This is a genomic window from Pseudomonas cedrina subsp. cedrina, from assembly GCF_001983175.1.
Classification (GTDB): Bacteria; Pseudomonadota; Gammaproteobacteria; order Pseudomonadales; family Pseudomonadaceae; genus Aquipseudomonas; species Aquipseudomonas cedrina.
Genome location: NZ_MNPW01000006.1, coordinates 339511 through 452546 on the forward strand (window position 1 = coordinate 339511; position 113036 = coordinate 452546).

Here is a 113036-nt window from a genome sequence, read left to right on the forward strand (position 1 = left end):
CTCGCCGGCCGGGTAGGCTTCGGCGTGGATGTAGGAGATTTCCTTGAGCTTCAGCGCGCCTTCCATCGCGACCGGGTATTGGGCGCCGCGGCCGAGGAACAGGGTGTGGTTTTTGTCGGCGAACAGTTCGGCGACTTTTTCTACGACGCTGTCCATGGCCAGGGCTTCACCCAGGCGGGTTGGCAGACGGCGCAGTTCTTCGACCAGGGTGGCTTCAACGCCTTCGGCGAGCGTGCCGCGAACCTGGCCCAGGGACAGGGTGAGCAGCAGCAAGCCAACCAGCTGGGTGGTGAAGGCCTTGGTGGACGCTACGCCGATTTCGCGACCGGCCTGGGTCAGCAGGGTCAGGTCGGATTCACGCACCAGCGAGCTGATGCTGACGTTGCAGATGGCCAGGCTGGCCAGGAAACCCAGCTCTTTGGCGTTACGCAGGGCGGCCAGGGTGTCGGCGGTTTCGCCGGACTGTGAGATGGTCACGAACAGAGTGTCGGGTTGCACCACCACTTTGCGGTAGCGGAACTCGCTGGCCACTTCGACCTGGCACGGGATGCCGGCCAGTTCTTCCAGCCAGTAACGGGCAACCATGCCGGCGTGGTAGCTGGTGCCGCAGGCGACGATCTGCACGTTACGCACTTTGGCAAACAGTTCGGCGGCTTGTGGGCCGAAGGCGTTGACCAGCACTTGGTGCTGGCTCAGGCGGCCTTCCAGAGTGCGTTGTACCACGGACGGTTGCTCGTGGATTTCCTTGAGCATGAAGTGGCGGAACTCGCCCTTGTCGGCGGCTTCGGCACCGTCGCGGTATTGCACGGCTTCGCGCTCGACGGAGTTGCCGTTCACGTCCCAGATCGCCACGCTTTCACGGCGGATGTCGGCAATATCGCCTTCTTCCAGGTACATGAAGCGGTCGGTGACCTGGCGCAGGGCCAGTTGGTCGGAGGCAAGGAAGTTTTCACCCAGGCCCAGGCCAATCACCAATGGGCTACCACTGCGGGCGGCAACCACACGGTCGGGCTGGCTGGCGCTGACTACAGCCAGGCCATAGGCGCCATGCAGTTCCTTGACCGTGGCCTTGAGGGCGGTGGTCAAGTCACCGAGGTCCTTGAGCTTGTGATTGAGCAGGTGCGCGATGACTTCGGTGTCGGTGTCCGACGTGAAAACGTAACCCAGGCCCTTTAGTTGTTCACGCAAGACTTCGTGGTTTTCGATGATGCCGTTATGCACCACCGCCAGGTCACCGGAGAAATGCGGGTGGGCGTTGCGTTCGCACGGCGCACCATGGGTGGCCCAGCGGGTGTGGGCGATACCGAGACGCCCCACCAAGGGTTCTCCGGCCAGGGCTTGTTCCAGCTCGCTGACTTTGCCCGGACGGCGCATGCGCTCAAGCTTGCCGGCATTGCTGAAGACAGCCACGCCGGCACTGTCGTAACCACGGTATTCCAGGCGCTTGAGGCCTTCGAGCAGGATGGGGGTGATGTTGCGTTCAGCGACTGCGCCTACGATGCCACACATGGTGTTTCTCCTAGATGATTGCCGCGCATATCAGCGTAATGCCGCGGGCTTGGATCTGGTCGCGGGCCTCAAGCGGCAGGCGATCATCGGTGATTAGGGTATGGACGCTGCTCCAGGGCAGTTCCAGGTTGGGAATCTTGCGGCCGATCTTGTCGGATTCAACCATCACCACCACTTCACGGGCGACCTCGGCCATGACTCGGCTGAGCCCCAGCAGTTCGTTGAAGGTGGTGGTACCGCGCTGCAGATCGATGCCGTCGGCGCCGATGAACAGTTGATCAAAGTCGTAGGAGCGCAGTACCTGCTCGGCGACCTGGCCCTGGAACGAGTCCGAATGCGGGTCCCAGGTGCCGCCGGTCATCAACAGCACCGGCTCGTGTTCCAGCTCGCTCAATGCTCGGGCGACGTTCAGGGAGTTGGTCATCACCACCAAGCCAGGCTGGTGGCCCAGCTCGGGGATCATGGCGGCGGTGGTGCTGCCGCTGTCGATGATGATGCGGGCGTGCTCGCGAAGGCGCGTCACGGCGGCACGGGCGATCGCGCGCTTGTAGGCGGAGATGGGTTGGGCGGCATCGCCCACCAGTTCCTGAGGCATGGTGATTGCGCCGCCGTAGCGACGCAACAACAGGCCGTTGCTTTCCAGGGCGGCCAGGTCCTTGCGGATCGTCACTTCCGACGTTTCGAAACGCTTGGCCAGTTCGTCCACGCTGACTTCGCCCTGTTCATTGAGCAAGGTCAGGATGTTGTGGCGCCGTTGGGGTGTATTTCGTTTCGACATAGTGATGATAAGTTTCGTTTCGAAAGATAACGAAGGCAATCAAAACCTATTGGCGAAAGATCGTCAAGCGGGGCGTGTTTAATTTTAAGCTCACCACAAACCAAATGTGGGAGCTGGCTTGCCTGCGATAGCGGAGGGTCAGTCAACATGAATGCTGAATATCAGACCGCTATCGCAGGCAAGCGAGCTCCCACAGAGGAGGTGACTTCCAGGCAAATTGTGGATAACTCAGGTCTTTTTGATTTTGACCGGACGCTTCCAACCGTCGATGTTGCGTTGGCGCGCACGGGCCACAGCCAGTTGGGACTTATCCACATGCTGGTTGATGGTCGAGCCTGCCGCGGTGCTGGCGCCATCGTCGAGGGTAACCGGAGCCACCAGCGAATTATTGGAGCCGATGAACACGTCTGCACCAATGGTGGTGTGGTGCTTATTCGCGCCATCGTAGTTGCACGTGATGGTGCCGGCGCCAATGTTGGTGCGCTCACCCACAGTGGCATCGCCGAGGTAGGTCAGGTGGCCGACCTTGGCCTCGTCACCCAACCTGGCGTTTTTCATTTCAACAAAATTGCCCACGTGCGCCTTGGCCCCTAGCACACTCCCCGGACGCAACCGCGCGAACGGGCCGGCATCACTGCCCTCGCCCATCACGGCGCCATCGATGTGGCTGTTGGCTTTCACCACCACACCTTTGCGCAAGGTGCTGTCCTTGATCACGCAGTTAGGGCCAATCACCACGTCGTCTTCGATGATCACGCGGCCTTCGAGGATCACATTGATGTCGATCAGCACGTCGCGGCCGACGCTGACCTCACCGCGCACGTCGAAGCGGGCCGGGTCACGCAGGGTCACACCCTGGGCCATCAGGCGGCGACCTTCGCGCAGTTGGTAATGGCGTTCAAGTTCCGCGAGCTGCTTGCGGTCATTGGCGCCCTGCACTTCCATCGGGTCGTGAGGTTGCTCGGTGGCGACCAACAGGCCATCGCTGACAGCCATCTCGATGACGTCAGTGAGGTAGTACTCGCCCTGGGCGTTGTTGTTGGACAGGCGGCTCATCCAATCGGCGAGCTTATTGGCCGGCACCGCCAGAATCCCGGTGTTGCCTTCGGTGATAGCGCGCTGGGCTTCGCTTGCGTCCTTGTGCTCAACGATGGCCGCGACCTTGCCATCGGCGTTGCGCACGATGCGCCCGTAGCCGGTGGGGTCATCCAGTTCAACGGTGAGCAGGCCCATCTGGCCAGGTACCACGTGCTTGAGCAGGCGTTGCAGGGTTTCTACTTCGATCAGCGGTACGTCGCCGTAGAGGATCAGCACAGTGTCGGCGGTAATGAACGGCACGGCCTGCGCGGTGGCATGGCCGGTACCGAGTTGTTTGTCCTGCAAAACGAAATTCAGGTCGTCAGCGGCCAGGCGCTCACGAACCACATCGGCACCGTGGCCGATCACCACATGGATGCGTTGTGGGTCGAGTTGCCGGGCGCTGTGGATAACGTGACCCAGCATGGAATTGCCGGCAACCGGGTGCAGCACCTTGGGTAGGGCCGAACGCATGCGGGTGCCCTGGCCTGCGGCGAGAATAACGATTTCAAGAGACATGAATGGCTACCAATCCTGGGCGGTCCGGCTTCAGACCAGAGAAGTGTTTTGCAAAAAAAGAAAAAGGGTAGCCGAGGCTACCCTTTTTAATCAATCGCGCATTAAGCATGACGGCATCGCCGTTTACTTCTTGCGGATCTGCTGGAGCGTGCGCAGCTGAGCTGCAGCCTCGGCCAGACGTACAGCAGCAGCGCTGTAGTCGAAGTCCGCACCCTTTTCGTTCAGGGCCTTCTCGGCAGCCTTGACGGCTTCCTGAGCGGAGGCTTCATCCAGGTCGCCAGCACGTTGCACGGTGTCGGCAAGTACCTTGACCATGTTCGGCTGAACCTCGAGGAAACCACCGGAGATGTAAAACACCTCACGTTCCCCGCCTTGCTTGGTCAGAGTGATCGGACCTGGTTTCAAGCTGGTAATCAGCGGGGCGTGACCCATGGCGATACCAAGATCACCCAGGTCGCCGTGCGCTGTTACAAACTCGACCAGACCGGAGAAGATTTCCCCTTCCGCGCTGACGATATCGCAATGGACTGTCATAGCCATCTGATTGCCTCAACCTGATGAGCGCCCGTTTCCGGGCGCCAGGATTACAGTTTCTTGGCTTTCTCGATCGCTTCTTCGATGCCGCCGACCATGTAGAACGCTTGTTCTGGCAGGTGGTCGTAGTCACCGTTGAGGATGCCTTTGAAGCCAGCAATGGTGTCTTTCAGGGAAACGTATTTACCCGAGGCACCGGTGAAGACTTCAGCCACGAAGAACGGCTGCGACAAGAAACGCTGGATCTTACGAGCACGGTTTACCAACTGCTTGTCGGCTTCCGACAGCTCGTCCATACCCAGGATCGCAATGATGTCCTTCAGTTCTTTGTAACGCTGCAGCACGTACTGAACGCCGCGAGCGGTGTCGTAGTGCTCCTGGCCGATCACGTTCGGGTCCAGCTGGCGCGAAGTCGAGTCGAGTGGATCGACCGCTGGGTAGATACCCAGGGATGCGATGTCACGGGACAGTACGACGGTGGCGTCCAAGTGGGCGAAGGTGGTGGCTGGCGAAGGGTCGGTCAAGTCATCCGCAGGTACGTATACCGCTTGGATCGAGGTGATCGAACCTTCCTTGGTCGAAGTGATACGTTCTTGCAGAACGCCCATCTCTTCAGCCAGGGTCGGCTGGTAACCTACTGCCGAAGGCATACGGCCCAGCAGTGCGGACACTTCAGTACCGGCCAGGGTGTAACGATAGATGTTGTCGACGAACAGCAGAACGTCGTTACCTTCGTCACGGAACTTCTCGGCCATGGTCAGGCCGGTCAGTGCCACGCGCAGACGGTTGCCCGGCGGCTCGTTCATCTGACCGTAAACCAGTGCCACTTTGTCCAGAACGTTGGAGTCCTTCATCTCGTGGTAGAAGTCGTTACCCTCACGGGTACGCTCACCCACACCGGCGAACACGGAATAACCGCTGTGCTCGATGGCGATGTTACGGATCAGTTCCATCATGTTTACGGTCTTGCCTACACCGGCACCACCGAACAGACCGACTTTACCGCCTTTGGCGAACGGGCAGACCAGGTCGATAACCTTGATGCCGGTTTCCAGCAGGTCGTTGCCGCCCGCTTGTTCGGCGAACGAAGGTGCTGGACGATGAATGCCCCAACGCTCTTCGGTGTCGATCGGACCGGCTTCGTCAATCGGGTTGCCCAGTACGTCCATGATCCGGCCCAGGGTCGCTTTACCGACCGGTACGGAGATGGCTGCGCCAGAGTCGATAACGTCCAGACCGCGCTTCAAGCCTTCGGTCGAACCCATCGCAATGGTACGAACTACGCCGTCGCCCAGCTGCTGCTGAACTTCCAGAGTAGTGTCCGCGCCTTGTACTTTCAGCGCGTTGTAGATGCTCGGTACGCTGTCGCGTGGGAATTCCACGTCGATAACGGCGCCGATGATTTGAACGATACGTCCGCTACTCATAGCTGGATCCTCTGAATATTTGAACCGTTAAACCGCGGCAGCGCCGCCGACGATTTCCGAGATCTCTTGGGTGATCGCAGCCTGACGCGCCTTGTTGTAGATCAGCTGCAAATCGCTGATCAGATCACCGGCGTTATCGGTAGCGTTTTTCATCGCGATCATCCGCGCCGCTTGTTCAGCTGCGTTGTTCTCGACCACCGCCTGGTACACCTGCGATTCCACGTAGCGCACCATCAAGCCGTCAAGCAGCTCTTTGGCGTCTGGTTCGTAGAGGTAGTCCCAGTGGTGCTTGAGTTCCTGATCCGGAGTCGCCACCAGTGGGATCAATTGCTCCACGGTTGGCTGCTGGGTCATGGTGTTGATGAATTTGTTGGATACCACGGACAGGCGGTCAATCCGGCCTTCCAGGTACGCATCCAGCATCACCTTCACACTGCCGATCAAATCATTGATCGACGGCTCTTCACCCAGGTGGCTGATAGCTGCAACGACGTTACCGCCGAAGTTACGGAAAAAGGCCGCACCCTTGCTACCTACAACACACAGATCGATCTCGACGCCGTTTTCGCGGTTTACCGCCATGTCCTTGACCAGGGCCTTGAACAGGTTGGTATTCAGGCCACCGCACAAACCTCGGTCACTGCTCACTACCACATAACCCACGCGCTTGACGGCGCGCTCGATCATGAACGGGTGGCGGTATTCCGGGTTGGCGTTGGCCAGATGCCCAATTACCTGGCGGATACGCTCCGCATAAGGACGGCTAGCAGCCATGCGCATTTGTGCCTTGCGCATTTTGCTGACCGCCACTTTTTCCATGGCGCTGGTAATCTTTTGCGTGCTTTTGATGCTCGCAATCTTACTGCGAATCTCTTTTGCGCCTGCCATGTAACACCTATCAGGTTAGCAAGCGGGAGCCTTGCGGCTCCCGCTGCGGCTTACCAGGTTTGGGTGGCCTTGAACTTCTCGATACCGGCTTTCATGCCAGCGTCGATATCGTCATTGAAGTCACCCTTCACGTTGATCTTCGCCATCAATTCGGCGTGATCGCGGTTGAAGTAAGCAATCAGCGCTTGTTCAAAGCTGCCGACCTTGGCGATTTCAACGTCGGTCAGGAACCCACGCTCAGCGGCATACAGCGACAACGCCATGTCAGCGATCGACATAGGGGCGTATTGCTTCTGCTTCATCAGCTCGGTAACGCGCTGACCATGCTCAAGTTGCTTACGGGTCGCTTCGTCCAGGTCAGAAGCGAACTGGGCGAATGCCGCCAGTTCACGGTACTGAGCCAGAGCGGTACGGATACCACCGGAGAGCTTCTTGATGATCTTGGTCTGAGCGGCACCACCCACACGGGATACCGAAACACCGGCGTTCACTGCAGGGCGGATGCCTGAGTTGAACATGGCCGATTCCAGGAAGATCTGACCGTCGGTGATGGAAATCACGTTGGTCGGAACGAACGCGGAAACGTCGCCAGCCTGGGTTTCGATGATCGGCAGTGCGGTCAGGGAACCGGTTTTGCCGGTCACTGCGCCTTTGGTGAACTTCTCTACGTATTCTTCCGAAACGCGGGATGCGCGCTCCAGCAGACGGGAGTGGAGATAGAACACGTCGCCTGGGTAAGCTTCACGGCCTGGTGGACGGCGCAGCAGCAGGGAAATCTGGCGGTAAGCCACTGCTTGCTTGGACAGATCGTCATAAACGATCAGTGCGTCTTCACCGCGGTCGCGGAAGAATTCACCCATGGTGCAACCGGAGTACGGTGCCAGGAATTGCAGCGCAGGAGATTCCGAAGCGCTGGCAGCCACGATGATCGTGTTGGCCAGGGCGCCGTTTTCTTCCAGCTTGCGAACCACGTTGGCGATGGTCGATTGCTTCTGACCAATGGCTACGTAGACGCAGAAAATGCCGCTGTTCTTCTGGTTGATGATCGCGTCGATCGCCAGAGCGGTTTTACCGATCTGACGGTCACCGATGATCAGCTCACGCTGGCCACGGCCGACCGGGATCATGGCATCGACAGCCTTGTAGCCAGTCTGTACAGGCTGGTCTACCGACTTACGCCAGATCACGCCTGGAGCAACTTTCTCGACCGCGTCGGTCTCGGTGTTGCCCAGTGGACCTTTGCCGTCAACAGGGTTACCCAGTGCGTCGACTACGCGACCCAGCAGCTCCTTACCAACCGGAACCTCCAGGATGCGGCCGGTGCACTTGGCGCTCATGCCTTCAGCCAGACTGGTGTACGCGCCCAATACAACGGCACCTACGGAGTCTTGCTCCAGATTGAGGGCCATACCGTAGACGCCGCCCGGAAACTCGATCATCTCGCCGTACATGACGTCGGCCAGACCGTGAATCCGCACGATGCCGTCAGATACGCTGACGACAGTGCCTTCGTTACGGGCTTGGGAGGTCACATCGAGCTTGTCGATGCGGCCCTTGATAATTTCACTTATTTCGGAAGGATTGAGTTGCTGCATTGCTCTGCTGCCCCTTCAAACTCAAGATTTCAATGCTTCGGCAAGTTTCGCGATTTTGCCGCGAATCGAGCCATCGATAACCAGGTCGCCGGCACGGATAACAACACCACCAATAAGCGATGCGTCCTCCGAAGCTTGCAGGCGCACTTCCCGATTGAGTCGTGCACTGAGAACCTTGGCGAGTTTGTCTTGCTGTTCTTGGTTCAATGCAAAAGCACTGGTCACTTCAACGTCTACCGATTTCTCTGCTTCGGCCTTGTACAGGTCGAACAGAGCGGCAATCTCCGGCAGAAGCGGGAGACGGTCGTTTTCGGCAATGACGTGGATGAAGTTCTGCACTTTCACATCAAACTTGTCGCCGCACACTTCAATAAAAGTGGCGGCCTTGTCTGCGCTCGTCAGGCGCGGGGCCTTGAGCACGCGCTGCATGGTGTCGTCTTGCGACACTGCTGCAGCCAGGCCGAGCATGGCTGACCAAGAGGCCAGCTGCTGGTGGGCCTGGGCGTGCTCGAAGGCTGCCTTAGCGTAAGGTCGGGCCAACGTGGTCAGTTCTGCCATGATCGCCCTCGCTTAAATTTCAGCAGCCAGTTTGTTAACCAGCTCCGCGTGCGCGTTTTGATCGATTGTGGCACCGAGGATCTTCTCGGCACCGCCGACCGCCAGAGCACCCAGTTGGGCACGCAGCGCGTCTTTGACACCGTTCAGTTCCTGTTCGATCTCGGCATGAGCCGAAGCCTTCACACGGTCAGCTTCGACGCGGGCTTTTTCAACAGCCTCTTCGACGATCTGGTTACCGCGTTTCTTGGCTTGCTCAATGATCTCGGCTGCCTGTGCTTTAGCTTCGCGCAGTTGCTGACCCACTTTCTCGTGGGCCAACTCCAGGTCGCGAGCTGCACGGCTGGCAGCGTCCAAACCATCCGCGATCTTCTTCTGACGTTCGTGCAAAGCCGCGATGACCGGAGGCCACACGAACTTCATGCAAAACACTACAAAAATGAAGAACGCAACGGATTGGCCAATCAGGGTTGCATTAATGTTCACGCCAACACCTCGCTCATTCGTTGTCCATCACCCCAATCAACTCGAAAATTCGAGTGATCAGCCAGCGAGTTGACCAACGAAGGGGTTCGCGAAGGTGAAGAACAGAGCGATACCAACGCCGATCATGGTCACGGCGTCGAGCAGGCCGGCGACGATGAACATTTTAACTTGCAGCATTGGGACCATTTCTGGCTGACGCGCTGCGCCTTCCAGGAACTTGCCGCCCAGCAGGCCGAAACCAATGGCAGTACCCAGGGCGCCCAGGCCGATCAACAGTGCAACAGCGATAGCGGTTAGACCAACTACAGTTTCCATCTTTCCTCCCGACTTTTACGTCGTATGGTTTAGGTTTTTTAGATTTTAAAGCGGTAAAACAAATCGTTTCATAGCCCGGTAGGGCCCACCTTCCCGTTTCACCGGGAAGGACATCAGACTAGTCGAGACTGGTCTTAATGGTTCTCTTCGTGCGCCATCGACAGGTAGACGATGGTCAGCATCATGAAGATAAAGGCCTGCAGGGTGATGATCAGGATGTGGAACACAGCCCACGCCCACTGCAGAACAATGCCCAGGCCGCTAAGCCAGAGCAGGCCGCTGCCGAACATCACAGCGATCAGAATGAACACCAGCTCGCCGGCATACATGTTGCCGAACAGTCGCAGGGCCAGGGAAATAGGCTTGGCGACCAGGGTCACGAATTCCAGCAGGAAGTTGACCGGGATCAGCAGGGCTTGAACGAAGATGTTCTTGCTGCCGAACGGGTGCAGGGTCAGTTCGCCGATGAAGCCGCCGATGCCCTTGACCTTGATGCTGTAGAAAATGATCAGCGCGAACACCGACAGGGCCATGCCCAGGGTAGCGTTCGGGTCAGTGGTCGATACGGCACGGAATGGAATGTGCGCGTCGCCGGAGATCAGGATGGCCAGCTGAGGAATCCAGTCGACCGGAATCAGGTCGACGGCGTTCATCAGGAACACCCAGACGAAGATGGTCAGCGCCAGCGGTGCGATCACCGGGCTACGGCCATGGAAGCTGTCTTTCACGCTGCCATCGACGAATTCGACCAGTACTTCAACGAAGTTCTGCAACGCACCTGGCTGACCGGAAGTCGCCTTCTTCGCCGCCATGCGGAAAATCAGGACGAAGATCAGACCCAATGCGACCGACCAACCCAGAGTATCCAGGTGGAAAGCCCAGAAACCCATTTCCTTGGCTTCTGCTGCGGTGTGGGCAAAGCCCCAGCCGCCGTTGGGAAGCTGACCGAAAGTCAGGTTCTGCAAGTGGTGCTGGATATAGCCCGAAGCGGTTGTTTCTGCCATGGTTGCCTCAAACGCCCTAAGGTTTCGAAAGTCTTGTTTTCATCAGCAGGGGAGCGAACCAGCTGACCAGTTGGGTCAACACGAAGACGCCGAATACAGCCAGCGGCGCCAATGGCTTCACACCTGCAAAGGTCAGTGCAAACAGCACTGCCGTCAAAATCAGTTTGCCCGCCTCGCCGGCATAAAAAGACCGGACGATAGCCTGGGCTGCTCGGGCGCCGGAAAACCGAAAGGCCCTGTGAGCAAAATACATATTGGGCAGCAAGGCTATCAGGCCTCCGCAAAGTCCTGAATACCCGGCTACGACTCCATGCCCGTACCAAAGCGCCAAAGCGGCGATCAGCAAGATGACAAACTGAGCCAGCAATACCGGGAAAACGGCCAAGCGATGGAACGGCAACGTGTTTGGCGTGCGGGTTTCCATCACTCTTGCTCCTCAATGGTCGGCTGCCGGAAATCAATAACTTGGCATAATTTGTGCCGACAAAATGCGCGCAGAGTATAGGGGCGGTTCAGCCCCTATTCAACTGCCGGGTAGTGATTTCCGATCACGCGCTACATAAGCAAATGTTTCAGCGGATGTGGGCAAGGACACCCTGAAGCTCATCGAGGGAGTTATACCCGATGACCAATTGCCCTTTGCCTTTCTTGCCATGGCGAATTTGCACCGCAGAGCCCAGGCGCTCGGCCAGGCGCTGCTCGAGGCGGGCGATATCCGGATCAGGTTTGGCGGCTTCGACCGGAGCCGGTTTACCGCTCAGCCACTGGCGAACCAAGGCCTCTGTCTGACGAACGGTCAGACCGCGTGCGACAACGTGTCGCGCCCCTTCAACCTGTTGATTTTCCGGCAAACCGAGCAAGGCTCGAGCGTGGCCCATCTCCAGGTCGCCATGGGACAACATGGTCTTGATGACTTCCGGCAGTGCGATCAGGCGCAGCAGGTTCGATACCGTCACGCGGGACTTGCCCACAGCGTCGGCCACTTGTTGCTGCGTCAGTTGGAATTCCTGCTGCAAACGCTGCAAGGCGATCGCTTCTTCGACCGGGTTGAGGTCTTCACGCTGGATGTTCTCGATCAGTGCCATGGCGATGGCGGTTTCATCCGGCACATCGCGCACCATGGCCGGAATGGTTTCCTTGCCGGCCTGCTGGCTAGCGCGCCAGCGGCGTTCGCCGGCGATGATTTCAAAGCGTCCGTCCCCGATGGGGCGCACCACGATCGGCTGCATCACGCCCTGTGCCTTGATCGAATTGGCCAGTTCTTCCAGCGCCTGGGGGTCCATGTCCCGGCGTGGCTGGTATTTGCCGCGCTGGATCAGGTCCAAAGGCAGGTGCTGCAGCTCGCGCTCGTCGGCCTGCACCGCTTGTTCTTCAAGCGATGTGACGGTCGGACCACTCAACAGTGCATCCAGTCCACGTCCGAGACCTCGTTTCTTGACGGCCATGGGGATTCCTTAAGTTGGCTGGGCGGCTGGGGTGCGTGTGTTGCGGCGCTGACGACGGACCATCTCGCCGGCCAGCGCCAGGTAGGCGATGGCACCGCGCGAAGTCTTGTCGTACGCCAGCGCGGGCATGCCGTAGCTCGGCGCTTCGGCCAAGCGAATGTTACGTGGAATCACCGTGTCGTAGAGCTGATCGCCGAAGTGCTCCTTGAGCTGCGCCGACACATCGTTCATCAGGCTCAGGCGCGGATCGTACATGGTCCGCAGCAGGCCCTCGATCTGCAGGTTCGGGTTGAGCAGCTCGGCGATACGCTTGATGTTATCCACAAGGTCGCTCAAACCTTCCAGGGCAAAATACTCGCACTGCATGGGGATGATCACCCCGTCGGCGGCCACCAGGGCGTTGAGCGTAAGCATCGACAGCGACGGCGGGCAGTCGATCAAAATGTAATCGTAGTTGTCACGGATCGGCGCCAAGGCGCTGCGCAGACGACTCTCTTTCATCTGCATTTCCAGCAGCACCACTTCCGCCGCGGTCAGATCGCGGTTGGCCGGCAGCAGTTGATAACCGCCGTGCTCGGAGAAATGCATGGCCTGGCCCAGGTCGCACTCGCCAATCAGCAAGTCGTAGACCGAGTTTTCCAGGCCGTGTTTATCCACACCGCTCCCCATGGTGGCGTTGCCCTGTGGATCGAGATCGATCAGCAGCACCCGACGCTTGGTCGCGACCAGGGATGCTGCGAGGTTGATGCAGGTGGTGGTTTTGCCCACGCCACCCTTCTGGTTCGCTATCGCGAATACCTTAGCCATTCTTGCTTGTGTTCCCAATCATGCCGTGCGGCGCAGTATCAGCAGATGGCGTTGGCCTTGGCAACCGGGTACGGCCAAGGCGTGTTCGCTATCGAGGTGGAAGTCCGGCGGCAATGCTAACAGCTCATCGCTTGGATGGACGCCCTTCATTGCCAGCCAGCGGGTGTCGAGGTCGCCCAGGTGGCGAGTCCAATTGCTGAAGTTCTCCATGCTGCTGAATGCCCGGGAAACAATTCCCTTGAAAGGCTGTTCAGGCGTGAAGGTTTCAACGCGGCTGTGGATAACCTGAAGGTTGTCCAGCTTGAGTTCGAGTTTGACCTGGGTCAGGAAGCGGGTTTTCTTGCCATTGCTGTCCAGGCAAGTCACTTGCGACTCGGGAAACAGGATGGCCAAAGGAATACCGGGCATACCGCCGCCGCTGCCGACGTCCAACCAGCGGCCGTTCTCGATGAACGGCATGACGCTCAGGCTGTCGAGCAAGTGCCGGGAAACCATTTCGTTTGGATCACGCACCGCCGTCAGGTTGTAGGCCTTGTTCCATTTGATCAACAGGGCCAGGTAACCCAGCAGCAATTGTTGCTGGGCATCGGTCAGTTCAACGCCCAGCTGGCGCGCCCCTGTGGATAACTCTTCGGCATGTTGCGAGGTAACCAACGAACTCAAGCGCTTTGCTCCAACTGACGGCCCGCGCCGCGTTTTTTCAAATGAATCATTAACAGCGAAATCGCTGCCGGGGTGACGCCTGGGATACGTGAAGCCTGGCCCAGGGTTTCCGGACGGGTTATCCCTAGCTTGCTTTGAATCTCTTTCGACAACCCGGAAATCCCGGTGTAGTCGATATCCACAGGCAGTTTGGTGTCTTCACTGGCGCGCAGGCGGGCGATTTCGTCCTGCTGGCGGTCAATGTATCCGGCGTATTTGGTCTTGATCTCGACCTGCTCGGCGACCTGTGGGTCTTCAGCGCCATGGCCGGTCACTTCGATCAGGCCGGCGTAATCGATTTCCGGACGCGACAGCAGGTTCAGCAAGTTGTATTCGTGGGTCAGCGGCGTACCGAATTTTTCGGCAATTGCATCGCCCTGCTCGGTGCCTGGGCGAACCCACGTGCTTTTCAGACGCTGTTCTTCCAATGCAATGCTTTCGCGTTTTTTGCAGAAGGCTTCCCAACGCGCGTCATCGACCAGGCCCAGCTCGCGGCCTTTTTCGGTCAGGCGCAAGTCGGCGTTGTCTTCACGCAGGATCAGGCGGTATTCCGCCCGGGATGTGAACATGCGGTACGGTTCCTGGGTGCCCAGGGTAATCAGATCGTCGACCAATACGCCGATATACGCCTCGTCGCGACGCGGGCACCAGCTGTCTTTGCCCTGCGCACGCAGTGCGGCGTTGGTTCCGGCCAGCAAACCTTGGGCGCCGGCTTCTTCGTAACCGGTGGTGCCGTTGATTTGCCCGGCGAAGAACAGACCGCCGATCACTTTGGTTTCCAGGCTGTATTTCAAGTCACGTGGATCGAAGTAGTCGTACTCGATGGCGTAGCCCGGACGCACGATGTGCGCGTTTTCCATGCCGCGAATCGATTGCACGATCTGGATCTGCACGTCGAACGGCAGGGAAGTGGAAATCCCGTTCGGGTACAGCTCGTGGGTGGTCAGGCCTTCGGGCTCGATGAAGACCTGGTGGCTTTCCTTGTCGGCAAAGCGGTGGATCTTGTCTTCGATCGACGGGCAATAACGCGGGCCGATGCCTTCGATCACACCGGAATACATCGGTGAACGGTCGAGGTTGGCTGCGATGATTTCGTGAGTGCGCGCATTGGTATGGGTGATCCAGCAACTGACCTGTTTCGGGTGCTGCGCTTTGGACCCCATGAACGACATGACCGGAATTGGCGTATCGCCGGCCTGTTCGGTCATCACCGAGAAATCCACGGAACGCCCGTCGATACGCGGCGGAGTCCCGGTTTTCAAGCGGCCAACGCGCAGCGGCAGTTCACGCAGGCGTTTTGCCAGGGCAATCGATGGCGGATCACCGGCGCGGCCACCGGAATAGTTCTGCATACCGATGTGGATAAGTCCGCCGAGGAATGTACCGGTGGTCAAGACCACGGACTCTGCGTGGAACCGCAGGCCCATTTGCGTGACAACACCGCGTACCTGATCCTGCTCGACGATCAGGTCATCGGCTGCTTGTTGAAATATCCACAGGTTCGTCTGGTTTTCCAGGGTTTCGCGTACCGCGGCCTTGTACAGGATGCGGTCAGCCTGTGCCCGTGTAGCACGTACCGCCGGGCCTTTACGGCTGTTGAGCACGCGAAACTGGATACCACCTTTGTCGGTAGCCATGGCCATCACACCGCCTAGGGCATCGATTTCCTTGACCAGATGGCTTTTGCCGATGCCACCGATGGCGGGGTTGCAACTCATGGCACCGAGGGTTTCCACGTTGTGCGTCAGCAATAGGGTTTTTACGCCCATGCGTGCTGACGCCAGTGCTGCCTCGGTACCGGCATGACCGCCGCCGATGACGATCACTTCAAAACGGGAAGGGAAATCCACCACGCACCTCGTGCCTGCTTATGTAGGTAATCAGGAATTGTCTGTTGAAAGAGTTTTGGAGCAATGGCGGCAAGTATAGGGACTTAGGCCTTCCTAAAGAACCCTTTGCACAAAATTTAACCAGCTGTGGATGAATCACAGACAATAGAAATTAAAAGAGAGAAATTTATTAAATCTTTGTTTTTATGTTTATTTCTACTGAGCATCATTTCTGTGGATAGATCTCTACAAGCCTCTATTTACAATGTGTACAGCGATTCAAAAGTCTGTGGTCATGTGTCAATGAGGCCCTTGGATAAGTGCATTAAGCCTGTGGATTAAACAGGTGGTTATCCACAGGCGGGTTTTTACTCAGGTTTCAGGCCCTGTTATCAACTGGGCACAGGGGCGGTTATTCACAGGGCTTACTCCACAGAAATCACCAAAACTGAGCAAATTTCGCCCATCGCACGGCCGACCGAGGCCAAAAACTCTGCGGTGTCTGCGGCAAAAAGAGATCTATTGTGAGAAAAGGCCGGCGCAGTTAATAATAGCCATTATCATTAACCCGCCTTGTCAGCCCTTATGTCCCCTCCTTCACACACAGCTGCGGTCCAGTACATCTACGAGCAACACCATTCCTGGTTGCATGGGTGGCTCAAAGGAAAGCTGCATAACGCCTGCGATGCGGCCGATGTGGCGCACGATACGTTCGTGCGAATTCTGGGTGGGCGGCATGCGGCGCAGATCATCGAGCCAAGGGATTACCTGGCGACAATCGCCAGAGGCTTGGTGATTGATCGTTACCGTCGACATGCCATTGAGCGGGCATATACGCAGACCTTGGCCGAACGTCCTGAAGCCACCGCCATCAGTGAAGAAGACAAAGCCATCATTATCGAGACGCTGGTGGCTGTGGATAAAGCCCTGTGCGGGCTTGGTGAGCGAGCCCGGCGCATCTTCATGCTGTCGCAGCTCGAAGGGCTGACTTATCAACAGATCGCCGATCAACTGCAGGTTTCACTGACCACGGTGAAGAAGCACATGATTCGTGCATTGACTGAGTGCGCACTGATCATGGCCAGCCTTTGATGGCTATTCCTGACCGCAAGACCTTCGAAGCCGCCGCCAGTTGGTATGTGCAGTTTCAATCCCAGGCACCCTCAGCGGCCGAACGTCAGGCCTGGCAGCAATGGCTCAATGGTGACCCCTTGCACCAGGCGGCATGGAACCAGATGGAGCAGTTGCAGCGTAATCTCGGTGCGCTGCCACCGGATTTGTCCCGCCGCGCGTTATCGACCACGCAGCAACGGCGGCAGGTACTGAAGTGGATGCTGGTGCTGGGCGGTACCGGGTATCTGGGTTGGAATGCTCAACAACATACGTCACTGGGGAATATCTGGGCCGACTACAAGACGTCGGTAGGCGAACGTCGGCGTATCGAATTGGCCGACGGGACGCAGGTTGACCTCAATACCAACACAGCGATCGACGTGGTATTCGACGGGCGCCAACGCTTGATCCGTCTACGTGAAGGTGAAGTACTTATCCACACCGGTAAGTCAGGTGGTCAACTGCCCTTTTATGTCGAGACAGCACAAGGCCGAGTCCAGGCATTGGGCACCCGGTTTACCGTACGCCAACTGCTGGATGCCACTCGAGTCGGCGTTCTGGAGGACCGGGTGAGTGTGGCGCCGGGTGACCGACCCGACCACGGCCGGCTGCTCGGTGCCGGTGAGAGCACCGATTTTAATCGCCAAGTTGTAGGACCGAACCAGGCATATCGCACATCCCAGGCCGCCTGGATCGATGGCCAGATGATCGTACTGGACGCTCGGCTCGGGGATGTGATCAGTGAGCTTGCGCGCTATCGCCCAGGCGTACTGCAATGCGACTCCGCTTCGGCAGGCCTGCGTGTTTCCGGGACATTGCGCCTGGACGCTTCCGATGCCGTGCTCGCCAACCTGCAGGCCACCTTGCCGATTCAGGTGAGGTATTTCACCCGTTATTGGGTTTCGGTGAAGCGATTGGCTGATTCGTAAAAAAAATATCCACAAAGGGGGTTATCTTTTTTTTGCCTGGCACGGCCCTTCAGGTAATTACGACGCAACCTTCAGGGCTAACCCACCTATGCGCCTTCCCACCCCGTTTCGCCAACGACTTTCCTGCCACGGCATCACCTGCAGCCTGCTGCTCGGCACCGCTGCCATGACCAGCATCGTCCTCACAAACGATGCCATGGCGGCGAGCGCCGTGCAGCACTACGCCATCGCCGCAGGGCCGTTGGATAGTGCGTTGAGCCAATTCGCCGCCAAGGCAAACGTGATTCTGTCTTTCTCTCCCCAAGAAACCGTGAGTTTGGACACGCCAGGGCTGGAAGGCGATTACTCGGTGGACCAAGGTTTTGCGTTGTTGTTGCAAAACTCCGGGTTGCAGGCTGTGGTCCAGGCGCCCGGCAGCTATGTGTTGCAGACCGCTCCTGCAGGCGAGCTCACACTCGCGCCTACCACCGTAAGCACTTATCAACAGGGCGGTTTCAATCAGGAGATTGCCGGGGACGTCGGCTATAAGGCGCAGAACAGCCGGGTTGGGACCAAGACCAGCACGCCTTTGTCGGAAACACCCCGCTCGGTCTCGGTGGTCACCGGCCAGCGCATCAAAGACCAGAAGTCTCAGACGCTGACTGAAGTATTGGGGTATGTGCCAGGTATCTTCGCGCCCCCTTTTGCCGCCGGCGACGGTCTTGCGGGAGATCTGTTCTTTATTCGCGGTTTCAATGCCACGGATTATGGCTACGGCCTGCTGCGTGATGGCCTACGTGTACAAGGCAATCGGTATGACACCACCAGCGAGCCCTATGGCCTGGAACGGGTCGAGATCTTCCGTGGGCCCTCCTCCCTGCTTTACGGGGAGAACGCACCGGGAGGGTTGGTCAACCTGGTGAGCAAGCACCCTACCGCTACGCCGCAGGGTGAGGTTCAACTCGGTTATGGTTCGAACAACCGGCGCCAGGTGGGTGTGGATATCTCGGGTCCACTTAACGACAGCGGCAACATCCTGGGGCGGGTGGTGATGCTCGGTCGCAAGTCGGACACGCAAACCGATCATGTTCCGGACGATCGTCTGTACATCGCACCTTCCCTGACCCTGAATTTCGATGACTACAACACCCTCACCCTGTTGGCCAACTACCAGAAAGACCACACCAACCTGGAACTGGGTTTGCCGGCGGCGGGCACCTTGCTTGCAAATCCGAACGGCAAGCTGTCCAAGCACACCATGTTGGGTAACCCGGATTGGAACACCTTCGAACGGGAATCCTGGAGCACCGGTTACGAATTCAGCCACAGCTTTAATGACGATTGGCAGTTCCGCCAGAACTCGCGCTACATGCAGTCGCGCATCAACCGCCATGAAACCTGGCCTGGAGCCCTGAATAATCGTGGCTTCGGTACTCAATTGAACATGACCGCCTACGACCGCTATAACAAATCGATGGTCTACTCTCTGGATAACCAGCTGGAAGGAAAATTCCAGGTCGGCGGGCTGGAAAATACCCTGCTGTTCGGCGCCAGTTATGACCGGACCTCGTTCAGCCAGGATTGGAACGCAGGCTCTGGCGGCACCATCAATGTGTATAACCCTGTTTATCTGCGTGACCCGCTTACGCCCGTCGCGGTGCAAAACACACTGCTCGAGCAGCAGATGAAAGGCGTCTATGCACAGATCCAGAGCAAGTATGACCACTGGCTGTTTTTGCTCGGCGGTCGTCAGGACTGGGTCGACAGTGATTTTCGCGACAAGGTGAACAAGGCCGGCAACACCGGCTCCGAAGACCGAAAGTTCACCTATCAGGGCGGGGTGATGTACCAGTTCGACAATGGCCTCACGCCATATGTCAGCTATTCCACGGCGTTTGTCCCGGTGCAGCAGATCTCCAACGCTGGTGCACCGTTGAAGCCAATCACCAGCAGCCAGTACGAAGTGGGCGTGAAGTACGAGCCGATCGGCTGGGACACGGCGATGACCGTGTCGGTGTATGACCTGCGCAAAAACGACGACACCTATCTCGATGCCACCACCAATAGCTATCGCCAAGTGGGAGAAAGCCGCGCCAAGGGGGTGGAAGTCGAGGTGAACAGCAACGTCACGCCAAACCTCAACCTGACCGCGGCCTACACCTACACCGACGCACGGATCACCAAGGACTCGGCTACATCGCTGGTCGAGGGGCATCAGATGACGGGCGTGCCGCGTAACCAGGCTTCGGCGTGGGGCAAGTACCGTTTTCTTGACGGCCAACTCAAAGGTTTGTCCGTGGGCGGCGGCGTGCGTTACTTCGACAGCACTTTTTCTTACACCGCGCCGACGCTCTACGGGAAGTTGGACGCAGGAAGCGTCACTTTGGTGGATGCGGCCGTCGGCTATCAAATCGACAAACATTGGTCGGTCGACCTGAATGCCAAGAACCTGTTCGACAAGGAATATGTATCGGGTTGCAACGACGCAGGTCGATGCTATTGGGGAGACAGCCGTACCCTGCTCGGTACGGTGTCCTATAACTGGTGAAGCGTTGTGGATAACTCGGCTATTTGCCGATGCAAAAGCTGGAGAAGATGCGCCCCAACAAATCATCGGAGCTGAATGCACCGGTGATCTCGCCCAACACCTGCTGCGCCTGACGTAAATCCTCAGCCAGCAGCTCCCCTGCCCCCGCCAGAGTCAATTGCGCCCGACCGTGCTCCAACGCTGCGCTGGCATGGCGTAACGCCTCCAGGTGCCTGCGGCGTGCACTGAAGCTGCTTTCCGAGGTCTGCTCGTAGCCCATGCAAGCCTTGAGGTGCTCGCGCAGCAGTTCCAGGCCATTTCCCGCCGACTTGGCGCTCAAGCTAAGGGTGACGTGACCATCTGCGCTGGTTTGCATGGCAATGGCTTCGCCTGTCAGGTCGGCCTTATTGCGGATCAAGGTGACTTTGGCCGGGTCCGGCCGTTGTTCCAGGAATTCCGGCCACAGGGCAAAAGGATCCACAGCTTCGGGCGCGGTAGCGTCCACCACAAGCAGTACACGATCCGCCTCGCCAATGGCTTTGAGCGCACGCTCCACACCGATTTTCTCTACCTGGTCCTCTGTGTTGCGCAAACCGGCGGTATCGACCACGTGCAGGGGCATGCCATCTATGTGGATATGTTCGCGCAAGATATCCCGGGTGGTGCCGGCGATCTCGGTGACGATGGCGGCTTCACGCCCGGCCAGCGCATTGAGCAAGCTGGATTTGCCTGCATTGGGCCGTCCTGCAATCACTACCGTCATACCGTCACGCAGCAAGGCACCTTGGCCGGCTTCCCGAAGCACTGTGGATAACTCGTCGCGCACTTTATCCAGCATCGTCAAAACATGGCCGTCGGCCAGGAAGTCGATTTCTTCCTCGGGGAAATCTATCGCCGCCTCGACGTAAATGCGCAGGCTGATCAATTGCTCGGTCAAGTTATGCACACGCAGTGAGAACGCCCCTTGCAGCGAACGCAGTGCATTGCGTGCTGCCTGTGCGGAACTGGCTTCAATCAAGTCAGCAATGGCCTCGGCCTGGGCCAGGTCGAGCTTGTCATTCAGAAACGCGCGCTCGCTGAATTCCCCTGGCCGCGCCAGGCGGCAGCCCAATTGCAGACAGCGCTGTAGCAGCATATCCAACACAACGGGGCCGCCATGCCCCTGCAGTTCCAGTACATCCTCCCCCGTAAACGAGTTCGGCCCCGGAAAATAGATAGCCAGGCCTTCGTCCAGCACACTTTGGTCAGCATCCAGGAACTGCCCGTAATGGGCGTAGCGCGGCTTCAACTCACGGCCACTGATGGCCTTGGCTGCCACGCCCGCGAGCGGCCCGGAAATTCGAACGATACCGACACCACCGCGACCTTGAGCGGTAGCGACAGCAGCGATGGTTTCACGAGGAGCGCTCATCAGCAGGGTCCAGAATAAAAGTGACGAAAAGCAAAACGCCCCACTAGGGGGCGTCTTGAGTGGTTACCCACAGAGTAAATTACGCCGCGGCTTTTGCGGTAGCCGCTTCGATTTTACGTGTGATGTACCACTGTTGAGAGATCGACAACACGTTGTTGACCACCCAGTACAGCACCAGGCCCGCTGGGAACCACAGGAAGAAGAAGGTGAAGATGATTGGCATCATTTTCATCACCTTGGCCTGCATCGGGTCCGGCGGAGTCGGGTTCAGACGCTGCTGGATGAACATGGTCGCGCCCATGATGATCGGCAGGATAAAGAACGGGTCCTTGATCGACAGGTCGGTTATCCACAGCATGAACGGTGCCTGGCGCATTTCCACGCTTTCCAAGAGTACCCAGTACAGCGACAGGAACACCGGCATCTGTACAAGAATCGGCAAGCAACCACCCAGCGGGTTGATCCTCTCTTTCTTGTACAGCTCCATCATGGCCTGGGACATTTTCTGCCGGTCATCGCCATGCTGTTCTTTCAACGCCGCCAGTTTCGGAGCCACGGCACGCATGCGCGCCATCGACTTGTAGCTGGCCGCCGACAGTGGGAAGAAGATCCCCTTGATCAGCATGGTCAGGAAGATGATCGAGAAGCCCCAGTTACCGACGATGCTGTGGATATGTTGCAGCAGCCAGAAGATCGGCTGGGCAATGAACCACAGGAAGCCGTAATCCACAGTCAGTTCAAGACCTGGGGACAACTCTTTCAACACGGCTTGGCTTTTCGGGCCGGCGTACAGGGTAGCGCTGGTTTCTGCCTTGGCACCTGGTGCGACGGTCAACGCCGGGCCAGTAAAGCCAATGATGTAGTTACCTTGGCTGTCCTTGCGGGTTTGAACCAGGTTGGCTTCACCCTTGTTCGGGATCCAGGCGGTCACGAAATAGTGTTGCAGCCAGGCTACCCAACCACCTTGAACGGTTTCTTTCAGCGAGCCCTTGTCGATATCTTTCATCGACACTTTTTTGTACGGCTCGTTACTTGTCCACAGGGCTGCGCCCAGGTAAGTCGCGGTGCCGGTGGCAGTGCTGGAAGAAGGATCGGAGCTGGCGTCACGCTTGAGCTGGGCGAACAGGTTGCCGCTCCAAGGTTTGTCGCTTTCGTTGTCGATCAGGTAAGTGACCTTCAAGTCGTACAAACCACGGGTGAAGCTGAAACGCTTGATGTAGTTGACGCCATCGAGACTGAATTTCAGGTCGACGTTCAGCTGGTTCTGGCCATCAGCCAGCTGATAACTCTTCTGTTCGGTCGAATAAACCGGACGACCGGCAGCACGTGCGTCCGGACCATTGGTACCGGTCAGGCCGCTCTGCGCCAGATAAGTACGTTCACCACCGTTGTCGAACAGCTGGAACGGAACATCCGGATGGTCTTGGCGACGTGGATACAGCGGCAGTTTCAACTGCGCGATATCACCACCTTGAGGGTCGATAGCCAGGTCGAGCACATCCGTTTTGACGTGGATGAGGTCTTTGTTGGTGACCACTGGCGTTTCTAACGGGGCGCGTGTCTCGCCATTCGCGCTGGGAACATCGGCACTCGCGGACGCATTGTTACCCAGCGGGGCGTCCGGAATAGCCGGCGCAGCCTGATTGGTAGCAACATTCTGAGTCGGCAGGGCAGCCTGGCCGTAGTCCTGGTTCCACTGAAGCACCAGAACATAGGCCACGATTGCCAGGGCGACGATCAGGATCGTGCGTTTAATATCCATGATTACTCGGCCATCGAAGAAGAACGGGAGGTAGGGATAGGTGGAACCGGGTCATAACCACCGGGATTCCACGGATGACAGCGACCTAAACGACGAAAGGTCAGCCAGCCACCGCGCAGAACGCCATGATTTTCTATGGCCTCCAACGCGTAGCAGGAACAACTGGGGTAGAAACGACAGTGGCTGGCCATCAGGGGACTAATGGCATAGCGATAAAACTGGATCGGAACGAGTGCCAGTTTACGCATCAGTGCTGTCTACCCCTACAGTTTCGGTGCTGGCCGCTGGAGCTGGTTTGTTGGTACGCGCCAGACGTTTCCAGAGCTTGCCGAAATGCTGAATCAATTCGGGGTTTTCTACATCACCCAAGCCTTTGCGCGCGACGATAACAATATCCCAACCAACCAGAGTGTCCTGGTGGAGGCGAAACGATTCGCGCATCAGACGCTTGAGGCGATTGCGCTCAACGGAGAGCTTTACGCTCTTCTTGCCGATCACCAACCCGAGACGGGGGTGATCAAGATCGTTGTTACGCGCAAGGAGCAGGAGATTTTTCCCCGGAACCTTGCCGGTGGGGGAGTCAAAGACTGCCTTGAAATGCCGGGGGGTTAGCAGACGCTTTTCCCGACTGAAGTCCTGACTCACCACCAGTACCGGATTATCAAACTGCCAGACGCGCACGACCTTTGGCGCGGCGACGCGACAGGACAGCACGGCCGTTCTTGGTAGCCATGCGAGCACGGAAGCCGTGAGTACGGGCGCGTTTGATGGTGCTTGGTTGGAAAGTACGTTTCATGGCGTTGTTACCTGGTTCGTCCACAACGGGCCGGAATGGCCCCCGTTTTAAGAGACCGGCGATTCTAGAGAAAGCAAGCCTCTAGGTCAATTTCCAACCAGCTTTTCCTTCAATTACTTCTCCACGAGCCATTTGACCTTTTTTGTGCGCCAGGCTTTTCTCAGGCTCGGGCATAGATATAAAAATAAAGAAGGAAGTTATTTAAAGCTTTTCTGTAAAGCTTATAAAAGCTAGGCAGGCGATCATCTGTGGATAACCGCTTTGAGCCCTTGTTTTACGTGCTGTACAGAGAATGACAACACGGGGGAGAAACGGTGCTCTGCCTGTGCTGCGCTGTCGGATAAGCTGTGTGTGGAATGGCATGTTATCCACAGGCAGGTTATCAACAGACTTTCGCCCCCACTTGTGCAACGACCTCAGGGGCGCTTATCCACAGAGCTTATGCACAGACCATTGGTCGCCTTTATTACCGTCAAGACGTTGATTTTGGCTGCCCTGTGATCAAGCTACATGTGGATAAGTGGACGGCGCGCCGCTACAATGGCGGCTGTTTTTGCCTCACCGGCTTTCAACTTAGGGGATATCCGTGTCAGTGGAACTTTGGCAGCAGTGCGTGGAGCTTTTGCGCGATGAGCTGCCTGCCCAGCAATTCAACACCTGGATCCGTCCACTACAGGTCGAAGCCGAAGGCGACGAGTTGCGTGTCTATGCGCCCAATCGTTTTGTTCTCGACTGGGTCAACGAGAAGTACCTGAGTCGCGTTCTCGAATTGCTCGATGAGCACGGCAACGGTCTCGCGCCCGTGCTCTCCTTATTAATAGGCAGCAAACGTAGCTCCGCGCCTCGCGCTGCGCCTAACGCGCCGTTGGCCGCCGCGGCCTCGCAGGCCCAGGCCGCAGCGGCACCGGTGGCGACTGCAACCGCCGCCGCGCCCGCGCCTTCGAAATCCTCGGCGCAAAAAAACGCGCCGCAACATGAAGAGCCGTCTCGCGATAGCTTCGACCCCATGGCAGGCGCCGCCTCCCAGCAAGCGCCGGTTCGCGCTGAACAGCGCACCGTGCAGGTCGAAGGCGCGCTCAAGCACACCAGCTACCTGAACCGCACGTTTACGTTCGAGAACTTCGTCGAGGGTAAATCCAACCAGTTGGCTCGCGCAGCCGCCTGGCAGGTCGCCGATAACCCCAAGCACGGTTACAACCCGCTCTTCCTTTATGGTGGCGTTGGCTTGGGTAAGACCCACTTGATGCACGCGGTGGGCAACCATCTATTAAAGAAAAATCCGAATGCCAAGGTGGTGTACCTGCACTCGGAGCGTTTCGTGGCTGACATGGTCAAGGCCCTGCAGCTCAATGCCATCAACGAGTTCAAGCGGTTCTACCGCTCGGTTGACGCATTGCTCATCGATGACATCCAGTTCTTCGCCCGCAAGGAACGTTCGCAGGAAGAGTTTTTCCACACCTTCAACGCCCTGCTCGAAGGCGGCCAACAGGTCATCTTGACCAGTGACCGCTACCCCAAGGAAATCGAAGGCCTGGAAGAACGCCTGAAGTCACGCTTTGGCTGGGGCCTGACCGTTGCGGTAGAGCCGCCGGAGCTGGAAACACGCGTTGCGATCCTGATGAAAAAGGCCGACCAGGCCAAAGTCGACCTGCCCCACGATGCTGCTTTCTTCATCGCTCAACGCATTCGCTCCAACGTGCGTGAGCTGGAAGGGGCACTCAAGCGGGTCATTGCGCACTCGCACTTCATGGGCCGCGACATCACCATCGAGTTGATTCGCGAGTCCCTGAAAGACTTGCTGGCACTGCAGGACAAACTGGTGAGCGTGGACAACATCCAGCGCACCGTGGCCGAGTACTACAAGATCAAGATTTCCGATCTGCTGTCCAAGCGCCGTTCGCGCTCGGTGGCACGTCCCCGTCAGGTGGCCATGGCACTCTCCAAGGAGTTGACCAACCACAGCCTGCCGGAAATCGGCGATGTGTTCGGCGGTCGCGATCACACCACGGTTTTGCACGCCTGCCGCAAGATCAATGAACTTAAGGAATCCGACGCGGATATTCGCGAGGACTACAAGAACCTGCTGCGTACACTGACAACGTGATGACACCAGCGCAGCTTATTAAGGCAAGGGACTAGACCATGCATTTCACCATTCAACGCGAAGCCCTGTTGAAACCCCTGCAACTGGTCGCAGGCGTCGTCGAGCGCCGACAGACCTTGCCGGTGCTTTCCAACGTATTGCTGGTGGTCGAGGGCCAGCAATTGTCCCTGACCGGTACCGACCTGGAAGTCGAGCTGGTTGGCCGCGTGCAGCTGGAAGAGCCCGCCGAACCTGGCGAGATCACCGTGCCGGCACGCAAGCTGATGGACATCTGCAAAAGCCTGCCCAACGACGCGCTCATCGACATCAAGGTCGATGAAGCGAAGCTGGTGGTCAAGGCAGGCCGCAGCCGTTTCACCCTGTCCACGTTGCCGGCCAATGATTTCCCTACGGTGGAAGAAGGTCCGGGTTCGCTGACGTGCAGCCTGGAACAGAGCAAGCTGCGTCGTTTGATCGAACGCACCAGTTTCGCCATGGCGCAGCAGGACGTGCGTTACTACCTCAACGGCATGCTACTGGAAGTCTCCGAAGGCATTATCCGCGCCGTGGCCACCGACGGTCACCGTCTGGCCATGTGCTCGATGCGCGCTGATATCGGCCAGCCGGACCGTCACCAGGTGATCGTGCCGCGCAAGGGTATCCTTGAACTGGCGCGCCTGCTCACTGAGCCCGAAGGCAACGTCAGCATCGTGCTGGGTCAGCATCACATTCGTGCGACCACTGGTGAATTCACCTTCACCTCCAAGCTGGTGGACGGTAAGTTCCCGGATTACGAGCGTGTACTGCCCAAGGGCGGGGACAAGCTGGTGATCGGTGATCGTCAGGCGCTGCGTGAAGCGTTCAGCCGTACTGCGATCCTGTCCAACGAAAAGTACCGTGGTATCCGTCTGCAACTGGCCAACGGTCAGCTGAAAATCCAGGCCAACAACCCGGAGCAGGAAGAAGCGGAAGAAGAAGTGGGCGTTGACTACAACGGCGGCTCCCTGGAAATCGGCTTCAACGTGAGCTACTTGCTGGATGTGCTGGGTGTGATGACCACCGAACAGGTTCGCCTGATTCTGTCGGACTCCAACAGTAGCGCCCTGGTACAGGAATCCGACAACGACGACTCGGCTTACGTTGTTATGCCGATGCGCCTGTAATAATGCTCAGCAGAAGCTAGATGTCCCTTAGTCGCGTCTCGGTCACCGCGGTGCGCAATCTGCACCCGGTGACCTTCTCTCCCTCCCCTCGCATCAATATCCTTTACGGCGCCAACGGCAGTGGCAAAACCAGCGTGCTGGAAGCCATCAACCTGCTGGGGCTTGCCCGTTCCTTTCGCAGTGCTCGCTTGTTACCGGTTATCCAGTACGAGCAATTGGCGTGTACGGTGTTCGGCCAAGTCGAACTCGCGGAGGGTGGGCACAGTAGCCTCGGGATCTCGCGCGATCGCGGCGGAGAGTTCCAAATTCGCATTGACGGGCAAAATGCTCGCAGCGCGGCGCAGTTGGCGGAAATTTTGCCACTGCAGTTGATCAACCCCGACAGCTTTCGTCTGTTGGAAGGTGCGCCAAAAATCCGCAGGCAATTCCTCGATTGGGGCGTGTTCCACGTGGAACCACGGTTCATGGCCACTTGGCAGCGCCTGCAGAAGGCCCTGCGGCAGCGGAACTCATGGCTGCGGCATGGTACACTTGACGCCGCTTCGCAAGCGGCCTGGGACCGTGAACTGTGCCTGGCCAGCGATGAAATAGATGAGTACCGCCGCGCCTATATCAAAGCCTTGAAACCAGTCTTTGAGCAGACCTTGAGTGAGTTGTTGGATCTCGAGGGGCTGACGCTGAGTTATTACCGTGGCTGGGACAAAGAACGTGAGCTTAGTGCAGTGCTCGCGACGTCCTTGCAGCGGGATCAGCAAATTGGCCACACCCAGGCCGGTCCCCAACGGGCTGATTTGCGCCTTAGGTTAGGCGCTCATAATGCTGCGGATATCTTGTCCCGTGGCCAGCAGAAGTTGGTGGTATGTGCACTGCGGATCGCCCAGGGTCACTTGGTTAGCCAGGCCCGGCGTGGACAGTGTATTTATCTGGTGGATGACTTGCCGTCCGAACTCGACGAGCAACATCGCCGCGCGCTATGCCGCTTGTTGGAAGAATTACGCTGCCAGGTGTTCATCACTTGTGTAGACCACGAATTATTGAGGGAAGGCTGGCAGACGGAAACGCCAGTCGCTTTGTTCCACGTGGAACAAGGCCGTATCACCCAGACCCACGACCATCGGGAGTGAAGGCATGAGCGAAGAAAACACGTACGACTCGACCAGCATTAAAGTGCTGAAAGGTTTGGATGCCGTACGCAAACGTCCCGGTATGTACATTGGCGACACTGATGACGGTAGCGGTCTGCACCACATGGTGTTCGAGGTGGTCGACAACTCCATCGACGAAGCCCTGGCCGGTCACTGCGACGACATCAGCATCATCATCCATCCGGATGAGTCGATTACCGTACGCGACAACGGGCGCGGTATTCCGGTAGACGTACACAAAGAAGAAGGCGTGTCGGCGGCAGAGGTCATCATGACCGTGCTTCACGCTGGCGGTAAGTTCGACGACAACTCCTACAAAGTTTCCGGCGGTTTGCACGGCGTGGGTGTTTCGGTAGTGAACGCACTGTCCGAAGAACTGATCCTGACGGTCCGTCGTAGCGGTAAAATCTGGGAGCAGACCTACGTTCACGGCGTTCCACAAGAACCGATGAAGATCGTCGGGGACAGTGAATCCACCGGTACGCAGATCCACTTCAAGCCATCGGCTGATACCTTCAAGAATATCCACTTCAGCTGGGACATCCTGGCCAAGCGTATTCGTGAACTGTCCTTTCTCAACTCCGGTGTCGGTATCGTCCTCAAGGATGAGCGCAGCGGCAAGGAAGAACTGTTCAAGTACGAAGGTGGCTTGCGTGCATTCGTTGAGTACCTGAACACCAACAAGACTGCGGTCAACCAGGTGTTCCACTTCAACATCCAGCGTGAAGACGGCATTGGCGTGGAAATCGCCCTGCAGTGGAACGACAGCTTCAACGAGAACCTGTTGTGCTTTACCAACAACATTCCACAGCGCGACGGCGGCACTCACCTGGTGGGTTTCCGTTCCGCACTGACGCGTAACCTGAATACCTACATCGAAGCCGAAGGCTTGGCCAAGAAGCATAAGGTCGCCACCACCGGTGACGACGCACGCGAAGGCCTGACGGCGATCATCTCGGTAAAAGTGCCGGATCCGAAGTTCAGCTCCCAGACTAAAGACAAGCTCGTATCTTCCGAAGTGAAGACCGCAGTGGAACAGGAGATGGGCAAGTACTTCTCCGATTTCCTGCTGGAAAACCCGAACGAAGCCAAGCTGGTCGTCGGCAAGATGATCGACGCCGCACGTGCCCGTGAAGCGGCGCGTAAAGCCCGTGAGATGACCCGCCGTAAAGGCGCACTGGATATTGCCGGCCTGCCCGGCAAACTGGCTGACTGCCAGGAGAAGGACCCTGCCCTCTCCGAACTGTACCTGGTGGAAGGTGACTCTGCTGGCGGCTCCGCCAAGCAGGGTCGTAACCGTCGCACCCAGGCCATCCTGCCGTTGAAGGGCAAGATCCTCAACGTCGAGAAGGCGCGCTTCGACAAGATGATTTCCTCCCAGGAAGTCGGCACCTTGATCACGGCGCTGGGCTGCGGTATCGGCCGTGACGAGTACAACATCGACAAGCTGCGCTACCACAACATCATCATCATGACCGATGCTGACGTCGACGGTTCGCACATCCGTACCCTGCTGCTGACCTTCTTCTTCCGTCAGTTGCCGGAATTGATCGAGCGTGGCTACATCTACATCGCCCAGCCGCCGTTGTACAAAGTGAAAAAGGGCAAGCAAGAGCAATACATCAAAGACGACGACGCCATGGAAGAGTACATGACGCAGTCGGCCCTGGAAGACGCCAGCCTGCACCTGAACGACGAAGCTCCGGGTATTTCCGGTGAAGCGTTGGAGCGCTTGGTCAACGATTTCCGCATGGTCATGAAAACGCTGAAGCGTCTGTCGCGCCTGTACCCTCAGGAGCTGACCGAGCACTTCATCTACCTGCCGTCTGTCAGCCTTGAACAGCTGGGCGATCATGCGCATATGCAAAACTGGCTGGCACAATACGAAGTTCGCCTGCGCACTTCGGAAAAATCCGGCCTGGTCTACAAAGCCAGCTTGCGCGAAGATCGTGAACGTAACGTGTGGCTGCCCGAGGTGGAACTGATCTCCCACGGTCTGTCGAACTACGTTACCTTCAACCGCGACTTCTTTGGCAGCAATGACTACAAGACCGTGGTTACTTTGGGCGCTCAACTGAGCACCTTGCTGGACGACGGCGCTTATATTCAGCGTGGCGAACGCAAGAAGCAGGTCAAGGAGTTCAAGGAAGCCCTTGACTGGTTGATGGCTGAAAGCACCAAGCGTCATACCATCCAGCGATACAAAGGTCTGGGTGAAATGAACCCGGATCAGTTGTGGGAAACCACCATGGACCCGGCCCAGCGTCGCATGCTGCGGGTGACCATTGAAGACGCCATTGGCGCAGACCAGATCTTCAACACCCTGATGGGTGATGCGGTCGAGCCTCGCCGTGACTTCATTGAGAGCAACGCCCTGGCGGTTTCTAACCTGGACTTCTGATCCATTTAGAACGCGGGAAACAAAAAGGCCAACGCTTAGCGTTGGCCTTTTTTATTGAGCAAATCAGCGATTTTTAAAATGCTCCACGTGGAACATCGGCGTTTTCAGCTTTGAGACGCGGTCGCCACGCTCTCCAACCGATACCCATACCCATAGATCGTCAACAACTGCCAACCTCGATCCGCCGTCAGCCCCAGCTTGTTGCGTAGCCGGTAGATATGCGTATCCAGTGGCCGTGACGAAACCATTTCTTCGTGGGTCCAGAACCGCTCGTAAAGATACTCACGGGACAGTGGCCGAGCCAGGTTGGCAAACAAGCAACTGGCCAGGCGATACTCACGCTCGGTGAGATTGATTGGTTTACCTGCACGGGTCACGGTCAGTTCAGCATCGTCAAAGGTCAGGTCATTGAAGCTCTGCACTTCATGGGTCGCTGACTTTTGCAGGCCATGCCGGCGCAAGACCGCCGTGACCCGTGCTTTCAATTCGTTAGGACGAAAGGGTTTGCTGACGTAATCGTCGGCGCCGCTGTTCAGTGCGGTGACAATGTCGCTCTCGGCGTCACGGCTCGTGAGCATGATGACGGCGGGCGGGGACTCCATATGTTCGCGGGTCCAGCGCAGCAGGGCAATGCCGGTGATATCGGGCAGTTGCCAGTCGAGTATCAACAGGTCGAAGGTTTCCCGGCGCAGTTGGCGCAGCAGGTCTTCGCCGCGCTCGAAGCAATGCAGGGTCCAGGGCTGTTCGGCGGTGCTGGGGATTTGTCGCAGTGTCTGTTCCACCCGGCGCAGTTCCGCGGGTTCGTCATCCAGTATTGCGACACGCATGGGTGGGTCCTTTCTTTTTTGAAGAGTATGGCAGCCGTCGCCGGTTTCTTTTACGGGCACGCACTGCGCAGATGCCAGTCGTTGAATCTGAAGAATTGTGCTCAGATCCGTCGACCCCTTGGATCTCTCGTTACGCTGAGAACAATGAGTGGTTATCCCACTGAAAATGCTCGATAGCGATGTGGGAAAGATACCGGCTCCCGACCCTAAGGAAAAGGATCAACCGACGCATGCGCTGTCGTAAACTCTCATGCGCAGATGCCAGACGCCCTCTCCCCAACCTTGATGAGCACCATGACCCTTTCCCGCAATTGCTTGCGCCGCGTCCTCCCCTTGTTGTCAGTCATGGCGGTCGGCTCTACGGGTGCTGCGGTCAACGTCCGCTTACCCTATATCGATGCTGATTTCTCATGCCGGGCCCAGCCTTTGCCTGCGGTGGTTCAGCATCTCACCGGAGAAGCTTGGAAAATCGATACGAAGGGCAGCGTGACTCCCTTGCGCGATGGCATGACCATTGGTGAACAAGAAGGTGTGAAGACCTCGGCGTCCGCGTTTGTCAGCCTGTTGCTGGGTGATGGATCCCGAGTGGTGTTGCCTTCCAGCTCCCAGGTGCGTTTGCAGATGGAGAAGACGCTGTCGATTCCTCGAGTCGTAATCGAACAGGGCCAAGTCGAGGCGTATGTGATCAAGCGTGTCAGCGACCATGATCGCTTCCAGATCGTGACGCCGGTGGGGGTGCTGGGCGTAAGGGGCACGCACTTTCGGGTGCGCAACGACGCTGAGCAATCGGTGCTTGAAGTGCTGGACGGCCAGGTAGCCGTTAATCGCGCGATGAAGGCCAAGCCAGCCGAAAGTGAGGTCAAGGTTGGCGCCCGGCAAGGTTTGCTCTTCAAGAAACAGGGCGACCTGAACCCCGTGGAGTTGCTTGCAGCACCCAAGCTCATGGGGCAGGACGGCCAACAAGGCGATGCGCCCGTCTGGAATTTGTACCTGCGGCCCTTGCCCGGTGCCCGACGCTACCGCGCGCAGGTCGCGGCCGATAAAGCCTTTATGGATATCCAGCAGGAAAACTTTTCCAGCGCGCCGAAAATGAGCTTCACTGGGCTCAAAGCCTCGTTCTATCACGTGCGCTTGTCGGCATACGACGAGAACGGCCTTGAGGGAGAAACCGGGGTTTATGACATCTTCTATCACCCACCCCTTGCCCAGGCGCGCTGACCGATGATGCTCTGGGGCAAGGCCGAGAAACGTCAACCCACCCATGCACAGCGGCTTTTCCACGGCCTGGTGCGGGAGTGGTTGTGGATCGGTTTACTGTTACTGCCCATCACGGCGTACCTGTCGTTGAGTCCAGGCCTGGCCTTGAACAATCCGTTGTATGACAGCCTGCGCCGTCTTACCCCGTTGCCTGTGGACCCACGTATCCTGTTGGTGACCATTGATGATCCGAGCCTGAAAAAACTTGGCCAATGGCCGTGGCCGCGTAGCTTGCACGCTGACCTGATAGACCGCCTGAGCGCTGGGCAACCGGCAAGTATTCTGTTCGATGTCATCTTCAGTGAGCCTGGCAACGCCGCCAATGACAAACGCCTGGTAGAAGCGGTCTGCAACGCCGGCAATGTCCTGATGCCATTGGTGCGAGAAGGCGCTGCGGGCTACAGCCAACCCGGCGCGCAGATGATGCCTTTGCTCAAATGCGCTAAAGGCGTGGGCCATATCAACGTGGAAGCAGACAATGACGGCGTGGTTCGCAGCCTGTATCTGCGCGAAGGCCCACCCGATGCTACGGCTGCGCAACTGGCTTGGCTGGCCTATGAGATGAGCGGCGAGTTATCCCAAATGCCAGGCGAGCCGCTGCAATCAACTGCCCAGTCCTGGCATCGAGAGCACGCTATTCGTATACCTTTTATCGCGCCGCATACCCATTTCCCGAGTGTGTCCTACGTCAGCGTTTTGCGCGGCGAAGTCCCCCCCGAGCAGCTACGCGGCCGCCTGATTTTAGTCGGATCGACGGCTTCCGGAATGGGCGATCGGTTTGTCACGCCGCTCTCCTCCAAAGCCGGCACCACCGCAGGTGTTGAGATCCAGGCCAACGTGCTCAATGGTTTGCTGCAGGGGCGCAGCATTGTTGATCTGCCGGGCTGGCTTGCGGCGCTGATGGCGACTTCACTGGTCGCGTTGCTGCTGGGACTGCTGCTTTACCGCCCTCGTTATGCGCTGTGGATGACGCTGGGCTGCATGGCTGCCGCGTTGCTCGGTTCGTTGGCGCTGTTACGCCTGGGCCACTGGTGGTCGCCTGCGGCCTGCCTGATCGGCCTGCTGCTCAGTTACCTGATCTGGAACTGGCGTCGCCTCAGTGTGATCCTCGCCTATTTCGGCTGGGAGCTGGCGCGCCTGGATAACGAACCCAAGGTCCTGCCCGAGCGCCGCCGCGCGCCTGCCAGCAAAGGCGATGTGTTGCAGGCGCGTATCTTCGCCCTGGAGCAAGCGGTCAGTCGCACGCGCGATACCCGCCGCTTCATGGCCGACGGCCTGGAGTGCCTGCCGGTCGCGACGCTGATCACGGACCCCAGGGGCAATATCCTGCTGGCCAATCGCATTGCGCGGGAAGTGTTCGGCAACATCCTGGTCAACGAAAACCTGCTGGAGCAACTGGCGGATTTGGGCTACCCGCCGCTGCACAATGGCGTGCGCCCTGCCCTCTCGGTGCTGGAGTTGGTCGAGTTCCGGGATATCCACAAGCGCAGTCTGCGCATGGAGTTGGCGCCCTTGTTACCAGCCGAAGGCGACATCGCGCTCGGCTGGCTGCTGAGCCTGACGGATTTGAGTAAGGAGCGCGAGGCCCAGCAACACCGCGAGACGATGTTGCGGTTTCTTTCCCATGACCTGCGGGCGCCGCACTCGGCAATCCTGGCCCTGCTGGACGTGCATAACGGCGAATCGCCGGTGTTCGCCCAGATCGAGCAGCAAGTGCGGCGCGCCTTGGGCCTCACCGAATCGTTCGTACAGTTGGCGAAGGCTGAGGCCGACGGTTATCAGTTCCAGCCAACCTTGTTCGCCATGTTGGTGATGGACGCGTTCGACCAAGTGGCAGTGCTCGCCCAACTCAAGGGGATTCATCTGGTTCATGATCTGGATGAAGCCGACGAGGGCATGGTGTCGGCCGATCAGTCACTGCTCACCCGGGCACTGTTCAATGTGCTGGAGAACGCCATCAAGTATTCGCCTTCGGGGACGACCGTCAGGTTGAGGCACAGCACTGCAAAGGGTTGGCTGGAATGTCGTATCAGTGACCAGGGGCCGGGGATTTCCGCGACGGACCTGCCGGAACTGTTCAGCCAATACCGACGCTTCGATTCGGCTCAAGGCAGTGAAGGTTTGGGATTGGGGCTGAGCATGGTCAAGGCCGTGATAGAGCGCCACGGTGGTCGCATCAGCTGCGAGAGCGTGGTGGGTAAAGGCACCCTCTTCTGCCTGCAACTGCCCGTACTGGAAGAGTGAAAAACGTACGTTTGCGCTGTGCATGAAAAACCGGTCGCCAGGACCGGTTTTTTTACGCGGGAAAAACTTATGCACCTTTTCCGTGATTTTATGACCTCTGGAAATATGTATGTAAATCAGCTTCTTATGCAGCAAAAAAGGCGATTCGCCAACATACCGTGCACAGGTTATCCACAGATGCTCAGATCACCGGTGTGTCGACCAGGACCGGCTCAGGCGGCAACGAACCCATGGCCCGCTGCTGCGCTTGATTCCATGCCTGGGCACGGTCATTCAACGCTGCAATTGCGCGGGGTCCTTCCCCTTCGGCGTACATGGGTTCGCCAATCACTACCGTGATGGTGCCCGCGCGTTTCGCCCAGCCGGTCTTTGGCCAGAACTTGCCGGCGTTGTGGGCAATCGGTAGCACTGGCAAGTTGGCGTTGACCGCCAAGGCGGTACCGCCACGTGAGAACTTGCCTACGGTGCCGTAAGGAACACGCGTGCCTTCGGGGAAGATCAGCACCCAAACGCCGTCCTTGAGCAGCTCGTCGCCTTTCTTGGCTACGTGCTTGAGCGCAGCCTTGGGGTTATCGCGGTCGATGGCGATCGGACGTAACATCGCCATGGCCCAGCCGAAGAAAGGCACGTACAGCAACTCACGCTTGAGCACCTGGCTCAACGGCGAGAAGTACGCCGACAAAAAGAACGTCTCCCAGGTGCTCTGGTGGTTCGACAGAATCACGCAGGGCTGCTCCGGGACGTTTTCGGCGCCCTTGATCTCGAAGCGAATGCCCAGGAATACCTTGGACAGCCACAACGCGCAGCGGCACCAATAGACGTTGATAAAGCGATAGCGCGCCTTGAACGGCAGGAACGGCGCAATAAAAAAGCTCAGTGTGCACCAGAGAAAGGAACTGGTGCCCAGCAGCAGGTAAAAGAAAAAGGTTCTGATGGCCTGCAAAATCGACATGGCGGCATTTACCGTTGCGGGACAAGGCCCGCCTGTTAAAAGCGCACTCCCGAACACTCCTTGGTCAGGAGTCGAGTGCGGCTAGTTGTTGATAAGTTCTGCGGCAACGGCCGCCAGATCGTCAAAAATCAAGGTGCCTACCGGCAGGTTTTTCGCCTGGGTCTTTTCGCCTTTCCCGGTCTTAACCAAAACTGGCTGAGAGTCGACGGCCTTGGCCGCCTCCAGGTCACCGAGGCTGTCCCCGACGAACCATATCCCAGCCAAGGGCACCTTGTAATGTTCTGCAATGATTTTCAGCATACCTGGCTTGGGCTTGCGGCAATCGCAGCCGTCATCCGGCCCATGCGGGCAATACACCACCAGCCCGACTTCACCACCCTGCTCGGCCACCAACGTGCGCAAGCGCGCGTGCATGGCGTCCAGGGTCGCGATGTCGTAGTAGCCACGGGCGATGCCGGACTGGTTGGTGGCGATGGCCACCGTCCAGCCCGCCTTGCTCAACTGCGCGATGGCCTCGATCGAACCCGGCAGTGGAATCCACTCCGCCACCGACTTGATGTAAGCGTCGGAGTCGTAGTTGATCACTCCGTCCCGATCGAGAATCAGCAGTTTCAACATGCTCAGCTCAGGGTCGATATGTCAGCAATATTGACGAACAAGCCGCGCAGACGCGCGAGCATGGCGTAGCGGTTTTTGCGCACGCCGGCATCGTCGGCATTGATCATCACCGCTTCGAAGAACGCATCGACCGGCTCACGCAAGGTGGCCAGGCGCGCCAATGCTTCGGCGTAGTTGCGTTCGGCGATCAGCGGCTTCACCGCGTTTTCAGCCTTGGCGATGGCCGAGTTCAGCGAGAACTCCTTGGCATCGGCAAACAGGCCTGGATCGACGTCAACGTTGCCCAGGCCTTCGGCCTTGCTCAGCAGGTTCGATACACGCTTGTTCACGGCGGCCAGTGCGTCGGCTTCCGGCAATTTGCGGAAGGCCTGCACGGCTTGTACGCGCTGGTCGAAGTCCAACGCCGAACCTGGCTGCAGGGCACGTACCGACAGGTACACCGAAACGTCCACGCCTTCGTCTTCGTAACGCGCGCGCAGGCGGTCGAACACAAACTCCAGCACTTGCTCGGCCAGGCCCGCTTGCTTGACCTTGGCACTGAACTGGCCGACCGCGAATACCACGGCCTGGGTCAGGTCGAGGTCCAGCTTTTTGTCGATCAGGATGCGCAGCACACCCAGGGCCGCACGGCGCAGGGCATACGGGTCTTTGCTGCCGGTTGGCAACATGCCGATGCCGAAGATACCGACCAGGGTATCCAGCTTGTCGGCGATGGCCACGGCAGCACCGGTCAGCGTGGTTGGCAGTTCGGCACCGGCACCGCGTGGCATGTACTGCTCGTTCAGGGCCAGCGCTACGTCGTCCGGTTCGCCGTCATTGAGGGCGTAGTAGTAGCCGGCAACACCTTGCATCTCCGGGAATTCACCAACCATCTCGGTGGCCAGGTCGCACTTGGACAGCAGGCCTGCGCGCGCAGCCAGGGCAGCATCACCGCCAATGCGAGGCGCAATGTAGGCGGCCAGCTTGGAAACACGCACGGCCTTGTCGTAGACGCTGCCGAGTTTTTCCTGGAACACCACGTTCTGCAGGCGCAGGTTGAAGTCTTCGAGCTTCTGCTTCTTGTCTTGCTTGAAGAAGAACTCCGCATCGGTCAGGCGCGGGCGCACGACTTTCTCGTTACCGGCGATGATCTGCTGCGGGTCTTTGCTGTCGATGTTGGCCACGGTGATGAAGCGCGGCAGCAACTTGCCGTCCACGTCCAGCAGGCAGAAGTACTTCTGGTTGTCCTGCATGGTGGTGATCAGCGCTTCTTGCGGCACGTCGAGGAAACGCTCTTCGAATGAGCACACCAGCGGCACCGGCCATTCAACCAGCGCGGTCACTTCATCGAGCAGGCTTGGCGGCACGATGGCGGTGCCTTCCTGCAGGCGGGCCAGCTCTTCGGTGCGCTTGCTGATCAGCTCGCGACGCTCATTGGCGTCAGCCAGCACGTAAGCGGCGCGCAGGTCGGCGGCATAGTTGGCCGGCGAAGTGATGCGCACGGCGTGCGGGTGATGGAAGCGGTGACCACGGGAGTCACGGCCAGCCTTTTGGGCCAGGATAGTGCAGTCGATGACTTGGTCACCGAGCAGCATCACCAGCCATTGGGTTGGGCGTACGAACTCTTCCTTGCGTGCGCCCCAGCGCATGCGCTTGGGAATCGGCAGGTCGTTCAGGGAGTCTTCGACGATGGTTGGCAACAGGCTGGCGGTCGGCTTGCCGGTGATGACCTGGCTGAAACGCAGTTTCGGGCCGCTCTGGTCGATCTCGCTCAGTTCCACGCCACATTTTTTGGCAAAGCCGAGGGCAGCCTGGGTCGGGTTGCCTTCGGTGTCGAATGCGGCCTGGCGCGGCGGGCCGTCGAGGTTGATGCTGCGGTCCGGCTGCTGGATTTCCAGCGCGGTCAGCAGCACGGCCAGGCGGCGCGGCGCGGCGTAGACTTTCTTCGCTTCGAACTTCAGGCCGGCACTGTGCAGGCCCTTTTCGATACCGGCCAGGAACGCATCGGCCAGGGTGTTGAGTGCCTTGGGTGGCAGCTCTTCGGTGCCCAGTTCAACCAAAAAATCTTGAGCACTCATTGTGCAGCCTCCAGCTTAGCCAATACTTCATCACGCAGGTCCGGGGTTGCCATCGGGAAGCCCAGCTTGGCGCGCGCCAGCAGGTAGGCTTGGGCGACGGAACGCGCCAGGGTGCGTACACGCAGAATGTATTGCTGACGCGCGGTGACCGAGATGGCACGGCGCGCATCCAGCAGGTTGAAGGTATGGGACGCCTTCAACACCATTTCATAGCTTGGCAGCGGCAGCGGCTGGTCAAGTTCGATCAGGCGCTTGGCTTCGCTTTCATAGAAGTCGAACAGTTCGAACAGCTTGTCGACGTTGGCGTGTTCGAAGTTGTAGGTGGACTGCTCCACTTCGTTCTGGTGGAACACGTCGCCGTAGGTGACTTTGCCGAACGGGCCGTCAGCCCATACCAGGTCGTAGACCGAGTCCACGCCCTGCAGGTACATGGCCAGGCGCTCGAGGCCGTAGGTGATTTCGCCGGTGACCGGGTAGCACTCGATGCCGCCCGCTTGCTGGAAGTACGTGAACTGCGTGACCTCCATGCCATTGAGCCAGACTTCCCAACCCAGGCCCCAGGCGCCCAGGGTTGGCGACTCCCAGTTGTCTTCGACGAAACGGATGTCGTGGACCAGCGGGTCCAGGCCAACATGCTTGAGCGAGCCCAGGTACAGTTCCTGGAAGTTGTCCGGGTTGGGCTTCAATACCACCTGGAACTGGTAGTAGTGCTGCAGACGGTTCGGGTTTTCGCCGTAGCGGCCGTCAGTCGGGCGACGACTGGGCTGCACATAAGCGGCGTTCCAGGTTTCCGGGCCGATGGCCCGCAGGAAGGTAGCGGTGTGGAAAGTGCCGGCGCCTACTTCCATATCGTAGGGCTGAAGTACCACACAACCTTGCTCGGCCCAGTATTGCTGGAGGGCGAGGATCAAGTCTTGGAAGGTACGCACGGCTGGCGTAGGCTGGCTCACGAAATTCACCTGTTACTTGGGCTGCGATTTAAAGAGCGGGAGTATACCCGATTCGGCCGCGCCACCATCCCCTGGAGCCTTATGCCACGCTGCTTTTGGTGTTCTGAAGATCCGCTGTACATGGCTTATCACGATCAGGAGTGGGGAACGCCGCTGCGCGATGCGCAGGGTTTGTTCGAGTTGCTTTTGCTCGAAGGGTTCCAGGCGGGCCTTTCCTGGATCACCGTTTTACGCAAGCGCGAGCATTATCGAAAGGTCCTGTTCGGCTTTGATGCGCAACGTCTGGCGCGGTTGAGCGACGACGAGATCGACGCGTTGATGCAGGATCCGGGCATTGTGCGCAATCGCCTGAAGCTCAACGCGACCCGGCGCAACGCCGCTGCCTGGCTGGCGCTGGAGGACCCGGTGGGTTTGCTCTGGTCGTTCGTCGGCGGCGTGCCCAAGGTCAATCATTTCAAGGACCGCAGCGAAGTGCCGGCCATTACGCCCGAAGCCGAAGCCATGAGCCGCGCGCTGAAAAAAGCCGGTTTCACCTTTGTCGGGCCGACCATTTGCTATGCCTTCATGCAGGCCTCGGGCATGGTCATGGACCACACCCGGGACTGCGACCGTTACGCGGATCTGGCCAACGCCGGTTAGAATGCCCGCTTTGCGCACCACACACACGATCAGGAGTGACCTGTGGAAAAGTTTAAAGGCGCCTTGCTGGTAGGCGCTCTTCGGTTATTTGCCCTGCTGCCCTGGCGGGCTGTCCAGGCGGTCGGCACGGCCATTGGCTGGATCATGTGGAAAACCCCCAACCGGTCCCGCGACACGGTGCGGATCAACCTCTCCAAGTGTTTCCCCGCCATGGACCCCGCCGAGCGCGAAGCATTGGTCGGCCGCAGTCTGATGGACATCGGCAAGTCATTGACCGAAAGCGCCTGCGCCTGGATCTGGCCGGCCCAGCGCTCCATCGATCTGGTGCGCGAAGTCGAAGGCCTTGAAGTGTTGCACCAGGCCCTCGCCTCGGGCAAAGGCGTGGTCGGCATCACCAGTCACCTGGGCAACTGGGAGGTGTTGAACCACTTCTATTGCAGCCAGTGCAAACCGATCATTTTCTACCGCCCGCCCAAGCTCAAGGCGGTGGATGAGTTGCTGCGCAAGCAGCGTGTGCAACTGGGTAACCGCGTGGCGGCGTCGACCAAGGAAGGCATCCTCAGTGTGATCAAGGAGGTGCGCAAAGGCGGCCAGGTGGGTATTCCGGCTGACCCGGAGCCGGCAGAATCCGCCGGCATCTTCGTGCCGTTCTTCGCCACCCAGGCGCTGACCAGCAAGTTCGTGCCGAACATGCTCGCGGGCCACAAGGCCGTTGGCGTGTTCCTGCATGCCCTGCGACTGCCGGACGGTTCGGGGTACAAAGTAATCCTGGAAGCGGCGCCGGAAGACATGTACAGCACCGACACCGCCACGTCGTGCGCAGCGATGAGCAAGGTGGTGGAGCGTTATGTCGGCGCCTACCCGAGCCAGTACATGTGGAGCATGAAGCGCTTCAAGAAACGCCCGCCGGGTGAAGAGCGGTGGTACTGACTCACCGCTGACCTCCAGCCCAATGGAGATCAAATGTGGGAGCTGGCTTGCCTGCGATAGCATCACCTCGGTGTCCCTGAAACACTAAGGTGTCTGCATCGCAGGCAAGCCAGCTCCCACAGGGGATCACCTCAGGCTTGGCGGTCGAGTTTTTTCAGGAACACCATCATCTCTTTCTCGGCCTGTTTGTCGCCATGGGCCTGGGCGGCTTCGATACCCTTCTCCCACGCCTGGCGCGCTGCGGCCTGATCACCCAGTCCAAGTTGCGCCTTGCCCAACAACTTCCACGCCGCCGAATACTTCGGGTCGAACTCGACACACTTGTGCAAATGCTCCGCCGCCTTGGCGTTGTCCTTCAAGTCCAGATAACCCTTGCCCAAGCCAAAGCGCAGCAGTGCGTTATCCACACCCTTGGCGAGCATTTTTTCCAGGGATTCGAGCATGCCGGTCACTCCGTTCGATCAGAAAAAGCTCAAGCCCACGTGGAACAGTTTCTCCACATCACGGATATGTTTTTTATCCACCAGGAACAGGATCACATGATCACCCGTGGCGATCACCGTATCGTCGTGAGCAATGATCACCTCTTCATCACGAATGATCGCGCCAATGGTGGTGCCCGGCGGCAAGCCGATATCGCGGATGGCCTTGCCGATCACCTTGCTCGACTTCGAGTCACCGTGGGCGATCGCCTCGATGGCCTCAGCCGCGCCCCGGCGCAGGGAGTGCACGCTGACGATATCGCCACGGCGCACGTGGGCCAGCAAGGTGCCAATGGTCGCGAGCTGCGGGCTGATGGCGATGTCGATATCGCCGCCCTGGATCAAGTCGACATAAGCCGGGTTATTGATGATGGTCATCACCTTCTTCGCGCCCAGCCGCTTGGCCAGCAAGGAGGACATGATGTTGGCTTCGTCATCGTTGGTCAGGGCCAGGAAGATATCGGCGTCGGCGATGTTTTCTTCCATCAGCAGGTCGCGGTCCGAGGCGCTGCCTTGCAGTACGACGGTGCTGTCCAGGGTGTCGGACAAATGCCGGCAGCGTGCCGGACTCATCTCGATGATCTTTACCTGGTAGCGGCTTTCGATGGCTTCGGCCAAGCGCTCGCCGATCTGCCCGCCGCCCGCGATAACGATGCGCTTATAGGTTTCGTCGAGGCGACGCATTTCGCTCATGACTGCACGAATATTCGCCTTGGCGGCGATGAAAAACACTTCGTCGTCGGCCTCGATCACGGTATCGCCCTGGGGCAGGATCGGGCGGTCGCGCCGGAAAATCGCCGCGACGCGGGTTTCCACGTTTGGCATGTGCTCGCGCAGCTGGCGCAGTTGCTGGCCGACCAGCGGGCCGCCGTAATAGGCCTTCACCGCGACCAGCTGCGCCTTGCCGCCGGCAAAGTCGATGACCTGCAAGGCGCCCGGGATCTCGATCAGGCGCTTGATGTAGTGGGTGACCACTTGTTCCGGGCTGATTAGTACGTCGACCGGGATCGCGTCGTTGTCGAACAGCCCGGCGCGGGTCAGGTAGGCCGCTTCGCGCACCCGCGCGATTTTGGTCGGGGTGTGGAACAGGGTGTGGGCGACCTGGCAGGCGACCATGTTGGTTTCGTCGCTGTTGGTCACGGCCACCAGCATGTCGGCGTCATCGGCACCGGCCTGGCGCAGTACCGTCGGGAACGAGGCGCGGCCTTGTACGGTGCGGATGTCGAGACGGTCGCCGAGGTTGCGCAGGCGTTCGGCATCGGTGTCGACCACGGTGATGTCGTTGGCTTCGCTGGCCAAATGTTCGGCCAACGTGCCACCGACCTGCCCTGCTCCAAGGATGATGATTTTCATCCGGTCACTCCCTTAAACCCGTTCAGCCGCGTGCGGCGGCGATCTTGATCAGTTTGGCGTAGTAGAAGCCATCGTGTCCGCCTTCTTGCGCCAGCAACTGGCGGCCGTGGGGCTGCTTGATGCCGGCGGTTGTGGCGAGGTCCAATTCCCGGGCGCCGCTGGTGCGGGCAAGGAAGGCTTGGATCACCTCGGTGTTTTCCGTCGGCAAGGTGGAACACGTGGCGTAGAGCAGGATGCCGCCGACTTCCAGGGTCGGCCACAGCGCATCGAGCAGCTCGCCTTGCAGTGCGGCCAGGGCGATGATGTCATCGGGTTGGCGGGTGAGCTTGATGTCCGGGTGGCGACGGATCACGCCAGTGGCCGAGCATGGCGCGTCGAGCAGGATGCGCTGGAACGGTTTGCCGTCCCACCAGGCGGCGGTGTCGCGGCCGTCGGCGGCGATCAGCTCGGCGCTCAGGCCCAGGCGTGCGAGGTTTTCCCGCACGCGCACCAGGCGCTTGGCTTCCAGATCGACAGCGACTACACCGGCCAGGTCTTTTTCGACTTCCAGGATGTGGCAGGTCTTACCGCCAGGCGCACAGCAGGCGTCGAGCACGCGTTGGCCGGGCGCCAGGTCGAGCAGGTCGGCCGCCAGTTGCGCAGCTTCGTCCTGCACGCTGATCCAACCCTCGGCAAATCCCGGCAGGCTGCGCACATCAGTGGCCGCTTCGAGCACGATGCCGTCGGTGCTGTACACGCAGGGCGTGGCGTTGATGCCGGCGTCGGCGAGCAATTGCAAGTAGGCGTCACGAGGGTGATGGCGGCGGTTGACCCGCAGGATCATCGGCGGGTGCGCATTGTTGGCCGCGCAAATCGCTTCCCATTGCTCTGGCCAGAACACCTTCAAGGATTTTTGCAGCCAGCGCGGGTGAGCGGTGCGCACCACCGGGTCATGCTCCAGCTCGGCCAGCAGTGTTTCGCTTTCGCGTTGGGCGCGGCGCAGTACGGCGTTGAGCAGCGCTTTGGCCCAGGGCTTTTTCAGCTTGTCGGCGCAACCGACGGTCTCGCCGATAGCGGCGTGAGCGGGCACGCGGGTATAGAGCAGCTGATACAGGCCTACCAGCAGCAACGCCTCGACATCGGCATCGGCCGCCTTGAACGGCTTCTGCAGCAACTTCGCCGCCAGCGCCGACAACCGTGGCTGCCAGCGGGCGGTGCCAAAGGCCAGGTCCTGGGTGAACCCGCGATCGCGGTCCTCGACCTTATCCAGTTGCGTGGGCAGTGAACTGTTCAGCGAAGCCTTGCCGTTGAGCACGGCGGCGAGGGCCTTGGCGGCGGCCAGACGCGGGTTCATTGGGCCACCACGCCAAGGACCGTGCCCAGGGCAAATTTCTCACGACGGCTGTTGAACAAGTCGCTGAAATTCAGCGCCTTGCCACCGGGCAATTGCAGACGGGTCAGGCACAGCGCCTGTTCGCCGCAAGCGACCAGCAGGCCGTCCTTGCTGGCGCCAACGATTTCACCCGGAGCACCTTTGCCCTCGGCCAGGGTCGCGGCCAGCACTTTCAAGGCTTCACCGTTGAGGGTGCTGTGGCAGATCGGCCATGGGTTGAAGGCGCGCACCAGCCGCTCCAGCTCCACGGCCGGGCGGCGCCAGTCGATGCGCGCTTCGTCTTTGTTCAGCTTGTGGGCGTAGGTGGCCAGGCTGTCGTCCTGCACTTGGCCTTCCAGGGTGCCGGCGGCGAGCCCAGCGATGGCCTGGAGCACGGCGGGAGGGCCCAGCTCGGCAAGGCGGTCGTGCAGGCTGCCACCGGTGTCTGCTGGGGTAATCGGGGTGGTGACTTTGAGCAGCATCGGGCCGGTGTCCAGGCCCGCCTCCATGCGCATCACCGTCACCCCGCTTTCGCGGTCGCCCGCCTCTACGGCGCGCTGGATCGGCGCCGCACCGCGCCAGCGTGGCAGCAGCGAAGCATGGCTGTTGATGCAACCCAGGCGCGGGATATCCAGCACCACTTGCGGCAGGATCAAGCCGTAGGCCACCACCACCAACAGGTCCGGTTTCAGCGCGGCGAGTTCAGCCTGGGCGTCGGCGTTGCGCAAGGTCGGCGGTTGCAGAACGGGGATGTCGTGTTCCAGGGCCAGTTGCTTGACCGGGCTCGGCATCAGTTTTTGCCCGCGACCGGCCGGGCGATCCGGCTGGGTGTACACCGCGACAATGTCATAAGGGCTGGCAAGCAAGGCCTTCAGATGTTCGGCGGCGAATTCGGGAGTGCCGGCAAAAACAATGCGCAGTGGCTCGGTCATGGGAAGTCTCGGTTAAAAACAGTCACAAAAGAAAAAGGCTTGCCGCAGCAAGCCTTTGGAAGAAGGGCATCAAGCTTGCTGGCGATGCTTTTTTTCCAGCTTCTTCTTGATCCGGTCGCGCTTGAGCGTGGACAGGTAATCGACAAACAGCTTGCCGTTGAGGTGGTCGCATTCGTGCTGGATACACACCGCCAGCAGACCTTCGGCAATCTGTTCGAACGGCTTGCCGTCGCGGTCCAGGGCCTTGATCTTCACGCGCAACGGGCGTTCGACGTTCTCGTAGAACTCGGGCACGGAGAGGCAGCCTTCCTGGTATTCGCCCATCTCGTCGGTCAGTGGTTCGAACTCAGGATTGATGAATACACGCGGTTCGCTGCGATCTTCCGACAGGTCCATGACCACGACGCGCTGATGCACGTTGACCTGGGTCGCGGCGAGGCCGATGCCCGGGGCTTCATACATTGTTTCAAACATGTCATCGACCAACTGACGAACCTTGTCGTCCACTACGGCCACCGGTTTGGCGATCGTGCGCAGGCGCGAGTCGGGAAATTCGAGGATGTTCAAAATAGCCATAAGCGTAATTGCTGCACATGTGAGGTAGAGGCAAATCGGCGTTGGGATGGACCCACACGGCCGGTGTGAAACCCTTGAAGGCCGCGAAGGCCGAGGCATTTCACGCGAACGCACATAATAAAGGAGATTGACCCCATGAGGAAATCGCTACTCGTCTTGCTGTTGTGGGCCCCGTTCGCCATGGCCCTGCTGCCCCAGCCCGTCCAGCGTCCGGATCAAGCGACGCAACAGGCTATCCAGCGTTTTTTACTGCATAACCGCATTCTCGACTCGCCTCTGGACCTGGACAACGCGCCGTACATCGTCGCCGCCAATGCCGGGCGAGTACTCGGCGCCCATGGCGAGCGGGTGTATGCCAGGGGTGACCTGGACCCTTCCCAACCCGATTACGGAATATTCCGACGAGGCAAGGCCTACACCGATCCTCAGACCCAGGAACTGCTGGGCATCAATGCCGACGACGTCGGCACTGCGCGCTTTGTTACCGCCGGCGACCTCACGACCCTGGCCGTACAGCGGGTGACCCAGGAGGTGCGTCCCGGTGACCGGCTTTTACGAGCGCAGTCTCCCGTCGACTCGGCAAGCCTTGCGGTGCCGCCAACGGCGCCGTCCGTCGAAGGGCACATCATCGATGTCCCCAAGGGCGTGACCCAGATCGGTGTGCTGGATGCCGTAACCCTGAACAAAGGCCGCCGCGACGGTTTGGTGGAAGGTCAACTGCTCAGCGTTATCAAGACCGGCGCCACGGTGCGCGATGGCCTCACCGGCGCAGCCACGAAACTGCCCGACGAACGCGCGGGCACCCTGCTGGTGTTTCGCACCTACGAGAAGCTCAGTTACGGCCTGGTCCTTAAGGCCTCGCGCCCGCTGGCCGTGGCCGATCGTTTCGAGACGGCCCGTCACTCGGAATAAATAGCCTGCTAAATAAGTTACCAACAGAGTTATCCACAGCTTTTCACGGTCAAGGAAGATCAAATGTCTCAGATGAACAGTCAGGAAATATCCCCGTGCGAACTGGAAGCCCGGCTGCGCTTGCACCGGCTGCCGGAGCTGGGGCCGAAGCGTTTTCGCTTATTGATCGAAGCATTCGGTTCTGCGTCCAAAGCCATCAGCGCGCCAGCCAGCGCGTGGCGTTCACTTGGGTTGCCAGCCACCAGCGCCGATGCCCGGCGCAGCCATGAAGTGCGCGACGGTGCCAGTGCGGCATTGGCCTGGTTGGCGCGCCCGGCCCAGCAATTGCTGATGTGGGACCAGCCGGAGTACCCAGCACTGCTTGCCCAGATTGATGATGCGCCACCGTTGTTATTCGTCGCTGGCGACCCTTCGATACTGGAAAAACCGCAGTTGGCGATGGTCGGTAGCCGCCGTGCATCGCGTCCCGGCATGGACACGGCGGCAGCCTTTTCCCGCAGTTTGGCGAGCGCTGGTTTTGTGATTACCAGCGGCCTGGCGTTAGGCATCGATGGCGCAGCCCATCAAGCGGCATTGGACGTGGGTGGCCAGACAATTGGCGTGCTCGGCACCGGGCTCGAAAATTTTTATCCACAACGCCACAGACGGCTGGCTGAGGAGATGATCGACCAGGGCAGCGCCGTGATTTCCGAGTTTCCGCTGGACGCGCCGCCCCAGGCCGGCAACTTCCCCCGGCGCAACCGGATCATCAGTGGTTTGTCCCTTGGCGTACTGGTGGTGGAAGCCAGCATGGCCAGCGGTTCGCTGATCACTGCGAAACTGGCGGCCGAGCAAGGGCGTGAGGTGTATGCCATCCCCGGCTCCATCCACCATCCCGGCGCCAAGGGCTGCCACCAGTTGATCCGCGACGGCGCGGTATTGGTGGAGACCATCGAGCACATCCTGGAAGGCTTGCGCGGCTGGCAGGCGCTGTCTCGTCCGGCGCCGATGCCTGTTACCCACCCGTTGGTGGCGCTGCTGCACGCAGCGCCCCATACCAGTGAAGCCCTGGCGATTGCGAGCGGGCGGCCGTTGTCCCAGGTGCTGGCGACGCTCACCGAACTTGAACTGGAGGGCCAGGTCATCTGCGAAAGTGGGCGCTGGCTTGCGCGCTGCTAGGTTTTGTAAAGAAGATCGGTAAACTGCGCGAAGCTTTAGTCTGGAGAATCAACCATGGTCAACCGGTGGCGTGTGCTGGAAACCGCACGAGAAATTCGCGCAGGCGCGGTGATTGCCTATCCAACCGAGGCGGTTTGGGGCTTGGGCTGCGACCCATGGAACGAAGCAGCGGTGGACCGTTTGCTCGCGATCAAGAACCGTTCGGTCGATAAGGGCTTGATCCTGGTGGCGGACAACATCCGCCAGTTCGACTTTCTGTTCGAAGACTTCCCGCAGGATTGGATCGACCGCATGGCCAGTACCTGGCCGGGGCCGAATACCTGGCTGGTGCCCCATCAGGACCTACTGCCGGAATGGGTGACAGGCATGCATGACACCGTGGCGCTACGGGTTACGGACCATCCGCTGGTGCGCGACTTGTGCTCGCTGGTGGGGCCGTTGATCTCGACGTCGGCCAACCCACAGGGGCGGCCGGCCGCGCGCACGCGGATTCGTGTGGAGCAGTATTTCCGCGGCCAGGTGGATCTTGTGTTGGGTGGCGCCTTGGGTGGTCGCAAGAACCCCAGCCTGATCCGCGACCTGGTGACAGGCGAGGTGGTGCGGCCTTCCTGAGACCGCGTCGCGGCCATCGCGGGCAAGCCCGGCTCCCACATTTGATCGATGTCCGTCATGACAACTCGGTCAAGTGTGGGAGCGGGCTTGCCCGCGATGAGGCCCTCAAGGCAACAGAATGGTCGACCCGGTCGTACGCCGCCCCGACAACTCCGTCTGCGCCTTCGCCGCGTCCGCCAGCGCATACCGCTGGTTGACATCAATGCGCACCTTGCCGCTCTTGATCATCGAGAACAGGTCATCGGCCATTGCCTGCAGGTTCTGCGCGTTGTTTGCGTAGGTCGCCAGAGTCGGCCGGGTGACGTACAGCGAGCCCTTGGCCGCCAGGATCCCCAGGTTCACCCCATCCACCGCGCCTGATGCATTGCCGAAACTCACCACCAGCCCACGCGGGGCCACGCTGTCCAGTGACGATAGCCAGGTGTCCTTGCCGACGCCGTCATACACCACTGGCACCTTTTTGCCGTCGGTCAATTCCAGAACGCGCTGTGCAACGTTTTCCTTGCTGTAATCGATGGTTTCCCAAGCGCCGAGACACTTGGCCAGGGCGGCCTTTTCCGGCGAACTCACGGTACCGATCAGCTTGACGCCCAATGCCTTGGCCCATTGGCAGGCCAGGGAACCCACGCCACCGGCCGCGGCGTGGAACAGAATGGTTTCGCCACCTTTGAGTTCATAGGTCTGGCGCAGCAGGTACTGCACGGTCAGGCCTTTGAGCATGGCGCCGGCGGCTTGTTCGAAGCTGATCTCGTCCGGCAGGTGTACCAGGTTGGCGGCGGGCAGCACGTGCAACTGGCTGTAGGCACCCAGCGGGCCACTGCCGTAGGCCACGCGGTCGCCGACCTTGAATTGGCTGACTTCGCTGCCGACGGCGTCGACCACACCGGCGCCTTCGGCACCCAGCCCCGATGGCAGGGACGGCGGTGCATACAAGCCACTGCGCAAGTAGGTGTCGATAAAGTTCAGGCCGATCGCCTCGTTACGCACGCGAACCTGCTGCGGGCCGGGCTCCGCCGGCGTGTAGTCCACATATTCAAGCACTTCGGGGCCGCCATGGGCGCTGAACTGGATACGTTTGGCCATCTGCACTTCTCCTGGGTTGGAACTCGCGTAGCCCCCTATCGAACGCCTAAGCTTGATCTTCGTCAACTGCGGCGCAGTCGGATGGGGTGGTATCCTGTGCGCCCATTTGCCGCCGACGCCCAATGGCCTCGCGTAGCTTTGCCCGATTCAAGGTGATGCCATGACTACCCGCACTGAGGCCGTAAAGGCCTACCTGCTCGACCTGCAAGACCGTATTTGCAGCGCCCTGGAAACCTTCGAGACGGACACTCGCTTCATCGAAGACACCTGGACCCGGCCGGCCGGCGGCGGCGGTCGTACCCGTGTGATCGAAAACGGTTCGGTGATCGAAAAAGGCGGCGTTAACTTTTCCCACGTATTTGGCAGCGGTCTCCCGCCTTCCGCCAGTGCGCACCGGCCTGAACTGGCCGGCCGTGGCTTTGAAGCCCTGGGTGTCTCGCTGGTAATCCATCCGCACAACCCTCATGTACCGACTTCCCACGCCAACGTGCGGTTTTTCATCGCTGAAAAAGAAGGTGAAGAGCCGGTGTGGTGGTTTGGCGGCGGCTTCGACCTCACGCCTTACTACGGCAACGAGGAAGACTGCATCCACTGGCACCGCGTGGCCGAGCAGGCATGCGCACCGTTTGGCGCGGATGTTTACTCGCGCTACAAGGCGTGGTGTGACACCTACTTCCACATCAAGCATCGCAACGAGCCTCGTGGTATCGGCGGCCTGTTCTTCGATGATTTGAATGAATGGGGCTTCGACACCTGCTTCGCGTTCATCCGCGCCATCGGCGATGCCTATATCGACGCCTACCTGCCAATTGTTCAGCGCCGCAAAGCCATCGCTTACACCGAGCAGCAGCGCCAATTCCAGGAGTTCCGCCGGGGCCGCTACGTTGAGTTCAACCTGGTCTACGACCGTGGCACGCTGTTCGGCCTGCAATCGGGCGGGCGTACCGAGTCGATCCTGATGTCGCTGCCGCCGCAAGTACGCTGGAGCTACGACTGGAAGGCCGAGGCCGGCAGCGAAGAAGCCCGCCTCACTGACTACTTTCTTCAAGACCGCGACTGGCTGGGACTTGCCGCGCCCAAGGCGGCGGTCTGATGGATCGTTATGTCGTCTTCGGCAATCCCATCGGCCACAGCAAATCGCCGCTGATCCATCGCCTGTTTGCCGAGCAGACTGGCGAGCAACTGGACTACGGCACGTTGCTCGCGCCGCTGGAGGATTTTAACGGCTGTGCCCGTGAGTTTTTCCAGCAGGGTCGTGGCGCCAATGTCACCGTGCCGTTCAAGGAAGACGCCTTCCGCTTGGCCAATACCTTGACCGAACGCGCCCAACGCGCCGGCGCGGTGAACACCTTGAGTAAGCTCGCCGATGGCAGCCTGCTCGGCGACAACACCGATGGCGCCGGCCTGGTGCGCGACCTCAGGGTCAACGCCGGTTTGAGCCTGCAAGGCAAACGTATCCTGGTGCTGGGTGCCGGTGGTGCGGTGCGCGGTGCATTGGAACCATTGCTGGCCGAACAGCCGGCGTCGTTGGTCATCGCCAACCGCACCGTGGAAAAAGCGGAGTTGCTCGCCGAGTTGTTTGACGACCTGGGCCCCGTGGCTGCCAGCGGTTTCGATTGGTTGCGTGAGCCGGTCGATGTGATCATCAACGCTACGTCTGCGAGCCTGTCAGGCGCTGTACCGCCGATCGCCGGCAGCCTGATCGAGCCGGGCAGGACTTTTTGCTACGACATGATGTACGCCAAGGAACCGACTGCGTTCTGCCGCTGGGCGACCGAACAAGGCGCAGCCGTGGCGATGGATGGCCTGGGCATGCTGGTGGAGCAGGCGGCGGAAGCCTTCTTCCTGTGGCGCGGCGTGCGCCCGGATTCGGCGCCGGTGTTGGCCGAGCTGCGCCGGCAGTTGGCTTAACCCAACTTAATGCGGGCACGGTCAATGTGGGAGCTGGCTTGCCTGCGATAGCGGTGTTTCAGACAGACCGCAATCGCAGGCAAGCCCGCTCCCACAGTTTTAACCGCGTTCAGTCTTCGAAATGGATGGGGCAGTTTTCGGCGCCTTCCAGTTTTTTCAGCTCCTCAACGACTTGCGGCCGCGCCCGACGCAACGTCAGGCTGCGCCCCAACCCACGCAATCTGCGCGCCTCCTGGTGCAGCATCTCCACGCCGGAATAATCGATAAAGTTGATCTGCTGCGCCTCGATCACTACCCGCTCGCCCTGCAAGCTTTGCAGGCGTACTTGTAGATAATGGCTGGCGCCAAAAAAGATCGAACCGCCGACGCGCAGCACATCCTCCTCCCCGTCCCGCCACTGTTGTACCCGTGGTTGCGAGGTACGCTTGAGGTAGAAAAACAGCGACGCCAGCACGCCCGCATAAATTGCCGTTTGCAACTCCAGCAGCAAGGTTGCGAGGCACGTCAGGCCCATCACCACAAACTCCGCGCGGCTCACGCGGAACAACGCGCGAATGCCGCGATGGTCCACCAGGCCCCAGCAAATCAGCAGGATGCTCGCGGCCATGCTCGGGATCGGGATATGGGCGATCAGCGCCGCCCCGAACAACGCGAACAGTGCCACCCAGAGCGCAGAAAACACGCCGGCCAACGGCGAACAAGCACCGGCTTCATAGCTGAGGCCTGAGCGCGTAAAGGATCCGGCTGACAGATACCCGGAGAAAAATCCGCCAACCATGTTGGATAAGCCCTGCGCGCGGACTTCCTGGTTGGCGTCGAGCAGTTGTTGTGAACGGGCCGACAGCGAGCGAGCAATCGACAGGCTGGTGACCAGCCCCAGCATTCCCACCGCTACAGCGCTGGGCAGCAGGCGCAGGATTGTGTCCAGGTCCATTGGCAACGGGCTGAACGGCGGTAACTTGCCGACAAACGAACTGACCAACGCCACGTGCCCGAACTTCGCCGGCCACAGCCAAGCCGTCAGGCTGCCCAGCGTGAGAGCAATCAACAGCGTCGGCCAGCGTGGTAGCCAATATTTGAGCAGCGCGCCTGACAGCAATGTGCCTAGCCCGAGAGCGAGGGAGGCGCGGTCCCATTCGCCACGGTGCTCAACAAGCGCCAGCAGGCTGTTGATCGCCGTGGCCTGGCTCGGCAACTCCAGCCCCAGCAGGTTGGGCAACTGCCCCAGGGCAATGACCACGGCGGCACCCAAGGTGAAGCCGAGCACTACCGAATGGGAGACGAAATTCACCAGCGCGCCAAAGCGCAACATGCCCAGCAGCCATTGGAAAACGCCGGCAAGGAAGGTAAGCAGCAGGATCAGGGTGATGTAGTCCTGTGAGCCCGGCACAGCCAGCGGACTGACACTGGCGTAAAGCACAATGGAAATCGCCGCCGTTGGGCCGCAGATCAGGTGCCAGGACGAACCCCAGAGACACGCGATCAGCACCGGGATGATCGCGGCGTACAGGCCGTATTCGGGTGGGAGACCGGCGATCAGCGCATAAGCAATCGACTGCGGCAGGGCGAGCACGGCGCCGCTGAGGCCGACCATCGCGTCCCGGCCGACGCTGGCGCGGGTTTGGCGCGGGAGCCAGGCGAGGAAGGGGAAGAGTGATTGGCGGTTGGGCCGGGGCATGAAAAACTCGGCTGGAAAAGTTGGCTCAGATTATCAGTACACACGGGTCCCTGTGGGAGCTGGCTTGCCTGCGATGGCATCACTGCAGTGTACCTGCAAAATCGAGGTGCCTGAATCGCAGGCAAGCCAGCTCCCACACAAGCCCGCTCCCACATTTGGATCGCGTTGGGCCTTAGAGTTTGGCTTTGACCGCCGCCAGCGCATCCTGGCCATCCACGGTTTTCACGCCCTCAAGCCACTTATCCAACACCGCCGGATTCGCCTTGATCCACGCTTTCGCCGCTTGCGCATTGCTGACCTTGTTGTTGGCCACCTCGGCCATGATGCTGTTCTCCATCTCCTGGGTAAAACTCAGGTTGGTCAGCAGTTTTCCCACGTTCGGGCAGGCCTGTGCGTAACCTTTTCGGGTCAGCGTATAGACGCTGCCGGTGTCGCCAAAATACTTCTCGCCGCCTTTGAGATAGTGCATTTTTAACTGCACGTTCATCGGGTGCGGGGTCCAGCCGAGGAAGGTCACGAATTTCTGCTTCTTAACCGCCCGTGACACTTCGGCGAGCATCGCCTGTTCGCTGGACTCGATCAGCTTCCACTGGCCGAGGTCGAAGTCGTTCTTCTTGATGATCTCCTGCAACGAGATATTCGCCGGCGCGCCGGAACCGATGCCGTAGATCTTCTTGTCGAACTTGTCGGCAAACTTGTTCAAGTCGGCAAAGTCATGCACCCCGGCGTCCCACACGTAGTCCGGCACGGCGAGGGTGAACTCGGTGCCGTCGAGGTTTTTCGCCAGTTGCACCACATCGCCATTGGCCACGAACTTGTCGTAGAAGCCTTGCTGCGCCGGCATCCAGTTACCCAGGAACACGTCTACCTGGCCGTCCTTGAGCCCGCCAAAGGTAATCGGCACCGCAAGGGTGTCGACCTTGGCCTTGTAGCCCATGCCCGTCAGCAGAAACCCGGTGATGGCATTGGTGGCCGCGATATCGCTCCAGCCCGGATCGGCCATCTTCACGGTTTCGCAGCTGGTGTCCGCGTACACATGGGCGCTCCCAAACGCCAACATACCCAGCATCACAGTCAACTTTTGCATGGCCTTCCCTCAATCTGTTTATTGGTTTTGGCAGGGTTGTGGATAACGTGCCTTGCGCTCCAGGTCATCGAGGTCGATATGGTTGCGCATGTATTGCTGACTGGCGTCCACCAGTGGCTGGTGATCCCAGCTCTTGAGCTTGCCTTGGGTCAGTGCTTCAAACACCAGGCGACGGCGGCGTTGGCTGGCGAGCACCTGTTGGTGAATCGCCGGGATGTCCCATTTGGCCCGCGCCTCGTCCAGGAAGGCCGCAAACAGCGCCTGATGCTGCGGCGACTGGCTGAGTTCTTCCTGCTCCCGTGGATCGTTATGTACATCGAACAATAGACAAGGGTCGTCTTCGCTGTAGATGAATTTGTAGGCGCCACGGCGAATCATCATCAGCGGACTGATGGTGCCTTCAGCCATGTATTCGCCAAAAACCTCGTCATGCCCGCCCTGCCCTTGCAGGTGCGGGACCAGCGAACGGCCGTCCAGCGGCAGGCGTGGGTCCAGTTCGCCTCCGGCCAGCTCCACCAGGGTGGGCAGCAGGTCGGCAGTGGACACGGCCTTGGACACGCGGCCCGCCGCGAACTGCCCTGGCGCACTGACCAGCAGCGGCACGCGGGCGGCCATTTCAAACCAGTGCATTTTGTACCAGAGGCCGCGCTCGCCGAGCATGTCGCCGTGGTCGCCGGAGAAGATGATGATGGTGTCGTCGGCCAGGCCGGTGTCTTCCAGGGTCTGCAGCAGTTTGCCGACGTTGCTGTCGATATAGCTGCACGCGCCAAAGTAGGCGCGGCGCGCATCGCGGATCTTATCCACCGGCAGCGGCTTGTCCCACAGGTCGTAGACCTTGAGCAGGCGTTGGGAGTGAGGGTCGAGATCACTTTGTGCCGGCGTTGCAGGCAAAGGGATATCGGCGTCGTCGTACAGATCCCAAAATGGCTTGGGAATGGTGTACGGGTCGTGGGGATGAGTCATCGACACGGTCAGGCAGAACGGTTGGTCGCCGTCTTCGCGGATATGGTCGAACAAATACTGCTGGGCCTTGAATACCACTTCTTCGTCGAAATCCAGCTGGTTGGTGCGCACGCAAGGACCGGCTTGCAGCACCGAGGACATGTTGTGATACCAGGTGGGGCGCACGTCCGGCTCGTCCCAGTTCACCGCCCAGCCGTAGTCGGCAGGGTAAATGTCACTGGTCAGGCGTTCTTCGTAACCGTGCAATTGGTCGGGGCCGCAGAAGTGCATCTTGCCTGACAGCGCGGTGCGATAGCCGAGGCGGCGCAGGTAATGGGCGTAGGTCGGCACATCGGCGGGAAAATCCGCTGCGTTGTCGTAGGCGCCGATCTTGCTCGGCAACTGCCCGCTCACCAGTGTGAAGCGCGACGGTGCGCACAAGGGACTGTTGCAATAGGCTGCGTCGAATACCACGCCTTGGGCGGCGAGGCGGCTCAGATTCGGCAGCTTGATAGGGGAAGATCCGTAGAACGGCAGCATCGGCGCGGCCATTTGATCGGCCATGATGAAAAGAATGTTCTTGCGCTTCATGGGTTCTCGGCATTCCATAGGCGGTGTTTATGCGACTGAGCATGCAGCCCTTGGAAAACGGGGTAAAGCCCATGAAAGGCAATGTCTAGGATAAGTCCAGCTAATGTATGAAGCCCTCGGTGACCTGTCCCTCGATTTGTTGCGCGCCTTCGAAGCCGCAGCGCGCCATCGCAGCTTCACGGCCGCCGCGATGGAGCTGGGCACCACCCAGCCGGCGGTCAGCCAGCAGATCAAGCGGCTGGAAGAACAACTGGCGGTCCGCCTGTTTGATCGCATCTACCGCGGCATCGAGCTGACCGACGCCGGGGCCCTGCTGTTTGAGCATGTGCAAGGCGGTTTGCAGGCGATCAACTCAGGCCTGAGCGTGATCAGCCAGCAGGACCAGCATGAAGTGTTGCAAGTGGCCACTGACTTCGCCTTTGCTGCGTACTGGCTGATGCCGCGCTTGCACCGCTTTCACCAGGCCAACCCCCAGGTGGATGTGAGCCTGGTGACCAGCGAACGCAACCACGCCACCCTGCGCAGCGACATCGACGTGGCGGTGCTGTTTGGCGATGGTCGCTTCAAGCAGGGCGATAGCCTCTGGCTGTTCAACGAGGAAGTGTTCCCGGTGTGCAGCCCGCAATGGCTGAAGAACCAGGCCGCGCCGCTGACTGTGCAAAATTTGCACGATTGCCCTCTGCTGCACCTGCGCCAGGAAAACAACAGCCATTGGTTCGACTGGAGCGGAGTGTTTCGCGAACTGGGCATCACCATCGCACCCACGCCCGGCCAATTGCGCTTCGACAATTACACCCTGCTGATCCAGGCCGCGATTGCCGGCCAGGGCGTGGCCATCGGTTGGCGCCATCTGGTGGACAACCTGCTGGAACAGAATTGGCTGTGTCGGCCGATCCGCGACACCGTGATCTCGCGCTTTGGCTATTACGTGGTGCAGCCCCAGCGCAAACGCCGCGGGCAGTTGGTCGAACGCTTTGTCGACTGGCTGGTGGACGAGCAGGCCAGCAGCGCGCAGTCGCTGACCGGGCTGGCCCTGCCGTCCATTGCGGTCTAGGATTTGGCGCCAAAGGGATCCGGAGTCCGTCATGCAGCGTATCAAGGGCTATCACGCTCACATCTACTTTGACGCCAGCACCCTCGAACAGGCGCGCACCCTGTGCGAAGACGCTGCCAAGCTTTTTCCGCTGCGCATGGGGCGTGTGCACCAACGGCCCGTGGGTCCGCATCCGGACTGGAGCTGCCAGTTGGCGTTTGAGCCCGAATACATCGGCGTGGTGCTGCCGTGGTTGGCGCTGCACCGCAATGGCCTGGTGGTGTTCCTGCATCCCGATACCGGGGATGACCTCAAGGACCATACCGACTATGCGATCTGGATGGGTGCAATGCGCGAACTGGACCTGTCGAATTTTTAACTCGCTGTATCAGATAACGCCTGAGCCTCTGCCCAGCTAAAGCCGAAGACATTGTAGGATTTATCCTGATTGCTCCCACTATATGGGATCGTTATTTATATATTGAGATGTAACCGGCCATAGGTTTATATTCGCCCATCTGCTTTTTTCAGCACCCACTCATTTCAGGTGAAGCGATGCAGGCGCAATTGATCGCGCTCGATTGGGGAACCAGTTCCCTTCGTGCTTATAAACTCGGCCCCGCAGGCGTAGTGCTGGAACAGCGCTCTCTGGCCTGGGGCATCATGCATTTGCCCAGCGAGCCCCGGAATATCGCCGGCGTGCATTGCAGCGATGGCTTTGAATTGGCCTTCGATGCGGCGTGCGGCGACTGGCTCGACGCCGAGCCAAACCTTGCAGTGATCGCCTGCGGCATGGTCGGCAGCGCCCAGGGTTGGAGCGAGGCGGCTTACCGCAACACGCCGGTCGACGTCGCCAGCCTCAGCCAGGCCTTGCACCGCGTGCGCAGCGTGCGCGGGGTCGACGTGCATATCGTGCCGGGCGTCATCGAACGGATTGGCTTGCCCAACGTGATGCGCGGCGAAGAAACCCAGGTACTGGGTGTGCTGCAGGGGCTCGGCACCGACGTACTGATCGGCCTGCCCGGTAGCCATTCCAAATGGGTCGAAGTGGTCGAAGGCTGCATCACCCACTTCGACACCTTCATGACCGGCGAGGTGTTCGCCGTACTGAGCAAGCACAGCATCCTCGGGCGCACCCAGCAAGCCAGCGAACAATTCCAGGCACAAGCCTTTGACCGAGGCGTGCAAGTGGCGCTTTCCAAAGACGGCCAGCGCGGCGTGCTGTCGACTCTGTTCAGCGCGCGCACCCTTGGCCTCACCGCCGAACTCGCTCCCGAGCAGCAGCCCGACTACCTTTCGGGCTTGCTCATCGGCCATGAACTCAATGGCTTACCGGACAGCGCACGACACAAACAGATCATCCTGGTCGGCGCCGCTCCCCTTTGCGCCCGCTATCAACGCGCCCTCGCCCTCTGCGGCTTTGCCCATGTCAGCCTGGCGCAGGAAGCCAGCGAGCGCGGCCTGTGGCAACTGGCCGAGGCGGCCGGGCTCATTCAACCTGTAACGGAGGCCTGACATGCTCAAGCAAGCACTCGCGCAAAACGGTTTGATCGCCATCTTGCGCGGCATCCGCCCGGACGAAGCCCAGGCCGTCGGCCAGGTGCTGTACCAGGCTGGGTTTCGTGTGATCGAAGTCCCGCTCAATTCGCCCGATCCCTACATCAGCATCCGCACCTTGCGCGACAGCCTGCCCGCCGATTGTCTGATCGGTGCCGGTACGGTGTTGCTGCCCGAGCAGGTCGAACAGGTGAAGGCGGCCGGTGGCCAGGTGATCGTGATGCCCCATAGCGACGCCAAGGTGTTGCGCGCCGCGAAAGCCGCGGGCCTGTACTTGTCGCCGGGCGTGGCCACGCCCACCGAAGCCTTCGCCGCACTGGCCGAAGGCGCCGACGTGTTGAAACTGTTCCCCGCCGAGCAAATGGGCCCGGCGGTGATCAAGGCGTGGTTGGCGGTATTGCCGGCAGGCACTTTGCTGCTGCCGGTGGGCGGCATCACCCCGGACAACATGCAAGTGTTTATCGACGCCGGCGCCAAAGGCTTCGGGCTGGGTTCCGGGTTGTTCAAGCCGGGTATGACAGTGGATCAGGTAGCGAGCCGCGCCCAGGCTTATGTCGCCGCCTGGAAAGCCCTGAACTGACTATAAGTTCCGCGCCCACAGGCGCCGCATCTATAAGAGAGATAACAGATGAAAATCACCAAATTGACGACCTTTATCGTCCCGCCGCGCTGGTGCTTCCTGAAAGTCGAAACCGACCAGGGCGTGACCGGCTGGGGTGAACCCGTCGTCGAGGGTCGCGCCCACACAGTGGCGGCGGCTGTCGAGGAATTGTCCGACTACCTGATCGGCAAAGACCCACGCAATATCGAAGACATCTGGACCGTGCTCTATCGCGGCGGCTTCTACCGTGGCGGCGCCGTGCACATGAGCGCCCTCGCCGGTATCGACCAGGCGTTGTGGGACATCAAGGGCAAGGCGCTTGGCGTGTCGGTCAGCGATCTGCTCGGCGGCCAGGTGCGTGACAAGATCCGCGTGTATTCATGGATCGGCGGCGACCGCCCGGCCGATACTGCCCGCGCCGCCAAGGAAGCCGTGGCCCGTGGTTTTACCGCGGTGAAAATGAACGGCACCGAAGAGTTGCAGTTCGTCGACAGCTTCGAAAAGGTCGACCTGGCCCTGGCCAACGTCGCCGCCGTGCGTGATGCGGTCGGCCCGAACGTCGGCATCGGCGTCGACTTCCATGGTCGTGTGCACAAGCCCATGGCCAAGGTGCTGATGAAAGAGCTGGACCCGTACAAACTGATGTTTATCGAAGAGCCGGTGCTGAGCGAGAACTACGAAGCGCTCAAGGAACTGGCGCCGCTGACCAGCACGCCGATTGCCCTGGGCGAGCGCCTGTTCTCGCGCTGGGACTTCAAGCGCGTGCTCAGCGAAGGCTACGTCGACATCATCCAGCCGGATGCTTCCCACGCCGGCGGTATCACTGAAACCCGCAAGATCGCCAACATGGCGGAAGCCTACGATGTGGCGCTGGCCTTGCACTGCCCGCTGGGCCCGATTGCCCTGGCGGCCTGCCTGCAGCTGGATGCGGTGTGCTACAACGCGTTTATCCAGGAGCAGAGCCTGGGCATTCATTACAACGAGAGCAATGACCTGCTCGATTACGTGCGCGACCCGGGCGTGTTCGACTATGACCAGGGCTTTGTGAAGATCCCCAACGGTCCGGGCCTGGGTATCGAGATCAACGAGGAATACGTGATCGAACGCGCGGCCATCGGCCACCGCTGGCGCAACCCGATTTGGCGCCACGCCGACGGCAGCTTTGCCGAGTGGTGATTTCCCTCTGACGAAACCGGATCAAATGTGGGAGCTGGCTTGCCTGCGATAGCGGTGCATCAGTGCCAGAGATGCAAGCTGGCCCACCGCTTTCGCAGGCAAGCCAGCTCCCACATTGACCGTGTTCCGTCAGCAAGATCTGTCCTCAACAAACACAAGAAGAGGCACCCCCATGCACCCTGAGTCCCCTACCGGGCAGGCTTCTTTAGTCACGCCTACAAGAAAGCGTTTTTTCATCATGGTGCTGCTGTTCATTACCGTGGTCATCAACTACCTCGACCGCAGCAACCTGTCGATCGCCGCCCCGGCCCTGACCAGCGAGCTGGGCATCGACCCGGTGCATGTCGGCCTGATCTTCTCGGCCTTCGGCTGGACCTACGCCGCCATGCAAATCCCCGGCGGCTGGCTGGTGGACCGCGTGCCGCCGCGCATTCTCTACACCGCTGCGCTGTTGCTGTGGTCCATCGCCACCGTAATGCTCGGCTTCGCCGCCAGCTTTATCGCACTGTTCGTGCTGCGCATGGCGGTGGGTGCGTTGGAAGCCCCGGCGTATCCGATCAACAGCCGTGTGGTCACCACCTGGTTCCCTGAGCGCGAGCGCGCCACGGCGATTGGCGTCTACACCTCGGGGCAGTTTGTCGGGCTGGCGTTTCTCACCCCGGTCCTGGCCTGGCTGCAACACGCGTTTGGCTGGCACATGGTGTTTGTCGCCACCGGTGGCGTGGGCATTGTGTGGGCGGTGATCTGGTATGCGGTGTATCGCGAACCCAAGGATTTCAAAGGCGCCAACGCCGCTGAAATCGAGCTGATCCGCGAAGGCGGTGGCCTGGTGGACATGCAGGAAAAAACCACCAAGGCACCGTTCAGCTGGGTCGACCTGGGCATCGTGTTGAGCAAACGCAAACTCTGGGGCATCTACCTGGGGCAGTTCTGCCTGAACTCCACGCTGTGGTTCTTCCTGACCTGGTTCCCGACCTACCTGGTGAAATATCGCGGCATGGACTTCATCAAGTCCGGCCTGCTGGCGTCGCTGCCGTTCCTGGCAGCGTTTGTCGGCGTGCTGTGCTCCGGGATCTTTTCCGATTGGCTGATTCGTCGCGGCGCGTCGGTGGGGTTTGCGCGCAAGTTGCCGATCATTGGCGGGTTGCTGATTTCCACGGCGATCATCGGTGCCAACTATGTGGACTCGACGGCCTGGGTGATCGCGTTCCTGGCGCTGGCGTTCTTCGGTAACGGCCTGGCGTCGATCACCTGGTCGCTGGTGTCGACCCTGGCACCGGCGCGCCTGCTGGGGCTGACCGGAGGGGTGTTCAACTTCATCGGCAACCTGTCGGCGATCGCCACGCCGATCGTGATTGGCTTCCTGGCCAGTGGCGATTCGTTTGCGCCGGCGATTACCTATATCGCGGTGCTGGCATTGCTGGGGGCGCTGTCCTACATATTGCTGGTGGGCAAGGTCGAGCGGATCGAGTTGTAAGCAATGCGGGCGACCTTGCGGTCGCCCGTCACGTTTGGCTTACGGTACCGACATTTCGTTATGGAACATATTCTGCGGGTCCCAGCGTTGTTTGGTGTCGTGCAGGCGGGTTCTGATCGTGCCGTCAGGGAAGAATATCTCGTACCACCGCGGGTTGGGTCCCAGGCTTGGGATGCCACGATGGAACAGCATATCGCGGTCAGGGTAGTTGATGTAGCAACCGTCAAACTCAGGGTCGACCGGAACACCGCTAGCGAAGGCCTTGGAAAACAGCCCTTGAATCCAGTTCGCGTGTGCTTGATCCGCAGCGACGCTTTCGTCATGCCAGTAGCATTGCGGCTGCCATTTCAGGTACGACGAACGCTGCGAAACCGATGATTCCCGACGTATCGCCGGGCTAGCCTCATTGATCTGCCCGCCGAAGGACTGGATCTGGATCAGGCTCTGAGTCAGATACTTGTTGGGATCATCCAGCGTCAGCGTGTCCCAGATCGCCTGCAGCACCGTTGGGGTAAACCCGCCCTTCTGGTAAGCCGACTTATACCGGCCACGTTGGTTTGGCCCCGAACCGTTGAGGGTTTGCTGGCAATGCAGCCAATCCATTTGGCGCGTGGCCGCCAGGGCGGATGACAATGAATTGATCGTACGCCCGGCTGGGTTGCTGCGTGGCAGGTGGATCGCAGGTGACTGGCTGAGGCATTCGGTGGCGGGTATGCCGATTGCAGTCAGCATGGTTGTTACGAAGTCATCAAAGGCTGCCTGATCCTGGAGCCCGCCATTCTTGTCCACGTAATGGACGTCCAGGGTAACGTTGCCGGTGTTCTGGTGGCGCATTTCCAGTTTGGTCGCCAGGCCCCAGGTGCCGCGGTTGGCCTGGTTGCGGGCAAACCAATCCTGATAGGCCGTCAGCAGCTTGTCGAGGGCAAGCTTGCTCAACTGCGACCAGTCCCACTCCATCACCAGCCACAGCACCTCGGTGGGGGCGTCGGGCAAACTGTCGAAGTAATAGCTGGTAATAATCCCGAACTGTCCACCGCCTGCGCCGCAGCAGGCGGCAAACAGATCCAGTTCATCCGGATTGGTATTGTTACGAGCTACATGCACCGGTTGCAGGCCGTCGCGTTGGGCGTTGGGCACCAGCATATCGACGCCGCTCAGCCAGTCACACACCAGGCCATCCTTGCGTGACAGCAACCCGTAGCCGCCTCCGCAGATATGGCCGCCCAGCCCGACCGAGTAACACGAACCACCGGGCAGGCTTTTGTTGGCCAATTTATACAACGCCACGTAGGCATCCCAGTTCTGACCGCCCGCCCCCAGGCGAAAGCTGTAGCGATGAGGTGAGCTTGGCACCAGTTCCGAGGCGATTTGCCCACTGACGTCATACATCACTTGGTTGAGGTGGCTGATATCCAGAATCGACAGTGTCTCGGTGCTATTGGGCATCTTGTTTGAGACGAAACCTTCATAGCAATGACCGCCGCTGCGTACGGTTATCCGGCCATTGGGCAACGCCAGCGCCTGGGCGGCGGCGTCGATAATGTCTTGAAAGTTCTGACAGAGGTAAATCCGGTCGGCGCCTGCGGGCGACGACTCGCCCTGCACATTGCCCAACGGCCAGCGCAGGTTGAAGCCTTTCTGCAAGGTTGAATGACGGGGGTCTGAAGCAGTGATGAGATCAAATGCCATGATGTACTCCTGGGAGCCAAGGATGACTTCTGATGCAGCTAACTTAACGACCGGGAGGCAAGAACTGCGGGGGCTTGCAGGGGCGGTTAGACGGCAATAGGCATGAAGTGCTTGTGGGGTGACGGCATGTCACCCCACAAGCCTAGCGCAAGAATCCAGACAGGCACGCTTACCGACGAGCGTTGCGCACGCCTTCGGACAGCGCCGCGCAATGGCTCAATACGCCATCGATCGCCTGCTGGGCGCTGCTGGCGCTGGCGATGTGATCGATCAGCGCCGAACCCACCACCACGCCGTCGGCCAGGCGCGCAATGGCCGCCGCTTGCTCCGGCGTGCGGATACCGAAGCCGATGCTGATTGGCAGGTCGGTATGGCGACGCAGGCGGGTCACGGCCTCTTCGACGTGTTCCAAGGTAGCGGCCCCGGCACCGGTCACACCGGCCACCGACACGTAGTACACAAAGCCGGAACTGCCGTTGAGCACGGTCGGCAGGCGTACGTCATCGGTCGTCGGCGTGGTCAGGCGGATAAAGTCGATGCCGGCGGCCTGGGCCGGGTCGCACAGTTCGCCGTTATGCTCGGGCGGCATGTCGACCACGATCAGGCCGTCGACGCCGGCTTCCTTGGCGTCGGCGATGAACTGCGGCACGCCGTATTTGTGGATCGGGTTGAAGTAGCCCATCAACACCAGCGGCGTATCGTTGTTGTCCTTGCGGAACTCGCGAACCATCTGCAGGGTTTTCGCCAGGTTCTGCTTGGCTTCCAGTGCGCGGATGTTGGCCAATTGAATGGCCGGGCCGTCGGCCATTGGATCGGTGAAGGGCATGCCCAGCTCGATCACGTCGGCACCGGCGGCTGGCAATCCCTTGAGGATCGCCAGGGAGGTGTCATAACCGGGGTCGCCGGCGGTGACGAAGGTCACCAGGGCGGCGCGATTCTGTTCTTTAAGCTGCGCGAAGCGGGTTTGCAGGCGGCTCATCAGTGTTTCTCCTGCTTAGACTGTTCCATGTGATGCATGACCGTCTGCATGTCTTTGTCGCCTCGGCCGGACAGGTTGATCACCATCAGGTGATCCTTGGGCAGGCTCGGTGCGCGTTTGAACACCTCAGCCAGGGCGTGTGCGCTTTCCAGTGCAGGAATAATCCCCTCCAGGCGGCAGCATTTGTGGAAGGCATCGAGGGCTTCGTCATCGGTGACCGAGGTGTACTGGACGCGGCCGATGTCATGCAACCAGGCGTGTTCCGGGCCGATACCGGGATAATCGAGGCCGGCGGAAATCGAATGGGCATCGATGATCTGGCCGTCATCGTCCTGCAACAGGAAGGTGCGGTTGCCGTGCAGTACGCCGGGTACGCCGCCGTTGAGGCTGGCGGCGTGCTTGCCGGTTTCGATGCCGTGGCCGGCCGCTTCAACGCCGATGATCTCCACGGTTTTATCATCCAGGAACGGGTGGAACAGGCCCATGGCGTTGGAGCCGCCGCCGATGCATGCGACCAGGCTGTCGGGCAGGCGGCCCTCCTGGGCTTGCATCTGGTCGCGGGTTTCCTTGCCGATCACGGCCTGGAAGTCGCGCACCATGGCCGGGTAAGGGTGTGGGCCGGCCACGGTGCCGATCAGGTAGAAGGTGTCGTCGACGTTGGTTACCCAGTCACGCAGGGCTTCGTTCATCGCGTCCTTGAGGGTGCCGGTGCCGGCCACCACCGGGATCACTTCGGCGCCCAGCAGCTTCATGCGGAACACGTTGGCCTGCTGGCGCTCGATGTCGGTGGTGCCCATGTAGATCACACATTGCAGGCCAAAACGCGCCGCCACGGTGGCGGTAGCCACGCCGTGCATGCCGGCGCCGGTCTCGGCGATGATGCGTTTTTTGCCCATGCGCCGTGCCAGCAGGATCTGGCCGATGCAGTTGTTGATCTTGTGCGCGCCGGTGTGGTTCAGCTCTTCGCGCTTGAGGTAGATCTTGGCGCCGCCGCAGAACTCGGTCAGGCGCTCGGCGAAGTACAGCGGGCTAGGGCGGCCGACGTAGTCGCGCTGGAAGTAGGCCAATTCCTTATTGAACGCCGGATCGATCTTGGCGGCTTCGTACTCGCGGGCCAGGTCGAGGATCAACGGCATCAGGGTTTCCGCGACGTAGCGGCCGCCGAACGCACCGAACAGGCCGTTGGCGTCTGGGCCGTTGCGTAGATCGGTCTGGGACTGAGTCATGGGACGCTCCAGGAAAATGGGGTGTAAGAAACAATGAGGGCCACTCTACCCCTGACGCGCTACGCTGAAAACCGATAAGATCGCCGTAACCTGTCAGGAAAACTCACAGATGAGCCGAAACCTTCCACCCCTTAATGCGCTGCGCGCGTTTGAAGCCACCGCGCGGCTCAACAGCGTCAGCCAGGCAGCCGAGCAATTGCACGTCACTCACGGCGCCGTCAGCCGCCAGTTGAAGGTGTTGGAAGAACACTTGGGTGTCAGCCTTTTTATTAAGGATGGGCGCGGCCTTAAACTCACAGATTCCGGCGTCCGCTTACGCGATGTCAGCGCCGAGGCGTTTGAGCGGTTAAGGGATGTGTGTGCTGAATTGACCCAGGCCAGCGCCGACGCGCCCTTCGTACTCGGCTGCTCGGGCAGTTTGCTGGCGCGCTGGTTGATTCCGCGCCTGGGCCGCTTGAATGCGGACCTGCCGGACCTGCGCCTGCACCTTTCGGCGGGCGACGGGGATCTTGACCCCAGGCGGCCGGGTCTCGATGCCCTGCTGCTGTTCGCCGAGCCGCCATGGCCGGCGGACATGCAGGTGTTTGAGCTGGCCAGCGAACGTATCGGCCCGGTGATGAGCCCGCGCTTTGCCGGCTATGAGCGTTTGCGCCAGGCGCCTGCCGCCGCGTTGTGCAGTGAAGCGTTGCTGCACACCACATCGCGCCCGCAGGCCTGGCCCAGCTGGGCGCAGCAACACGGGATCGCGCCGGGCGCGTTGAAACACGGCCAGGGGTTTGAGCATTTGTATTATTTGCTGGAGGCGGCGGTGGCCGGATTGGGCGTGGCGATTGCGCCGCAGCCGCTGGTCGCCGAGGACGTGCGGGCGGGTCGCCTGGTGGCGCCGTGGGGGTTCAGCGAAACCCCGGCGCACCTGGCGTTGTGGCTGCCCAAGCGCGCCGCGGATGGGCGCGCCGGGCAACTGGCGCAGTGGCTCAAGGCTGAGCTGGTGCGCCAGCCCCTGTAGCCGGTAAAAAATCAGTCACCGCGTTTGCACAGCAGATAGGCCGCCAGCAGCCCCAGTGCGCCTACAGCGACACCGGCTGTAGTCCATGGGTGTTCCTGGGCGTAATCCCGGGTAGCAACGCCGGTTTCGCGGATTTTGACTTTGCTTTCTTCGTAGGCGTCGCTGATCAGATGGCGCGAGTGCTTGAGCGCATTCTCGGCATTGCTTTTCAGGGCCTTCAGCGTTTTGCGCGACTCGTCGGACGCATCGTCCTTGAGGCTCTCAAGGGACTTGAGCAGGCTCGAAATCTCGGCTTCCATGCTTTCCAGTGACGCTTTGCGTAAAGAAGTGTTGGCCATTTGGACTCTCCTGACGTGATTGAGTGGCGTGTGTAGATACCGACTGCGCCGGTCTCGGAAAGTGCAGTAAATCTGAACTTTCCAGGCGCAACGGCCGCCTGAAGCAGTACGAAGATTGACTGCTAGGCTCCATAAACGTCCCTTAAGGAGAAAAACCATGACCGATCATCACACCTACAAGAAAGTCGAACTGGTGGGCTCGTCCACCACCACCATCGAAGATGCGATCCAGAATGCCCTGGCTGAAGCCAGCAAGAGCCTCAAGCACCTGGAATGGTTTGAAGTGACTGAAACCCGTGGGCATATCGAAGACGGCAAGGTTGCCCACTACCAAGTCACACTCAAGGTGGGATTCCGAATTGCCAGCAGTTGATCCGCTGAGTTGAACTTTGCTGACTGGCCGATTGCCATAACCTGCGCTACACCGTTGGGGTGCCGATGCGAAAGCGTCGGCGCGTTCTATTCGATCAGCGCAAGGAAGTAACGGATGAAGAAGTTCTTGTTGGCAGTAGGTTTGTTGAGCATTGCAGGCACAGCCTTGGCGGCGGGCAAGCCTTGTGAAGAGCTCAAAAGTGAAATCGCAGCGAAAATCGACGCCAAGGGCGCCTCGGGTTATTCGCTGGAAGTGGTGGACAAAGGCGCAGCGGCGGACGGCGACGTGGTCGGCAGTTGCGAAGGCGGCACCAAGGAAATCGTCTACAAGCGCGGTTGACCCGTGTTGCAGATATAAAAAACCGACGCGCGTGCGTCGGTTTTTTTTCGCCTCGGGTTCAGCCCTTCATCACTTGCGCCAGTAGTTTGTAGGAATGAATTCGGTCAGCATGTTCATACAGATCGCTGGTGAAAATCAGCTCGTCTGCGCCGGTCTGCTCGATCAAAACTTCCAGCTTGGCGCGGATCTTCGCCGGGCCGCCGACCATGGCCAGGCCGAGGAAACCGCCGACCGCGTCTTTTTCATGGGGCAGCCACAGGCCATCCATGCTGTCCACCGGTGGGCGCTGCACCAGGCTCTGGCCGCGCATCAGCGCGAGGATGCGTTGGTACACCGAGGTGGCCAGGTAGTCGGCCTGTTCGTCGGTGTCCGCCGCCACCAACGGAATGCCGAGCATGACGTAGGGCTTGTCCAGCACGGCAGAGGGCTTGAAGTGGTTGCGGTAGACGCGAATCGCCTCATGCATCAAGCGCGGCGCGAAATGCGAGGCGAAGGCGTAGGGCAAGCCGCGTTCGCCTGCCAGCTGGGCGCTGAACAAGCTGGAGCCCAGCAGCCAGACAGGCACGTTGGTGCCGGTGCCGGGAACCGCGATGACCCGTTGATCTGGCGTGCGTGGGCCCAGGTAGGCCATCAGCTCGGCAACATCTTCCGGGAAGTCGTCGGCACTGCCTGAGCGCTCACGGCGCAGGGCGCGGGCGGTCATCTGGTCGGAACCGGGCGCGCGGCCCAGGCCCAGGTCGATGCGGCCGGGGTAGAGGCTTTCCAGGGTGCCGAATTGTTCGGCGATTACCAGCGGCGCGTGGTTGGGCAGCATCACACCGCCGGAACCGACGCGAATCGTCGAGGTGCCACCGGCCAGGTAACCCAGCAATACCGAGGTGGCCGAACTGGCGATGCCGTCCATGTTGTGGTGTTCAGCCACCCAGAAACGGGTGTAGCCGAACTTTTCCACATGCTGGGCCAGGTCCAGGGAATTGCGCAGTGACTGCGCCGGGCTGCCGTTGGCGCGCACGGGCACCAGGTCCAGGGTCGAGAATTTTACGTCGGACAGCGATTTCATAAGCCTGCTTCTCCAATGGGGGCGCAGGCTTTTTAAACGAACCAAAACCTGCCGCTTCATGTGCATGTTCTATGCAATGAGGGCATATACCCGAGATTCAATAGCAACCTATGAAATTTCCTACTGGTTTACTAGGTTTCTCCGACGAGGTGAACTTTGCCAGAGCTTCTATCCTCAGAACTCTACTAACGCAAAACCACCGTTCGAGGAGACCGCTATGAGTATCGTTAAAAAAGCATCCGCGCATTGGGAAGGTGACCTGAAGACAGGCCTGGGCTCCATTTCTACGGAAACGGGCGTACTGCGTGAAGCGCCCTACGGCTTCAAGGCTCGTTTCGAAGGTGGTAAGGGCACCAACCCGGAAGAACTGATCGGTGCGGCCCACGCCGGCTGTTTCTCCATGGCGTTTTCCATGATTCTCGGCGATGCCGGGCTCAAGGCTGACAGCATCGACACTCAGGCCGAGGTGACCCTGGACCAAGTGGAAGGCGGCTTTGCCATCACTGCCGTGAAGCTGATCCTCAAGGCCAAGATCCCAGGCGCCAGCCAGGCGCAGTTCGATGAGCTGAGCAAAAAGGCCAAGGAAGGGTGCCCAGTGTCCAAAGTGCTGAATGCAACCATCACCCTGGATGCCACCCTGGTTAGCTGACACAAGGTTTCAATTGGAAGCTGGCTGGTGTGGGAGCTGGCTTGCCTGCGATGCAGGCACCGCGGTGTATCAGTCACACCTTGGTGATGCTATCGCGGGCAAGCCAGCTCCCACATTAGTTCTGCGTTAAATCAGAACTCGTGTTTCATGGATGTGGTCCTATAGCCTATGCAGCCTTAGACGCACACCCGTGCGCAATGCATTCAGGGAGCTACACACATGAAACGTTTTGCTTTGGCGGTCATCTGCGGTGTCTTGGCCACGTCGGCCGTGGCCGCTCCAAAAGACTGCGAAGAGCTTCGCAAGGAAATTGAAGTCAACATCCAGGCCAAGGCTATTCCCTCCTACACCCTGGAAATCATCACCGCCGAAGAAGCCAAGAACCACGACAGCGCGATGATTGTGGGTTCGTGCGAAAACGGTACCAAGCGCATCATCTATCAGAAGAACAACGACTGATCAGATGCAGTTGACGCTGCGCTCTTCGGCCAATAACTGACGCGCCGAGTCATACAGCCGGATATTGGGTGTGAAGGCCAGCGAGCGGCCTTCCAGCACATAACGCTGCCCGGCCTGGAAATGGTCGTACGCCAGGGTCATGAAGCAGGTGCGGTACATCGTCTGGCTGAGCCCGCCCAAACCGCCGCCGGCAGGCACCTCGAAGTCGAAGCGCACCATCAACTCATGAGGGCCGGGCGGCATCTGGAAATAACGCCCGTCGTCGAGGTTTTTTCCATCCAGACGCTGCGCCATCACCATCTTCGCCCCCGGCGTCGGGGTGGTGAAATCGACCCAGGCCTGTTGCGGATCCCTCGGCGGTACGGGGGTTGTGGTGCAGGCACTGAGGAACAGGGCAACGACGGGAAGCAATAGCTGGCGCATGGCAGGCACTCAACGTTGGGCCAAAGAGATGAGCCTGACGCCAACCGCAGCAGACTCCCTACTCAGTATAAACACCGTCAGCCATGGAAAAATTCCGTCCAGGCGCGATAGTCTGGCGGGCAAATTACCCAGGAGCGGTCGGGGCATGGTCAGGCGTTTTTTTCCAGGGTTGATGGTTGTATTGCTCAGCGGCTGTTCCAGCGTCAGTTATTACGGCCAATTGGCCAGCGGTCAGTTGCAATTGCTGCGCGCCCGCGAGCCGGTGGCGCAGGTCATTGCCGACCCTTCCCGCCCACCGCTGTTGCGCGAGCACCTGGTGCAGTCGCAAAAAGCGCGCACGTTCGCCAGTGAGCATCTGCATCTTCCCGACAACCAGAGTTACAGGTTGTACGCCGATATTGGGCGGCCTTATGTGGTCTGGAATGTGTTCGCCACGCAGGAGTTTTCCCTGTCACCGCAAACCCATTGCTTCCCCATCGCCGGCTGTGTGGCCTATCGCGGTTATTACAACCAAGGCGCGGCGCGCGGCGAAGCTGCGTTGTTGAAGCAGCAAGGCATGGACGTATCGATAGGCGGCGTTGAGGCGTATTCCACCTTGGGGTGGTTCAACGACCCGATCATGAATTCGATGATGCACTGGGGTGATGAGCGTCTGGCCACGCTGATCTTCCATGAACTGGCGCACCAGCGTTTCTACGTGAAGGACGACACCGAGTTCAACGAGTCGTTTGCCAGCTTCGTCGAGCAGGAAGGCACTCGCCAGTGGCGTGCCGCGCGAGGCCTGGCGCCGCAGAGTCTGTCGGCGTCAAAGCAGCGTGACCAGTTTATCCAGTTGGTCCTGGATACCCGTCAACGCTTGGAAAAGCTCTACGCCCAGCCTCTGGCAACCGATGCGATGCGCCGGGCCAAGGCGGCGCAATTCGAGCGTTTGCGCAGCGAGTACCGGCAACTGCGCGACAGTCAGTGGGGCGGTGACAAACGCTATGACGCCTGGATCAACCAGCCAATGAACAACGCGCGGTTGTTGCCGTTTGGGTTGTATGACCGGTGGGTGCCGGCGTTTGCGGCGCTGTTTCGGCAGGAAGATGGGGATTGGGTGAGGTTCTATGCGGCGGTGGAGAAGATGGGCGGGTTGCCGGCGGTGCAGCGTAAAGCGGCGCTGAAACAGTTAGAGGGAGTTGGCCTGTAGGGCCTCTTCGCAGGCAAGCCAGCTCCCACATTGGTCTTATGTACACCGGTCAAAATGTGGGAGCTGGCTTGCCTGCGATGGCGGTCTCAAGACTCGTGCAAAAACGCCTGATGCATCTGCGCCAACGTCTCGAAGTGCCAGGTCGGCGCCTCTGCATTCAGTTCCTCGAAACTACCAAAGCCATACCCCACGGCCACCGAATCCAGCCCATTGCTGCGCGCGCCGATCAGGTCGTGCTTGCGGTCGCCGATCATCAAGGTAGCCGCCGGGTCCAGCCTTTCCTCCCGCATCAGGTGAGCGATCAGCTCGACCTTGTTGGTGCGCGTGCCGTCCAGCTCACTGCCGTAGATCACCTTGAAGTGCTTGGCAAAATCAAAGTGGCGGGCAATTTCGCGTGCGAACACCCATGGCTTTGAGGTGGCAACGTAGAGTTGGCGGCCTTGGCTGCTCAAGTCTTCGAGCAGCGGCATTACGCCGTCGAACACGCGGTTTTCATACAGCCCGGTGACCTTGAAACGCTCGCGATAGAAATTCACCGCCTCCCACGCCTTGGCTTCGTCGAAGCCATAGAACTGCATGAAGGCTTGCAGCAAGGGCGGGCCGATGAAGTGTTCGAGTTTGCTCAGGTCCGGCTCGTCGATGCCCAATTTGGCGAGGGCGTACTGAATCGAGCGGGTGATGCCTTCGCGTGGGTCGGTGAGGGTGCCGTCCAGGTCGAACAGGACTGTTGGGTGGCGCAGGGTCATCGGTCGAATCCTTCAGCCAGGTGCAGGTCCTTGAGCTTCACGTAGTTCGCGGCGCTGTAGGTGAAAAAGGCGCGTTCCTTGTCCGTCAACGCGCGGACCTGTTTGACCGGGCTGCCAACATACAAGAAGCCGCTTTGCAGTGTCTTGCCCGGCGGCACCAGGCTGCCGGCGCCGATGATCACGTCGTCCTCGACCACCGCGCCGTCCATGACGATGCTGCCCATGCCGATCAGGATGCGGTTGCCCACTGTGCAGCCGTGCAGCATGACTTTGTGGGCGATGGTCACGTCATCGCCGATCAGCAGTGGGAAACCACCCGGATTGAAAGGTCCGGCGTGGGTGATGTGCAATACGCAGCCATCCTGCACGCTGGTGCGCGCACCGATGCGGATGCGGTGCATGTCGCCGCGAATAACGGTCAGCGGCCAGACCGAGCTGTCGGTGCCGATTTCGACATCGCCGATCACCACCGCCGAAATATCGACAAAAGCCCCGGCGCCCAGGGTTGGCGTGTGGTTCTGATAGGTGCGAAGGGTCACGATAGCCTCTCTCTCTTTTGCTGATAGCTGCGGTGGGTGTTGATTGTAATTAAGATGGCCCCATCTTTGTCTTATCAGTTTCTTCAGCCAAGGTGCCAACCGTGAGCGCGAACAACCCGCTTCTGCAGTCCTACGATCTGCCGCCGTTTTCGGCGATCCGTGCCGAGCACGTCCAGCCGGCCATCGAACAGATCCTCGCCGACAACCGTGTCGCCATCGAAGGCATCCTGCAAAGCCAGGGTAAAAATCCGACATGGGCCGGGCTGGTGCTGGCGATGGACGAACTCAATGATCGCCTGGGCGCCGCCTGGAGCCCCGTCAGCCACCTCAACGCCGTGTGCAACAGCGCCGAGCTTCGCGAGGCCTATGAGGCGTGTTTGCCGGCGTTGAGCGCCTATTCCACCGAAATGGGCCAGAACCGCGCCCTGTTCCAGGCGTTCGAAGCCTTGGCCAACAGCCCGGAAGCCGCCGGTTTCGACGTGGCGCAAAAAACCATCCTGGAACACGCCCTGCGTGACTTCCGTTTGTCGGGTATCGATTTGCCGCCCGAGCAGCAAAAGCGCTACGCCGAAGTGCAGAGCAAACTGTCCGAACTGGGCAGCAAGTTCTCCAACCAGTTGCTGGATGCTACCCAGGCATGGACCAAGCACGTCACCGATGAGGCCACCCTCGCCGGCCTGACCGACTCGGCCAAGGCGCAAATGGCCGCCGCCGCCCAGGCCAAGGGCCTTGAAGGCTGGTTGATCACCCTGGAGTTCCCCAGCTACTACGCGGTAATGACCTACGCCCAGGATCGCGCCCTGCGCGAAGAAATCTACGCGGCCTACTGCACCCGTGCGTCGGACCAAGGTCCGAATGCGGGTCAGAACGATAACGGCCCGGTGATGGAACAGATCCTCGACTTGCGTCAGGAACTGGCCCAACTGCTGGGTTATGCGTCCTTCTCCGAGCTGAGCCTGGCGACCAAGATGGCCGAATCCAGTGACCAGGTGCTCAGTTTCCTGCGTGACCTGGCCAAGCGCAGCAAGCCGTTTGCCGCCCAGGACCTGCAACAGCTCAAGGCTTACGCCGCCGAGCAAGGCTGTGCCGACCTGCAGAGCTGGGACAGCGGTTTCTATGGCGAAAAACTGCGTGAGCAGCGCTACAGCGTGTCCCAGGAAGCCCTGCGCGCTTACTTCCCCATCGATAGAGTGCTGGGCGGCCTGTTCGCCATCGTGCAACGCCTGTACGGCATCGAGATCGCCGAGCAGAAAGGCTTCGACACCTGGCATCCGGACGTTCGCCTGTTCGAAATCAAGGAAAACGGCCAGCACGTCGGCCGCTTCTTCTTCGACCTGTACGCCCGCGCCAACAAGCGTGGCGGTGCCTGGATGGACGGCGCCCGCGACCGTCGCCGCACCGTCGACGGCGTGCTGCAGAGCCCGGTGGCCAACTTGGTGTGCAACTTCACCCCGGCCGACAGCGGCAAGCCTGCCCTGCTGACCCACGATGAAGTGACGACGCTGTTCCACGAGTTCGGCCACGGCTTGCATCATCTGCTGACCCGTGTCGAACACGCCGGTGTGTCCGGTATCAACGGCGTGGCCTGGGATGCGGTGGAGTTGCCGAGCCAGTTCATGGAGAACTGGTGCTGGGAGCCTGAAGGCCTGGCGCTGATCTCCGGCCACTATGAAACCGGTGAGCCGCTGCCCCAGGACCTGCTGGAAAAAATGCTCGCGGCGAAGAACTTCCAATCTGGCCTGATGATGGTGCGCCAGCTGGAATTCTCGCTGTTCGACTTTGAACTGCACGCCACCCACGGCGACGGCCGCAGCGTGGCGCAGGTGCTCGAAGGCGTGCGCGACGAAGTCTCGGTAATGCGTCCGCCGGCCTACAACCGCTTCCCGAATAGCTTTGCGCACATCTTCGCCGGTGGTTATGCGGCCGGTTACTACAGCTACAAATGGGCCGAAGTGCTGTCGGCGGATGCCTTTTCCAAGTTTGAAGAAGACGGCGTACTCAACGCCGAGACCGGCCGTGCCTTCCGCGAAGCTATCCTGGCGCGTGGCGGTTCCCAGGCGCCGATGGTGCTGTTTGTCAACTTCCGCGGACGTGCGCCGTCGATTGACGCACTCTTGCGCCACAGCGGCCTGAGTGAGGACGCAGCAGCATGAGTGAAGGGCCTGTGATCACCAAAAAGCAATTTATCGCCGGGGCTGTGTGCCCGGCGTGCAGCGAGCCGGACAAGCTCAAGATGTGGACCGAAGACAACGTGCCGCACCGTGAATGCGTGGCCTGCGGTTATACCGACACGCTCAATGACCAGGGCCTGTCGGTGCCCAAGGAATTGGGTACGCGGGTCAACACCTCGGCGCTCAAAGCGCCGGCGGACCCAAAAATCCAGGCCGTGCAGTTCTTCCCGAACCCCAAGCTGAAAAAAGACTAAAGCCTTCCCCTCCCAAGGTGGGAGCTGACTTGCCTGCGATAGCGTCACCTCGGTCTGACTGAAGAACCGAGGCGCCAGCATCGCAGGCAAGCCAGCTCCCACTTTTTTTGCCCGCCTTTATTCGACTTAGGTCGCTGGATCGATCCCTATCATCGTTAGCCTGCTATCATTTGTATCCATTGATTGCAAAAACCCAAGCCGCTCACTAGAAGCCGCTGATAAATCCGTGACCACATGATGAGGTGCCACCATGTCTGATCAAGATCAAGACAACCCCCGGCGTGACTTTCTGCGCAAATCCTTGACCTTGATCCCGGTGGTCACGGTTGCCAGCACGGGCCTGGGTGGCTCGATGCTGATGGCTACGCCTGAGCCGGCCCAGGCCGCGCCAGCCAAGCCTGACGTGAGCGACAAAGCTTACGAGCCGACTTACTTCACGGCTGAGGAATGGGCTTTCATCAACGCCGCCGTCGAGCGCTTGATCCCCGCTGACGCTCAAGGGCCAGGCGCGTTGGAAGCGGGCGCGCCGGAATACATCGACCGCCAGATGAACACGCCGTACGCCAGCGGCGCCCTGTGGTTCATGCAAGGCCCGTTCAACGCCGATGCACCGCCGGAAATGGGCTGGCAGAGCAAATTGGTGCCCAAGGACATTTATCGCCTGGGCATTGCCGCGACGGATGCATGGTCGAAGGCGTTCAACGGTAAAGCTTTTGCCGCGCAAGACAGCGCTACCCGAGACGACATGCTGCGTCGCCTGGAGGCTGGCGGTGGTGAGTTGGGCGCACATTTCGATGCCGTGCCGCCCAAGATGTTCTTCAACCTGCTGCTGCAAAACACCAAGGAAGGCTTCTTCTGCGACCCAATCCACGGTGGCAACAAAGGCATGGTCGGCTGGACCATGATCGGCTTCCCCGGCGCCCGCGCCGACTTCATGGACTGGGTGGAACGTAACGAGCCTTACCCCTTCCCGGCTGTTTCCATGCGCGGCGAGAGGGCATAAACGTGGCGACCATCATGAAGAAAGTAGACGCGGTGATCGTAGGTTTCGGCTGGACCGGCGCGATCATGGCCAAAGAGCTGACGGAAGCGGGCCTCAACGTGCTGGCGCTGGAACGTGGCCCGATGCAGGACACGTACCCGGACGGCAGCTATCCCCAGGTCATCGACGAATTGACCTACAGCGTGCGTAAAAAGCTCTTCCAGGACATTTCCAAGGAAACGGTGACCATTCGCCACAGCGTGAATGATGTTGCACTGCCGAACCGTCAGCTGGGCGCGTTTTTGCCAGGCAATGGCGTCGGCGGCGCGGGGCTGCACTGGTCCGGCGTGCATTTTCGTGTCGATCCGATCGAGTTGCGCATGCGCAGCCACTACGAAGAGCGCTACGGCAAACACTTCATTCCCAAAGACATGACCATCCAGGACTTCGGTGTCAGTTATGAAGAGCTGGAGCCGTTTTTCGACTACGCCGAAAAAGTCTTCGGCACCTCCGGCCAAGCCTGGACCGTAAAAGGCCAATTGGTCGGCGAAGGCCGTGGCGGCAACCCCTATGCGCCGGATCGCTCCAACCCGTTTCCGCTGGCCTCGCAGAAAAACACCGTCTCCGCACAGCTGTTCCAGAAAGCGGCGGCCGAGGTCGGTTACAAACCTTACAATTTGCCCTCAGCCAATACCTCGGGGCCCTACACCAACCCCTACGGTGCGCAGATGGGCCCGTGCAACTTCTGCGGTTTCTGCAGCGGCTACGTGTGCTACATGTATTCCAAGGCCTCGCCGAATGTGAACATCCTGCCAGCGTTGCGCCAGGTGCCGAACTTCGAGCTGCGGGCCAATTCCCACGTGCTCAAGGTCAACCTCGACAGCACCGGGAGCAAGGCCACCGGCGTGACCTATATCGACGCCCAGGGGCGCGAATGCGAACAGCCGGCGGACCTGGTCATCCTCGGTGCGTTCCAGTTCCATAATGTGCGGCTGATGCTGTTGTCCGGGATCGGCAAGCCCTACGACCCGATTACCAATGAGGGTGTGGTGGGCAGGAACTTCGCCTACCAGAACATGGCCACCATCAAGGCCTTCTTCGACAAAGACACCCACACCAACAACTTCATCGGTGCGGGCGGCAATGGCGTGGCCATCGATGACTTCAACGCCGACAACTTCGACCACGGCCCCCATGGCTTTGTGGGCGGCTCGCCGATGTGGGTCAACCAGGCCGGCAGCCGGCCGATTGCCGGTACGTCCAACCCGCCGGGCACGCCGGCCTGGGGCAGCGCCTGGAAGCGCGCCACCGCCGATTACTACACCCACCAGGTGTCGATGGATGCCCACGGCGCGCATCAGTCCTACCGAGGCAACTACCTGGATCTGGACCCGGTTTATCGTGATGCCTACGGCCTGCCGTTGCTGCGGATGACGTTCGACTGGCAGGAAAACGACATCAAGATGAACCGCTTCATGGTCGAGAAAATGAGCAAGGTCGCCGAAGCGATGAACCCCAAGGCCATTGCCTTGCTCGGCAAGAAGGTCGGTGAGCATTTCAACACCGCGTCGTACCAGACCACCCACCTCAACGGCGGCGCGATCATGGGTACCGACCCGAAAACCAGTGCATTGAACCGCTACCTGCAATGCTGGGATGTGCACAACGTGTTTGTTCCAGGTGCATCCGCTTTCCCACAAGGCTTGGGCTACAACCCGACCGGCCTGGTGGCGGCGCTGACCTATTGGTCGGCCCGGGCGATCCGCGAGCAATACTTGAAAAACCCCGGCCCGCTGGTTCAGGCATAAGGAGCGATGACCATGAAAGCACTTGTTATCGCGACCTTCGCGGCCTCCCTGGTGTGGCTCAGCAGTTGTTCGGTGAGCGCCGCCGAAACCGACCTGGTCAAGCAGGGCGAATACCTGGCCCGCGCCGGTGACTGCGTGGCCTGCCACACGGCCAAGGGTGGCAAACCCTTCGCGGGCGGCCTGCCGATGGAAACCCCCATCGGCGTGATCTACTCCACCAACATCACCCCGGACAAGACTGGCCTGGGCGACTACAGCTTCGAAGACTTCGACAAGGCCGTGCGCCATGGCGTCGCCAAGAGCGGCAGTACGCTTTACCCGGCGATGCCCTACCCGTCTTACGCGCGTGTCAGCGAAAGCGACATGCAAGCGTTGTATGCGTATTTCATGAAGGGCGTCGAGCCGGTCGCCCAGGAAAACAAGGACAGCGATATTCCATGGCCCTTGAGCATGCGTTGGCCCTTGGCGGCGTGGCGCTGGATGTTCGCGCCCGAGGTTGCGGATTACCAGGCACCGGCCAATGCCGACCCGGTGATCAGCCGTGGCGCCTACCTGGTCGAAGGCCTCGGCCACTGCGGTGCGTGCCATACGCCACGGGCGCTGACCATGCAGGAAAAAGCCCTGCGCGCCACGGACGGCAACGCGTTCCTGTCCGGCAGCGCGCCGCTGGAAGGCTGGATTGCCAAGAGCCTGCGCGGCGACCACAAGGACGGCCTCGGCGGTTGGAGCGAGGAACAATTGGTGCAATTCCTCAAGACCGGGCGCAGTGATCGCAGCGCAGTGTTTGGCGGCATGAGCGACGTTGTGGTCCACAGCATGCAGTACATGTCGGAAAACGACCTGACAGCTATCGCCCGTTACCTCAAGAGCCTGCCGGCGGTAGATCCCAAGGACCAGCCGCACCAGTACGACAAGCAGGTCGCAGACGCCTTGTGGAAAGGCGATGACCGCCAGCGCGGAGCCTCGGTGTATATCGATAACTGCGCGGCTTGCCATCGTACCGACGGCCATGGGTACACGCGGGTGTTCCCGGCGCTGGCGGGCAACCCGGTGCTGCAGACGGCGGACGCCACGTCGCTGATCAACATCGTGTTGAACGGCGGCACCCTGCCGGCTACCCATGCGGCGCCGTCGACCTTCACCATGCCGGCATTTGCCTGGCGTCTGTCGGACCAGGAAGTGGCGGATGTCGTCAGTTTCATCCGGGGCAGTTGGGGCAACCAGGGCGCGCCCGTGACCGCCGGCGAGGTGAAGGCCCTGCGCGACAACGATATGCACACCACTTCCGGCGACGACCTGGGCCAAGTCACGCAAAAGCATTGATGCATGCCTGACCGCCAAACGGCACTGGTCAGAAACCTTGCGCCTCGGTACTGTATATAAAAACAGTATCGAGGCGTTTTCATGTCTACTCCGCTGCCGCCCCGTGGCCGGGGCACGGCCACCAACCTGCACAACCGCTTTGCGCCCACGGTCAGCGTGGCCGAGGATGACGGCTGGTACCAGGAAGTGCCGCCGACCCAGGGCACCGAGGTGCGTATCGAAACGGCCAAGACCATCATCACCCGTAACAACTCGCCGGACCTGCCGTTCGACCGCTCGATCAACCCCTACCGGGGCTGCGAACATGGCTGCATCTACTGCTATGCGCGGCCCAGCCATGCCTATTGGGACATGTCGCCGGGGCTCGATTTCGAAACCCGGTTGATCGCCAAGAGCAACGCCGCCGATGTGCTGGAACAGCAGTTATCCAAACCCGGCTATGTGTGCGCCCCGATCAACCTGGGCTCCAACACCGACCCCTATCAGCCGATCGAGCGCGAGTACCGGATCACCCGGCAAACCCTCGAAGTGCTGCTGCGCTACCGGCATCCGGTGACCATCATTACCAAGGGCTCGCTGATCCTGCGTGATCTTGATCTGCTGACCGAGCTGGCGCGCCAGCGTCTGGTGGCCGTGATGATCAGCCTCACCAGCCTGGACGATGAGCTCAAGCGCATCCTGGAACCCCGCACGGCGGCGCCCAAGGCGCGGTTGCGGGCCATCCGGGTGATGCGCGAGGCGGGTATCCCGGTGGGGGTGCTGTGCTCGCCGATGATCCCGATGATCAACGACAGTGAGCTGGAGAGCCTGCTGACCGAAGCCCATGCCGCCGGCGCGCAAAGCGCAGCGTACATGATGCTGCGCCTGCCGCTGGAGGTGGCGCCGCTGTTCGAGGAGTGGTTGGCGGCGCATTACCCGCAGCGGGCGGCCCATGTGATGAGCCTGGTTCGCCAGGTGCGCGGTGGTGAGGTCTACGACAGCCGTTTCGGCGTGCGCATGCGTGGCGAAGGGCCGTTTGCCGATCTGCTGGCCCAGCGGTTCAGCAAGGCGATCAAGCGCCTGGGGCTGAACCGGCGGGAAGGCTTCAATCTCGATTGCACGGCGTTTTGCCCACCGGGCAGGCAGATGGCTTTGTTGTAGACTGAAGAGGCGAAACGCGAAGTCCTTGTAGGAATAGTCGCGTTTTGACATCACTGAAACCCGCGTTCTAGAGCGGTTCATTCAGTTTGAGTTAAGTTTCGGTGGTTACCTTGTTCAGCGAGTGACTGATGAGTCGGCGCCTCGGTTTTTGGCATTTACAACTATTGCACTGACCTGGCGTCGAATTGCCCTGAACACTCCCCCTGCATTAATCAAGAGGATGAATCATGAGTGACCAGGATAAACAGCCGTTGGCTGCGTCGGCTTCGACCCCTCAGGTGGCGGAAACCGCCGATGCAGCGCTTAAGCACATCGTTGACGGTTTTTTGCATTTCCATCATGACGTCTTCCCGCAGCAGGAAGAACTCTTCAAGAAACTCGCCACGGCCCAGAGCCCACGGGCGATGTTCATTACCTGTGCCGACTCGCGCATCGTGCCCGAGCTGATCACCCAAAGCTCCCCGGGCGACCTGTTCGTGACGCGTAACGTCGGTAACGTAGTACCGCCGTACGGCCAGATGAACGGTGGTGTGTCCACCGCCATCGAGTATGCGGTGCTCGCCTTGGGCGTGCAGCACATCATTGTCTGCGGCCACTCCGATTGCGGCGCGATGCGCGCGGTACTCAACCCCGACAGCCTGGAGAAAATGCCGACGGTCAAGGCCTGGCTGCGGCATGCCGAGGTCGCCAAGACCATGGTGCACGACAACTGCGACTGCGCAAGCGAAGGCGAGAGCATGAAGGTGCTGACCGAAGAAAACGTCATCGCCCAGTTGCAACACTTGCGCACCCACCCTTCCGTGGCGTCACGCATGGCCAATGGTCAGTTGTTCATCCATGGCTGGATCTACAACATCGAAACCAGCGAAATCAGAGCCTTTGACGCGGACCAGTCGGCGTTCCGACCGCTGGGTGGCGACGGGCCGATCCCTTGCGCGACGCCTAAAGCGCGCTTCTAAAACACTTCCCTGCCGGGTAAAGCGGTGGCTGCCATGGACGCAGCCAGGCTTTACCGCGCCCGGCAAATGCCTCGGGAGAGCCATCATGCGTGCTGCTCAATTGAAAGCTGTATTGCCACGGGAGCTGCTGGCTTCCGTGGTTGTTTTTCTGGTCGCCCTGCCCCTGTGCATGGGTATCGCGATCGCTTCCGGCATGCCGCCGGCCAAGGGGCTGATCACCGGCATCATCGGTGGCCTGGTGGTGGGTTGGCTGGCGGGTTCGCCGCTGCAGGTCAGCGGACCGGCGGCGGGCCTGGCGGTGTTGGTCTTTGAGTTGGTGCGCCAGCACGGCATGCTGATGCTCGGGCCGATTCTGTTGCTGGCGGGGTTTCTGCAACTGGTTGCCGGGCGTTTGCGCCTGGGTTGCTGGTTCCGCGTGACGGCCCCTGCCGTGGTGTACGGCATGCTGGCAGGCATTGGCGTTTTGATTGTGCTGTCGCAGATCCACGTGATGCTCGACGGCGCACCCAAGCCTTCCGGGCTGGATAACCTGGCAGGTTTCCCGGCGGCTTTGGCTGACGCGATTCCGGCCCTGGGCGGTGGCCTGGGCTGGCAGGCAGGACTGCTCGGTTTGTCGACGATGCTGGTGATGTACGTATGGGATAAATTTCGTCCGCAAGGTCTGCGCTTTGTACCGGGTGCCTTGTTGGGCGTGGGCCTGACCACCGTGGCCAGCCTGGTGCTGGCGTTGCAGGTCAAGCGCGTGGAAGTCCCGGAAAACCTCGCCGATGCCATTGATTGGCTGCGTCCCAGCGACTTGCTGAACCTCGCCGATCCGCAGCTGTTGATCGCCGCGTTCGCCGTGGCTTTTATCGCCAGTGCCGAGACCCTGCTGTCCGCCGCGGCGGTCGATCGCATGCACAGCGGTCAGCGTTCTGATTTCGACAAGGAATTATCCGCTCAAGGTGTAGGCAACATGCTTTGCGGGCTGGTTGGCGCGTTGCCGATGACGGGCGTGATCGTGCGCAGCTCGGCCAACGTGCAGGCCGGTGCCACCACGCGTTTGTCGGCAATGTTCCACGGGTTGTGGTTGCTGGCGTTCGTGCTGCTGCTGTCGAGTGTGCTGCAAAGCATTCCGGTGGCGAGCCTGGCGGGCGTGTTGGTGTACACCGGGATCAAGCTGGTGGACATCAAGGCGTTCAAGGCACTGGGCCGCTACGGGCGGATGCCTATGTTTACCTACGCCGCCACGGCGCTGGCGATCATCCTCACCGACCTGCTGACCGGCGTGCTGGTGGGCTTCGGGTTGACGTTGGTGAAGCTGGCGTTCAAGGCGTCGAGGCTGAAAGTCAGCCTGATCGACCTGCCGCAGGAGGCTGAGATGGAGTTACGCCTGACGGGGGCGGCTACTTTCCTGAAAGTGCCGGCGTTGACCCAGGTGTTGGCGACGGTGCCGGCAGGAACGACCTTGCACGTGCCGCTGAATAATCTGAGCTATATCGACCATTCTTGCCTGGAACTGCTGGAAGAATGGGGGCGTGCCAACGCGGCCAAAGGCTCCAAGCTGGTCATCGAGGCGCGTGGGCTCAAGCGCCGGCTGGAAGGCCGGGTGCGGATGACGACGGGGGTAGGTTCAGCGGCATCTGTAAGCTGACGAAACCGAATCAAAAATGCTTGTGTGGGAGCTGGCTTGCCTGCGATGGAATCGCCTCGGTATAACTGAAAAACCCAGGTGATCCCATCGCGGGCAAGCCCGGCTCCCACACAAGCCCGCTCCCACATTTGATCTCTATCGGTACGGAAAGTCAGGCAGGCTGATCCAACGCCAACTCAACCCCCAACTGCCGCGACAGGCACGGCCAGCGCTTCCAGGCGGCTTCCGTTTGCGGACTCTTGAGCTTTTCGCGATAGACCTCGACCGACTCCAGCGCAAAGCTCTCTTCGTTGAGCATTTCATCCACCGCGTGGTGCACCGCTTCATCCAGCTGATTGGCGAAGGCTTCGCCGATCAGCCGATGGGCAATGACATTGGCCACCGTGGTGTCCGCCGGAATCAACGGCTGGCCGAAGTGCTTGATATACAGATCGTTGACCTCTTCCACCAAACGGTGGGCCAGATAGGCCTCGTCCAGCAGGCCGTCGAGCCCTTCATGGCCGGCCAGGATGGCGGGTGGCTGCAGGAAGAAATGCTCGGCGATCTTCAGCACCGGCTTGATCTGGCTTTCGATACCGGCTTCGCGGGCCACGTCGTTGGCGGCGTCCAGCAAATCCGGGACGAGATCGATGTAGGCGGTAACAAAGCGGGTCATGACCATGTTGCGATCACCGTCAGCCAGGGAAATGGCCGAATGCAGGTGCGGCAATTGTTTTTCCAGTTGCTGGGCAAGCTGGCCCGTGCTGGTTTCGTGTTGATGGGCACGGGAAATCTGCTCGCGCAATGCGGCGGTGTTCATGAAGGCTCCAATGATTTGCAGGTGTAGGAAAAGGGAGAAGTTAAGGTAGCTCGTTTATACGAGGGCCTCAGACGCATTTGTCATAATTATTTCATGGTTATGCATCGCCGTTATATCGAATTGCCATCGTTTGCCGAATAAACGATTCCGCTCCCGGTTTTGTTGGCTCGGGCCGATCATTTTCGGTTCATTTGCCCCTACACATTGCGGGGTTGCAGAGCCTGTCTATACTCGGATTTGTAGGCGATTAGCTGATGACGCCAGACTGCATAAGCAGGCAAGGCTAAGCGGTTGTAAGCACTATGGAAGCCGCTCCCTTCGACGCAGGTGCAAACCGGCGGGATAACAAGAACGATAAGGGGAACCCGCAATGATGCGACATCCACACGTTTGGATGGGCCTCCTGTTGTCGTCGGTATTCGGCCAGGCACATGCCGCCTGGACAACGAATATGGCGCCAGGGGCCACCGAAGTCAGTCACGCAGTGTTCGACCTGCACATGACCATTTTCTGGATTTGTGTGGTGATCGGCGTCATCGTGTTTGGCGCGATGTTCTGGTCGATGATCCTTCACCGCCGCTCCACCGGCCAGGTCGCGGCCAAGTTCCACGAGAGCACCACCGTGGAAATCCTCTGGACCGTGGTGCCGTTGCTGATTCTGGTTGCGATGGCCATCCCCGCGACCAAGACCCTGATCAATATCTACGACAGCAGTGAATCGGATATCGATATCCAGGTCACCGGTTACCAGTGGAAATGGCATTACAAATACCTGGGCCAGGACGTGGAATTCTTCAGCAACCTGGCTACGCCTGCCGAACAGATTCGTAACCAGGCGACCAAGGGCGAACACTACCTGCTGGAAGTTGACCAGCCGTTGGTGCTGCCGGTGGGGGCCAAGGTGCGCTTTCTGGTGACGGCCGCCGACGTGATCCATTCGTGGTGGGTGCCGGCGTTTGCGGTCAAGCGTGACGCCATTCCCGGCTTCGTCAACGAGGCCTGGACCCGTGTCGAGAAGCCCGGCATCTACCGCGGCCAGTGCGCCGAACTGTGCGGCAAGGACCACGGTTTCATGCCCATCGTGGTCGAGGTCAAGTCCAGGGCCGACTACGACACCTGGCTCGGCGAGCGCAAGCAAGAGGCCGCCAAGCTCAAGGAGCTGACCTCCAAGGAGTGGACGCTTGAAGAGCTGGTAGCGCGTGGCGACAAGGTCTACCACACCACCTGTGTGGCCTGCCACCAGGCTGAAGGCCAGGGCCTGCCGCCGATGTTCCCGGCGCTCAAGGGCTCGAAAATCGCCACCGGGCCCACGGCCGATCACCTGAACATCGTCTACAACGGCAAGCCTGGCACCGCGATGGCAGCCTTCGGCAAGCAGCTCTCTGAAGTGGACATCGCCGCCGTGGTGACCTACGAGCGCAACGCCTGGGGCAATAACAAAGGCGACATGGTCACGCCTAAAGACGTGCTGGCCATCAAGCAGGCGCAAAGCCAATGACCGACTTCATGGCATTTACCTCTACCCGCCCCGCCCACTCGCTTGCAGGAGAACGGCCATGAGCGCTGTGATCGATGACCATGGTCATGCCGACCATGCCCACGGCCCCGCCAAGGGGTTGATGCGCTGGGTGCTGACCACCAACCACAAAGACATCGGCACCATGTACTTGTGGTTCGCCTTCGCCATGTTCCTGCTCGGCGGTTCGTTTGCCATGGTGATCCGTGCCGAACTGTTCCAGCCAGGCCTGCAGATCGTGGAGCCGGCGTTCTTCAACCAGATGACCACCATGCACGGCCTGATCATGGTGTTCGGCGCGGTGATGCCGGCGTTTGTCGGCCTGGCCAACTGGATGATCCCGCTGATGATCGGCGCGCCGGACATGGCCCTGCCGCGCATGAACAACTTCAGCTTCTGGCTGCTGCCGGCGGCCTTCCTGCTGCTGGTCTCGACGCTGTTCAGCCCCGGTGGCGGGCCGAATTTCGGCTGGACGTTCTACGCGCCGCTGTCCACCACCTACGCGCCGGAAAGCGTGACGTTCTTTATCTTTGCCATTCACCTGATGGGCATCAGTTCGATCATGGGCGCGATCAACGTGGTCGCCACCATCCTCAACCTGCGCGCGCCGGGTATGACGTTGATGAAAATGCCGCTGTTCGTCTGGACCTGGCTGATCACCGCGTTCCTGCTGATCGCGGTGATGCCGGTACTGGCCGGTTGCGTGACCATGATGCTGATGGATATCCACTTCGGCACCAGCTTTTTCAGTGCGTCCGGCGGCGGTGATCCGGTGCTGTTCCAGCATGTGTTCTGGTTCTTCGGCCACCCCGAGGTGTACATCATGATCCTGCCGGCCTTCGGCGCCGTCAGTTCGATCATCCCGACTTTTTCGCGCAAGCCGCTGTTTGGCTACACCTCGATGGTCTACGCCACGGCGAGCATCGCGTTCCTGTCGTTCATCGTGTGGGCGCACCACATGTTCGTGGTGGGTATTCCATTGGTGGGCGAGCTGTTCTTCATGTACGCCACGCTGCTGATCGCCGTGCCGACCGGGGTAAAGGTATTCAACTGGGTCAGCACCATGTGGCAAGGCTCGCTGACGTTCGAAACGCCGATGCTGTTTGCCGTGGCCTTCGTGATCCTGTTCACCATCGGCGGCTTCTCCGGGCTGATGCTGGCGATTGCCCCGGCGGACTTCCAGTACCACGACACCTACTTTGTGGTGGCGCACTTCCATTACGTATTGGTGCCCGGCGCGATCTTCGGCATCTTCGCCTCGGCCTACTACTGGTTGCCGAAGTGGACCGGGCACATGTACGACGAAACCCTGGGCAAGCTGCACTTCTGGCTGTCTTTCGTGGGCATGAACATGGCGTTTTTCCCGATGCACTTCGTCGGGCTGGCGGGCATGCCGCGCCGGGTGCCGGACTACAACCTGCAGTTCGCCGACTTCAACATGGTGTCCTCGATTGGTGCCTTCATGTTTGGGGCTACGCAGATATTCTTCCTGTTTATCGTGATCAAGTGCATCCGCGGCGGTACGCCGGCACCGGCCAAACCCTGGGATGGCGCCGAAGGCCTGGAGTGGAGCGTGCCCTCGCCGGCGCCGTACCACACCTTCACTACGCCGCCGGAGGTTAAATGAATACCTTGGCGCTGGGAAAACGCCCTCCTGTAGGAGCGAGCTTGCTCGCGAAGAACGCCAGCGCGCCGCGTTTATACAGAATGCCCCCGTTATCGTTGGCGACCTTCGCGAGCAAGCTCGCTCCTACAGAAAAGCAGCTTCGAGGTGAGCACCATGGCTGACTCCGTGCCCCTCAAACGCCTGGTCACCCGCCTGCTGATCCTGGTGCTGGCGATGTTCGCCTTCGGCTTCGCCCTGGTGCCGATCTACGACGTGATGTGCAAAGCGTTCGGCATCAACGGCAAGACCGCCGGGCAGTACGAGGGCTCCCAGGTGGTGGACCCGTCGCGCCAGGTGCGCGTGCAGTTCCTGTCCACCAACGCCATCGACATGGTCTGGGAGTTTCATGCCAAGGCAGATGAAGTGGTGGTCAATCCCGGCGCGGTCACCGAGATGCTGTTCGTGGCCTTCAACCCCACCGACAAGGCCATGACCGCCCAGGCGGTACCGAGCATTTCCCCGGCCGAAGCGGCGATGTATTTCCACAAGACCGAGTGCTTTTGCTTTACCCAGCAAGTGCTGCAGCCAGGCGAGCGCATCGAAATGCCGGTGCGCTTCATCGTCGACCGCGACATGCCCAAGGATGTGAAGCATCTGACCCTGGCGTACACGCTGTTTGACATCACTGCGCGCCAACCGCCCGCGGCGGTCCGCACCGGGGGCTAGCTACTGTTTGCCCGCTCAATCAGGAGAGCGAATACATGTCGACTCATGATACGTACTACGTACCAGCGCAAAGCAAATGGCCGATAATTGCCACGTTTGGCCTGTTGATCACCGTGTACGGCCTGGGCCTGTGGTTCAACGATTTAAAGGCGTTGCGCCCGGAATCCCACGGCCCCTGGATCTTTTTCGTCGGTGGTTTGCTGCTGGCGTACATGATGTTTGGCTGGTTTGGTGCGGTGATCAAGGAAAGCCGCGCCGGTTTGTACAGTTCGCAGATGGACCGCTCGTTTCGCTGGGGCATGAGCTGGTTCATCTTTTCCGAAGTGATGTTCTTTATTGCATTCTTCGGGGCGCTGTTCTACGTACGCCACCTGTCCGCGCCGGCGTTGGCCGGTGAAGGACCCAAGGGCATCGCGCACATGCTGTGGCCGAACTTCGAGTTTGCCTGGCCGTTGCTGAACAACCCTGATCCCAAGCTGTATCCGGCACCCAAGGGCACGATCAGCCCGTGGGGGCTGCCACTGGTGAACACCATTTTGCTGGTGAGCTCCAGTGTAACCATCACCATTGCCCACCATGCCTTGCGCAAAGGCCATCGCGGTGCGCTGAAGCTGTGGCTGGCAATCACTGTGCTGCTGGGCGTGGCGTTCCTTGGGTTCCAGGCCGAGGAATATATCCATGCTTACAAGGAGCTCGGGCTCACCCTCGGCTCGGGTGTCTACGGCGCCACCTTCTTCATGCTCACTGGTTTTCACGGCGCCCACGTCACCATCGGCACCATCATTCTGTTCGTGATGCTGATGCGCATCCTCAAGGGTCACTTCGATGCCGAGCATCAGTTCGGTTTCGAGGCGGCCAGTTGGTATTGGCACTTTGTGGATGTGGTGTGGATCGGGCTGTTTTTCTTCGTCTATGTGCTGTGAGGTGCCTCACCACGGCGCATGAGAAACCAGTTGGCCGCTGAAAAACCCCCAGGTGATCAACGCCAGGGTCATCACGGCCAGCGCGACACGCACGGTCAAGGCCGTGACGAGGCGGTTGGAGTGGCCCTCGTCCTTGACCAGGAAAAACAAGCCACTGAACAGGCTCACGACAGTCGCGATCAGCATCAGGGCAATGGCTGCTTTGAGCATGGTCAGGCTCCCGGCTTTGATGGGCACTTAGGGGAAATGGGCGGGCAATGAAAACAAGTATAGCCAGCGCCATGAAATGCTTTCGTCCCGGGGTCGCACCCACGCTGGTCGTGCTGGTGTTGCTACCGCTGATGGCCGGCCTGGGGTTCTGGCAACTGTCCCGTGGTCATGAAAAACAGCGGCTGGTGGACAGCTATACCGAGCGGCGTGCGGCTGATCCGGTCAACAGTGCGCAACTCAATGACATCACTGACCCGGCCTTTCGCCGCGTGCAGTTGCGCGGGCAATTCGACGCCGAGCACAGCGTGCTGCTCGATAATCGGATGCGCGACGGCAAGGCCGGCGTCGAACTGCTGCAACCCTTTCACGACCAGGCCAGCGGCCTGTGGCTGTTGCTCAATCGCGGCTGGCTGCCCTGGCCGGATCGGCGCACGCCGCCGGTCTTCAGCACCCCTGAACAGCCGTTGAATCTGCAGGCCTGGGTGTACGTCGCCCCTGGCGAAACCTTTCAGTTGCATGCCGACCCGGCGGGCGCGCAATGGCCGCGCCTGCTGACCGCGCTGCACCCCGCCGCGTTGTGGGCTGAGCTGGGTCGCAACGGTTTCGCCTATGAACTGCGGGCCGAAGCAGGCCCCGGCACCTACGAAACCACTTGGCCCATTGTGGCCATGGGGCCGGAAAAACACTTGGCGTATGCCGTGCAGTGGTTCGCCATGTCGCTGGCCCTGCTGGCGCTTTATCTCTATCTCGGATGGCACAACAAAAAGGAGAAGCCCCATGGGAGCGGCCATGAGTCCACCCAACACGTCTGAACTGCCTGACCGGCGCAAAGGCCGTTGGCAGCTGATCCTGATCCTGCTGATGGTGATCGGCCCGATGGCGCTGGCGACTTTCATGTACAAGCTGCAGTTCTGGGTCCCGGACGGCCGCAGCTACCATGGCGAACTGATCGGCAATGGCCAGACGCGTGGCGACATTGGCGTGCAGGCCGACGAACAGCGCTGGCAATTGCTGGTGACCGCGCCCGCCGCCTGCGCCGCCGATTGCCGGCAACTGGTGTACCTCGCGCGCCAGTTGCAGATCGGCCTGGGCCGCGATGCTTCGCGCGCCAGCCATGCCTTGGCCAGCGCGCAGCCCGTCAGCAGCGATTACGCCGCCAAGCTCAAGGCCGAGTACCCACAACTGCAGCGCTATCCGCTGGACCTGTCGACGTTCACTAAAAATGCCAGTGCGCCGGGCGATGCGCAGCTGTGGATCGTCGATCCCCACGGCAATCTGGTGTTGCGCTACGACGCCACGGTCAAGGGCAAGGACTTGCTCAACGACCTGCGCCATTTGCTGAAACTGTCGAACATCGGATAGGGGCATCGTCATGGCCAAACCCGGATTTCGCCTCGCGTTGTTTGCCACCTTGCTGGCGCTGGTCGTCGTGCTGCTCGGTGCCTACACCCGCTTGACCCACGCCGGCCTGGGTTGCCCGGATTGGCCCGGCTGCTACGGTTTTATCAGCGTGCCGCAAAGTGAAGCCCAACTGGCCCATGCCGAGTTGCATTTTCCTGATACACCGGTGGAAGCGGCCAAGGGCTGGAGCGAGATGATCCATCGCTACTTTGCCGGCACGCTGGGTGTACTGATCGCGCTGCTGGCGGCGCGTTCCTGGAGCCATCGGCGTGATCCGGGCCAGCCGGTGAAACTGCCGTTGTTCGTGCTGGCGGTGGTGGTTGCCCAGGCGGCGTTTGGCATGTGGACGGTGACGTTGAAGCTGTGGCCGCAGGTGGTGACAGGTCATCTTTTGGGCGGCTTTGCCACCTTGAGCCTGCTGTTTCTGCTGACCTTGCGCCTGTCCGGCGTGCTGCCCGCGTTGATCGTGCCCAAGCGCCTGCAATATTGGGCCACCGCCGGGCTGGTGCTGGTGATCGCGCAGATTGCGCTCGGCGGTTGGGTCAGCGCCAACTATGCGGCGGTGGCCTGTGTTGATTTGCCGACGTGTCATGGTGATTGGTGGCCGGCTGCGGATTTCGCCAATGGCTTTCACCTCACCCAGCACATCGGCCCCAACTACCTTGGCGGGCAATTGGACAGCGAAGCGCGCACCGCCATCCACCTGACCCACCGCGCTGGCGCCGTGATCGTCAGCCTGGTGCTGCTCGGCCTGGCCTGGCAACTGCGTGCGGTCGGCATGACGCGGTTGGCGGGTTTGCTGCTGATCGCCCTGGCCGCGCAAGTCTGCCTGGGTGTGAGCAATGTGTATTTCGGCCTGCCGCTGCCGGTGGCGGTCGGGCATAACGCCGGGGGCGCGGCGCTGTTGCTGAGCCTGGTGCTGGTCAATTATCACGCGCGCACCAGCCTGGTCCGGGTGCGCAAGCCGCTGCCATTCGCTTGGCGATTTATCCCGCGCAAACCGGTGTCGGGCCTGATGACCCTTAAAGGAGAGATGCCATGGCGACCCTGATCGGCGCGCGTCACGGCCAGGCGATCTGGCGTGACTACCTGGAGCTGACCAAGCCGAAGGTGGTGGTGCTGATGCTCATCACTTCCTTGGTGGGGATGTTCCTGGCGACCCGTGCCGGCGTGCCGTGGACGGTGCTGGTGTTCGGCAACCTGGGGATTGCCCTGTGTGCGGGCGGCGCGGCGGCGGTCAACCATGTAGTGGACCGGCGGATTGACGCGGTAATGGCGCGCACCCACAAGCGGCCCTTGGCAGAGGGGCGCGTCTCACCACTGGCGGCGTTGGCGTTTGCATTGTTTCTGGCTGTTGCAGGGCTGGCGCTGTTGCTGGCGTTCACCAATGTGCTGGCGGCATGGCTGACCCTGGCTTCGTTGCTGGGCTACGCCGTGATCTACACCGGGTTTCTAAAGCGCGCGACGCCGCAGAATATTGTCATCGGCGGGCTGGCCGGCGCGGCGCCGCCGTTGTTGGGGTGGGTTGCCGTCACCGGCCACGTCAGCGCCGAACCCTTGCTGCTGGTGCTGATCATCTTCGCCTGGACCCCGCCGCACTTCTGGGCGCTGGCCATTCACCGCAAGGAGGAATATGCCAAGGCCGACATCCCGATGCTGCCGGTCACCCATGGCGAGCACTACACCAAGGTGCACATCCTGCTCTACACCTTCGCCCTGCTGGCGGTGAGCCTGATGCCTTATGTGATCCATATGAGCGGCTTGCTCTACCTTGCGTGCGCGCTGGTATTGGGCGGACGCTTTCTGCAATGGGCCTGGGTGTTGTACCGTGGCGCTCGGCCGCACGCGGCGATCAACACCTTCAAGTACTCTATCTGGTACCTGTTCCTGCTGTTTATCGCCCTGCTCGTAGACCACTACCTACTGTTGAACCTATGACTCGAACTCAAAAGACTGTCTTCATCCTGGTAGCCCTGGTGGCATTGATCATGGGCCTGACCGTTAACAAAGTGCTCTCGGGCAAGGGCCAGGGCGACCCCACCGCGCTGATCGACGCAGGCATCATCCTGCTGCCGCAAAGCCGCCAATTGCCGCCGGTGACCATGACAGACCAGAACGGCCAGCCGGTGCTCGTCAACGAATTGAAAGGCAAGTGGAGCCTGCTGTTCTTCGGCTACACCTTCTGCCCGGACATCTGCCCCACCACCCTCGCCCAACTGCGCCAGATCAAGAGCGAGCTGCCCAAGGACGTTGTGGATAAGTTGCAGGTGGTCCTGGTGAGCGTCGACCCGAACCGCGATACGCCGACCCAGCTCAAGCAGTACCTGGGCTACTTCGACCCGCAGTTCCAGGGCCTCACCGGCGCGAATGTGGAGGATGTACAGAAAGTCTCGAATGCCGTAAGCATCCCGTTTATTCCGGCCGACACCAGCAAGCCGAACTACACCGTCGACCACAGCGGCAACCTCGCGCTGATCGGGCCGGACGGGACACAGCGCGGGTTTATTCGTGCGCCGCTGAACAGCCAGAAGCTGGTGGCACAATTGCCGGGGTTGTTGCAGCGTAAGTAAGCCGATCACCACCCTGCCAACAACACACATCACCTGTGGGAGCTGGCTTGCCTGCGATAGCGGTGGACCAGTACCTGATAGGCTGGCTGACCCACCGCCATCGCAGGCAAGCCAGCTCCCACAGTGGTTTTGTGCAAGGGTTGAGCAGTGTGTCGTCGGATATTTCCCGCAAGATGTCGCGCCCTGCATGAACTTGTTGGGCGCTCTTGGGGTGGCTAGTCTTTGCCCTGTCGCTGCAAATTCAGTGACAGGGTGTGGAAGCCCTTATATCGTTAGGCGCACAAAGCGCCACCAAGTGTCAGGCGCTTTTTTTCTTGTCTGCGTTTTATGGTGGTTGTGCGCGGGGCGCTTTCGAGTGCGCCGGGTGCCTAACGTCCCGGTCTTCCACACCTGCGTACAACCGCCACCCATTACGTGGAAGTAGTGTTTGGCGGTCCTTTGATACGTTAGGAGCCAGACCATGCAAGTACTTACCCCTGATCCCCCTATCACTCCCGAAGTCTTCACCCGCCACCATCACCAACTGCATGCCGTGCTGATCGACGGTCAGCCCTGGTTCAGTGCTTCCGACATCGGCCACCTGATGGGCCTGCACCTCAACCCGGCATTACTGCGAAAACTCGATCCCGATCAGCAACACACTCTGCCCCTGATCACTCACGGTCACTGCGCACCGACCTTGATGGTCAGCGAGTCTGGCGTCTATGCGATGCTCATCTATCACTACTACCCGGAGAACCGTTGCCTGCGTCAGTGGCTGACTCATGAGGTCATACCTGCGCTGCGTGGCAAACAGCGGGTAAGTGTGTCGGCCTGATCGTTCAGGCAACACAAAGCAATTGTGGGAGCTGGCTTGCCTGCGATTGCGGTGGGTCAGTCAGCCTATTAGCCACTGGTCCAACGCTATCGCAGGCAAGCCAGCACCCACATTTTTGATCTTCAGTGTTTTGGAGATCGAGGCCGATCAGAACGCCGGCAGGATTGCGCCTTTGTACTTCTCGAGGATGAACGCTTTCACTTCAGGCGTGTGCAGCGCTGCAACCAGCTTCTTCACCGCATCCGAATCCTTGTTGTCTTCGCGGGTCACCAGGATGTTCACGTAAGGCGAGTCGTTGCCTTCGATGACCAAAGCATCCTTGGAGGGGTCCAGCTTGGCTTCCAGCGCGTAGTTGGTGTTGATCAGCGCCAGGTCGACCTGGGTCAGCACGCGCGGCAGGGTGGCGGCTTCCAGTTCGCGGAATTTCAGGTTTTTGCTGTTACCGGTGATGTCCTTGATGGTCGACAGGATGTCAGTCGGGTCCTTCAGGGTGATCAGGCCGTTCTTGGCCAGCAGCAACAGCGCGCGGCCGCCATTGGTGGCGTCGTTCGGAATCACGACGTTGGCGCCGCTCGGCAGCTCGTCCAGCTTCTTGTACTTGCTGGAGTAGGCGCCCAGGGGCTCCAGGTGCACGGCGCCGACGCTCACCAGGTGAGTGCCCTTGGCTTTGTTGAATTCATCCAGGTACGGCTGGTGCTGGAAGAAGTTGGCGTCCAGGCGTTTTTCCGCCACTTGCACGTTTGGTTGCACGTAGTCGGTGAAGACTTTGACCTGCAGGTCCACGCCTTCTTTGGCGAGTGCAGGTTTCACGAATTCGAGGATTTCCGCGTGCGGCACCGGCGAAGCGGCGACCGTGAGGGTCTCGGCGTGGGCGGAGAACGCGGCAACGGCGGCGAAAGCAACCAGTAGTTTTTTCATCCAACAAGCTCCTTGTTCGGGCATGTGCCGGCGCCTGGCCGGCCATGGCCGTTATTTTCGAGAAAAGTGCACCACCAGCTTGTCGCCGACGGTTTGCAGAATTTGCACCAGAATCAGCAGCATCACCACGGTGACCACCATCACGTCGGTCTGGAAGCGCTGGTAACCGAAACGGATCGCCAGGTCACCCAGGCCACCAGCACCGACTACACCGGCCATCGCCGTGTAGGACACCAGTGTAATCGCCGTCACCGTAATCGCCGCGAAAATGCCGGGACGGGCTTCGGGCAACAAGGCGTTGGTGATGATCTGGCGGGTGGTGGCGCCCATGGATTGGGTCGCCTCGATGATGCCGCGGTCCACTTCGCGCAGGGCGGTTTCAACCAGGCGTGCGAAGAACGGCGTGGCACCGACGACCAGCGGTGGAATCGCACCCGCCACGCCCAGCGATGTGCCAGTGATCAGGACGGTGAACGGGATCATCACGATCAACAGGATGATGAACGGCAGCGAGCGCAGGATATTGACGATCAGCGACAGCAGTGCGTACAGGCCCTTCTGTTCGAACAACTGGCGCGGGCTGGTCAGGAACAGCAGCACGCCCAGCGGCAGGCCCAGCAGCACGGTGAAGAACAGCGAGCCGAATAGCATGGTCATGGTGTCGCCGGTGGCGAGCCAGATTTCGGACCAGTCGATATTGGCGAAGAAACTCAACAGGACTTCCATTAGCGCAGGACCTCCATGTGGACGTCAGCGGCGGTGAAGCGCGCGAAGGCTGCTTCCATGTCGCCACCCGTAACGGCGAGGGTCAGTTGCCCGTAGGGGATGTCTTTGATGCGGTCGATACGACCGGCGAGGATGCTGTAGTCCACCCCCGTTTCGCGGGCGACGGTACCCAGCAACGGCGCGTAGGTCGCTTCGCCCTGAAACGTCAGGCGTACGATACGGCCTGGGACGTGGGCGAAGTCATCGCGTTGCTCGCCTTCATCGACCTGCTCGGCTTCTTGGACGAAGCGTTTGGTGGTCGGGTGTTTGGGATGCAGGAACACATCGGCCACCGAGCCTTGCTCGACGATCACGCCGGCGTCCATCACCGCCACCTGGTCGCAGACGCGGCGGATCACATCCATTTCGTGGGTGATCAGCACGATGGTCAGCTTGAGTTCGCGGTTGATCTCGGCCAGCAGTTGCAGCACCGAGGCGGTGGTCTGCGGGTCGAGCGCGCTGGTGGCTTCGTCGCACAGCAAGATCTTGGGCTTGGTCGCCAGGGCGCGAGCAATGCCGACGCGCTGCTTCTGGCCGCCGGACAACTGCGCCGGGTACTTCCTGGCGTGGTCCGACAGGCCGACGCGGGCGAGCAACTCGGCGACGCGCAGGTCGATGTCCTTGCGCGACAATTCGCCGGCCAGGGTCAGGGGCAGCGCGACGTTGTCGGCGACGGTCTTGGAGGCCAGCAGGTTGAAGTGCTGGAAGATCATCCCGACCTGCTGGCGAAAACGGCGCAGGCCGTTGGCGTCCAGGGCGGTGACTTCTTCGCCATCCACCGTGATCTGGCCGCCGCTCGGTTCTTCGAGGCGGTTGATCAGGCGCAGCAGGGTGCTTTTACCCGCACCCGAGTGGCCGATCAGGCCAAATACCTGGCCGTTCTCGACGCGCAGGCTGGTGGAATGCAGGGCGGGGATATCCTTACCGGCGACGCGGTAGGTTTTATGGACGTTTTGAAACTCGATCACGTAGCGAACCTTGTGGGGCGCATTGAAAAGGGATCAGCGGTTAGCCGGGCGCGCATTTTAGCCTGTCCGACTAGCGTTTCTTAGCATTTATTTCGCATCCACCCAGCGATTTGGCAATAACGCGATCAAAGGTCATAAAAAAGGAACGGCCCAAAACCTCATCAGTCACTACTTAAGCAACTCGTTTTCCAGGTGCCGTGCCTGGGAGTTTGCTCAAACGAGCCGGGGACCGCTCTGGCCATTTAAAACCAAGGAGTTTTACCTGATGAGTACCGAGAAGCCAGGAACCCCGCCGAAGAGTGAACTCGCGGGCACCGAAACCCTGGACCGTGGCAACACCAACGCCAAGCTGCAGGCCCTGGACGAATTCCGTTCCGACGCGACCGGACAGGCCCTGCGCACCAACCAGGGCGTGAAGATTTCCGATAACCAGAACACCCTGAAAGTCGGCTCCCGCGGCCCGTCGCTGCTGGAAGACTTCATCATGCGGGAAAAGATCACGCATTTTGACCATGAACGCATCCCGGAGCGCATCGTGCATGCGCGCGGTACTGGCGCCCATGGTTACTTCCAGACTTATGAAGACCACTCGGCGCTCTCCAAGGCCGCCTTCCTGCGCATTCCGGAGCATAAAACCCCGGTATTTGCGCGTTTCTCCACCGTGCAAGGCCCGCGTGGCTCGGGCGATACGGTGCGTGACGTGCGTGGCTTTGCCGTGAAGTTCTTCACCGAAGAAGGCAACTTCGACCTGGTGGGCAACAACATGCCGGTGTTCTTCATTCAGGACGCGATTAAATTTCCTGACTTCGTGCACGCCGTCAAGCCTGAACCGCACAACGAGATCCCTACCGGCGGATCGGCGCACGATACGTTCTGGGACTTTGTCTCGCTGGTGCCGGAGTCGGCGCACATGGTGGTCTGGGCGATGTCCGACCGCGCCATTCCGAAAAGCCTGCGTGCCATGCAGGGCTTTGGCGTGCACACCTTTCGTCTGATCAACACCGAAGGTAAATCAAGCTTTGTGAAGTTTCACTGGCGGCCAAAAGTCGGCACCTGCTCGCTGGTGTGGGACGAAGCGCAGAAGCTGGCCGGTAAAGATACCGACTACCACCGTCGCGACCTGTGGGAAGCGATTGAAAGTGGCGATTACCCTGAGTGGGAACTGGGCGTGCAAATTGTTGCGGAAGAAGACGAACACACGTTCGATTTCGACCTGCTCGACCCGACCAAGATCATCCCCGAAGAGTTGGTGCCGATCACCCCGCTGGGCAAGATGGTGCTGAACCGCAACCCGGACAACTTCTTTGCCGAAGTCGAGCAGGTTGCGTTCTGCCCAGGCCATATCGTGCCAGGTATCGACTTCACCAACGACCCGCTGCTGCAAGGTCGTCTGTTTTCTTACACCGACACGCAGATCAGCCGTCTCGGTGGTCCGAACTTCCATGAGATCCCGATCAATCGTCCGGTCGCGCCGAACCACAACAATCAGCGCGATGCCCAGCATCGGACCGTGATCGACAAGGGGCGCGCCGCTTACGAGCCGAACTCCATTGACGGCGGCTGGCCGAAGGAAACGCCTGCGGGCCCGACCGACGGCGGTTTTGAGACCTACTACGAGCGTATCGATGCGAATAAGGTGCGCGAGCGCAGTGAATCGTTCGGTGACCATTTCTCCCAGGCCACGCTGTTTTTTAACAGCATGAGCCATCACGAGAAAGAGCACATCATCGCCGCCTACAGCTTTGAGTTGGGCAAGGTCGAGCGCGAGCATATTCGTGCGCGCCAGGTGAATGAGATTCTGGCCAATATCGACTTGGAACTGGCCAAGCGCGTTGCGCAGAACCTGGGCTTGCCCGCGCCGACCAAAGGCACGGTGCCGGTGCGTGAAACCTCGGTGAAAAAATCGCCGGCCTTGAGCCAGGTGAATTTGCTCTCGGGTGACATCAAGACGCGCAAAGTAGCGATCCTGGCTGCCAATGGCGTGGATGGCGCGGCGATTGATGCGTTGAAAAAAGCCCTGGAGGCAGAAGGTGCGCACGCCAAGTTGCTCGGGCCGACCTCGGCACCGGTGACCACGGCGGATGGCAAGACGCTGCCGGTGGATGCGTCGATGGAGGGCATGCCGTCCATTGCCTTTGACGCGGTGTTTATCCCAGGCGGCAAAGCCTCGGTGGAAGCGCTGAGCGGTGACGGTGTGGCGTTGCATTACGTGCTGGAGGCGTACAAGCACCTGAAGGCGATTGCGGTGGCCAGTGACGTGAAGCCATTGCTGGATCTGCTGAAGCTGGAGGCGGATGCGGGGTTGATCGTGGGGGCCGATGCCAAGGCGTTCAAGGCGTTCTTCGCGGCGATTGCCCAGCATCGGGTCTGGGAGCGTGAGCCGAAGGCCAAGGCGATTCCGGCTTAAGTCTTCCGCTGTGGCTTAAACCGCCTTCGCGAGCAAGCCCGCTCCCACATTTTGACCGCATTCTCATGTTGGAAATCGGTCAAGTGTGGGAGCGGGCTTGCTCGCGAATGGCGTCAGTCCGCCTTACGCGGAATCAGCACAACCTGCGCCGGAATATGTTTCAAGATCTGCCGGTGGATCTTCAGCTCATACCCTGAATCAATCTTCTTCACCCGTTTGGTCAGCAACGTGGCCAACCACGGGTAATCCTCGGTGCGCGGCGCCTGGATGCTCACGTCGCACTGGTAATTCACCACATCGGTGGCGATTGCATCCAGTTGGTGGCGCAACGCCTGGATATCGGTGAGGTTCAACGCCACGGTGGTGCTGGGCGCTGCCGGGTCGATGACCTTGGCGGCGGGCTTGGCTTCGGCGGCCTTCAAGGCTTGCTCGGCGTTATCCAGCTCGACTTTGCGGGCATGGGTAATGGCGCTGTTGACGCCGCCGGTCAGCGCCGGCGCCTTGGGCATCAAGGCGCGGGCGCGGCTCAGGGCCGTGGCGGCGGCGTTGACATCCCCCTTTTGCAGCACGATCTGGCTGCGCTGCAGATAGGCTTCCGCCAACTGGCGCTGGTAGTTTTCCAGCGTCGGGTCGTTGGGCGACTGGGCCTGCAATGCGGCGAGTTGGTCTTCAGCGGTGGCCAGCTCACTGCTGGCCAGGTTTTGCTCCAGCTGCGCGATGGCCGCGGCACGCGGGTCCGCAGCCTCGGGCGCGGCGGGCGGTGTGCTTTGACAGGCGCCCAGCAGCAGGGAAAATGCGGCAAGGAGCAGATAACGGGAGGTGAACGGCTTCATTCCTGCGACTCTCTATTTGCGCAAAAAGCGAGCAAGTCTACACCCCTCGACGGGGCAGGACAAAACTCAGCAGAAACAGGGCGGCGGCCGTGACCACAATCGATGGCCCGGCAGGCGTATCTTTGAACCAGGACAGCGCCAGGCCCCCGCACACGGCAAGCATCCCCAGCAGGCTGGCGCCGACCGCCATTTGCTCCGGCGAACGGGCATGGCGTTGGGCGGCGGCGGCCGGGATGATCAACAGCGACGTGATCAACAATACGCCGACAATCTTCATCGCGACAGCAATCACCACGGCGATCAGCAACATCAGGGCCATGCGCAGGCCTGGTACGGGCAAGCCTTCCACTCTTGCCAGTTCTTCATGCACGGTGATTGCCAGCAGCGGACGCCAGAGGGCGACCAGCAACACCAGCACGATCGCGGCGCCGCCGAGGATCCAGGCCAGATCGGTCGGGCTGATCGCCAGCAGATCACCGAACAGATAGGCCATCAGGTCGATGCGCACTTCGTGCATGAAGCTCAGCACCACCAGGCCCAGGGACAGGGTGCTCGGCGCCAGGATGCCCAGCAAGGTGTCTGAGGCCAAGGGCTGGCGCTGTTGCAGGGTCACCAGCAACACCGCCAGGAGCAGGCAGCCCGCGGTCACGGCGATGGTCGGGCTCACGTCCAGCAGGAAGCCCATGGCCACGCCCAGCAGCGCGGCGTGGGACAAGGTGTCGCCAAAATACGCCATGCGCCGCCAGACCACGAACGAGCCCAACGGGCCCGCCACCAGCGCCAAAGCCAAGCCTGCCAGCAGGGCGTAGAGCAGAAAATCAGCCATGCTTGCAGCTATCTCCATGAACGTGAGGGGTAGACGCGTCATCGACAACGGCGCCATGCAGATCGTGGGCGTGGTCGTGATGGTGGTGATAAATCGCCAGGCTTTGTGCGTTCTTGCCGAACAGCTCGACGAACGCCGGGTCGCCGCTGACTTGTTCCGGATGCCCCGAGCAGCAGACGTGACGATTGAGGCACACCACCTGGTCGGTGGTGCTCATTACCAGGTGCAGGTCGTGGGACACCATCAGCACGCCGCAGCCATGGCGGTCGCGCAGGCGGGTGATCAGGCTGTACAACTCGGCCTGGCCGGCCACGTCGACGCCTTGTACGGGTTCATCAAGCACCAGCAACTCCGGCTCGCGCAGCAGGGCGCGGGCCAGCAGCACGCGCTGCATTTCGCCACCGGAGATGCTTTGTACCGGGCTGTCGATCACCTGTTCGGCGCCGACTTCCTTGAGCGCGGCCTGGGCGCGGGCGCGGTCGACACCCGGCACCAGGCGCAGGAAGCGCAATACGGACAGGGGCAGCGTCGGGTCGACATGCAGCTTCTGCGGCATATACCCCACGCGCAGCTTGGGTTTGCGCCACACACTGCCGGTGTCGGGCTTGAGCAGCCCGAGCACGGCACGCACCAGGGTGGTCTTGCCGGCGCCATTGGGGCCGATCAAGGTGACGATCTGCCCAGGCTCCACGCTGAGCGCGATGTTATCCAGCACGTTTTGCCCGGCAAACGTGACCCCGACCTGTTCCAGGCGGATTAAAGCGTTGCTCATCAAGCCCCCTGGCAGCCCGAGCACAGGCCGACCACTTCGACCGTTTGCCCTTCGACCGTGAAGCCGACATCGGCAGCGCTCTGGATGATGGCGTCGCTGATGCTTTTCTGTTCAAGCTCGATGGCGGCGTGGCACGCGCGGCAGATCAGGAACTGGCCCTGGTGCGCGTGTTCCGGGTGGTTGCAGCCAACGAAGGCGTTGAGCGAGGCGATGCGGTGCACCAGGCCGTTTTCCAGCAGGAAGTCCAGCGCGCGGTACACGGTCGGCGGCGCGGCGCGGCGGCCGTCCTGCTCGCTGAGTACGCCCAGAATGTCGTAGGCGCCCAGCGGCTTGTGGCTTTGCCACACCAGTTCCAGCACACGGCGACGCAAGGCGGTCAGGCGCAAGCCCTTCTGCGCGCAGAGGGTGTCGGCTTCCGACAGCGCGGTATGCACGCAGTGAGAATGGTCATGGGGACGGCTGGCAAGCGGTGTTTTAGGCATGAGCGGCGACAGATATTTGATAGAGACGTTATTATGTTACCCGTTCCTACGCCATTGAGTGGTCATCGTGTCCCGACTTTTTCCCGTTTTTGTCGTATTTGTCACCAGTTTGTTCGTAACTGGGGTTGCTCAGGCCGAGGTCAAGGTGCTGACCAGCATCAAGCCCTTACAGCTGATTGCCGCTGCTGTGCAGGACGGTGTAGCGGTGCCTGAGGTGCTGCTGCCTCCCGGTGCATCGCCGCATAATTACGCGCTGCGTCCATCCGACGTACGGCGCGTGCAGTCGGTGGACCTGCTGTATTGGATCGGTCCGGATATGGAAACCTTCCTGCCGCGCGTGCTCAAAGGTCGTACGGCGACAACGGTGGCGGTTCAGGATCTGCCGGGTATGAAACTGCGCCGCTTCGCCGAAGATAGCGAGTCCCATGCTGACGATGCCGACGAACATGACCACGATCACCGCCCTGGCAATGTGGACTCGCACTTGTGGCTGTCGACAGTGAACGCGCGCGTGATTGCTGCACGGATGGCCTCTGACCTGGCTGCCGCCGACCCGACCAATGCTGCGCGGTATCAGACTAATGCGAAGGCCTTCGATGAGCGCCTGGATGCACTGGACGCTCGCCTGAAGAAGCGTCTGGCGGTGGTCGAGGGCAAACCTTACTTCGTGTTTCACGAAGCCTTCGATTACTTCGAAGACGCTTACGGTTTGAAGCATGCCGGCGTGTTCAGCGTTGCCGCTGAAGTACAGCCTGGCGCCCAGCATGTGGCGGCGATGCGCACGCGATTGCAGGAAGTGGGCAAGACCTGCGTGTTCAGCGAACCGCCGTTGCGGCCGCGTTTGGCTGAAACGCTGGTGGCTGGCCTGCCGGTGAAGTTGGCGGAGCTGGATGCGTTGGGCGGGTATACGCCGGCTACGGCTCAGGGTTATGAACAGGTATTGGAGAATCTGGGTAACAATTTGGCCGGGTGCCTGGAGTCCCTCTGACCGCCAACACATCACCAATGTGGGAGCGGGCTTGCTCGCGAATGCGGTGTGTCAGTCAGTACATCTTTGACTGTTCAACCGCTTTCGCGAGCAAGCCCGCTCCCACATTTTTACCGAGTTGAGGTTTAGAGGGCGAACGGCAGTTGGACTGTAACCTGCTGACGCTGCATCAGCCGATGCTCGAACTCCGCCGGGTCATGGATCAATACATCCTGCCCGGCAAATGACTCGGCAGCAATCAGGCGTGACAACCAGAACCGCACACACGCCACGCGCAACATCGTCGGCCACAGCTCGGCCTCCCTGGCGGTGAACGGCCGCAAGCCCGCATAAGCGCCCAGCAACGCGCGGGCGCGTGGCCCGTCAATCACGCCCTGTGCATCCGAACACCAGTCATTCAAGGCGATCGCCACGTCGTACAGCATCGGGCCGGAGCAGGCGTTGTAGAAATCGATCAGGCCGGTGAGATGCGTGCCTTCGAACATCGCGTTGTCGCGGAACAGGTCAGCGTGAACGTTGGCGCGCGGCAGGGCGAGGATGTCGGCTTTGTGTGCCTGGATCTCCGTCAGTGCCGCCTGCAGCAGGCGCTGCTGTGCATCGTTCAAGTGCGAAATCAGTTGCGCACCTTCGCTGAGCATCCAGTCCAGCCCGCGATCGGTCTTGCGTTCCAGCACCTTTTCGCCTTGTGTCGCCAGATGCAGATGGCCAAGCAGGTCGCCCACTTGGGCGCAGTGCTGGGCATTGGCGTCCTTGATGTGCTTGCCGGCCAGGCGCGGTTGCAGCAATGCCGGTTTTCCTTTCAGTTCGCGCAGAGCCACGCCGTCGGTTGTGCGCAGAGCGTAAGGTACCGGCAGGTCGGCGTCGTGGAGCACGTCGAGCAGTTCGATGAAGAACGGCATTTCCACGACCGGGCCACGCTCAACCAGGGTCAGGACGAACTCGCCCTGCTCCAGGCTGATAAAGAAATTGGTGTTTTCGCTACCGGCGGCAATCCCCTGGAAGTCGAGCAGGCGGCCGAGCCCATAAGGGGCGAGAAAGGTTTCCAGCTCGGGCCGAGCCAGGGGGGTGAACACAGACATGGTTAAAACTGCCAGTACGGGCGCCGCTGTGTGCGGCGCCAATTGAAGTTAAGAAATCATTTCCATTCGAAAATCTTCCATGACGGGATCAGCATATCCGGCTGGTCAGAGCGGATGAAGTTCGCGTCGGTTCCGTCCGCGCGTACCAGGAAATACGGTGGCGCGCCCTTCGGGGTGACCTTGATCGCGTACAGGAAACCGTTCTGGCGGTACTCCTGGATGGTCTTGTCGCCTTCCGTGCGAATGGTAACTTCCGGGTCACCGCCAGGTGCATCGTCTGCCGCCATGGCAGCCATCGGAGCGAGTGCAATCAAGCCGGTCAACAGCAGGCGATTGAATGTACGCATGATAACCTTGTCCCTTTGTCGTCATTGGTCCGGCTATTCTAGCGCCTGACCCGCCGAAAAGGTTGATTCTGCTCATGAGCCACGCACCCCTCGTCCTGGTGGACGGTTCTTCTTATCTGTACCGCGCCTTTCACGCACTGCCACCGCTGACCACCTCCAAAGGCCTGCCCACCGGTGCGGTCAAGGGCGTGTTGAACATGCTCAAGAGCCTGCGCAAGCAGTACCCGGACAGCCCGTTCGCGGTGGTGTTCGACGCCAAGGGTGGGACCTTTCGCGATGACATGTACGCCGAATACAAGGCCAACCGCCCAAGCATGCCCGATGACATGCGCCTGCAGATCGAGCCCTTGCACCAGAGCGTAATCGCCCTGGGCTTCCCGCTGTTGTGTGTCGAGGGCGTTGAGGCCGATGACGTGATCGGCACCCTGGCCCGCAGCAGTGCGGCCGCCGACCGTCCCGTGGTGATTTCCACCGGTGACAAAGACATGGCGCAGCTGGTGGACGGGCACATTACCTTGGTCAATACCATGACCGGTAGCGCGATGGACGTGGAGGGCGTAAAGGAGAAATTCGGCGTCGCTCCGGAGCAGATCATTGACTATCTGGCGTTGATGGGCGATTCGTCCGACAACATTCCGGGCGTTCCTGGCATCGGCCCGAAAACCGCGTCCGGCTTGTTGGTGGGCGTCAATGGCGGCCTCAAGGAGCTCTACGAGCAGCTCGATATTGTGCCGACCCTGCCTATTCGCGGCGCCAAGACGTTGCCGGCCAAGCTTGAAGAGCACAAGGAGATGGCGTTCCTTTCCTATCAGTTGGCAACGATCAAGATCGATGTGCCGCTGGACGTTGGCCTGGACGACTTGCACCTGATCGAGCCGGACCGCGAGAAACTCCTGGAGCTTTACACCCTGCTGGAATTCAAGAGCTGGATCGATGAGATCCAGCGCGATGCCAAACGTATCGAGCTCAAGACGCCGACCGTTGCGCCTGCGGCAGAAGCGGTCGTTGAGGCTGTCGCGGCGGTTGCTGTGGAAACTGTCTACACCACCATCCTCGACCAACCCACTTTTGACCTTTGGCTGAAAAAGCTCAACGACGCAACATTGTTTGCCTTCGACACCGAAACCACCGGGATCGACGCCCAGAAGGCGCAGCTGGTCGGGGTTTCCTTCGCCGTGCAGCCCCATGAAGCGGCCTACGTTCCGCTGGCCCATGCCTACGTCGGTGCACCGGAGCAGTTGGACCGCGACACGGTGTTGCTGGCCCTTAAGCCGCTGCTGGAAGACCCGACCAAGCTCAAGGTCGGCCAGCACGCCAAGTTCGACATGAACATCCTGGCCAACTGCGCCATCGGCGGCGACCCGGCTCAGGGCATTACCCTGCGTGGCGTCGCCTTCGACACCATGCTTGAGTCCTATGTGCTGAACGCCACCGCAACCCGGCATGACATGGACAGCCTGGCCAAGAAATACCTCGACTATGACACCGTCACTTTTCAGGACATCGCCGGCAAGGGCGCCAAACAGCTGACGTTCGACCAGATCGCACTGGAGCAGGCTGGGCCTTATGCGGCGGAGGATGCGGATGTGACCTTGCGCCTGCATCAGGCATTGCACGCGCAACTGGCGGCCATTCCGAGCCTGGCCAGTGTGCTGACGGACATCGAGATCCCGTTGGTGCCGGTGCTGGCGCGCATCGAGCGCCAGGGGGCGCTGGTTGACAAGGAACTGCTGGGTATCCAGAGCATCGAGCTGGGCAACAAGATGGTCGAGCTTGAGCGCCAGGCGTTCGAGATCGCCGGCGAGGCGTTCAACCTGGGTTCACCCAAGCAGCTCGGCGCGATTCTGTACGAAAAGCTTGGCATGCCCGTGTTGAAGAAAACCGGCAAGGGCCAGGCGTCGACCGCCGAAGAAGTGCTGGCCAAGCTGGCCGAAGATGACTATCCGCTGCCCAAGGTGCTGATGCAGTACCGCAGCATGAGCAAGCTCAAAAGCACCTACACCGACCGCCTGCCGGAACAGATCAACCCGCGCACCGGGCGGGTGCATACCTCCTACCACCAGGCGGTGGCGGCAACCGGGCGTTTGTCGTCCAGTGACCCGAACCTGCAGAATATCCCCGTGCGCACCGCCGAAGGGCGGCGGATCCGCCAGGCGTTTATCGCGCCCAAGGGTTACAAGCTGTTGGCGGCGGACTATTCGCAGATCGAGCTGCGGATCATGGCGCACCTGTCCAAGGACGAAGGGCTGATGAATGCCTTCCGCCACAACCTGGATGTGCACACGGCTACGGCCGCCGAGGTATTCAAGGTCGAATTGGGCGAAGTCACCTCTGACCAGCGCCGCAGCGCCAAGGCGATCAACTTTGGTTTGATCTACGGGATGGGCGCGCAGAAACTGGGCAAGGACATCGGCGTCGACACCAAGACAGCCAAGGCTTATATCGATGTGTACTTCGCCCGCTATCCCGGGGTTCGCGAGTACATGGAGCGCACCCGCGCCCAGGCTTCCGATCAGGGCTATGTCGAAACCTTCTTCGGGCGCAGGCTTTACCTGCCCGATATCCACTCCAACAAGCCGCAGGAGCGCGCGGCCGCGGAACGTACCGCGATCAACGCGCCGATGCAGGGCACGGCGGCGGACATCATCAAGAAAGCCATGGTGCTGGTGGACGACTGGCTCACCGAGTCGGGCCTGGATGCCAGGGTTATCCTGCAGGTGCACGATGAACTGGTGCTGGAGGTGCGTGAGGACCTGGTGGCCGAGGTCAGCGAGAAGATTCGTGAGCACATGAGCGCCGCAGCCCAGTTGGACGTACCGCTGCTGGTGGAAGTGGGCGTGGGTAATAACTGGGACGAGGCACACTGATCACGGGCGCTCTGCCACCTCATCGCGGGGTGGCAGGGGTGTGTTGGTCCAGGATCAGTCCGTCAGTTATTTCCAATAGTTTTTGAACCTGCCGGAACTTAACCTGTGAACCGCTACTCAGAGTTACTGAATGGGTGGTGAAGCCCTTCAATGCTCCTATGTTGTGTTAAGTGTTGGCAGATATCCAGACCCCGCCCTAGCGGTCTGGAACTTGAACCCCGAACTTCCCCTCCCCATACGAAGTCCGGGGTTTTTTTTGCCTGCGCAAAAGTTATTCCGCGAGTTCCGCGCCTTTGTCGGCCAATTCCATCCAGCCGGCCAGCACGGTGTAAGCGTCTTCCAGCCCCATGCGCTTTGGCGCCGAGAACAGCTGGATAGTGATCGCGTCACCCCAGCCTTTACGAATTTCGGACTGTACTTTGAGCAGGGTGTTCTTCGCGGCGCCGTAGGTCAGCTTGTCGGCCTTGGTCAGCAGGATATGCATCGGCATGCCGCTGGCGACCGCCCAATCGAGCATCAACAGGTCGAAGTCGGTCATCGGATGGCGGATGTCCATCATCAGGATCAGACCCTTCAAACTCTCCCGGCCACCCAGGTAGGCCTCCAGGTGACGCTGCCAGTGCAGCTTCAGCGGGATAGGTACTTTTGCATAACCGTAGCCCGGCAGGTCGACCAGACGCCGATCATCGTCTAGCTTGAAGAAGTTGAGGAGCTGTGTGCGGCCCGGTGTTTTTGAGGTGCGGGCCAGGCTGGCGTGAGTCAGGGTGTTCAGCGCGCTGGATTTGCCGGCGTTGGAACGACCGGCGAAGGCGACTTCAAAGCCTTCGTCATCGGGGCATTGGTCAACCTTGGCGGCGCTGAGCATGAACGTGGACTGTTGGCACAGGCCGAGGATGGGATTCTTGAGTTGCATGAGTTTTCCGATGTGGGCGGTGCCGAAAAAGGGTGCGGCAAGCGGTGTCGTTTCCGTTTCAGTAGCGCCAGTATATAATGCCGCAGATTTTGTGTGTGCTTTGTCCCAGCGAAGGATGAGGTTCACGGGAGCGAAAGACCTTTATTGCGCATTAGAACGCAAAACGCTCTCAAACCCTGAATTGATCGACACATGATCAAGTGGTTGCCCCAGGGTTTCAAGGCAATGCCGCCGCGTGGTTTTGTGCAAGGACTGCAGTACTGAGGATTACCAGGCCATCGTTGAGTGGGTGGTGAGTAAACCCGGTAGATAACTCTTAAACCCCTTAGCCGTAGTTGGATTAGCTGATGAACAAACTGATCGTGAGTCTGCTGTTGACCTTGGGCATCACAGGCGCTGGCGTCGCTGCAGAGGGCCCCCTTAAAGGTGATGCCGCTGCCGGTCAAGCGAAAGCCGCCGTCTGTGGTGCTTGCCATGGGCCGGATGGTAACAGCCCGGCACCGAACTTCCCCAAACTGGCCGGCCAGGGCGAGCGTTACCTGACCAAGCAGATGCAGGATATCAAGAGCGGCAAGCGTACGGTCCTGGAAATGACGGGCTTGCTGACCAATACCAGCGATCAGGACATGGCGGATATCGCGGCGTACTTCGCCAGCCAGAAAGGCAGTGTGGGAGCTGCCGATTCGAAACTGGTGGCCCGCGGAGAGAAACTGTTCCGCGGCGGCGACCTGGAAAAAGGCCTGCCTGCCTGCACCGGTTGCCATTCGCCAAACGGCGCCGGTATCGCAGCCGCTGGCTTCCCGCACCTGAGTGGCCAGCACGCCACCTACATCGCCAAGCAATTGACCGATTTCCGCAAGGAAGAGGCCGGGCGAGCCAACGATGGCGATGCGATGATCATGCGCACCATCGCCCGCAAGCTCAGTGATGAAGACATCGCGGCGGTCTCCAGCTATATCCAGGGCCTGCACTGAGGTGTACGCAACGTTAACACTCGATTAATCCGGTGATGCAAGCATAAAAAGGGTGGCCCAGGCCGCCCTTTTTTGTGGCCGGTGCCGTTACACTAACGAACTCATGCCCGCGCAGGCCTGTCACAACAAAGGTCGCGTGAGGCGACTTTATTTGTCCAGGAGTAAAGCATGCGTAATCTGATCCTCAGCGCCGCTCTCGTCACTGCCAGCCTCTTCGGCATGACCGCACAAGCTGCCGACGTGCCGCTTGAAGCCGGTAAAACCTATGTCGAATTGGCCAACCCGGTTCCGGTTTCGGTGCCTGGCAAGATCGAAGTGGTGGAGCTGTTCTGGTACGGCTGCCCGCATTGCTACGCCTTTGAGCCGACGATCAACCCGTGGGTTGAGAAACTGCCCAAGGATGTAAACTTCAAACGTATCCCGGCCATGTTCGGTGGCCCGTGGGATGCCCATGGCCAATTGTTCCTGACCCTGGAAGCCATGGGGGTGGAGCACAAGGTGCACAACGCCGTGTTCAACGCGATCCAGAAGGAAGGCAAGCGCCTGACCAAGCCGGACGAAATGGCTGACTTCGTCGCCACCCAGGGCGTGGACAAGGACAAATTCCTCGCCACCTTCAACTCCTTCGCAATCCAGGGCCAGATCAAGCAGGCCAAGGAACTGGCGCAGAAGTATGGCGTGCAAGGCGTACCGACCATGATCGTCAACGGCAAATACCGTTTCGACCTGGGGACTACCGGTGGTCCTGAGGCGACCCTCAACGTTGCTGACCAACTGATCGCCAAAGAGCGCGCAGCCAAGTAAGGGGCCCGTCATGCGCCGCTGGGGTACCGAACGTGTGGTTGGCCTGCATGATCCGCAGGTCAATGAACATCACCTGGAAACCACAGGCCTGCCGCCCAACAGCCGCCTGCGCCTGCTGAGCTTCAATATCCAAGTAGGCATCAGTACCGAGAAGTATCGGCACTACCTCACCCGTGGCTGGCAGCATTTGCTGCCTCACAATGGGCGTGCCGGCAACCTGCAAAAGATCGGCAACCTGTTGCATGACTTTGACCTGGTCGCGCTGCAGGAAGCCGATGGCGGCAGCATGCGCTCCGGTTACATCAACCAGGTGGAGCACTTGGCTCAGCTCGGCGCCTTCCCGTATTGGTACCAGCAACTCAATCGCAACCTCGGGCGCCTGGCCCAGCACAGCAATGGCGTGCTCAGCCGCTTGAAACCCTCCGCGATCGAAGACCATCCGCTGCCTGGGCCCAAGGGTCGAGGCGCGATCCTCGTGCGGTTTGGCGAAGGCCCGGAGGCCCTGGTCGTGGTGATGATGCATCTGGCGTTGGGTGCACGCACCCGCACGATGCAGCTGGCCTACATCCGCGAGCTGATCGGCAATTACAAACACCAGGTGCTGATGGGTGACATGAACACCCACGCCAGCGACCTGTTGCTCAATTCTCCGTTGCGCGACCTCGGGCTATTGGCGCCGCAAGCCGAAGCCACGTTCCCGAGCTGGCGCCCGCAACGCTGTCTTGACCATATCCTGCTCAGTCCTACCCTCACCCTTGAGAGTGTGCAGGTGCTGGCGCAGCCCATCTCCGATCACCTGCCGGTCGCGGTCGAGATTCGTCTGCCGGGTTCGCTTACGGCTGATGCGTTGCCTGCGTTAAGCCCAGGCACCGGCGGGCCCCTTGCATGAGCGACGACGCCCAGCGCTGGAAAGAGAAATACCTTAAAAGCATCGAGCAGCAAGAAAAGCTCGAACGCCGCTGGGCCGCCCGCCTCGACCTGCTGCGGCGCGGGCTGGTGCGCAGCACGTTGGCCGCTGAAGGCACCGACCTGGCGGTAGACCAGTGCATGAAGGAAATGCGTGACGTCGTGCGTACGGATGATATGGACGCCGCCCTCGCCGCTTTGCTGCCGCGCCTGGAAAAGGCCGTGCTGGATTCGGAACAGCGCCGCGAAACCCGCATCGACCAGATGAGTACCGCGCTGACGTCCCTGGTTGCGCAGCTGCAAAAGCTGCCATTACCCCGCGAGGTCGCCCGGCCGCTGAAAACGTTCGCCAAGCAGCTGGACGGGCGTGTCGGCCAGGCGCGCGAGATGCCCTTGTTGCTCAGCGAACTGAGCGGCCTGCAAGGCCAGGCGCTGAACAACCTGGAGCCGGACGGCGAAACCATGCGCCCAGGGCCGGGGCTTTTACAGCGTCTGTTTGGTACCAAAGATGCGTCGAGCGAGGCGTTGACAATCGAGCCCTCGCCCGGCCCGGTACCGCAAGCGGCTGTATCCAGGCCTGCCGCTGAACCTGCGGCCGAGTCCGCACCGCCCGAGCAATCGCAAGAGCTGACGCAAGCCTTGCGCGCCTTCGCGCCGCAGCCTGAAGCGGTAGCCCCGGCATCCGAGCCGGCTTCACCCGTAAAGGCTGCCCAAGACGCCAGTGAAACTTTTGCCTATGAGGCCCCGGTGCAGGCAGCCCCTGTCGGCGCGTCTGTAGTACCTGTCGAACCTGAACCTGCGGTAGAAGAACCGGCGCCGCAAAGCGCCCTCGCGGCCTTTATCGAAACGCCTGAAGTGCCAGTCGAAGTACCGGATGAGACGGTCATCGGCAGTCTGTCGCTCCCGCCTGTGCTGGAAGCCGAGGAGTCCGACCCCGACGAATTGCACTCGGACGGCCCCTATTCTTTGCCCGACTCGCCGGAGCCGTCCTACAGCTCCGTGGCCAAGCACATCGAAGACACCCTGCTCGGCCTGCTCGACGAGCTGGCATTGCCTGAGCGCCATCGACCCCAGGCCGAAGCCATGCGAGAGCGCCTGGCCCACGGACTGAACTGGTACGAGCTGCTGCCCATCCTCGACGACCTGGCCATCTTGATGCTGGCGATCACCGACAGCGGCCAGCATGAGTTCGAGGCTTACCTCAAGCAGCTTAACGAGCGCCTCGAAGCGTTCCAGGGGCATCTACAGGTTGCCAGCGACGGCCACGCCGATAGCCGTTCCGCCGCCCGGGAGCTGGACACGCAAATCCGCGAACAGGTCGACGGCCTGCAAAGCAGCGTGCAGGAAGCCGCCGACCTGGACAGCCTCAAGCACGTACTGGAAAGCCACCTGGAAGGCCTGCTGGGCACCATGGACGAGCATCAGCAGCAGCGCGACCAGCGTGAGCAGGAAACGGCGGCGCGCCTGAAGGGCCTGGCCGAGCGCGTTGCCAATATGGAACAGGAAGCCCAGGGCTACCGCGAGCATCTGGAGGTGCAACGCCAGAAGGCCCTGATCGATCCGCTTACGGGCCTGCCGAACCGCGCAGCCTGGAGCGAGCGCCTCGATCAGGAGGTCAATACCTGGCACCAGCGTGGTAACAGCCTGTCACTGGCGATGTTGGACCTGGATCACTTCAAGCGCATCAACGATGGCTACGGTCACCTGGCGGGTGACAAAGTGCTGAAAATCATCGCCAACGTGCTGCACAAGCGCCTGCGCCCCGGCGACTTCATTGCGCGCTTTGGCGGTGAAGAGTTTGTACTGCTGATGCCTGACTCGTCCTTGACGCAGGCGCTGGCGGCGGGTGAGGCGTTGCGCGCAGCCATTGAAGCGTGCCCGTTTCACTTCAAGGGCGAGCCGGTGACGATCACCGTGTCGATGGGCGTGGCGCAGTTCCAGCCGGGCGAGCGCAGTGACGTGGCGCTCAAGCGCGCAGATGCGGCGTTGTACCGGGCCAAGGCGGCGGGGCGTAATCAGGTTCAAGCCGCCTGAAAGTGTTCCATTGTGTAATTTGACCGCGTGTTCACGGGCGGTACGTTACACTGTTGCATTATCGTCTTCAGCGTAATGTCTTCCGCCATGAAATCCTTGTACGTCGCCTTTGTGGTTCTTTTGCTTGCGGGTTGCGCCAGCGGCCCGCGCCTGGACACCAATCATCCTTCGGTCAATTACGATAACCGCGTGCAGTTCGTGATTGTCCACTACACCTCTACCAACCTGGAGCGCTCCCTGGCGTTGCTCACCCACGGACAGGTCAGCAGTCATTACCTGATCGGCGACGACGCCGGCGCCACTATCTATAAGTTGGTGGACGAGAGCCAGCGCGCCTGGCACGCCGGCGAAAGCGAGTGGATGGGCCGTACCTGGCTCAACTCCAGTTCCATCGGTATCGAGATCGTGAACCCCGGCTACAAGGACACGCCGACTGGCCGCCTGTGGTATCCGTATTCTGAAGCGCAGGTGAAATCCCTGGTGGTGTTGCTCAAGGACATCAGCAAGCGCAACGGCATCGACCCGAAGAACATCA

Annotated in this window: 109 protein-coding genes and 1 pseudogene (2 of these 110 only partly in view); 55 read left to right on the forward strand and 55 right to left on the reverse strand. The window is 60.3% G+C overall.

Annotation, left to right across the window (positions count from 1 at the left end; genetic code table 11):
• From glmS to mnmG, 16 genes are all read right to left on the reverse strand, one after another.
• Positions 1-1509, reverse strand: the 5' portion of a protein-coding gene (gene glmS / locus BLL36_RS14850; protein WP_076952152.1) for a glutamine--fructose-6-phosphate transaminase (isomerizing). Its footprint begins 324 nt before the window's first position; only the first 1509 of its 1833 coding nucleotides appear in the window; the start codon lies at positions 1507-1509; the stop codon falls past the left edge of the window.
• Between the two features lie 10 nt (positions 1510-1519).
• Positions 1520-2287, reverse strand: coding sequence for a DeoR/GlpR family DNA-binding transcription regulator (locus BLL36_RS14855; RefSeq protein WP_076952153.1), 768 nt, complete (start codon positions 2285-2287; stop codon positions 1520-1522).
• Between the two features lie 228 nt (positions 2288-2515).
• Entirely contained in the window at positions 2516-3883 is a 1368-nt protein-coding gene (gene glmU, locus BLL36_RS14860; protein ID WP_076952154.1) for a bifunctional UDP-N-acetylglucosamine diphosphorylase/glucosamine-1-phosphate N-acetyltransferase GlmU, read from the reverse strand.
• A gap of 123 nt (positions 3884-4006) precedes the next feature.
• Complete coding sequence (locus BLL36_RS14865) at positions 4007-4423, reverse strand: F0F1 ATP synthase subunit epsilon (RefSeq protein WP_003195825.1); 417 nt, start codon at positions 4421-4423, stop codon at positions 4007-4009.
• 44 nt (positions 4424-4467) lie between these two features.
• Positions 4468-5844, reverse strand: coding sequence for a F0F1 ATP synthase subunit beta (atpD, locus tag BLL36_RS14870; protein ID WP_057725772.1), 1377 nt, complete (start codon positions 5842-5844; stop codon positions 4468-4470).
• A gap of 27 nt (positions 5845-5871) precedes the next feature.
• Entirely contained in the window at positions 5872-6732 is an 861-nt protein-coding gene (gene atpG, locus BLL36_RS14875) for a F0F1 ATP synthase subunit gamma (protein WP_003195829.1), read from the reverse strand.
• 50 nt (positions 6733-6782) lie between these two features.
• A complete protein-coding gene (atpA, locus tag BLL36_RS14880; RefSeq protein ID WP_048721831.1) occupies positions 6783-8327 on the reverse strand; it encodes a F0F1 ATP synthase subunit alpha in 1545 nt (514 codons plus the stop codon).
• Between the two features lie 21 nt (positions 8328-8348).
• Complete coding sequence (locus tag BLL36_RS14885) at positions 8349-8885, reverse strand: F0F1 ATP synthase subunit delta (RefSeq protein ID WP_003195833.1); 537 nt, start codon at positions 8883-8885, stop codon at positions 8349-8351.
• Positions 8886-8897: 12 nt separating this feature from the next.
• Positions 8898-9368: a F0F1 ATP synthase subunit B gene (locus tag BLL36_RS14890; RefSeq protein WP_003195835.1), complete on the reverse strand. Its 471-nt coding sequence runs from the start codon at positions 9366-9368 to the stop codon at positions 8898-8900.
• Positions 9369-9425: 57 nt separating this feature from the next.
• Positions 9426-9683: a F0F1 ATP synthase subunit C gene (gene atpE / locus BLL36_RS14895; RefSeq protein WP_002555987.1), complete on the reverse strand. Its 258-nt coding sequence runs from the start codon at positions 9681-9683 to the stop codon at positions 9426-9428.
• 134 nt (positions 9684-9817) lie between these two features.
• Entirely contained in the window at positions 9818-10687 is an 870-nt protein-coding gene (gene atpB, locus BLL36_RS14900; protein WP_057725770.1) for a F0F1 ATP synthase subunit A, read from the reverse strand.
• Between the two features lie 16 nt (positions 10688-10703).
• Complete coding sequence (locus BLL36_RS14905; protein WP_003177069.1) at positions 10704-11111, reverse strand: F0F1 ATP synthase subunit I; 408 nt, start codon at positions 11109-11111, stop codon at positions 10704-10706.
• A gap of 148 nt (positions 11112-11259) precedes the next feature.
• The gene (locus BLL36_RS14910) at positions 11260-12132 is read right to left on the reverse strand and encodes a ParB/RepB/Spo0J family partition protein (RefSeq protein ID WP_076952155.1); all 873 of its coding nucleotides are present in this window, start codon (positions 12130-12132) and stop codon (positions 11260-11262) included.
• Positions 12133-12141: 9 nt separating this feature from the next.
• Complete coding sequence (locus BLL36_RS14915; RefSeq protein WP_076952156.1) at positions 12142-12939, reverse strand: ParA family protein; 798 nt, start codon at positions 12937-12939, stop codon at positions 12142-12144.
• Positions 12940-12957: 18 nt separating this feature from the next.
• Positions 12958-13602: a 16S rRNA (guanine(527)-N(7))-methyltransferase RsmG gene (gene rsmG, locus BLL36_RS14920; protein WP_076952157.1), complete on the reverse strand. Its 645-nt coding sequence runs from the start codon at positions 13600-13602 to the stop codon at positions 12958-12960.
• Positions 13599-15491, reverse strand: a complete 1893-nt coding sequence (gene mnmG, locus BLL36_RS14925; protein ID WP_076952272.1) for a tRNA uridine-5-carboxymethylaminomethyl(34) synthesis enzyme MnmG — start codon at positions 15489-15491, stop codon at positions 13599-13601. The genes rsmG and mnmG overlap by 4 nt, the downstream gene beginning before the upstream one ends.
• Positions 15492-16055: 564 nt before the next feature.
• Here mnmG and BLL36_RS14930 point away from each other — a divergent pair.
• The 3 genes from BLL36_RS14930 to BLL36_RS14940 all read left to right on the forward strand — a co-directional run bounded on the left by BLL36_RS14930 (position 16056) and on the right by BLL36_RS14940 (position 20039).
• Positions 16056-16562, forward strand: a complete 507-nt coding sequence (locus BLL36_RS14930) for a sigma-70 family RNA polymerase sigma factor (RefSeq protein WP_076952158.1) — start codon at positions 16056-16058, stop codon at positions 16560-16562.
• Positions 16562-17512, forward strand: a complete 951-nt coding sequence (locus tag BLL36_RS14935; protein WP_076952159.1) for a FecR domain-containing protein — start codon at positions 16562-16564, stop codon at positions 17510-17512. The genes BLL36_RS14930 and BLL36_RS14935 overlap by 1 nt, the downstream gene beginning before the upstream one ends.
• 88 nt (positions 17513-17600) lie before the next feature.
• On the forward strand, positions 17601-20039 hold the full coding sequence (locus tag BLL36_RS14940) for a TonB-dependent siderophore receptor (RefSeq protein ID WP_076952160.1): 2439 nt from the start codon (positions 17601-17603) through the stop codon (positions 20037-20039).
• Positions 20040-20058: 19 nt separating this feature from the next.
• Here BLL36_RS14940 and mnmE read toward each other — a convergent pair whose 3' ends face one another.
• From mnmE to rpmH, 5 genes are all read right to left on the reverse strand, one after another.
• Positions 20059-21429, reverse strand: coding sequence for a tRNA uridine-5-carboxymethylaminomethyl(34) synthesis GTPase MnmE (gene mnmE, locus BLL36_RS14945; protein ID WP_076952161.1), 1371 nt, complete (start codon positions 21427-21429; stop codon positions 20059-20061).
• A 79-nt stretch (positions 21430-21508) separates the two neighbouring features.
• On the reverse strand, positions 21509-23191 hold the full coding sequence (yidC, locus tag BLL36_RS14950) for a membrane protein insertase YidC (protein WP_076952162.1): 1683 nt from the start codon (positions 23189-23191) through the stop codon (positions 21509-21511).
• 2 nt (positions 23192-23193) lie between these two features.
• Positions 23194-23439 carry a membrane protein insertion efficiency factor YidD gene (gene yidD / locus BLL36_RS14955; RefSeq protein ID WP_048402126.1) on the reverse strand — a complete coding sequence of 82 codons (246 nt, stop codon included), beginning with the start codon at positions 23437-23439 and terminating at the stop codon, positions 23194-23196.
• Positions 23432-23836, reverse strand: a complete 405-nt coding sequence (gene rnpA / locus BLL36_RS14960; RefSeq protein WP_197678492.1) for a ribonuclease P protein component — start codon at positions 23834-23836, stop codon at positions 23432-23434. The genes yidD and rnpA overlap by 8 nt, the downstream gene beginning before the upstream one ends.
• Before the next feature lie 16 nt (positions 23837-23852).
• On the reverse strand, positions 23853-23987 hold the full coding sequence (rpmH, locus tag BLL36_RS14965) for a 50S ribosomal protein L34 (RefSeq protein ID WP_003213577.1): 135 nt from the start codon (positions 23985-23987) through the stop codon (positions 23853-23855).
• A 586-nt stretch (positions 23988-24573) separates the two neighbouring features.
• Between rpmH and dnaA the strand changes: the two genes are divergently transcribed.
• The 4 genes from dnaA to gyrB are packed head-to-tail and all read left to right on the forward strand — an operon-like array spanning position 24574 to position 30779.
• Positions 24574-26091, forward strand: coding sequence for a chromosomal replication initiator protein DnaA (gene dnaA / locus BLL36_RS14970; RefSeq protein ID WP_076952164.1), 1518 nt, complete (start codon positions 24574-24576; stop codon positions 26089-26091).
• A 38-nt stretch (positions 26092-26129) separates the two neighbouring features.
• Positions 26130-27233, forward strand: coding sequence for a DNA polymerase III subunit beta (dnaN, locus tag BLL36_RS14975; protein WP_065875580.1), 1104 nt, complete (start codon positions 26130-26132; stop codon positions 27231-27233).
• A 20-nt stretch (positions 27234-27253) separates the two neighbouring features.
• Complete coding sequence (recF, locus tag BLL36_RS14980; RefSeq protein ID WP_076952165.1) at positions 27254-28357, forward strand: DNA replication/repair protein RecF; 1104 nt, start codon at positions 27254-27256, stop codon at positions 28355-28357.
• Positions 28358-28361: 4 nt separating this feature from the next.
• The gene (gyrB, locus tag BLL36_RS14985) at positions 28362-30779 is read left to right on the forward strand and encodes a DNA topoisomerase (ATP-hydrolyzing) subunit B (protein ID WP_076952166.1); all 2418 of its coding nucleotides are present in this window, start codon (positions 28362-28364) and stop codon (positions 30777-30779) included.
• A gap of 104 nt (positions 30780-30883) precedes the next feature.
• Here gyrB and BLL36_RS14990 read toward each other — a convergent pair whose 3' ends face one another.
• Positions 30884-31606 (reverse strand): response regulator transcription factor, encoded by a 723-nt coding sequence (locus BLL36_RS14990; protein ID WP_076952167.1) that lies wholly within the window; start codon positions 31604-31606, stop codon positions 30884-30886.
• Positions 31607-31891: 285 nt separating this feature from the next.
• On the opposite strand from BLL36_RS14990, the gene BLL36_RS14995 reads away from it, so the two are divergent.
• Together BLL36_RS14995 and BLL36_RS15000 are read left to right on the forward strand one after the other, a co-directional pair.
• Positions 31892-32824, forward strand: coding sequence for a FecR family protein (locus BLL36_RS14995; protein WP_076952273.1), 933 nt, complete (start codon positions 31892-31894; stop codon positions 32822-32824).
• Positions 32825-32827: 3 nt separating this feature from the next.
• Entirely contained in the window at positions 32828-35107 is a 2280-nt protein-coding gene (locus tag BLL36_RS15000) for a CHASE2 domain-containing protein (protein WP_076952168.1), read from the forward strand.
• Between the two features lie 181 nt (positions 35108-35288).
• Here BLL36_RS15000 and BLL36_RS15005 read toward each other — a convergent pair whose 3' ends face one another.
• From BLL36_RS15005 to glyQ, 4 genes are all read right to left on the reverse strand, one after another.
• The gene (locus BLL36_RS15005; RefSeq protein WP_076952169.1) at positions 35289-36059 is read right to left on the reverse strand and encodes a lysophospholipid acyltransferase family protein; all 771 of its coding nucleotides are present in this window, start codon (positions 36057-36059) and stop codon (positions 35289-35291) included.
• 81 nt (positions 36060-36140) lie between these two features.
• On the reverse strand, positions 36141-36677 hold the full coding sequence (gene gmhB, locus BLL36_RS15010) for a D-glycero-beta-D-manno-heptose 1,7-bisphosphate 7-phosphatase (protein ID WP_162279243.1): 537 nt from the start codon (positions 36675-36677) through the stop codon (positions 36141-36143).
• Between the two features lie 2 nt (positions 36678-36679).
• Complete coding sequence (gene glyS, locus BLL36_RS15015) at positions 36680-38734, reverse strand: glycine--tRNA ligase subunit beta (RefSeq protein ID WP_076952170.1); 2055 nt, start codon at positions 38732-38734, stop codon at positions 36680-36682.
• Positions 38731-39684 (reverse strand): glycine--tRNA ligase subunit alpha, encoded by a 954-nt coding sequence (gene glyQ / locus BLL36_RS15020; RefSeq protein ID WP_003187265.1) that lies wholly within the window; start codon positions 39682-39684, stop codon positions 38731-38733. The genes glyS and glyQ overlap by 4 nt, the downstream gene beginning before the upstream one ends.
• An 81-nt stretch (positions 39685-39765) precedes the next feature.
• On the opposite strand from glyQ, the gene BLL36_RS15025 reads away from it, so the two are divergent.
• Positions 39766-40323 (forward strand): DNA-3-methyladenine glycosylase I, encoded by a 558-nt coding sequence (locus BLL36_RS15025; RefSeq protein WP_076952171.1) that lies wholly within the window; start codon positions 39766-39768, stop codon positions 40321-40323.
• 42 nt (positions 40324-40365) lie between these two features.
• A complete protein-coding gene (locus BLL36_RS15030) occupies positions 40366-41253 on the forward strand; it encodes a lysophospholipid acyltransferase (RefSeq protein ID WP_076952172.1) in 888 nt (295 codons plus the stop codon).
• Positions 41254-41384: 131 nt separating this feature from the next.
• Here BLL36_RS15030 and BLL36_RS15035 read toward each other — a convergent pair whose 3' ends face one another.
• The 5 genes from BLL36_RS15035 to def all read right to left on the reverse strand — a co-directional run bounded on the left by BLL36_RS15035 (position 41385) and on the right by def (position 45947).
• Complete coding sequence (locus BLL36_RS15035) at positions 41385-41696, reverse strand: hypothetical protein (RefSeq protein WP_076952173.1); 312 nt, start codon at positions 41694-41696, stop codon at positions 41385-41387.
• Positions 41697-41714: 18 nt separating this feature from the next.
• A complete protein-coding gene (trkA, locus tag BLL36_RS15040) occupies positions 41715-43088 on the reverse strand; it encodes a Trk system potassium transporter TrkA (RefSeq protein ID WP_010565843.1) in 1374 nt (457 codons plus the stop codon).
• 22 nt (positions 43089-43110) lie between these two features.
• Positions 43111-44421 (reverse strand): 16S rRNA (cytosine(967)-C(5))-methyltransferase RsmB, encoded by a 1311-nt coding sequence (rsmB, locus tag BLL36_RS15045; RefSeq protein WP_076952174.1) that lies wholly within the window; start codon positions 44419-44421, stop codon positions 43111-43113.
• Positions 44418-45371, reverse strand: coding sequence for a methionyl-tRNA formyltransferase (gene fmt / locus BLL36_RS15050; RefSeq protein WP_076952175.1), 954 nt, complete (start codon positions 45369-45371; stop codon positions 44418-44420). The genes rsmB and fmt overlap by 4 nt, the downstream gene beginning before the upstream one ends.
• 69 nt (positions 45372-45440) lie before the next feature.
• A complete protein-coding gene (def, locus tag BLL36_RS15055) occupies positions 45441-45947 on the reverse strand; it encodes a peptide deformylase (protein ID WP_076952176.1) in 507 nt (168 codons plus the stop codon).
• A gap of 135 nt (positions 45948-46082) precedes the next feature.
• Here def and BLL36_RS15060 point away from each other — a divergent pair, with 135 nt between their 5' ends.
• The 3 genes from BLL36_RS15060 (at position 46083) to BLL36_RS15070 (ending at position 48629) form a co-directional block, all read left to right on the forward strand.
• Positions 46083-46859 (forward strand): peptidoglycan-binding protein, encoded by a 777-nt coding sequence (locus BLL36_RS15060; RefSeq protein ID WP_076952177.1) that lies wholly within the window; start codon positions 46083-46085, stop codon positions 46857-46859.
• A gap of 63 nt (positions 46860-46922) precedes the next feature.
• Positions 46923-48017, forward strand: coding sequence for a DNA-processing protein DprA (dprA, locus tag BLL36_RS15065; protein ID WP_076952178.1), 1095 nt, complete (start codon positions 46923-46925; stop codon positions 48015-48017).
• A 54-nt stretch (positions 48018-48071) separates the two neighbouring features.
• A complete protein-coding gene (locus BLL36_RS15070) occupies positions 48072-48629 on the forward strand; it encodes an L-threonylcarbamoyladenylate synthase (RefSeq protein WP_076952179.1) in 558 nt (185 codons plus the stop codon).
• 105 nt (positions 48630-48734) lie between these two features.
• On the opposite strand, the gene BLL36_RS15075 is transcribed toward BLL36_RS15070, so the two are convergent.
• A complete protein-coding gene (locus BLL36_RS15075) occupies positions 48735-49712 on the reverse strand; it encodes an NADPH:quinone reductase (RefSeq protein ID WP_076952180.1) in 978 nt (325 codons plus the stop codon).
• Positions 49713-49872: 160 nt separating this feature from the next.
• Here BLL36_RS15075 and hemF point away from each other — a divergent pair, with 160 nt between their 5' ends.
• Positions 49873-50805, forward strand: coding sequence for an oxygen-dependent coproporphyrinogen oxidase (gene hemF / locus BLL36_RS15080; RefSeq protein WP_076952181.1), 933 nt, complete (start codon positions 49873-49875; stop codon positions 50803-50805).
• Entirely contained in the window at positions 50805-51623 is an 819-nt protein-coding gene (gene aroE / locus BLL36_RS15085; RefSeq protein WP_076952182.1) for a shikimate dehydrogenase, read from the forward strand. The genes hemF and aroE overlap by 1 nt, the downstream gene beginning before the upstream one ends.
• A 109-nt stretch (positions 51624-51732) precedes the next feature.
• On the opposite strand, the gene BLL36_RS15090 is transcribed toward aroE, so the two are convergent.
• The 3 genes from BLL36_RS15090 to betC all read right to left on the reverse strand — a co-directional run bounded on the left by BLL36_RS15090 (position 51733) and on the right by betC (position 55921).
• A complete protein-coding gene (locus BLL36_RS15090; protein WP_076952183.1) occupies positions 51733-53301 on the reverse strand; it encodes a SulP family inorganic anion transporter in 1569 nt (522 codons plus the stop codon).
• Between the two features lie 172 nt (positions 53302-53473).
• Positions 53474-54388: a choline ABC transporter substrate-binding protein gene (gene choX / locus BLL36_RS15095; RefSeq protein ID WP_076952184.1), complete on the reverse strand. Its 915-nt coding sequence runs from the start codon at positions 54386-54388 to the stop codon at positions 53474-53476.
• A gap of 18 nt (positions 54389-54406) precedes the next feature.
• Positions 54407-55921 (reverse strand): choline-sulfatase, encoded by a 1515-nt coding sequence (gene betC / locus BLL36_RS15100; protein ID WP_076952185.1) that lies wholly within the window; start codon positions 55919-55921, stop codon positions 54407-54409.
• Between the two features lie 103 nt (positions 55922-56024).
• Here betC and BLL36_RS15105 point away from each other — a divergent pair, with 103 nt between their 5' ends.
• The 6 genes from BLL36_RS15105 to BLL36_RS15130 all read left to right on the forward strand — a co-directional run bounded on the left by BLL36_RS15105 (position 56025) and on the right by BLL36_RS15130 (position 61765).
• On the forward strand, positions 56025-56975 hold the full coding sequence (locus BLL36_RS15105; protein ID WP_076952186.1) for a choline sulfate utilization transcriptional regulator: 951 nt from the start codon (positions 56025-56027) through the stop codon (positions 56973-56975).
• A gap of 31 nt (positions 56976-57006) precedes the next feature.
• Positions 57007-57333, forward strand: coding sequence for a DOPA 4,5-dioxygenase family protein (locus BLL36_RS15110; protein WP_076952187.1), 327 nt, complete (start codon positions 57007-57009; stop codon positions 57331-57333).
• A gap of 176 nt (positions 57334-57509) precedes the next feature.
• Positions 57510-58469 (forward strand): 2-dehydro-3-deoxygalactonokinase, encoded by a 960-nt coding sequence (locus tag BLL36_RS15115; RefSeq protein WP_076952188.1) that lies wholly within the window; start codon positions 57510-57512, stop codon positions 58467-58469.
• Between the two features lies 1 nt (position 58470).
• Positions 58471-59091 (forward strand): 2-dehydro-3-deoxy-6-phosphogalactonate aldolase, encoded by a 621-nt coding sequence (locus BLL36_RS15120; RefSeq protein ID WP_076952189.1) that lies wholly within the window; start codon positions 58471-58473, stop codon positions 59089-59091.
• Positions 59092-59139: 48 nt separating this feature from the next.
• On the forward strand, positions 59140-60288 hold the full coding sequence (gene dgoD, locus BLL36_RS15125) for a galactonate dehydratase (RefSeq protein ID WP_003170741.1): 1149 nt from the start codon (positions 59140-59142) through the stop codon (positions 60286-60288).
• Between the two features lie 172 nt (positions 60289-60460).
• Positions 60461-61765 (forward strand): MFS transporter, encoded by a 1305-nt coding sequence (locus BLL36_RS15130; protein WP_076952190.1) that lies wholly within the window; start codon positions 60461-60463, stop codon positions 61763-61765.
• Positions 61766-61804: 39 nt separating this feature from the next.
• Here BLL36_RS15130 and BLL36_RS15135 read toward each other — a convergent pair whose 3' ends face one another.
• The 3 genes from BLL36_RS15135 to trpB all read right to left on the reverse strand — a co-directional run bounded on the left by BLL36_RS15135 (position 61805) and on the right by trpB (position 65659).
• Positions 61805-63454: a BBE domain-containing protein gene (locus tag BLL36_RS15135; RefSeq protein ID WP_076952191.1), complete on the reverse strand. Its 1650-nt coding sequence runs from the start codon at positions 63452-63454 to the stop codon at positions 61805-61807.
• Positions 63455-63623: 169 nt separating this feature from the next.
• Positions 63624-64433, reverse strand: coding sequence for a tryptophan synthase subunit alpha (gene trpA / locus BLL36_RS15140; RefSeq protein ID WP_076952192.1), 810 nt, complete (start codon positions 64431-64433; stop codon positions 63624-63626).
• Entirely contained in the window at positions 64433-65659 is a 1227-nt protein-coding gene (gene trpB, locus BLL36_RS15145) for a tryptophan synthase subunit beta (RefSeq protein WP_076952193.1), read from the reverse strand. Before trpB ends, trpA begins: the two co-directional genes overlap by 1 nt.
• A gap of 109 nt (positions 65660-65768) precedes the next feature.
• On the opposite strand from trpB, the gene BLL36_RS15150 reads away from it, so the two are divergent.
• A complete protein-coding gene (locus tag BLL36_RS15150) occupies positions 65769-66665 on the forward strand; it encodes a LysR family transcriptional regulator (RefSeq protein WP_076952194.1) in 897 nt (298 codons plus the stop codon).
• Between the two features lie 11 nt (positions 66666-66676).
• On the opposite strand, the gene BLL36_RS15155 is transcribed toward BLL36_RS15150, so the two are convergent.
• A complete protein-coding gene (locus BLL36_RS15155) occupies positions 66677-67003 on the reverse strand; it encodes a DUF883 family protein (protein WP_003170746.1) in 327 nt (108 codons plus the stop codon).
• A gap of 157 nt (positions 67004-67160) precedes the next feature.
• Between BLL36_RS15155 and BLL36_RS15160 the strand changes: the two genes are divergently transcribed.
• Together BLL36_RS15160 and BLL36_RS15165 are read left to right on the forward strand one after the other, a co-directional pair.
• Positions 67161-67376 carry a dodecin gene (locus tag BLL36_RS15160; protein WP_076952195.1) on the forward strand — a complete coding sequence of 72 codons (216 nt, stop codon included), beginning with the start codon at positions 67161-67163 and terminating at the stop codon, positions 67374-67376.
• Positions 67377-67490: 114 nt separating this feature from the next.
• Entirely contained in the window at positions 67491-67715 is a 225-nt protein-coding gene (locus BLL36_RS15165; RefSeq protein ID WP_076952196.1) for a DUF1161 domain-containing protein, read from the forward strand.
• A gap of 58 nt (positions 67716-67773) precedes the next feature.
• Here BLL36_RS15165 and BLL36_RS15170 read toward each other — a convergent pair whose 3' ends face one another.
• Positions 67774-68775 (reverse strand): LLM class flavin-dependent oxidoreductase, encoded by a 1002-nt coding sequence (locus tag BLL36_RS15170; protein WP_076952197.1) that lies wholly within the window; start codon positions 68773-68775, stop codon positions 67774-67776.
• 217 nt (positions 68776-68992) lie between these two features.
• On the opposite strand from BLL36_RS15170, the gene BLL36_RS15175 reads away from it, so the two are divergent.
• Positions 68993-69424, forward strand: coding sequence for an OsmC family protein (locus BLL36_RS15175; protein ID WP_076952198.1), 432 nt, complete (start codon positions 68993-68995; stop codon positions 69422-69424).
• Positions 69425-69643: 219 nt separating this feature from the next.
• A complete protein-coding gene (locus BLL36_RS15180) occupies positions 69644-69883 on the forward strand; it encodes a DUF1161 domain-containing protein (RefSeq protein WP_057725723.1) in 240 nt (79 codons plus the stop codon).
• On the opposite strand, the gene BLL36_RS15185 is transcribed toward BLL36_RS15180, so the two are convergent.
• Positions 69884-70306 (reverse strand): PA0061/PA0062 family lipoprotein, encoded by a 423-nt coding sequence (locus BLL36_RS15185; protein WP_076952199.1) that lies wholly within the window; start codon positions 70304-70306, stop codon positions 69884-69886.
• A gap of 145 nt (positions 70307-70451) precedes the next feature.
• Between BLL36_RS15185 and BLL36_RS15190 the strand changes: the two genes are divergently transcribed.
• Complete coding sequence (locus BLL36_RS15190) at positions 70452-71495, forward strand: aminopeptidase (RefSeq protein ID WP_076952200.1); 1044 nt, start codon at positions 70452-70454, stop codon at positions 71493-71495.
• Positions 71496-71581: 86 nt separating this feature from the next.
• Here the strand turns inward: BLL36_RS15190 and BLL36_RS15195 are convergent, their stop codons facing one another.
• Together BLL36_RS15195 and BLL36_RS15200 are read right to left on the reverse strand one after the other, a co-directional pair.
• A complete protein-coding gene (locus tag BLL36_RS15195) occupies positions 71582-72241 on the reverse strand; it encodes an HAD family hydrolase (protein WP_076952201.1) in 660 nt (219 codons plus the stop codon).
• Positions 72238-72780: a gamma carbonic anhydrase family protein gene (locus tag BLL36_RS15200; RefSeq protein ID WP_076952202.1), complete on the reverse strand. Its 543-nt coding sequence runs from the start codon at positions 72778-72780 to the stop codon at positions 72238-72240. Before BLL36_RS15200 ends, BLL36_RS15195 begins: the two co-directional genes overlap by 4 nt.
• 101 nt (positions 72781-72881) lie before the next feature.
• Here BLL36_RS15200 and prlC point away from each other — a divergent pair, with 101 nt between their 5' ends.
• The 8 genes from prlC (at position 72882) to BLL36_RS15240 (ending at position 83050) form a co-directional block, all read left to right on the forward strand.
• Positions 72882-74933: an oligopeptidase A gene (gene prlC, locus BLL36_RS15205; RefSeq protein ID WP_076952203.1), complete on the forward strand. Its 2052-nt coding sequence runs from the start codon at positions 72882-72884 to the stop codon at positions 74931-74933.
• On the forward strand, positions 74930-75205 hold the full coding sequence (locus BLL36_RS15210) for a YheV family putative zinc ribbon protein (protein WP_065880359.1): 276 nt from the start codon (positions 74930-74932) through the stop codon (positions 75203-75205). The genes prlC and BLL36_RS15210 overlap by 4 nt, the downstream gene beginning before the upstream one ends.
• Before the next feature lie 250 nt (positions 75206-75455).
• A complete protein-coding gene (locus BLL36_RS15215; RefSeq protein ID WP_076952204.1) occupies positions 75456-76208 on the forward strand; it encodes a gluconate 2-dehydrogenase subunit 3 family protein in 753 nt (250 codons plus the stop codon).
• A gap of 2 nt (positions 76209-76210) precedes the next feature.
• A complete protein-coding gene (locus BLL36_RS15220) occupies positions 76211-77995 on the forward strand; it encodes a GMC family oxidoreductase (protein WP_076952205.1) in 1785 nt (594 codons plus the stop codon).
• 12 nt (positions 77996-78007) lie between these two features.
• A complete protein-coding gene (locus tag BLL36_RS15225; RefSeq protein ID WP_076952206.1) occupies positions 78008-79318 on the forward strand; it encodes a cytochrome c in 1311 nt (436 codons plus the stop codon).
• Positions 79319-79399: 81 nt separating this feature from the next.
• Positions 79400-80458, forward strand: coding sequence for a PA0069 family radical SAM protein (locus BLL36_RS15230; protein WP_076952207.1), 1059 nt, complete (start codon positions 79400-79402; stop codon positions 80456-80458).
• A 227-nt stretch (positions 80459-80685) separates the two neighbouring features.
• A complete protein-coding gene (locus BLL36_RS15235; RefSeq protein WP_076952208.1) occupies positions 80686-81417 on the forward strand; it encodes a carbonic anhydrase in 732 nt (243 codons plus the stop codon).
• A gap of 85 nt (positions 81418-81502) precedes the next feature.
• On the forward strand, positions 81503-83050 hold the full coding sequence (locus BLL36_RS15240) for a SulP family inorganic anion transporter (protein ID WP_076952209.1): 1548 nt from the start codon (positions 81503-81505) through the stop codon (positions 83048-83050).
• Positions 83051-83201: 151 nt separating this feature from the next.
• Here the strand turns inward: BLL36_RS15240 and BLL36_RS15245 are convergent, their stop codons facing one another.
• Entirely contained in the window at positions 83202-83849 is a 648-nt protein-coding gene (locus BLL36_RS15245; RefSeq protein ID WP_076952210.1) for a hypothetical protein, read from the reverse strand.
• A gap of 370 nt (positions 83850-84219) precedes the next feature.
• Here BLL36_RS15245 and coxB point away from each other — a divergent pair, with 370 nt between their 5' ends.
• The 4 genes from coxB to BLL36_RS15265 all read left to right on the forward strand — a co-directional run bounded on the left by coxB (position 84220) and on the right by BLL36_RS15265 (position 88620).
• Positions 84220-85347: a cytochrome c oxidase subunit II gene (gene coxB / locus BLL36_RS15250; protein ID WP_076952211.1), complete on the forward strand. Its 1128-nt coding sequence runs from the start codon at positions 84220-84222 to the stop codon at positions 85345-85347.
• Between the two features lie 58 nt (positions 85348-85405).
• Positions 85406-86992, forward strand: coding sequence for a cytochrome c oxidase subunit I (ctaD, locus tag BLL36_RS15255; RefSeq protein WP_076952212.1), 1587 nt, complete (start codon positions 85406-85408; stop codon positions 86990-86992).
• A gap of 153 nt (positions 86993-87145) precedes the next feature.
• Complete coding sequence (locus BLL36_RS15260; RefSeq protein WP_076952213.1) at positions 87146-87697, forward strand: cytochrome c oxidase assembly protein; 552 nt, start codon at positions 87146-87148, stop codon at positions 87695-87697.
• A gap of 35 nt (positions 87698-87732) precedes the next feature.
• Entirely contained in the window at positions 87733-88620 is an 888-nt protein-coding gene (locus BLL36_RS15265) for a cytochrome c oxidase subunit 3 (protein ID WP_076952214.1), read from the forward strand.
• A gap of 6 nt (positions 88621-88626) precedes the next feature.
• Here the strand turns inward: BLL36_RS15265 and BLL36_RS15270 are convergent, their stop codons facing one another.
• The gene (locus BLL36_RS15270) at positions 88627-88830 is read right to left on the reverse strand and encodes a twin transmembrane helix small protein (protein ID WP_076952215.1); all 204 of its coding nucleotides are present in this window, start codon (positions 88828-88830) and stop codon (positions 88627-88629) included.
• A 47-nt stretch (positions 88831-88877) separates the two neighbouring features.
• On the opposite strand from BLL36_RS15270, the gene BLL36_RS15275 reads away from it, so the two are divergent.
• From BLL36_RS15275 to BLL36_RS15300, 6 genes are all read left to right on the forward strand, one after another.
• Positions 88878-89642 (forward strand): SURF1 family protein, encoded by a 765-nt coding sequence (locus BLL36_RS15275; protein WP_076952216.1) that lies wholly within the window; start codon positions 88878-88880, stop codon positions 89640-89642.
• Positions 89608-90192: a hypothetical protein gene (locus BLL36_RS15280; protein ID WP_076952275.1), complete on the forward strand. Its 585-nt coding sequence runs from the start codon at positions 89608-89610 to the stop codon at positions 90190-90192. Before BLL36_RS15275 ends, BLL36_RS15280 begins: the two co-directional genes overlap by 35 nt.
• Before the next feature lie 10 nt (positions 90193-90202).
• The gene (locus tag BLL36_RS15285) at positions 90203-91282 is read left to right on the forward strand and encodes a COX15/CtaA family protein (RefSeq protein WP_076952217.1); all 1080 of its coding nucleotides are present in this window, start codon (positions 90203-90205) and stop codon (positions 91280-91282) included.
• Positions 91270-92169, forward strand: a complete 900-nt coding sequence (gene cyoE, locus BLL36_RS15290; protein ID WP_076952218.1) for a heme o synthase — start codon at positions 91270-91272, stop codon at positions 92167-92169. Before BLL36_RS15285 ends, cyoE begins: the two co-directional genes overlap by 13 nt.
• Complete coding sequence (locus tag BLL36_RS15295) at positions 92166-92801, forward strand: SCO family protein (RefSeq protein WP_076952219.1); 636 nt, start codon at positions 92166-92168, stop codon at positions 92799-92801. Before cyoE ends, BLL36_RS15295 begins: the two co-directional genes overlap by 4 nt.
• 460 nt (positions 92802-93261) lie before the next feature.
• Entirely contained in the window at positions 93262-93618 is a 357-nt protein-coding gene (locus BLL36_RS15300; RefSeq protein WP_076952220.1) for a BRO-N domain-containing protein, read from the forward strand.
• A gap of 147 nt (positions 93619-93765) precedes the next feature.
• Here BLL36_RS15300 and BLL36_RS15305 read toward each other — a convergent pair whose 3' ends face one another.
• Genes BLL36_RS15305 through BLL36_RS15315 form a run of 3 tightly spaced genes read right to left on the reverse strand, consistent with a single transcriptional unit; the run spans position 93766 to position 96269 of the window.
• Positions 93766-94536: a MetQ/NlpA family ABC transporter substrate-binding protein gene (locus tag BLL36_RS15305; RefSeq protein WP_076952221.1), complete on the reverse strand. Its 771-nt coding sequence runs from the start codon at positions 94534-94536 to the stop codon at positions 93766-93768.
• A gap of 51 nt (positions 94537-94587) precedes the next feature.
• Positions 94588-95262, reverse strand: a complete 675-nt coding sequence (locus BLL36_RS15310; RefSeq protein WP_076952222.1) for a methionine ABC transporter permease — start codon at positions 95260-95262, stop codon at positions 94588-94590.
• On the reverse strand, positions 95262-96269 hold the full coding sequence (locus tag BLL36_RS15315) for a methionine ABC transporter ATP-binding protein (RefSeq protein WP_076952223.1): 1008 nt from the start codon (positions 96267-96269) through the stop codon (positions 95262-95264). Before BLL36_RS15315 ends, BLL36_RS15310 begins: the two co-directional genes overlap by 1 nt.
• Before the next feature lie 265 nt (positions 96270-96534).
• Between BLL36_RS15315 and katE the strand changes: the two genes are divergently transcribed.
• Positions 96535-98676, forward strand: coding sequence for a catalase HPII (katE, locus tag BLL36_RS15320; protein ID WP_076952224.1), 2142 nt, complete (start codon positions 96535-96537; stop codon positions 98674-98676).
• Between the two features lie 113 nt (positions 98677-98789).
• On the opposite strand, the gene BLL36_RS15325 is transcribed toward katE, so the two are convergent.
• The 4 genes from BLL36_RS15325 to zur are packed head-to-tail and all read right to left on the reverse strand — an operon-like array spanning position 98790 to position 101589.
• The gene (locus BLL36_RS15325; RefSeq protein ID WP_076952225.1) at positions 98790-99509 is read right to left on the reverse strand and encodes a PA5502 family lipoprotein; all 720 of its coding nucleotides are present in this window, start codon (positions 99507-99509) and stop codon (positions 98790-98792) included.
• Positions 99510-99546: 37 nt separating this feature from the next.
• On the reverse strand, positions 99547-100335 hold the full coding sequence (gene znuB / locus BLL36_RS15330) for a zinc ABC transporter permease subunit ZnuB (RefSeq protein ID WP_076952226.1): 789 nt from the start codon (positions 100333-100335) through the stop codon (positions 99547-99549).
• A complete protein-coding gene (gene znuC / locus BLL36_RS15335; protein WP_076952227.1) occupies positions 100328-101107 on the reverse strand; it encodes a zinc ABC transporter ATP-binding protein ZnuC in 780 nt (259 codons plus the stop codon). Before znuC ends, znuB begins: the two co-directional genes overlap by 8 nt.
• Positions 101107-101589 (reverse strand): zinc uptake transcriptional repressor Zur, encoded by a 483-nt coding sequence (zur, locus tag BLL36_RS15340; RefSeq protein WP_076952228.1) that lies wholly within the window; start codon positions 101587-101589, stop codon positions 101107-101109. Before zur ends, znuC begins: the two co-directional genes overlap by 1 nt.
• Positions 101590-101647: 58 nt before the next feature.
• Here zur and BLL36_RS15345 point away from each other — a divergent pair, with 58 nt between their 5' ends.
• Positions 101648-102577 (forward strand): zinc ABC transporter substrate-binding protein ZnuA, encoded by a 930-nt coding sequence (locus BLL36_RS15345; protein ID WP_076952229.1) that lies wholly within the window; start codon positions 101648-101650, stop codon positions 102575-102577.
• A 125-nt stretch (positions 102578-102702) separates the two neighbouring features.
• On the opposite strand, the gene BLL36_RS15350 is transcribed toward BLL36_RS15345, so the two are convergent.
• On the reverse strand, positions 102703-103656 hold the full coding sequence (locus BLL36_RS15350) for a homoserine kinase (RefSeq protein ID WP_076952230.1): 954 nt from the start codon (positions 103654-103656) through the stop codon (positions 102703-102705).
• Between the two features lie 56 nt (positions 103657-103712).
• Complete coding sequence (locus tag BLL36_RS15355) at positions 103713-104003, reverse strand: DUF2782 domain-containing protein (RefSeq protein ID WP_012721523.1); 291 nt, start codon at positions 104001-104003, stop codon at positions 103713-103715.
• Between the two features lie 74 nt (positions 104004-104077).
• On the opposite strand from BLL36_RS15355, the gene polA reads away from it, so the two are divergent.
• Positions 104078-106870 carry a DNA polymerase I gene (gene polA, locus BLL36_RS15360; protein ID WP_076952231.1) on the forward strand — a complete coding sequence of 931 codons (2793 nt, stop codon included), beginning with the start codon at positions 104078-104080 and terminating at the stop codon, positions 106868-106870.
• Between the two features lie 271 nt (positions 106871-107141).
• Here the strand turns inward: polA and yihA are convergent, their stop codons facing one another.
• Complete coding sequence (yihA, locus tag BLL36_RS15365) at positions 107142-107783, reverse strand: ribosome biogenesis GTP-binding protein YihA/YsxC (RefSeq protein ID WP_076952232.1); 642 nt, start codon at positions 107781-107783, stop codon at positions 107142-107144.
• Between the two features lie 207 nt (positions 107784-107990).
• On the opposite strand from yihA, the pseudogene BLL36_RS31300 reads away from it, so the two are divergent.
• From BLL36_RS31300 to BLL36_RS15395, 6 genes and pseudogenes are all read left to right on the forward strand, one after another.
• Positions 107991-108096 (forward strand): annotated as a pseudogene (locus BLL36_RS31300) (c-type cytochrome); the annotation flags it as partial.
• A 34-nt stretch (positions 108097-108130) separates the two neighbouring features.
• Entirely contained in the window at positions 108131-108757 is a 627-nt protein-coding gene (locus tag BLL36_RS15375) for a c-type cytochrome (RefSeq protein ID WP_076952233.1), read from the forward strand.
• A gap of 168 nt (positions 108758-108925) precedes the next feature.
• Complete coding sequence (gene dsbA, locus BLL36_RS15380) at positions 108926-109561, forward strand: thiol:disulfide interchange protein DsbA (RefSeq protein WP_057006180.1); 636 nt, start codon at positions 108926-108928, stop codon at positions 109559-109561.
• Between the two features lie 10 nt (positions 109562-109571).
• A complete protein-coding gene (locus BLL36_RS15385) occupies positions 109572-110450 on the forward strand; it encodes an endonuclease/exonuclease/phosphatase family protein (protein ID WP_076952234.1) in 879 nt (292 codons plus the stop codon).
• Complete coding sequence (locus BLL36_RS15390; protein WP_076952235.1) at positions 110447-112501, forward strand: GGDEF domain-containing protein; 2055 nt, start codon at positions 110447-110449, stop codon at positions 112499-112501. Before BLL36_RS15385 ends, BLL36_RS15390 begins: the two co-directional genes overlap by 4 nt.
• Before the next feature lie 87 nt (positions 112502-112588).
• Positions 112589-113036, forward strand: partial view of an N-acetylmuramoyl-L-alanine amidase gene (locus BLL36_RS15395; protein WP_076952236.1) — the 5' portion only. The gene runs 329 nt beyond the window's last position; the window shows 448 of its 777 coding nt (coding positions 1-448); it begins with the start codon at positions 112589-112591; the stop codon falls past the right edge of the window.

Excerpts from the sequence above, each read along its gene's own strand:
- rpmH (WP_003213577.1), bottom strand. The coding sequence starts at position 23,987 with ATGAAACGTACTTTCCAACCAAGCACCATCAAACGCGCCCGTACTCAC.
- aroE (WP_076952182.1), top strand. The coding sequence starts at position 50,805 with ATGGATCGTTATGTCGTCTTCGGCAATCCCATCGGCCACAGCAAATCG.
- dsbA (WP_057006180.1), top strand. The coding sequence starts at position 108,926 with ATGCGTAATCTGATCCTCAGCGCCGCTCTCGTCACTGCCAGCCTCTTC.
- BLL36_RS15060 (WP_076952177.1), top strand. The coding sequence starts at position 46,083 with ATGAGGAAATCGCTACTCGTCTTGCTGTTGTGGGCCCCGTTCGCCATG.
- BLL36_RS15260 (WP_076952213.1), top strand. The coding sequence starts at position 87,146 with ATGGCTGACTCCGTGCCCCTCAAACGCCTGGTCACCCGCCTGCTGATC.
- glmU (WP_076952154.1), bottom strand. The coding sequence starts at position 3,883 with ATGTCTCTTGAAATCGTTATTCTCGCCGCAGGCCAGGGCACCCGCATG.
- cyoE (WP_076952218.1), top strand. The coding sequence starts at position 91,270 with ATGGCGACCCTGATCGGCGCGCGTCACGGCCAGGCGATCTGGCGTGAC.
- BLL36_RS15110 (WP_076952187.1), top strand. The coding sequence starts at position 57,007 with ATGCAGCGTATCAAGGGCTATCACGCTCACATCTACTTTGACGCCAGC.
- BLL36_RS15375 (WP_076952233.1), top strand. The coding sequence starts at position 108,131 with ATGAACAAACTGATCGTGAGTCTGCTGTTGACCTTGGGCATCACAGGC.
- BLL36_RS15070 (WP_076952179.1), top strand. The coding sequence starts at position 48,072 with ATGGTCAACCGGTGGCGTGTGCTGGAAACCGCACGAGAAATTCGCGCA.
- atpE (WP_002555987.1), bottom strand. The coding sequence starts at position 9,683 with ATGGAAACTGTAGTTGGTCTAACCGCTATCGCTGTTGCACTGTTGATC.
- BLL36_RS15115 (WP_076952188.1), top strand. The coding sequence starts at position 57,510 with ATGCAGGCGCAATTGATCGCGCTCGATTGGGGAACCAGTTCCCTTCGT.
- atpD (WP_057725772.1), bottom strand. The coding sequence starts at position 5,844 with ATGAGTAGCGGACGTATCGTTCAAATCATCGGCGCCGTTATCGACGTG.
- BLL36_RS15150 (WP_076952194.1), top strand. The coding sequence starts at position 65,769 with ATGAGCCGAAACCTTCCACCCCTTAATGCGCTGCGCGCGTTTGAAGCC.
- BLL36_RS15175 (WP_076952198.1), top strand. The coding sequence starts at position 68,993 with ATGAGTATCGTTAAAAAAGCATCCGCGCATTGGGAAGGTGACCTGAAG.
- def (WP_076952176.1), bottom strand. The coding sequence starts at position 45,947 with ATGGCTATTTTGAACATCCTCGAATTTCCCGACTCGCGCCTGCGCACG.
- BLL36_RS14915 (WP_076952156.1), bottom strand. The coding sequence starts at position 12,939 with ATGGCTAAGGTATTCGCGATAGCGAACCAGAAGGGTGGCGTGGGCAAA.
- BLL36_RS15225 (WP_076952206.1), top strand. The coding sequence starts at position 78,008 with ATGAAAGCACTTGTTATCGCGACCTTCGCGGCCTCCCTGGTGTGGCTC.
- dnaN (WP_065875580.1), top strand. The coding sequence starts at position 26,130 with ATGCATTTCACCATTCAACGCGAAGCCCTGTTGAAACCCCTGCAACTG.
- BLL36_RS15295 (WP_076952219.1), top strand. The coding sequence starts at position 92,166 with ATGACTCGAACTCAAAAGACTGTCTTCATCCTGGTAGCCCTGGTGGCA.
- BLL36_RS15185 (WP_076952199.1), bottom strand. The coding sequence starts at position 70,306 with ATGCGCCAGCTATTGCTTCCCGTCGTTGCCCTGTTCCTCAGTGCCTGC.
- coxB (WP_076952211.1), top strand. The coding sequence starts at position 84,220 with ATGATGCGACATCCACACGTTTGGATGGGCCTCCTGTTGTCGTCGGTA.
- BLL36_RS15230 (WP_076952207.1), top strand. The coding sequence starts at position 79,400 with ATGTCTACTCCGCTGCCGCCCCGTGGCCGGGGCACGGCCACCAACCTG.
- BLL36_RS14930 (WP_076952158.1), top strand. The coding sequence starts at position 16,056 with ATGTCCCCTCCTTCACACACAGCTGCGGTCCAGTACATCTACGAGCAA.
- BLL36_RS14995 (WP_076952273.1), top strand. The coding sequence starts at position 31,892 with ATGAGCACCATGACCCTTTCCCGCAATTGCTTGCGCCGCGTCCTCCCC.
- BLL36_RS15305 (WP_076952221.1), bottom strand. The coding sequence starts at position 94,536 with ATGAAAAAACTACTGGTTGCTTTCGCCGCCGTTGCCGCGTTCTCCGCC.
- BLL36_RS14940 (WP_076952160.1), top strand. The coding sequence starts at position 17,601 with ATGCGCCTTCCCACCCCGTTTCGCCAACGACTTTCCTGCCACGGCATC.
- BLL36_RS15195 (WP_076952201.1), bottom strand. The coding sequence starts at position 72,241 with ATGACCCTGCGCCACCCAACAGTCCTGTTCGACCTGGACGGCACCCTC.
- trpA (WP_076952192.1), bottom strand. The coding sequence starts at position 64,433 with ATGAGCCGCCTGCAAACCCGCTTCGCGCAGCTTAAAGAACAGAATCGC.
- BLL36_RS15130 (WP_076952190.1), top strand. The coding sequence starts at position 60,461 with ATGCACCCTGAGTCCCCTACCGGGCAGGCTTCTTTAGTCACGCCTACA.
- choX (WP_076952184.1), bottom strand. The coding sequence starts at position 54,388 with ATGCAAAAGTTGACTGTGATGCTGGGTATGTTGGCGTTTGGGAGCGCC.
- BLL36_RS15325 (WP_076952225.1), bottom strand. The coding sequence starts at position 99,509 with ATGAAGCCGTTCACCTCCCGTTATCTGCTCCTTGCCGCATTTTCCCTG.
- katE (WP_076952224.1), top strand. The coding sequence starts at position 96,535 with ATGAGTACCGAGAAGCCAGGAACCCCGCCGAAGAGTGAACTCGCGGGC.
- BLL36_RS15235 (WP_076952208.1), top strand. The coding sequence starts at position 80,686 with ATGAGTGACCAGGATAAACAGCCGTTGGCTGCGTCGGCTTCGACCCCT.
- dprA (WP_076952178.1), top strand. The coding sequence starts at position 46,923 with ATGTCTCAGATGAACAGTCAGGAAATATCCCCGTGCGAACTGGAAGCC.
- BLL36_RS15105 (WP_076952186.1), top strand. The coding sequence starts at position 56,025 with ATGTATGAAGCCCTCGGTGACCTGTCCCTCGATTTGTTGCGCGCCTTC.
- BLL36_RS15165 (WP_076952196.1), top strand. The coding sequence starts at position 67,491 with ATGAAGAAGTTCTTGTTGGCAGTAGGTTTGTTGAGCATTGCAGGCACA.
- BLL36_RS15285 (WP_076952217.1), top strand. The coding sequence starts at position 90,203 with ATGGCCAAACCCGGATTTCGCCTCGCGTTGTTTGCCACCTTGCTGGCG.
- hemF (WP_076952181.1), top strand. The coding sequence starts at position 49,873 with ATGACTACCCGCACTGAGGCCGTAAAGGCCTACCTGCTCGACCTGCAA.
- BLL36_RS15210 (WP_065880359.1), top strand. The coding sequence starts at position 74,930 with ATGAGTGAAGGGCCTGTGATCACCAAAAAGCAATTTATCGCCGGGGCT.
- atpB (WP_057725770.1), bottom strand. The coding sequence starts at position 10,687 with ATGGCAGAAACAACCGCTTCGGGCTATATCCAGCACCACTTGCAGAAC.
- BLL36_RS14865 (WP_003195825.1), bottom strand. The coding sequence starts at position 4,423 with ATGGCTATGACAGTCCATTGCGATATCGTCAGCGCGGAAGGGGAAATC.
- zur (WP_076952228.1), bottom strand. The coding sequence starts at position 101,589 with ATGCCTAAAACACCGCTTGCCAGCCGTCCCCATGACCATTCTCACTGC.
- BLL36_RS14855 (WP_076952153.1), bottom strand. The coding sequence starts at position 2,287 with ATGTCGAAACGAAATACACCCCAACGGCGCCACAACATCCTGACCTTG.
- yidD (WP_048402126.1), bottom strand. The coding sequence starts at position 23,439 with ATGCGTAAACTGGCACTCGTTCCGATCCAGTTTTATCGCTATGCCATT.
- BLL36_RS15155 (WP_003170746.1), bottom strand. The coding sequence starts at position 67,003 with ATGGCCAACACTTCTTTACGCAAAGCGTCACTGGAAAGCATGGAAGCC.
- BLL36_RS15135 (WP_076952191.1), bottom strand. The coding sequence starts at position 63,454 with ATGGCATTTGATCTCATCACTGCTTCAGACCCCCGTCATTCAACCTTG.
- BLL36_RS14935 (WP_076952159.1), top strand. The coding sequence starts at position 16,562 with ATGGCTATTCCTGACCGCAAGACCTTCGAAGCCGCCGCCAGTTGGTAT.
- gyrB (WP_076952166.1), top strand. The coding sequence starts at position 28,362 with ATGAGCGAAGAAAACACGTACGACTCGACCAGCATTAAAGTGCTGAAA.
- trpB (WP_076952193.1), bottom strand. The coding sequence starts at position 65,659 with ATGACTCAGTCCCAGACCGATCTACGCAACGGCCCAGACGCCAACGGC.
- BLL36_RS15300 (WP_076952220.1), top strand. The coding sequence starts at position 93,262 with ATGCAAGTACTTACCCCTGATCCCCCTATCACTCCCGAAGTCTTCACC.
- BLL36_RS15350 (WP_076952230.1), bottom strand. The coding sequence starts at position 103,656 with ATGTCTGTGTTCACCCCCCTGGCTCGGCCCGAGCTGGAAACCTTTCTC.
- BLL36_RS15170 (WP_076952197.1), bottom strand. The coding sequence starts at position 68,775 with ATGAAATCGCTGTCCGACGTAAAATTCTCGACCCTGGACCTGGTGCCC.
- BLL36_RS15270 (WP_076952215.1), bottom strand. The coding sequence starts at position 88,830 with ATGCTCAAAGCAGCCATTGCCCTGATGCTGATCGCGACTGTCGTGAGC.
- rsmB (WP_076952174.1), bottom strand. The coding sequence starts at position 44,421 with ATGAACCCGCGTCTGGCCGCCGCCAAGGCCCTCGCCGCCGTGCTCAAC.
- BLL36_RS15000 (WP_076952168.1), top strand. The coding sequence starts at position 32,828 with ATGATGCTCTGGGGCAAGGCCGAGAAACGTCAACCCACCCATGCACAG.
- BLL36_RS14885 (WP_003195833.1), bottom strand. The coding sequence starts at position 8,885 with ATGGCAGAACTGACCACGTTGGCCCGACCTTACGCTAAGGCAGCCTTC.
- BLL36_RS15090 (WP_076952183.1), bottom strand. The coding sequence starts at position 53,301 with ATGCCCCGGCCCAACCGCCAATCACTCTTCCCCTTCCTCGCCTGGCTC.
- BLL36_RS15025 (WP_076952171.1), top strand. The coding sequence starts at position 39,766 with ATGCCACGCTGCTTTTGGTGTTCTGAAGATCCGCTGTACATGGCTTAT.
- BLL36_RS15240 (WP_076952209.1), top strand. The coding sequence starts at position 81,503 with ATGCGTGCTGCTCAATTGAAAGCTGTATTGCCACGGGAGCTGCTGGCT.
- atpA (WP_048721831.1), bottom strand. The coding sequence starts at position 8,327 with ATGCAGCAACTCAATCCTTCCGAAATAAGTGAAATTATCAAGGGCCGC.
- ctaD (WP_076952212.1), top strand. The coding sequence starts at position 85,406 with ATGAGCGCTGTGATCGATGACCATGGTCATGCCGACCATGCCCACGGC.
- znuC (WP_076952227.1), bottom strand. The coding sequence starts at position 101,107 with ATGAGCAACGCTTTAATCCGCCTGGAACAGGTCGGGGTCACGTTTGCC.
- gmhB (WP_162279243.1), bottom strand. The coding sequence starts at position 36,677 with ATGTTGAAACTGCTGATTCTCGATCGGGACGGAGTGATCAACTACGAC.
- BLL36_RS15310 (WP_076952222.1), bottom strand. The coding sequence starts at position 95,262 with ATGGAAGTCCTGTTGAGTTTCTTCGCCAATATCGACTGGTCCGAAATC.
- BLL36_RS15265 (WP_076952214.1), top strand. The coding sequence starts at position 87,733 with ATGTCGACTCATGATACGTACTACGTACCAGCGCAAAGCAAATGGCCG.
- BLL36_RS14910 (WP_076952155.1), bottom strand. The coding sequence starts at position 12,132 with ATGGCCGTCAAGAAACGAGGTCTCGGACGTGGACTGGATGCACTGTTG.
- znuB (WP_076952226.1), bottom strand. The coding sequence starts at position 100,335 with ATGGCTGATTTTCTGCTCTACGCCCTGCTGGCAGGCTTGGCTTTGGCG.
- BLL36_RS15075 (WP_076952180.1), bottom strand. The coding sequence starts at position 49,712 with ATGGCCAAACGTATCCAGTTCAGCGCCCATGGCGGCCCCGAAGTGCTT.
- BLL36_RS15190 (WP_076952200.1), top strand. The coding sequence starts at position 70,452 with ATGGTCAGGCGTTTTTTTCCAGGGTTGATGGTTGTATTGCTCAGCGGC.
- atpG (WP_003195829.1), bottom strand. The coding sequence starts at position 6,732 with ATGGCAGGCGCAAAAGAGATTCGCAGTAAGATTGCGAGCATCAAAAGC.
- recF (WP_076952165.1), top strand. The coding sequence starts at position 27,254 with ATGTCCCTTAGTCGCGTCTCGGTCACCGCGGTGCGCAATCTGCACCCG.
- BLL36_RS15035 (WP_076952173.1), bottom strand. The coding sequence starts at position 41,696 with ATGCTCGAATCCCTGGAAAAAATGCTCGCCAAGGGTGTGGATAACGCA.
- BLL36_RS15280 (WP_076952275.1), top strand. The coding sequence starts at position 89,608 with ATGGGAGCGGCCATGAGTCCACCCAACACGTCTGAACTGCCTGACCGG.
- betC (WP_076952185.1), bottom strand. The coding sequence starts at position 55,921 with ATGAAGCGCAAGAACATTCTTTTCATCATGGCCGATCAAATGGCCGCG.
- BLL36_RS14990 (WP_076952167.1), bottom strand. The coding sequence starts at position 31,606 with ATGCGTGTCGCAATACTGGATGACGAACCCGCGGAACTGCGCCGGGTG.
- BLL36_RS15180 (WP_057725723.1), top strand. The coding sequence starts at position 69,644 with ATGAAACGTTTTGCTTTGGCGGTCATCTGCGGTGTCTTGGCCACGTCG.
- fmt (WP_076952175.1), bottom strand. The coding sequence starts at position 45,371 with ATGACCGAGCCACTGCGCATTGTTTTTGCCGGCACTCCCGAATTCGCC.
- trkA (WP_010565843.1), bottom strand. The coding sequence starts at position 43,088 with ATGAAAATCATCATCCTTGGAGCAGGGCAGGTCGGTGGCACGTTGGCC.
- BLL36_RS15215 (WP_076952204.1), top strand. The coding sequence starts at position 75,456 with ATGTCTGATCAAGATCAAGACAACCCCCGGCGTGACTTTCTGCGCAAA.
- BLL36_RS15275 (WP_076952216.1), top strand. The coding sequence starts at position 88,878 with ATGAAAACAAGTATAGCCAGCGCCATGAAATGCTTTCGTCCCGGGGTC.
- dgoD (WP_003170741.1), top strand. The coding sequence starts at position 59,140 with ATGAAAATCACCAAATTGACGACCTTTATCGTCCCGCCGCGCTGGTGC.
- BLL36_RS15390 (WP_076952235.1), top strand. The coding sequence starts at position 110,447 with ATGAGCGACGACGCCCAGCGCTGGAAAGAGAAATACCTTAAAAGCATC.
- glyS (WP_076952170.1), bottom strand. The coding sequence starts at position 38,734 with ATGAGTGCTCAAGATTTTTTGGTTGAACTGGGCACCGAAGAGCTGCCA.
- yidC (WP_076952162.1), bottom strand. The coding sequence starts at position 23,191 with ATGGATATTAAACGCACGATCCTGATCGTCGCCCTGGCAATCGTGGCC.
- yihA (WP_076952232.1), bottom strand. The coding sequence starts at position 107,783 with ATGCAACTCAAGAATCCCATCCTCGGCCTGTGCCAACAGTCCACGTTC.
- BLL36_RS15355 (WP_012721523.1), bottom strand. The coding sequence starts at position 104,003 with ATGCGTACATTCAATCGCCTGCTGTTGACCGGCTTGATTGCACTCGCT.
- BLL36_RS15120 (WP_076952189.1), top strand. The coding sequence starts at position 58,471 with ATGCTCAAGCAAGCACTCGCGCAAAACGGTTTGATCGCCATCTTGCGC.
- BLL36_RS15160 (WP_076952195.1), top strand. The coding sequence starts at position 67,161 with ATGACCGATCATCACACCTACAAGAAAGTCGAACTGGTGGGCTCGTCC.
- BLL36_RS15385 (WP_076952234.1), top strand. The coding sequence starts at position 109,572 with ATGCGCCGCTGGGGTACCGAACGTGTGGTTGGCCTGCATGATCCGCAG.
- mnmE (WP_076952161.1), bottom strand. The coding sequence starts at position 21,429 with ATGAGCGCTCCTCGTGAAACCATCGCTGCTGTCGCTACCGCTCAAGGT.
- polA (WP_076952231.1), top strand. The coding sequence starts at position 104,078 with ATGAGCCACGCACCCCTCGTCCTGGTGGACGGTTCTTCTTATCTGTAC.
- BLL36_RS15005 (WP_076952169.1), bottom strand. The coding sequence starts at position 36,059 with ATGTCGATTTTGCAGGCCATCAGAACCTTTTTCTTTTACCTGCTGCTG.
- BLL36_RS15245 (WP_076952210.1), bottom strand. The coding sequence starts at position 83,849 with ATGAACACCGCCGCATTGCGCGAGCAGATTTCCCGTGCCCATCAACAC.
- BLL36_RS14905 (WP_003177069.1), bottom strand. The coding sequence starts at position 11,111 with ATGGAAACCCGCACGCCAAACACGTTGCCGTTCCATCGCTTGGCCGTT.